This is a genomic window from Hymenobacter jejuensis (genome assembly GCF_006337165.1).
Classification (GTDB): Bacteria; Bacteroidota; Bacteroidia; order Cytophagales; family Hymenobacteraceae; genus Hymenobacter; species Hymenobacter jejuensis.
On sequence record NZ_CP040896.1, the window covers coordinates 807,400 to 922,742 of the forward strand.

The 115,343-nt window shown below is 55.8% G+C and carries 97 protein-coding genes, 1 tRNA gene and 1 riboswitch (1 of these 99 running past the window's edge); of the genes, 65 read left to right on the forward strand and 33 right to left on the reverse strand.

The window, feature by feature from the left end; translation table 11 throughout:
* Together dnaK and FHG12_RS03095 are read left to right on the forward strand one after the other, a co-directional pair.
* A protein-coding gene (gene dnaK / locus FHG12_RS03090) for a molecular chaperone DnaK (RefSeq protein WP_139514224.1) crosses the window boundary here: on the forward strand, nucleotides 1–870 show its 3' portion. 1,068 nt of this gene lie to the left of the window's left edge; 870 of the gene's 1,938 nt are visible here — the last part of the coding sequence; its start codon lies beyond the left edge, outside the window; its stop codon occupies nucleotides 868–870.
* 146 nt (nucleotides 871–1,016) lie between these two features.
* A complete protein-coding gene (locus FHG12_RS03095) occupies nucleotides 1,017–2,159 on the forward strand; it encodes an FAD-dependent monooxygenase (RefSeq protein WP_139514225.1) in 1,143 nt (380 codons plus the stop codon).
* A gap of 37 nt (nucleotides 2,160–2,196) precedes the next feature.
* Here the strand turns inward: FHG12_RS03095 and FHG12_RS03100 are convergent, their stop codons facing one another.
* Nucleotides 2,197–3,333, reverse strand: a complete 1,137-nt coding sequence (locus tag FHG12_RS03100) for an endonuclease/exonuclease/phosphatase family protein (protein ID WP_139514226.1) — start codon at nucleotides 3,331–3,333, stop codon at nucleotides 2,197–2,199.
* Nucleotides 3,334–3,615: 282 nt separating this feature from the next.
* Here FHG12_RS03100 and FHG12_RS03105 point away from each other — a divergent pair, with 282 nt between their 5' ends.
* The 3 genes from FHG12_RS03105 (at nucleotide 3,616) to FHG12_RS03115 (ending at nucleotide 6,025) form a co-directional block, all read left to right on the forward strand.
* Nucleotides 3,616–4,242 carry a MarC family protein gene (locus tag FHG12_RS03105; RefSeq protein ID WP_139514227.1) on the forward strand — a complete coding sequence of 209 codons (627 nt, stop codon included), beginning with the start codon at nucleotides 3,616–3,618 and terminating at the stop codon, nucleotides 4,240–4,242.
* A 121-nt stretch (nucleotides 4,243–4,363) separates the two neighbouring features.
* Nucleotides 4,364–5,410 (forward strand): uroporphyrinogen decarboxylase, encoded by a 1,047-nt coding sequence (hemE, locus tag FHG12_RS03110; RefSeq protein ID WP_139514228.1) that lies wholly within the window; start codon nucleotides 4,364–4,366, stop codon nucleotides 5,408–5,410.
* Between the two features lie 18 nt (nucleotides 5,411–5,428).
* Nucleotides 5,429–6,025: a pentapeptide repeat-containing protein gene (locus tag FHG12_RS03115; protein ID WP_139514229.1), complete on the forward strand. Its 597-nt coding sequence runs from the start codon at nucleotides 5,429–5,431 to the stop codon at nucleotides 6,023–6,025.
* 8 nt (nucleotides 6,026–6,033) lie between these two features.
* Here FHG12_RS03115 and FHG12_RS03120 read toward each other — a convergent pair whose 3' ends face one another.
* From FHG12_RS03120 to FHG12_RS03140, 5 genes are all read right to left on the reverse strand, one after another.
* A complete protein-coding gene (locus FHG12_RS03120; protein WP_139514230.1) occupies nucleotides 6,034–7,050 on the reverse strand; it encodes a bifunctional heptose 7-phosphate kinase/heptose 1-phosphate adenyltransferase in 1,017 nt (338 codons plus the stop codon).
* 218 nt (nucleotides 7,051–7,268) lie between these two features.
* A complete protein-coding gene (locus FHG12_RS03125) occupies nucleotides 7,269–8,489 on the reverse strand; it encodes a pyridoxal phosphate-dependent aminotransferase (protein ID WP_139514231.1) in 1,221 nt (406 codons plus the stop codon).
* Between the two features lie 123 nt (nucleotides 8,490–8,612).
* On the reverse strand, nucleotides 8,613–10,646 hold the full coding sequence (locus FHG12_RS03130) for a glycosyltransferase (RefSeq protein WP_139514232.1): 2,034 nt from the start codon (nucleotides 10,644–10,646) through the stop codon (nucleotides 8,613–8,615).
* A 184-nt stretch (nucleotides 10,647–10,830) separates the two neighbouring features.
* Nucleotides 10,831–11,439, reverse strand: a complete 609-nt coding sequence (gene recR, locus FHG12_RS03135) for a recombination mediator RecR (RefSeq protein ID WP_139514233.1) — start codon at nucleotides 11,437–11,439, stop codon at nucleotides 10,831–10,833.
* A gap of 120 nt (nucleotides 11,440–11,559) precedes the next feature.
* Nucleotides 11,560–11,841: an ATP-dependent Clp protease adaptor ClpS gene (locus FHG12_RS03140; protein ID WP_139514234.1), complete on the reverse strand. Its 282-nt coding sequence runs from the start codon at nucleotides 11,839–11,841 to the stop codon at nucleotides 11,560–11,562.
* A gap of 219 nt (nucleotides 11,842–12,060) precedes the next feature.
* On the opposite strand from FHG12_RS03140, the gene FHG12_RS03145 reads away from it, so the two are divergent.
* Nucleotides 12,061–12,618 (forward strand): hypothetical protein, encoded by a 558-nt coding sequence (locus FHG12_RS03145; protein WP_139514235.1) that lies wholly within the window; start codon nucleotides 12,061–12,063, stop codon nucleotides 12,616–12,618.
* A gap of 170 nt (nucleotides 12,619–12,788) precedes the next feature.
* Nucleotides 12,789–13,544, forward strand: coding sequence for a hypothetical protein (locus tag FHG12_RS03150; RefSeq protein WP_139514236.1), 756 nt, complete (start codon nucleotides 12,789–12,791; stop codon nucleotides 13,542–13,544).
* Between the two features lie 104 nt (nucleotides 13,545–13,648).
* On the opposite strand, the gene FHG12_RS03155 is transcribed toward FHG12_RS03150, so the two are convergent.
* On the reverse strand, nucleotides 13,649–14,299 hold the full coding sequence (locus FHG12_RS03155; protein WP_139514237.1) for a YceI family protein: 651 nt from the start codon (nucleotides 14,297–14,299) through the stop codon (nucleotides 13,649–13,651).
* A 30-nt stretch (nucleotides 14,300–14,329) separates the two neighbouring features.
* Nucleotides 14,330–14,776, reverse strand: coding sequence for a MarR family winged helix-turn-helix transcriptional regulator (locus FHG12_RS03160; protein WP_139514238.1), 447 nt, complete (start codon nucleotides 14,774–14,776; stop codon nucleotides 14,330–14,332).
* A 203-nt stretch (nucleotides 14,777–14,979) separates the two neighbouring features.
* On the opposite strand from FHG12_RS03160, the gene FHG12_RS03165 reads away from it, so the two are divergent.
* On the forward strand, nucleotides 14,980–15,531 hold the full coding sequence (locus FHG12_RS03165) for a DUF6799 domain-containing protein (RefSeq protein ID WP_139514239.1): 552 nt from the start codon (nucleotides 14,980–14,982) through the stop codon (nucleotides 15,529–15,531).
* A 7-nt stretch (nucleotides 15,532–15,538) separates the two neighbouring features.
* Here FHG12_RS03165 and FHG12_RS03170 read toward each other — a convergent pair whose 3' ends face one another.
* Complete coding sequence (locus FHG12_RS03170; RefSeq protein WP_139514240.1) at nucleotides 15,539–16,588, reverse strand: enolase C-terminal domain-like protein; 1,050 nt, start codon at nucleotides 16,586–16,588, stop codon at nucleotides 15,539–15,541.
* A 178-nt stretch (nucleotides 16,589–16,766) separates the two neighbouring features.
* Here FHG12_RS03170 and FHG12_RS03175 point away from each other — a divergent pair, with 178 nt between their 5' ends.
* The 5 genes from FHG12_RS03175 to FHG12_RS03195 all read left to right on the forward strand — a co-directional run bounded on the left by FHG12_RS03175 (nucleotide 16,767) and on the right by FHG12_RS03195 (nucleotide 23,274).
* On the forward strand, nucleotides 16,767–18,185 hold the full coding sequence (locus FHG12_RS03175) for a dicarboxylate/amino acid:cation symporter (protein ID WP_139514241.1): 1,419 nt from the start codon (nucleotides 16,767–16,769) through the stop codon (nucleotides 18,183–18,185).
* 285 nt (nucleotides 18,186–18,470) lie between these two features.
* Nucleotides 18,471–19,091, forward strand: a complete 621-nt coding sequence (locus tag FHG12_RS03180; protein WP_139514242.1) for a hypothetical protein — start codon at nucleotides 18,471–18,473, stop codon at nucleotides 19,089–19,091.
* A 161-nt stretch (nucleotides 19,092–19,252) separates the two neighbouring features.
* Nucleotides 19,253–20,149, forward strand: a complete 897-nt coding sequence (locus FHG12_RS03185; RefSeq protein ID WP_139514243.1) for a T9SS type A sorting domain-containing protein — start codon at nucleotides 19,253–19,255, stop codon at nucleotides 20,147–20,149.
* Nucleotides 20,150–20,239: 90 nt separating this feature from the next.
* On the forward strand, nucleotides 20,240–20,770 hold the full coding sequence (locus FHG12_RS03190) for a hypothetical protein (protein WP_139514244.1): 531 nt from the start codon (nucleotides 20,240–20,242) through the stop codon (nucleotides 20,768–20,770).
* Between the two features lie 176 nt (nucleotides 20,771–20,946).
* Nucleotides 20,947–23,274 carry a GAF domain-containing protein gene (locus FHG12_RS03195; protein WP_139514245.1) on the forward strand — a complete coding sequence of 776 codons (2,328 nt, stop codon included), beginning with the start codon at nucleotides 20,947–20,949 and terminating at the stop codon, nucleotides 23,272–23,274.
* 63 nt (nucleotides 23,275–23,337) lie between these two features.
* Here the strand turns inward: FHG12_RS03195 and FHG12_RS03200 are convergent, their stop codons facing one another.
* The 3 genes from FHG12_RS03200 to FHG12_RS03210 form a co-directional block, all read right to left on the reverse strand.
* Nucleotides 23,338–24,021: a phosphatase PAP2 family protein gene (locus FHG12_RS03200; RefSeq protein WP_139514246.1), complete on the reverse strand. Its 684-nt coding sequence runs from the start codon at nucleotides 24,019–24,021 to the stop codon at nucleotides 23,338–23,340.
* Nucleotides 24,022–24,109: 88 nt separating this feature from the next.
* Nucleotides 24,110–24,194 (reverse strand) — tRNA-Leu (locus FHG12_RS03205).
* Between the two features lie 126 nt (nucleotides 24,195–24,320).
* Nucleotides 24,321–25,037 (reverse strand): phosphatase PAP2 family protein, encoded by a 717-nt coding sequence (locus tag FHG12_RS03210; RefSeq protein WP_139514247.1) that lies wholly within the window; start codon nucleotides 25,035–25,037, stop codon nucleotides 24,321–24,323.
* A 109-nt stretch (nucleotides 25,038–25,146) separates the two neighbouring features.
* Between FHG12_RS03210 and FHG12_RS03215 the strand changes: the two genes are divergently transcribed.
* The 10 genes from FHG12_RS03215 (at nucleotide 25,147) to FHG12_RS03260 (ending at nucleotide 36,211) form a co-directional block, all read left to right on the forward strand.
* Nucleotides 25,147–25,800: a class I SAM-dependent methyltransferase gene (locus FHG12_RS03215; RefSeq protein WP_139514248.1), complete on the forward strand. Its 654-nt coding sequence runs from the start codon at nucleotides 25,147–25,149 to the stop codon at nucleotides 25,798–25,800.
* A 144-nt stretch (nucleotides 25,801–25,944) separates the two neighbouring features.
* The gene (locus FHG12_RS03220) at nucleotides 25,945–27,792 is read left to right on the forward strand and encodes a M61 family metallopeptidase (RefSeq protein WP_230471271.1); all 1,848 of its coding nucleotides are present in this window, start codon (nucleotides 25,945–25,947) and stop codon (nucleotides 27,790–27,792) included.
* Between the two features lie 205 nt (nucleotides 27,793–27,997).
* Entirely contained in the window at nucleotides 27,998–28,585 is a 588-nt protein-coding gene (locus tag FHG12_RS03225; protein WP_139514249.1) for a hypothetical protein, read from the forward strand.
* A 192-nt stretch (nucleotides 28,586–28,777) separates the two neighbouring features.
* A complete protein-coding gene (locus FHG12_RS03230) occupies nucleotides 28,778–29,794 on the forward strand; it encodes an MBL fold metallo-hydrolase (protein WP_139514250.1) in 1,017 nt (338 codons plus the stop codon).
* A gap of 142 nt (nucleotides 29,795–29,936) precedes the next feature.
* Nucleotides 29,937–31,418: a sodium:solute symporter gene (locus FHG12_RS03235; RefSeq protein ID WP_139514251.1), complete on the forward strand. Its 1,482-nt coding sequence runs from the start codon at nucleotides 29,937–29,939 to the stop codon at nucleotides 31,416–31,418.
* An 81-nt stretch (nucleotides 31,419–31,499) separates the two neighbouring features.
* On the forward strand, nucleotides 31,500–31,988 hold the full coding sequence (locus tag FHG12_RS03240) for an energy transducer TonB (protein ID WP_139514252.1): 489 nt from the start codon (nucleotides 31,500–31,502) through the stop codon (nucleotides 31,986–31,988).
* Nucleotides 31,989–32,092: 104 nt separating this feature from the next.
* Nucleotides 32,093–33,925, forward strand: coding sequence for an ABC transporter ATP-binding protein (locus tag FHG12_RS03245; RefSeq protein WP_139514253.1), 1,833 nt, complete (start codon nucleotides 32,093–32,095; stop codon nucleotides 33,923–33,925).
* A 71-nt stretch (nucleotides 33,926–33,996) separates the two neighbouring features.
* Nucleotides 33,997–34,587: a hypothetical protein gene (locus FHG12_RS03250; RefSeq protein ID WP_139514254.1), complete on the forward strand. Its 591-nt coding sequence runs from the start codon at nucleotides 33,997–33,999 to the stop codon at nucleotides 34,585–34,587.
* Between the two features lie 169 nt (nucleotides 34,588–34,756).
* Entirely contained in the window at nucleotides 34,757–35,257 is a 501-nt protein-coding gene (locus FHG12_RS03255) for a hypothetical protein (protein ID WP_139514255.1), read from the forward strand.
* A 66-nt stretch (nucleotides 35,258–35,323) separates the two neighbouring features.
* On the forward strand, nucleotides 35,324–36,211 hold the full coding sequence (locus FHG12_RS03260) for a DUF2911 domain-containing protein (RefSeq protein ID WP_139514256.1): 888 nt from the start codon (nucleotides 35,324–35,326) through the stop codon (nucleotides 36,209–36,211).
* Nucleotides 36,212–36,241: 30 nt separating this feature from the next.
* Here the strand turns inward: FHG12_RS03260 and FHG12_RS03265 are convergent, their stop codons facing one another.
* The 3 genes from FHG12_RS03265 to FHG12_RS03275 all read right to left on the reverse strand — a co-directional run bounded on the left by FHG12_RS03265 (nucleotide 36,242) and on the right by FHG12_RS03275 (nucleotide 41,379).
* Nucleotides 36,242–37,957, reverse strand: a complete 1,716-nt coding sequence (locus tag FHG12_RS03265) for a sodium:solute symporter (protein WP_139514257.1) — start codon at nucleotides 37,955–37,957, stop codon at nucleotides 36,242–36,244.
* 158 nt (nucleotides 37,958–38,115) lie between these two features.
* Nucleotides 38,116–38,865, reverse strand: coding sequence for a phosphatase PAP2 family protein (locus tag FHG12_RS03270; RefSeq protein WP_139514258.1), 750 nt, complete (start codon nucleotides 38,863–38,865; stop codon nucleotides 38,116–38,118).
* Nucleotides 38,866–41,379 (reverse strand): PIG-L family deacetylase, encoded by a 2,514-nt coding sequence (locus FHG12_RS03275; RefSeq protein ID WP_139514259.1) that lies wholly within the window; start codon nucleotides 41,377–41,379, stop codon nucleotides 38,866–38,868.
* Nucleotides 41,380–42,334: 955 nt separating this feature from the next.
* Between FHG12_RS03275 and FHG12_RS03280 the strand changes: the two genes are divergently transcribed.
* The 4 genes from FHG12_RS03280 to FHG12_RS03295 all read left to right on the forward strand — a co-directional run bounded on the left by FHG12_RS03280 (nucleotide 42,335) and on the right by FHG12_RS03295 (nucleotide 46,585).
* Entirely contained in the window at nucleotides 42,335–43,780 is a 1,446-nt protein-coding gene (locus tag FHG12_RS03280) for a T9SS type A sorting domain-containing protein (protein ID WP_165699288.1), read from the forward strand.
* Nucleotides 43,781–43,942: 162 nt separating this feature from the next.
* Nucleotides 43,943–44,758: an MOSC domain-containing protein gene (locus FHG12_RS03285; protein WP_139514261.1), complete on the forward strand. Its 816-nt coding sequence runs from the start codon at nucleotides 43,943–43,945 to the stop codon at nucleotides 44,756–44,758.
* A gap of 309 nt (nucleotides 44,759–45,067) precedes the next feature.
* The gene (locus tag FHG12_RS03290) at nucleotides 45,068–45,802 is read left to right on the forward strand and encodes a DUF547 domain-containing protein (protein ID WP_165699289.1); all 735 of its coding nucleotides are present in this window, start codon (nucleotides 45,068–45,070) and stop codon (nucleotides 45,800–45,802) included.
* A gap of 117 nt (nucleotides 45,803–45,919) precedes the next feature.
* The gene (locus FHG12_RS03295) at nucleotides 45,920–46,585 is read left to right on the forward strand and encodes a DUF2461 domain-containing protein (protein ID WP_139514263.1); all 666 of its coding nucleotides are present in this window, start codon (nucleotides 45,920–45,922) and stop codon (nucleotides 46,583–46,585) included.
* Between the two features lie 108 nt (nucleotides 46,586–46,693).
* Here the strand turns inward: FHG12_RS03295 and FHG12_RS03300 are convergent, their stop codons facing one another.
* Complete coding sequence (locus FHG12_RS03300) at nucleotides 46,694–47,317, reverse strand: deoxynucleoside kinase (protein WP_139514264.1); 624 nt, start codon at nucleotides 47,315–47,317, stop codon at nucleotides 46,694–46,696.
* Between the two features lie 319 nt (nucleotides 47,318–47,636).
* Here FHG12_RS03300 and FHG12_RS03305 point away from each other — a divergent pair, with 319 nt between their 5' ends.
* Nucleotides 47,637–48,083 (forward strand): hypothetical protein, encoded by a 447-nt coding sequence (locus tag FHG12_RS03305; protein WP_139514265.1) that lies wholly within the window; start codon nucleotides 47,637–47,639, stop codon nucleotides 48,081–48,083.
* A gap of 39 nt (nucleotides 48,084–48,122) precedes the next feature.
* Here the strand turns inward: FHG12_RS03305 and FHG12_RS03310 are convergent, their stop codons facing one another.
* Nucleotides 48,123–48,791 carry a DUF6565 domain-containing protein gene (locus FHG12_RS03310; RefSeq protein ID WP_139514266.1) on the reverse strand — a complete coding sequence of 223 codons (669 nt, stop codon included), beginning with the start codon at nucleotides 48,789–48,791 and terminating at the stop codon, nucleotides 48,123–48,125.
* A gap of 138 nt (nucleotides 48,792–48,929) precedes the next feature.
* On the opposite strand from FHG12_RS03310, the gene FHG12_RS03315 reads away from it, so the two are divergent.
* From FHG12_RS03315 to FHG12_RS03350, 8 genes are all read left to right on the forward strand, one after another.
* Nucleotides 48,930–49,445, forward strand: a complete 516-nt coding sequence (locus tag FHG12_RS03315; RefSeq protein ID WP_139514267.1) for a GNAT family N-acetyltransferase — start codon at nucleotides 48,930–48,932, stop codon at nucleotides 49,443–49,445.
* 420 nt (nucleotides 49,446–49,865) lie between these two features.
* A complete protein-coding gene (locus FHG12_RS03320; protein WP_139514268.1) occupies nucleotides 49,866–53,069 on the forward strand; it encodes a SusC/RagA family TonB-linked outer membrane protein in 3,204 nt (1,067 codons plus the stop codon).
* Nucleotides 53,070–53,082: 13 nt separating this feature from the next.
* Entirely contained in the window at nucleotides 53,083–54,567 is a 1,485-nt protein-coding gene (locus FHG12_RS03325) for a RagB/SusD family nutrient uptake outer membrane protein (RefSeq protein WP_139514269.1), read from the forward strand.
* 375 nt (nucleotides 54,568–54,942) lie between these two features.
* Nucleotides 54,943–58,089, forward strand: a complete 3,147-nt coding sequence (locus tag FHG12_RS03330) for a SusC/RagA family TonB-linked outer membrane protein (protein ID WP_139514270.1) — start codon at nucleotides 54,943–54,945, stop codon at nucleotides 58,087–58,089.
* Between the two features lie 20 nt (nucleotides 58,090–58,109).
* Nucleotides 58,110–59,585, forward strand: a complete 1,476-nt coding sequence (locus FHG12_RS03335; protein WP_139514271.1) for a SusD/RagB family nutrient-binding outer membrane lipoprotein — start codon at nucleotides 58,110–58,112, stop codon at nucleotides 59,583–59,585.
* A 79-nt stretch (nucleotides 59,586–59,664) separates the two neighbouring features.
* Nucleotides 59,665–60,132 carry a hypothetical protein gene (locus tag FHG12_RS03340; RefSeq protein WP_139514272.1) on the forward strand — a complete coding sequence of 156 codons (468 nt, stop codon included), beginning with the start codon at nucleotides 59,665–59,667 and terminating at the stop codon, nucleotides 60,130–60,132.
* Nucleotides 60,133–60,275: 143 nt separating this feature from the next.
* The gene (locus FHG12_RS03345; RefSeq protein ID WP_139514273.1) at nucleotides 60,276–60,770 is read left to right on the forward strand and encodes a YybH family protein; all 495 of its coding nucleotides are present in this window, start codon (nucleotides 60,276–60,278) and stop codon (nucleotides 60,768–60,770) included.
* Between the two features lie 48 nt (nucleotides 60,771–60,818).
* A complete protein-coding gene (locus FHG12_RS03350; RefSeq protein WP_139514274.1) occupies nucleotides 60,819–61,040 on the forward strand; it encodes a CDGSH iron-sulfur domain-containing protein in 222 nt (73 codons plus the stop codon).
* An 87-nt stretch (nucleotides 61,041–61,127) separates the two neighbouring features.
* On the opposite strand, the gene FHG12_RS03355 is transcribed toward FHG12_RS03350, so the two are convergent.
* Nucleotides 61,128–61,382 (reverse strand): acyl-CoA-binding protein, encoded by a 255-nt coding sequence (locus FHG12_RS03355; RefSeq protein WP_139514275.1) that lies wholly within the window; start codon nucleotides 61,380–61,382, stop codon nucleotides 61,128–61,130.
* 116 nt (nucleotides 61,383–61,498) lie between these two features.
* Between FHG12_RS03355 and FHG12_RS03360 the strand changes: the two genes are divergently transcribed.
* From FHG12_RS03360 to FHG12_RS03370, 3 genes are all read left to right on the forward strand, one after another.
* A complete protein-coding gene (locus tag FHG12_RS03360) occupies nucleotides 61,499–62,791 on the forward strand; it encodes a metal-dependent hydrolase family protein (protein WP_139514276.1) in 1,293 nt (430 codons plus the stop codon).
* A 126-nt stretch (nucleotides 62,792–62,917) separates the two neighbouring features.
* Nucleotides 62,918–64,243 (forward strand): APC family permease, encoded by a 1,326-nt coding sequence (locus FHG12_RS03365; protein ID WP_165699290.1) that lies wholly within the window; start codon nucleotides 62,918–62,920, stop codon nucleotides 64,241–64,243.
* 132 nt (nucleotides 64,244–64,375) lie between these two features.
* Nucleotides 64,376–64,903 (forward strand): CinA family protein, encoded by a 528-nt coding sequence (locus FHG12_RS03370; RefSeq protein ID WP_139514278.1) that lies wholly within the window; start codon nucleotides 64,376–64,378, stop codon nucleotides 64,901–64,903.
* 44 nt (nucleotides 64,904–64,947) lie between these two features.
* Here the strand turns inward: FHG12_RS03370 and FHG12_RS03375 are convergent, their stop codons facing one another.
* Complete coding sequence (locus FHG12_RS03375) at nucleotides 64,948–65,982, reverse strand: hypothetical protein (protein WP_139514280.1); 1,035 nt, start codon at nucleotides 65,980–65,982, stop codon at nucleotides 64,948–64,950.
* 67 nt (nucleotides 65,983–66,049) lie between these two features.
* Here FHG12_RS03375 and FHG12_RS03380 point away from each other — a divergent pair, with 67 nt between their 5' ends.
* The 3 genes from FHG12_RS03380 (at nucleotide 66,050) to FHG12_RS03390 (ending at nucleotide 69,942) form a co-directional block, all read left to right on the forward strand.
* Nucleotides 66,050–67,240, forward strand: a complete 1,191-nt coding sequence (locus FHG12_RS03380; RefSeq protein WP_165699291.1) for a zinc dependent phospholipase C family protein — start codon at nucleotides 66,050–66,052, stop codon at nucleotides 67,238–67,240.
* Nucleotides 67,241–67,713: 473 nt separating this feature from the next.
* A complete protein-coding gene (locus FHG12_RS03385) occupies nucleotides 67,714–68,460 on the forward strand; it encodes a peptidylprolyl isomerase (RefSeq protein WP_165699292.1) in 747 nt (248 codons plus the stop codon).
* A gap of 45 nt (nucleotides 68,461–68,505) precedes the next feature.
* On the forward strand, nucleotides 68,506–69,942 hold the full coding sequence (locus tag FHG12_RS03390) for an amidohydrolase family protein (protein WP_139514285.1): 1,437 nt from the start codon (nucleotides 68,506–68,508) through the stop codon (nucleotides 69,940–69,942).
* Nucleotides 69,943–70,117: 175 nt separating this feature from the next.
* On the opposite strand, the gene FHG12_RS03395 is transcribed toward FHG12_RS03390, so the two are convergent.
* The 5 genes from FHG12_RS03395 to FHG12_RS03415 form a co-directional block, all read right to left on the reverse strand.
* The gene (locus FHG12_RS03395) at nucleotides 70,118–70,399 is read right to left on the reverse strand and encodes a hypothetical protein (RefSeq protein WP_139514286.1); all 282 of its coding nucleotides are present in this window, start codon (nucleotides 70,397–70,399) and stop codon (nucleotides 70,118–70,120) included.
* Between the two features lie 344 nt (nucleotides 70,400–70,743).
* Nucleotides 70,744–72,843, reverse strand: coding sequence for a M13 family metallopeptidase (locus FHG12_RS03400; RefSeq protein WP_139514289.1), 2,100 nt, complete (start codon nucleotides 72,841–72,843; stop codon nucleotides 70,744–70,746).
* Between the two features lie 201 nt (nucleotides 72,844–73,044).
* Nucleotides 73,045–75,147 carry a M13 family metallopeptidase gene (locus tag FHG12_RS03405; RefSeq protein WP_139514290.1) on the reverse strand — a complete coding sequence of 701 codons (2,103 nt, stop codon included), beginning with the start codon at nucleotides 75,145–75,147 and terminating at the stop codon, nucleotides 73,045–73,047.
* A 276-nt stretch (nucleotides 75,148–75,423) separates the two neighbouring features.
* Nucleotides 75,424–77,535 (reverse strand): M13 family metallopeptidase, encoded by a 2,112-nt coding sequence (locus FHG12_RS03410; protein WP_139514292.1) that lies wholly within the window; start codon nucleotides 77,533–77,535, stop codon nucleotides 75,424–75,426.
* A gap of 170 nt (nucleotides 77,536–77,705) precedes the next feature.
* Nucleotides 77,706–79,811 (reverse strand): M13 family metallopeptidase, encoded by a 2,106-nt coding sequence (locus FHG12_RS03415; protein WP_139514294.1) that lies wholly within the window; start codon nucleotides 79,809–79,811, stop codon nucleotides 77,706–77,708.
* A 471-nt stretch (nucleotides 79,812–80,282) separates the two neighbouring features.
* On the opposite strand from FHG12_RS03415, the gene xseA reads away from it, so the two are divergent.
* The 8 genes from xseA to FHG12_RS03455 all read left to right on the forward strand — a co-directional run bounded on the left by xseA (nucleotide 80,283) and on the right by FHG12_RS03455 (nucleotide 86,008).
* The gene (gene xseA, locus FHG12_RS03420; RefSeq protein WP_139514296.1) at nucleotides 80,283–81,791 is read left to right on the forward strand and encodes an exodeoxyribonuclease VII large subunit; all 1,509 of its coding nucleotides are present in this window, start codon (nucleotides 80,283–80,285) and stop codon (nucleotides 81,789–81,791) included.
* A gap of 13 nt (nucleotides 81,792–81,804) precedes the next feature.
* Nucleotides 81,805–82,113 (forward strand): exodeoxyribonuclease VII small subunit, encoded by a 309-nt coding sequence (xseB, locus tag FHG12_RS03425; RefSeq protein WP_139514299.1) that lies wholly within the window; start codon nucleotides 81,805–81,807, stop codon nucleotides 82,111–82,113.
* 112 nt (nucleotides 82,114–82,225) lie between these two features.
* Entirely contained in the window at nucleotides 82,226–82,591 is a 366-nt protein-coding gene (locus tag FHG12_RS03430; RefSeq protein ID WP_139514300.1) for a hypothetical protein, read from the forward strand.
* A gap of 16 nt (nucleotides 82,592–82,607) precedes the next feature.
* The gene (locus tag FHG12_RS03435) at nucleotides 82,608–83,312 is read left to right on the forward strand and encodes a hypothetical protein (protein WP_139514302.1); all 705 of its coding nucleotides are present in this window, start codon (nucleotides 82,608–82,610) and stop codon (nucleotides 83,310–83,312) included.
* Between the two features lie 47 nt (nucleotides 83,313–83,359).
* The gene (locus FHG12_RS03440) at nucleotides 83,360–83,743 is read left to right on the forward strand and encodes a hypothetical protein (protein WP_139514304.1); all 384 of its coding nucleotides are present in this window, start codon (nucleotides 83,360–83,362) and stop codon (nucleotides 83,741–83,743) included.
* A 135-nt stretch (nucleotides 83,744–83,878) separates the two neighbouring features.
* Complete coding sequence (locus FHG12_RS03445) at nucleotides 83,879–84,538, forward strand: hypothetical protein (protein ID WP_139514306.1); 660 nt, start codon at nucleotides 83,879–83,881, stop codon at nucleotides 84,536–84,538.
* 247 nt (nucleotides 84,539–84,785) lie between these two features.
* Nucleotides 84,786–85,601, forward strand: coding sequence for a sensor histidine kinase (locus tag FHG12_RS03450; protein ID WP_139514309.1), 816 nt, complete (start codon nucleotides 84,786–84,788; stop codon nucleotides 85,599–85,601).
* The gene (locus FHG12_RS03455; protein ID WP_139514310.1) at nucleotides 85,598–86,008 is read left to right on the forward strand and encodes a response regulator; all 411 of its coding nucleotides are present in this window, start codon (nucleotides 85,598–85,600) and stop codon (nucleotides 86,006–86,008) included. The genes FHG12_RS03450 and FHG12_RS03455 overlap by 4 nt, the downstream gene beginning before the upstream one ends.
* A gap of 88 nt (nucleotides 86,009–86,096) precedes the next feature.
* Here the strand turns inward: FHG12_RS03455 and FHG12_RS03460 are convergent, their stop codons facing one another.
* A complete protein-coding gene (locus FHG12_RS03460; protein ID WP_139514311.1) occupies nucleotides 86,097–86,459 on the reverse strand; it encodes an MGMT family protein in 363 nt (120 codons plus the stop codon).
* A gap of 252 nt (nucleotides 86,460–86,711) precedes the next feature.
* Between FHG12_RS03460 and FHG12_RS03465 the strand changes: the two genes are divergently transcribed.
* From FHG12_RS03465 to FHG12_RS03475, 3 genes are all read left to right on the forward strand, one after another.
* Entirely contained in the window at nucleotides 86,712–87,869 is a 1,158-nt protein-coding gene (locus tag FHG12_RS03465) for an efflux RND transporter periplasmic adaptor subunit (RefSeq protein ID WP_139514313.1), read from the forward strand.
* Nucleotides 87,870–87,994: 125 nt separating this feature from the next.
* A complete protein-coding gene (locus FHG12_RS03470) occupies nucleotides 87,995–91,090 on the forward strand; it encodes an efflux RND transporter permease subunit (protein ID WP_139514315.1) in 3,096 nt (1,031 codons plus the stop codon).
* A 66-nt stretch (nucleotides 91,091–91,156) separates the two neighbouring features.
* Complete coding sequence (locus FHG12_RS03475) at nucleotides 91,157–92,551, forward strand: TolC family protein (protein WP_139514317.1); 1,395 nt, start codon at nucleotides 91,157–91,159, stop codon at nucleotides 92,549–92,551.
* Between the two features lie 118 nt (nucleotides 92,552–92,669).
* On the opposite strand, the gene FHG12_RS03480 is transcribed toward FHG12_RS03475, so the two are convergent.
* Nucleotides 92,670–93,965: a zinc dependent phospholipase C family protein gene (locus tag FHG12_RS03480; protein WP_139514319.1), complete on the reverse strand. Its 1,296-nt coding sequence runs from the start codon at nucleotides 93,963–93,965 to the stop codon at nucleotides 92,670–92,672.
* Between the two features lie 428 nt (nucleotides 93,966–94,393).
* Here FHG12_RS03480 and FHG12_RS03485 point away from each other — a divergent pair, with 428 nt between their 5' ends.
* From FHG12_RS03485 to FHG12_RS03500, 4 genes are all read left to right on the forward strand, one after another.
* On the forward strand, nucleotides 94,394–95,638 hold the full coding sequence (locus FHG12_RS03485) for a DUF6807 domain-containing protein (RefSeq protein WP_139514321.1): 1,245 nt from the start codon (nucleotides 94,394–94,396) through the stop codon (nucleotides 95,636–95,638).
* 35 nt (nucleotides 95,639–95,673) lie between these two features.
* The gene (locus FHG12_RS03490; RefSeq protein ID WP_139514322.1) at nucleotides 95,674–97,068 is read left to right on the forward strand and encodes a Gfo/Idh/MocA family protein; all 1,395 of its coding nucleotides are present in this window, start codon (nucleotides 95,674–95,676) and stop codon (nucleotides 97,066–97,068) included.
* An 80-nt stretch (nucleotides 97,069–97,148) separates the two neighbouring features.
* Nucleotides 97,149–98,528, forward strand: coding sequence for a putative oxidoreductase C-terminal domain-containing protein (locus FHG12_RS03495; RefSeq protein WP_139514324.1), 1,380 nt, complete (start codon nucleotides 97,149–97,151; stop codon nucleotides 98,526–98,528).
* 92 nt (nucleotides 98,529–98,620) lie between these two features.
* Nucleotides 98,621–99,400: a cupin domain-containing protein gene (locus tag FHG12_RS03500; protein ID WP_139514326.1), complete on the forward strand. Its 780-nt coding sequence runs from the start codon at nucleotides 98,621–98,623 to the stop codon at nucleotides 99,398–99,400.
* A gap of 39 nt (nucleotides 99,401–99,439) precedes the next feature.
* Here the strand turns inward: FHG12_RS03500 and FHG12_RS03505 are convergent, their stop codons facing one another.
* The 4 genes from FHG12_RS03505 to FHG12_RS03520 form a co-directional block, all read right to left on the reverse strand.
* The gene (locus FHG12_RS03505) at nucleotides 99,440–99,697 is read right to left on the reverse strand and encodes a hypothetical protein (protein ID WP_139514328.1); all 258 of its coding nucleotides are present in this window, start codon (nucleotides 99,695–99,697) and stop codon (nucleotides 99,440–99,442) included.
* A gap of 245 nt (nucleotides 99,698–99,942) precedes the next feature.
* A complete protein-coding gene (gene msrA, locus FHG12_RS03510) occupies nucleotides 99,943–100,584 on the reverse strand; it encodes a peptide-methionine (S)-S-oxide reductase MsrA (protein ID WP_317129699.1) in 642 nt (213 codons plus the stop codon).
* 185 nt (nucleotides 100,585–100,769) lie between these two features.
* Complete coding sequence (locus FHG12_RS03515) at nucleotides 100,770–101,633, reverse strand: molybdopterin-dependent oxidoreductase (protein ID WP_139514332.1); 864 nt, start codon at nucleotides 101,631–101,633, stop codon at nucleotides 100,770–100,772.
* 13 nt (nucleotides 101,634–101,646) lie between these two features.
* Nucleotides 101,647–102,366, reverse strand: coding sequence for a cytochrome b/b6 domain-containing protein (locus tag FHG12_RS03520; RefSeq protein WP_139514333.1), 720 nt, complete (start codon nucleotides 102,364–102,366; stop codon nucleotides 101,647–101,649).
* 366 nt (nucleotides 102,367–102,732) lie between these two features.
* Here FHG12_RS03520 and FHG12_RS03525 point away from each other — a divergent pair, with 366 nt between their 5' ends.
* Nucleotides 102,733–103,527 (forward strand): DUF1223 domain-containing protein, encoded by a 795-nt coding sequence (locus tag FHG12_RS03525; protein WP_139514335.1) that lies wholly within the window; start codon nucleotides 102,733–102,735, stop codon nucleotides 103,525–103,527.
* A 64-nt stretch (nucleotides 103,528–103,591) separates the two neighbouring features.
* On the opposite strand, the gene FHG12_RS03530 is transcribed toward FHG12_RS03525, so the two are convergent.
* The 3 genes from FHG12_RS03530 to FHG12_RS03540 all read right to left on the reverse strand — a co-directional run bounded on the left by FHG12_RS03530 (nucleotide 103,592) and on the right by FHG12_RS03540 (nucleotide 107,117).
* Nucleotides 103,592–104,044 (reverse strand): hypothetical protein, encoded by a 453-nt coding sequence (locus FHG12_RS03530; protein WP_139514337.1) that lies wholly within the window; start codon nucleotides 104,042–104,044, stop codon nucleotides 103,592–103,594.
* Between the two features lie 295 nt (nucleotides 104,045–104,339).
* Nucleotides 104,340–105,065 carry a sialate O-acetylesterase gene (locus FHG12_RS03535; protein ID WP_230471272.1) on the reverse strand — a complete coding sequence of 242 codons (726 nt, stop codon included), beginning with the start codon at nucleotides 105,063–105,065 and terminating at the stop codon, nucleotides 104,340–104,342.
* Nucleotides 105,066–105,254: 189 nt separating this feature from the next.
* Nucleotides 105,255–107,117 carry a glycoside hydrolase family 2 protein gene (locus tag FHG12_RS03540; protein WP_174805787.1) on the reverse strand — a complete coding sequence of 621 codons (1,863 nt, stop codon included), beginning with the start codon at nucleotides 107,115–107,117 and terminating at the stop codon, nucleotides 105,255–105,257.
* Nucleotides 107,118–107,482: 365 nt separating this feature from the next.
* Here FHG12_RS03540 and FHG12_RS03545 point away from each other — a divergent pair, with 365 nt between their 5' ends.
* The 7 genes from FHG12_RS03545 (at nucleotide 107,483) to FHG12_RS03575 (ending at nucleotide 114,972) form a co-directional block, all read left to right on the forward strand.
* Complete coding sequence (locus FHG12_RS03545) at nucleotides 107,483–108,496, forward strand: LacI family DNA-binding transcriptional regulator (protein ID WP_139514340.1); 1,014 nt, start codon at nucleotides 107,483–107,485, stop codon at nucleotides 108,494–108,496.
* Nucleotides 108,497–108,714: 218 nt separating this feature from the next.
* A complete protein-coding gene (locus FHG12_RS03550; protein WP_139514342.1) occupies nucleotides 108,715–109,173 on the forward strand; it encodes a thioredoxin family protein in 459 nt (152 codons plus the stop codon).
* A 5-nt stretch (nucleotides 109,174–109,178) separates the two neighbouring features.
* On the forward strand, nucleotides 109,179–110,264 hold the full coding sequence (locus tag FHG12_RS03555; protein ID WP_139514344.1) for an FAD:protein FMN transferase: 1,086 nt from the start codon (nucleotides 109,179–109,181) through the stop codon (nucleotides 110,262–110,264).
* Nucleotides 110,261–110,509 carry a DUF4266 domain-containing protein gene (locus tag FHG12_RS03560; RefSeq protein WP_139514346.1) on the forward strand — a complete coding sequence of 83 codons (249 nt, stop codon included), beginning with the start codon at nucleotides 110,261–110,263 and terminating at the stop codon, nucleotides 110,507–110,509. The genes FHG12_RS03555 and FHG12_RS03560 overlap by 4 nt, the downstream gene beginning before the upstream one ends.
* A 21-nt stretch (nucleotides 110,510–110,530) precedes the next feature.
* Nucleotides 110,531–111,817: a DUF3570 domain-containing protein gene (locus tag FHG12_RS03565; RefSeq protein ID WP_139514348.1), complete on the forward strand. Its 1,287-nt coding sequence runs from the start codon at nucleotides 110,531–110,533 to the stop codon at nucleotides 111,815–111,817.
* Nucleotides 111,818–111,896: 79 nt separating this feature from the next.
* The gene (locus FHG12_RS03570) at nucleotides 111,897–112,601 is read left to right on the forward strand and encodes a VIT1/CCC1 transporter family protein (RefSeq protein ID WP_139514350.1); all 705 of its coding nucleotides are present in this window, start codon (nucleotides 111,897–111,899) and stop codon (nucleotides 112,599–112,601) included.
* Nucleotides 112,602–112,815: 214 nt separating this feature from the next.
* The gene (locus FHG12_RS03575) at nucleotides 112,816–114,972 is read left to right on the forward strand and encodes a S9 family peptidase (protein WP_139514352.1); all 2,157 of its coding nucleotides are present in this window, start codon (nucleotides 112,816–112,818) and stop codon (nucleotides 114,970–114,972) included.
* A 265-nt stretch (nucleotides 114,973–115,237) separates the two neighbouring features.
* A riboswitch (SAM riboswitch) is annotated at nucleotides 115,238–115,329 on the forward strand.
* The last annotated feature ends 14 nt before the right edge of the window (nucleotides 115,330–115,343 follow it).

A 115,343-nucleotide genomic window follows, 5' to 3' on the forward strand; every position in this document is an offset into this window, starting at 1 on the left:
CCTTCAAAAGGCGTTAACCCCGACGAAGTAGTAGCCGTGGGTGCTGCCATCCAAGGCGGTGTGCTGACGGGTGAAGTGAAAGACGTGCTCCTGCTCGACGTTACTCCGCTCTCGCTGGGCATCGAAACAATGGGCGGCGTGATGACCAAACTCATCGAGTCGAATACCACGATCCCAACTAAGAAATCGGAGACGTTCTCGACGGCTTCCGACAACCAGCCTTCGGTTGAGATTCATGTGTTGCAAGGCGAGCGCCCGCTGGCTTCGCAAAACCGCACGATTGGTCGCTTCCACCTCGCCGATATTCCGCCAGCACCGCGCGGCGTTCCGCAAATCGAAGTAACCTTTGACATCGACGCCAACGGCATCCTGCACGTATCGGCTAAGGACAAAGGCACCGGCAAAGAGCAGAAAATCCGCATCGAAGCTTCGTCGGGCTTGTCTGACGCCGACATCGAGCGGATGCGCAACGAAGCCAAAGCCAACGAAGAATCGGATAAGGCTGAGAAAGAGCGCATTGAGAAGGTGAACCAAGCCGACTCGATGATCTTCCAGACCGAGAAGCAACTGAAAGAGTATGGTGACAAACTGAGCGCTGGCAACAAAACCGCCATCGAAAACGCCCTTGCTGACTTGCGTAAAGCGCACGAAAGCAAAGACTTGGCTCAGATTGATACGGCCATGACTGCTATCAACGCCGCTTGGCAAACTGCTTCAACCGAGATGTACAACGCTACGCAAGGCGAAGGTCAGCCGCAAGGCTACCCCGGCGGCGACGGCCAAGGCCCCGCCGACGGCGGCAACGGTCAGCAAGGCCAGCCCCACGACAATGTAACTGATGTGGACTACGAAGAAGTTGGTAACAAGTAATTGATAACCAAGTATATACAAAAGCCCGAAGCAATGCTTCGGGCTTTTTTGTTTTGAGGCCAATTCAACAGAATAGGTGAAGCGTTTCATCTTCATAAAAAACAACGTATTGCCCCCTTAGCTTACTGACTAACAATTTGTTTACCATGCGATTTCTCATCATCGGTGCTGGAATAGGGGGCTTGACTACGGCGCTGGCGCTGCTGCGGCAGGGACACGAAGTACAGGTCGTGGAAGCGGCTCCGGAGCTGCGCGAAGTAGGTGCAGGCGTGGTGCTGGGCGCAAATGCCATGCGGGCGTTAGCACAGTTCGGAGCCCACGACGCCGTGCGGCCTCTGGGTCATCCGGTGACGCATTTGCACCTCTACAACCAGCAAGGCGATCTGCTGAATGCTGCGGATACAACGCCATTTACTGAGCGCCTGGGCTTCGACAATCTTGGCATTCACCGCGCTACGCTCCAGCATGCGCTCCTTAGGCTTTTGCCGCCCGGAATCGTGCAAGTGGGCAAGCCCTTTGAGCGTTTTGAGGCGACACTCTACAACATAATGGCCCATTTTGCGGACGGCTCGGCAACGACTGCCGACGCCCTGATCGGTGCCGATGGGATTCGGTCGCGGGTGCGGCGCCAGCTACTGCCCCAGAGCCAGCCGCGTTATGCAGGCTATACATGCTGGCGGGCAGTGGTCAATGCCACTTCACTGCACCTGAAGGCCGGATACGCTTCGGAATTTTGGGGCCGGCCGGGGCGTTTTGGATACGTCCCGATGGCCAATGGGCAAGCTTATTGGTTTGCCTGCATCAACAGTCCGGAAGCCAATAACCCGCGTTTTCGGGGATTTCGCGTGGCCGATTTGCAGCGGCATTTCGGCAGTTTTCATGCGCCCGTGCCCGAAATGCTGGCCCTGACGCGCGACGACCAACTTTTGTGGAATGACATTCTGGATATTAAGCCGTTGCGCCACTTTGCATTTGGGCGCGTATTGTTGCTCGGCGACGCAGCGCATGCCACTACTCCCAACTTAGGGCAAGGTGCAGGACAAGCCGTGGAAGATGCCGCCGTTTTGGCCGCGTGCCTCAGCCGGCAGCCCAAGCCCGAAGACGCTTTTCGCGAGTTTGAGCGCCTGCGTCGCCCTCGCACGACCCGCGTAGTCAAGCTATCGTGGCAGATGGGGCGGGTGGCGCAGCTGCAAAACCATGTGCTCACTTTTCTGCGCGATGCCGTAATGCGGCGCGTGCCCGCCAGCGTGCAGAACAGCCAGATGGATTTCTTGTATCAACTTGATTAGCAATGCAATACGCAAATCAGGCAGAAGAATTCGTTTTCTACTTCGGGTTCATAGCTTCCTGCATTTCTTCGTCAGCTTCTTCCTGAAAGCCCTTTTCGATTTTCTCTTCAACCTCTCTATAATCCTCAGCATCAGGCTTTTCGGCTTGCACTTCTTGTTGGGCTTTGGCGTGGGGCTCGTAGCTAAGGCGAATGCAGATGGGGAAGTGATCGGAGCCGGTGTAAGGCAAGCGACGAATGTCAGCTACTTTGAAATCGGGCGAGTGAAAAATATGGTCCAAAGGCCAGCGCATCAGCGAATATTCGGCGTGAAACGTCGGGAGTAAGCCGCGCCCAATGCGCGGATCGAGCAAGCCGCTCAGGCGCCGAAACAGCTCGGAAGTATGCGACCACGCCACGTCGTTCATGTCGCCGGCCACGATGGTGGGTTCTTCGGAATTCTCAATCTCGCTGCCCACGAGCAGTAATTCCGCATCGCGGCGGGTGCTGGTTTTGGATTCTTGGGGTGCCGGCGGCTTGGGGTGCAGGCAATACAACCGCACCAGCTCGCCCGAGGGCATTTTGACGTGCCCATGAAAAGAGGGAATGTCGTCGTCGAGGAGAAATTTAATCTGCGGATTAACCAACTCCAGGCGCGAAAACAGCAACAGGCCGTAGGTATTGGGCAGCGGCGCATAGGCGGTGTGCGGATGCGTGGCTTCCAGCACGCTCAGCTTTTCCAACCACCATTGGTCGGTTTCGACGGCCAAGATGATGTCGGGATCGCAGTCGCGAATCACACGCAGGCACGCTTCCGAATCGCGGTTGGTCATCAGCACGTTGGTCACCATCATGCTGAGCTGGCGCTGTTTGTTGGCCAAACCCGCCGGGCTACTGTTTTCTACTTGGCGAGGGCGCAACGGCGTGTACGGCGCAATGCGGTAAAACTGATACAGCGCGCACACGAACAAAGCCGTGATAAGTCCTATTCCGGCCGCCCAGTGGTGCACACCCAGAAGTAAAGCCCCAACCGCGCTGACGGCCGCCACGGCCGTGATTTGCAAGCGCGGAAAATCAAAAATGCGAATCCACCATGCCTCTTCCCGTAGCAAGGGCAAGAGCGTAGCTACGATGGCCGAAATGCCAATCAAGAGGATCAAACCCCGGACTATTGACAGCCCCAGCGAAACGTCCATGCAGTAAAGTAATGCCGATAGGCAATGGGTGGGTAGAAGTGTAAACTACAGCAACACAACATCTTACAAAAGACAATGAGCTGCTGTTAGGATGGGTACAGATGGGTACAAGAAGCCGGCCGAGTTTGCCCAGAATCCGAAAAATGCAAAGTCAGTTACTTTACCATTTAGTGGCTTCTACGCGTCAGCCCGCAGGCGGTTGTAGCGAGTAAACATACTAATTTGTGGGATTTGCCGATTGCGGTTCCCTCGTACCTTTACCCCGCCGACCTGCCTTCGCCTATGGAAATTCTGCTCGCTACGTTTACTACGCTCTTTTCAGTGGTCAATCCGTTTGGGGCCATGCCCGTATTTCTGACCCTGACGGAGCAGGAAACGCCCAGCCAGCGCAAGCAAATCGGGCTACGGGCTTGTCTGTATATGATTGGGGTACTGAGCGTTTCGTTTTTTGCGGGCCAGTATGTCCTCAACTTTTTCGGCATCAATATTCATCACCTGCGCATTGCTGGGGGCATCCTGCTCATGCGCTCGGCCTTCGACCTGCTCACGCCCGGCGGCAACCGCGACCGCGTTTCGCCCGCCGCGCTGGAGGAGAGCAAGCACAAAGACGATATTTCCTTCACGCCCCTGGCCATGCCCATGCTGTCGGGGCCGGGCTCGATGGCCGTGTGCATCAGCTTGTTTACTGGCCGCCTTTCTTTCTTCGATATGGCGCTGATCTTTCTGGGGTTCGTGTTGGTGGCCTTGGCCAGCTACATCATCCTGATGTCGTCCTTGCGCCTGACGCGGTTTTTGGGCCGGCCGGGCATGTCGGCGCTGGCACGCATCATGGGTTTTATTACGCTGGCTATTGGTGTCAATTTTTTAGCTACGGCGATCAAGGCACTGTTTCCGGGCTTGAGCAGCTAGAGTTTGCGAGATGCTTTCTCAGTCATAATAATACGTAATTATCTATTAATCAAATAGTTACGTTAAATAAATACCGCTATTCATTTGGGCACTGTAACTTGCAGTTCCATCTGCTTCTGTTATGCTCAAAAACGACCTTTTGCTCCGCGCCGCTCGTGGCGAAGAAACCGAACGTACTCCCGTCTGGCTCATGCGCCAGGCCGGCCGCATTTTGCCCGAATACCGTGCTTTGCGGGCACGTCTGAGCGGTTTTAAGGAGCTTGTCGAAACACCAGAACTGGCAGCGGAAGTCACCATTCAGCCGGTGGATGCGCTGGACGTTGACGCGGCCATTATCTTTTCCGACATTCTGGTGGTGCCCGAAGCCATGGGCTTGCCTTACGAGATGCTGGAGGCCCGCGGGCCACTCTTCCCGACCACCATCAAATCGGCAAAGGACGTGCAAAACCTGCGCATCGCCGACCCCGAGGAGCACTTGGGTTACGTGCTGGAAGCCATTCGCGTGACCAAGCGGGCCCTCAATGGCCGTGTGCCGCTGATTGGTTTTGCCGGCGCCCCCTGGACGATTCTGGCGTATATGGTGGAAGGACACGGATCCAAAACCTTCTCCAAAGCCCGTCGTTTGCTGTATGCCGAGCCAGAACTGGCGCACGAGTTGTTGCGCAAAATCACGGCAACCACCATCGCGTACCTGAAGGCACAGGTAGCTGCCGGTGCCAATCTGGTGCAGGTTTTTGACTCGTGGGCTGGTATATTACCTCCGGCTCATTACCACGAATTCTCGACGTGCTACATCGCCGAAATCTGCGACGCGATTCCGGAAGTGCCAGTTACGGTATTTGCCAAGGGCGCTTACTTCGCCATTCCGGAATTTGCCCGCCTGAATTGCCGCACCATTGGCTTGGACTGGAACGAAGACCCGCGGGCAGTACGCGCCGCCATCGGCAACGACAAAACCCTGCAAGGCAACCTCGACCCTTGTGCCCTATACGGCACGGCCGAGCAAGTACAACACGCTACTATTCAGATGCTTAAGCAATTTGGTCCGCACCGCCACATTGCCAACCTGGGCCACGGCGTGTACCCCGATACCAATCCGGACAACGTGAAGGTGTTCGTCAATACGGTGAAGGAATTCAGCGTGTTAGCGCGCGAAGGCAGCCTTTAGCCCGGATTTTTGCTCCGCATGAAACGTCGTTCTGTTTCCCGCAAGCCGGATAAATTTCCGGCCGAAAACGTATTTGAGCGCTGGACCAGCGAACACTTACGCCCGCATTCTGAATTTGAGCAATGCCATTTTATCGGCGGCGACTTTGCCAGCGCCACTTTGGGCAATAAGCGGTTTGTCGACTGTCTGTTTGAGCGCTGCAACCTGTCGTTGGCTTCGCTGGCGGGCACGGGGCTGCAAAACGTTGCTTTTCAAGACTGTAAGCTCTCGGGACTGCAGTTTACGGCCTGCCGCGACATGCTGTTTGAAGTGCATTTCGACCGCTGCCAGCTCTCCTATGCTTCCTTTTATGGCAAGCGGATGCCGGGTACGCACTTCGGGCACTGCAACCTAACAGACGCCGACTTCACTGGCGCCGACCTAGCCAACGCTGATTTCCAAGAATGCACCCTCAACGGAGCGGTATTTCACCAAACGCAGCTTTCCGGCGCCGATTTTCGCACCGCTACCGGGTTCATCATCGACCCCGACATCAACCCGCTCAAAAAGGCCCGCTTCGTACTCGAAGGCCTGCCTGGGCTGGTTAACAAATACGGAGTAATAATTGGGCAATAATTTGATTGTTAGCCCAATAGCTTTACCTGCATAGCTTCATCGAGCAGCCGCTGCTTCTCGATGGGCACTACGCCTACCTGCTCGCACACCAAGCCGCCGCCTAGGTTGGCCAAAGCCGCTAACACCGGCGGCGCTACGCCCAAAGCCACGCACAAGGCCGCAATGCTGATCACCGTATCGCCGGCCCCGGATACGTCGGATATCATGCGTACGTGCGCCGGAATGTAGGTACGGCCTGTCGCGGCTGACTCACTAAAAACTCCTCTCTCTGAGAGCGTTACCAATATTATTTCGGGCTGTAGCAACTCGCGCAAGCGATCTACGGCGGCTTCAAACATGGGTCGGTCGGCGGTAGTATCGTCGAAATCCAGCTTCAGGCCTTCGCGCAGTTCCTTCAGATTGGGCTTAAAGAGCGTGCACTGCGTATAGGCTAGGAAATTCTTCTTTTTCGGGTCGACTACTGTGGGCACGCCGTGCTTGCGGGCCAGCGTGACAAAGTGCTGAATACTAGCCTGGTTCAGCACGCCTTTATCGTAATCTTCGAAGATAACCACGTCGGCGCGGGGCAATAAGGCTTCGTAACGGGCTACCAGCAGTTGACTTTCTTCGGCGTTCAGATCGTGCTCTACTTCCGAATCGATGCGCAACAGGTGTTGTCCGGCCGCCAGAATGCGTTGCTTTACGGTAGTCGGGCGGTGCGAACTACGCACAATACCTTCGGCCGATAGTTCTTTATCTTGCAGTAAACCAAGCAGTTGATCGCCGCCAGCGTCGTCGCCTACTACGGCGCAGAGCAACGGCGTGGCGCCCATCGCCTGCACGTTCAGGGCAACGTTGGCGGCCCCGCCCAAGCGCTGCTCGGTACGGCTGACGTTTACAACTGGCACCGGCGCCTCCGGCGAAAGACGCCCGGCCTTGCCCCACACGTACGCGTCCATCATCACATCGCCCACAATCAGAACCGTAAGCCGGTTGAAGGCGTCAAACAAATCGGGAAGCGCAGTGGGCGACGGAGCAGTGGGCATTGCAGTGATTTGAAATGAAGGCGCAAAGGTAGAATGCATTTTTCGCATGCAAGACGCCAAGTTCAACTTAGCCCCTTGATATGGCTTCAGGGATGCTTCCCACTCGATTTTGGCAGGAAATCTTGCTCCGAAAACCAAAGCCGCAGTGTCAGAATTGCTCTAAAACCAAAAGAACGCACCGCAGCGCGTTCTTTTGCAAACTATTGATACACAAATAGTTACACCAACCGCTTAAGACTGTCTTTGATTCGCAGAAATGCTTCCCGCAGCTTTTCATCGGCGGCAGCTGTGCTGAAGCGCACGCAGCTAGGGGCGCCAAAAGCTTCCCCCGATACGGCCGCTACGTGGGCATCGTTGAGGAGGAACATCGCTAGGTCCGTGGCATTTTCGATAACGGAACCGTCGGGGGCCGTTTTGCCAAAAAAGCCGCTTACATCAGGGAAAATGTAGAAGGCGCCGCTGGGTTTGGGCGTGATAAGTCCTTCAATATCAGCCACTAGCTCCAGCACCAAATCGCGGCGGCGGCGGTAGGCTTCTACCATTTCATCGGCCGAAGAACGACCGCCCTTCAAGGCAGCCAGCGCGGCGCGTTGCGCAATGGAGCAGGTGCCGGAAGTAATTTGGCTCTGCATTTTCTCGCAAGCCGACGCAATTTGCTTGTGCGCCGCCAGGTAGCCCACGCGCCACCCCGTCATGGCGTAGCCTTTGGAGAACCCGTTGACGGTGATAACGCGATCTTTAATCTCATCAAATTGTGCGATGCTGACGTGCTCGCCCACAAAGTTGATGTACTCGTAGATCTCGTCGGCAATGATGTGCACCTGCGGGTAGCGTGCTACCACGGCCGCAATCTCGGCCAGCTCCTCGCGCGAAAATACCGAGCCCGTAGGGTTGCAGGGCGAGGAGTACATGATGAGTTTGGTGCGTGGCGTGATGGCGGCTTCGAGCTGCGCGGCCGTCACTTTGAAGTCGTTTTCGAGCGCGCCCATCAGTGTAACCGAAACGCCCTCGGCCAGCCGCACCATCTCTTCGTAGCTCACCCAGTAAGGCGCAAACACGATGACCTCTTCGCCGGGGTTCACCAGACTCAGCACGGTATTGGCCAGAGCTTGCTTGGCGCCGGTGCTGACCACGATGTTTTCGCACTCGTAGTCTAAATGGTTTTCGCGCTTCAGCTTGTCGGCAATGGCTTGGCGCAGATCCACGTAGCCGGGCACTGGCGTATACTTGGTGTAGCCTTCGTCGAGGGCCTGCTTGGCGGCGTCCTTGATGTATTCAGGCGTTTGAAAATCGGGTTCGCCGAAGCTCAGATTGATGACGTCAATGCCTTGGGCGATCAATTCGCGGGCCTTTTTGGCCATGGCAATGGTCTGCGATTCTTGTAACGCGCTGATGCGATCGGATAAAACGGAGGCAGCAAGTGCAGCGGAATTGGCCATAGGAAACGAAACTGAGTAGAATGGGGCAAAAGTACGGAGAATGTGGGTAGCCCTTAGAAAGCTACCGGCGTCTCCCTTCCACGGTTAATGTAAGGGATACGACCAACTCGACAGGCAATTTCTCTATTTTTTGGTTGATGATTTCCTTTCGGTGCCCAACCACCGAAAGTGGCGGAACATAATCCGCAAATCGGCCGAAGGCTCGTAGTCTTTGGCATAAAGCAGCTCCAGGCGCCGGCGGGCGGCTGCCGTGAGCGTCACGGCCGCGTCGGCCGCATCGGCGGGCGACAGCACTGCGCGCGCCGTACGACGCGGGCCGGCCGCGTAGCGCAGCCCTACCCACGTGTAGCCTCCTGCTAATACACGCAAGCAATTGCGCACAAACCCCATTTTGTTTTGCTCAGCCCAGATCAGCACAGGTGCCCCAAGCAGCAGCCCAAGGCTGAAGCACACGTCGAGCAGGCGTTTGTTGCGGACTTGTTGGGGTTGAAACAGGTTCAGGGCGATGTCGAGAGCATAATAATCGCCGGGCGCGTCTTTGCTGGAGCTGCCAATGATGTATTCGCTGTCCTGCGGCAAGATTTTGTAAGCTACCGTCTGGTGTTCGTGCAAGCTCACCATCAGAGCTATTATCTGGCTGGCTGACAGATCTTTACCACAAAATATCAACTCATTAAGCTCATAGACCTGAATGATGTCGTCGAGCTGGCGCACCTCGCCCAGCAAATCGCCGACGGGCGAAGCGGGTGCTTCGGCAGGCTCGAAGTCTGTAGCCGTGGCCATGACGGCATCGGGTATCGGCACCGGGCTTACGTAGCCAATCACGCGCGCCTGCACACCCGAGGCTTCCAGCAGGTGGCGCACCCGAACGCTTTCCTCCCACGACCCGACGATGGCGACGTTTTTGTGCCGACGCTCGCTCAGGCGAAAATTGCGATAGCGCACAAAATGCTCCAGGGCCCGTCTTCCTGCCAAAGCCGCCACACTCCAGACACCGCCCAGAATAATGAGCGCTTTGGAAAAACGGTACGCATCTAGGAAGTTGGAAAAGGCTGAAATCAGGATGGTACCGACGAATATGCCGCGCACGATGCGCGAGGTTTTCGTGGGCCGGTCGTAAGCACCCGCCAGGTAAGCCGACCCGAGCCACACGGCAATGTAAGCCGGCACCGCCACGAGCATAAATTGCGGCGGATACGGTACCCGGACGTATTTGTGGTTGTTTTCCCAGTACGTTTTCAGCAAGTACATGCCGGCGTAAATCAGGCCGGCATCGAGCAGCACGGGAGCGGCCTGCACCAGCAGCCGCCGAGCCACGGCCATGCCGGCCCGCAGCCAGATGGCCAAGTTGATGAGCACTGAAAAGATGCCCGCTCGCCCCGGCGCGAAGTGCTTGCGGGCAAAGATGACCATTGCCCGGTAGAACACGATCACATAATTGACGCTCGTGCGCTTCGTGCTTTCGCCCTTGTAGTGAATGATGCGCGTACCGGGAAAGTAGTAGTTTTTCCAGCCACCGCGGGTGAGCCGGTACGAGAGGTCGATGTCCTCGCCGTACATGAAATAGTCTTCATCGAGCAGCCCAACTTGGTCCAGCGCTTCGCGGCGCAGCAGCATAAACGCCCCGCTCAGCACATCGACCTCATGTATCTGATCCTTAGGCAGATACCCCAGATGGTAGCGGCCAAATAAACGAGATTTCGGGAAAAGCTTGGCGAGCCCAAATACCTTGTAAAAAGCCACCCAAGGCGTAGGCAGCCCGCGCTTGCTTTCGGGCAGAAACTCGCCCTGCCCGTCCAGCATTTTTACCCCCAAGCCGCCCCCGTTGGGATGTTGGTCCAGAAAATCGCAGCAGGCCCGGAAGGTATCTTCCTCGACTACCGTATCGGGGTTGAGCAGCAGAATATATTGGCCCCGCGCCTGCCGAATGGCTTGGTTATTAGCTTTGGAGAAACCCGGATTGTCTTGATTTTCAAGCAGAATCACTTCCGGGAATCGGGTGCGTACCATTGCCACGGAGCCATCCACGGAGTTGTTGTCGACGACAAACACCTCGGCGGGCGCGCCCAGCTTTTCCACCGCCCGCCGCACCGACAGCAGCGTCTGCTCCAGGAAATAGCAGACGTTATAGTTGACTATGACGACGGATAGCTTCACGGGGCGCAGAAAGCAAAGATTCGGGTGCTGCGAAAGGTAAGCAGAGTTGCCGCACCAAATGCACAAAGGGCGGAGCCTGCCCCGCCTGCCGTTGAAAGACTTACACTAGATAGTAACTCTAGCGCTGCAAATCAAACTCGACAGGCGGCGGCAGAATCCGCCCCTACCGCTTCTATACGCTTCGTTAGCGCACTTGCCGCTGGCGCTCCACAATGCTGCGGCCCAACGTAACCTCGTCGGTATACTCCAGCTCGCCGCCCACCGGAATGCCGCGGGCAATGCTGCTGATGTGCACCTCCGGAAACTCCTTGAGCTTGCGCGACAAATAAAACGCCGTCGTGTCGCCTTCCATCGTAGGGCTGATGGCCAGGATGATTTCCTTGATTTCGGACTCCGGAATGCGCTGCATCAGCGTATCGATGTGCAAATCGGAGGGGCCGACGCCCTCGATGGGCGAAATCACGCCGCCCAGCACGTGGTACACACCCTGGTACTGGCCCGTGTTCTCAATGGCAATCACGTCGCGGATGTCCGAAACCACGCACACCGTGCCATGATCGCGGAGCTTGTTGGCGCAAATGCTGCATTCCTCCGTGTCGGAGATGTTGTGGCAGGTGTCGCAATACGTGATTTCAAAGCGCATTTTGGCCAGTGCTTCGGCCAGCGAACTCGTGGTTTCGGTTTCGGCTTTGAGCAGGTGCAACGCCAACCGCAGCGCGGTTTTGCGCCCAATGCCCGGCAGCTTAGCCAGCTCCCCTACGGCGTTCTCTATCAGTTTGGAAGGAAATTCCATCTAAATACAAGTAATTGATTATCAATTGCTTACAAAACAGGTCTTGGTATATGAAACAATAGCGGTTCGCTTTTCTACCAGAGTGAAAAGCGAACCGCTACCTGTGTTTGCTACCAAATACTACATTACGTCGGCCGAAATGCCGCGGTCGTGGATGGCAGTGCACATGTCGGCCAGCTCGTCGTAAGCGCCGTGCTTTACCGTGCATTGCCCTTTGTAGTGAATAAGCAGCGTGCACTGCTCGGCCTGTTCGGCTTCGTGGCCGCACACGTCGATGAGGGTCTGGATGACGTGCTCAAAGGTGTTGACGTCGTCGTTGTACACGATCAGGTCGCGCACATCGATGGTTTCCTCCAGTAGCAGTACGTCCTCGTCGTAATCGATTTGCGGTTTGGTATTCATAGTGCAAAAATACGGAAAATCAGGCAAAAAGTGCATTGATATGCCCCGTCGGCCTTCTATAACCCCTTGGCTGGCAGAATCGTTTCGTCGTATTCGGCTTTATCTATACTACCCAAACCGCCCTCAATCCGTAGGCTGCAACGAGTACGCCGCACTCCGAAATCCGGCGTACTTTCGGCCTTCTTCCCGCCTCTCCCCGGTCCTAACTGACTCTCCCTAATGCCTGTTCCTTCCGCCGATTTCAAAAAGGCCCTCAAACGCCTCTCCGACAAGGAGAAGGAAACCCTGCTGCTGCGCGCCGTGCGCCGCGATGCCGAGCTGTACGAAACCTTCGCCTACGAGCTACTGCCCGACGTAACGCTGGAGCAGGTGTTCGAAGAAACCTCCGACCGCATCCACGAGTTGTTCAACGTGGCCGTGACGGGCCGCCTGCTCAACCGCAGCCTCAACAAAGCGCTTTCCAAAGCCACCAAGGAAACAGCCCGCGCCCGCCGCATTACCAAAGACAAGCGCCTGGAAGTCGACCTGAACCTGTACACGCTGCGGCTGATTTTCGACAACTACACCGGTCAGTTCGAAAGCGTATACAACGGTTTTTTTGTGAGCACCGCGCGTCTGGCGGCCCGCACCACGCAGCTGATTTTGCAGAACTTACACGAGGATTTGTGGCTCGAATACAAGTCGGAAGTAGATGAGTTTTTGGGGCAGCTACACGGGCGCAGCAAGAGCCGCAACCTTAAGTTTGTACTACCTTACGAGCTGCCTATTCCAAGCTAAATACTTTACTTTTAGCACCTTCTGAATTTTATAACCTAAGCCGGATAATGTTATAATTATAAAGGAATATAAGGGTGCGCACTTGGTGAAGAAAAGATGAAGTATAGTTTTGCATCAAACACGATTATCACTGTTTGCCCGATTCTTCACTTCATCCTTTGCTTTATTCTATGCTCAAAAACTTTACTTATTTCCTGACAGGCAGCACCCTGCTAATGGCCACCGGATGCGCTGGCAGCTACGCACCTATTCGCCCGAACCGGATAGCGAGCTATCAATCCGTTACTTCGCAGAATGCGCCTATCAGCTTTGGCTACCAGTACAGCGCTCTTGCCACGGGCGGCCACAACAAGAAGTACGTTAAGAGAGAACGCAAGCGCGGCTACCAAGTAGTGGCCGTTCGCGTGACCAACAACACGGCTTCGGAGCTGAACTTCTCTCGCGACACGGAGCTGTACTTCGGCGACCGGCCGGTGCAGCCGGTGCCCTCCTTGCAGGCCTCCCTCGACCTGAAACAGGGCGTTTGGATTTACCTGCTCTACCTCATGGCCAATGTGAATGTGGGCGGCACGTATAACGCGAATACAGGCCAGACGACCGGCGCTACTTTTCTGCCAACGGGCTTTGCCATCGCGGGCGGCAACATTCTGGGCGCCAGTGCAGCCAATAAGAACCTCCAGCGCGAGTTTACCAGCTTCGACCTGACGAACCGGTTCATCAAACCCGGCGAAACCGTTTACGGAATCGTGAGCCTGCGGGAAGCCGGCTTATCGCCCCTGCACCTGGTGCTGCGCAACAACGCGGTCACGGTGCAGCCAACGCCCACGGCGGCGCCTGCTACCCCGTCGGTGCCCGCTGCGGCGCCCGAAGCAGCACCTGCTTCCCCTACTCAGCCAGCGCCCGCGTCCTCAGGCTCTGGCCGCTAGACAGGACAACGAACCAACAAAAAAGGCTTCTCCTGAACAGGAGAAGCCTTTTTTGTTGTTGCAACGGGTATGTATAACGCGCTTATTATAAGCACGTTGCGAAATTATTGCTTGGCGATTACGTTGAAGTTCAACGTGAATTCGTCGTAGATGGCTTTGTCGCCAATGCCTTCGAAGAACGACTTCGAGCCGTATTTGATGTCGTATTTGGTGCGGTCGATGGTAGCCGTGCCGCTAGCAGCCGCTACGCCGTTTTTCACGCCTACTTTCGCCGGGAACGTCACAGGATTGGTTTTGCCCTTGATGGTCAGGTCGCCGGTGATGGTGGCGTTGTTGGCGTTGGCAGCAGCACCTTTAATCGGCGTTACGCTCGTGATTTTGAAAGTAGCCGTTGGGTACTTCGCGATGCTGAAGAAATCATCCGAATTCATGTGGCCCATGAACTTGCCGTTGTTTTCGGCGTCGGTGATGTCGGTAGCTTTCAGCGTTTTCATGTCCACGGTAGCCGTACCGCCGATCAGTTGATTGCCTTTTACAACCAATTGACCATCAGAGAATTGCAGGGTGCCGTTGTGGCCGTGGGTTACGGCTTTGGCGTCCCAGCCCAAGGTGCTGAGTTGGGGTTGCAGCTTATAAACAGTACCGGCAGCTTTGGTCGTGCGGGGCGCAGTCTTGGTGGCAGCAGGATTTTCGGCGTAAGTCGAAGAAGTGAACAGGGTGGCCACTACCAGGGCCGACAGAGCAATTTTTTTCATGAGTGAAAAAAGAAAAGTAACTGAAAGCCGTCAGTCGCGGATTTTATCTAGTAAAGCGTTGAGTTGGGCGGCTTCGCCCTCGCTGAGGTTGCTTAGGCCTGTATGCTGATTGGCGACCTCGTCCATGCTGAGCAGCAGGTTGAGGCCTTGTTCGGTGATGCGAATGTCCACGGCCCGCCGGTTGGAGGGGCACACGGTGCGGGTTACCAGCTGTTTCGCTTCCAGCTTATCCACGATGCGAGAGGCGTTGCTGGTCTTATCCAACATCCTCTCAATCAAGAGATTAACGGTAGAAGGCTTGGGGTGCTGGCCCCGTAGAATGCGTAGTACATTGTATTGAGGCAACGTAATGCCAAAATCGCGGAAGGCAGCTGCTTGCCGCTGCTCTAGCCAACCAGCTGTGTACACCGTGTTGATGTAGGCTTTCTGGTATTCGTTTTTGAAAGTGCGCTGCTTGATCTCGTCTTCAATTTTCATAGAAAGCATAAGCCGTTACCGGAATGCGTTGCAAATATATGTACATACATTTAATGTTGCAACATGGTTCCGAAGATTTTTGAAAATATTCCTATAAACCTGCCTTTGTAGCTTTCTCTTACGCTTTCGCGTAAGAGAAAGCTCATCCCTCTCCCCTGATTTTCATCTCCATGAACCGCGTCTTCCCCTCTGCTCTTTTGGCCTTGTCTCTCTTGCTACCGCTGGCTGCTGCGGCTCAATCCAAAACCGCGCCCAAAGCTGCCGGCGCGGTATCGGCCAACTCTACCGACCAGTTTTTGATGAAAGACGGCGCGGTAGTGTTGCGGCAGGGCACAAAAATCACGCCTCTTACCAAAAATGTGCAGCTCGCCAACGGCACCAAAGTCAACTACAAAAGCGGTATTGTGGAGCTGCCGGTAGGCAAAATGACCACGCTGCGCGAAGGCGACTACGTGACCATGCAGGGCGATATCGTGTTTGCGACGCCCGCCAGCGCCGCTGCCGCGCGCGGCGACAATTCGGTGCCTGCCACGGCACAATACCAGCAGTACATCGACCGCGACACGCCTAGCAGCGCCGCCGAGATGGAAAGCCGCCTTACGAGCCTAAACAGCAAGATCACGCTGATGGCCCAGAAAATTCAGCTGCTCAACGACAAGATCTCGCTGCTCAGCAGCGGCCAGCGCCCGGCCAATACAACCCAGATTGATCAGAAACTCAAAGCGCTCGACCAGCAACTCAGCCAAGTCAAATAAGGTTTGGCTAGCGTGGTTCGGTTAGCAAGGCAAGCGCCGGCACCTCGGTTTGGGGCCGGAGCAAGCCGTCAGCTTCGGTAACCAGCCCGAAAGGTTCGTCGCGCACGACGAGCATACCATCAAGGTCGCAGATTTGAGCTAAGCTACTGACTTGCAGCGCCGACCAGATGCCCAGCGTTGTTTCCACCATGCAGCCAAGCATCGTTTGGAGGCCGTGAGATTGCGTCTGGCGCAACAGGCGCACGCCATTTAGGTAGCCGCCGGCCTTCATCAGCTTCATGTTTACGCCGTGAAATTGCTGCGCGATGTCGCCAAAGTCGGCAGCGTCGGTCACCGATTCGTCGGCGAAAAGCGGATAGGGCACGCGCGAGCGCAAGTAGCGGTAATGGTCGGCGCAGGCGGCCGGCAGCGGCTGCTCAAGAGCCCGCACCGAAAGAGCGGGTAGCGTTGCGGCCTGCTCCAAAAATCGCAGCAAGCTGTCGGCATCGTGCCAGGCCTCGTTGCCGTCGATGATGAGCGGCCGACCGGGCAACAGCCGGTTTAGCTCGCGGAGTAAGTCAAAGCCACTTTCTTGGTTCACCTTGATTTTCAAAAGCTTAAACCGCTCCATGCGCTGCTCCCGCACGAAAGCAGCCACGGCACCCGGCTCCATAATCGGGAGCGTGAAGGCCGTAGGCACGGCTGCGGCCGGCGCAGACAACCCCAGCACCTGCGCTACCGATCGGCCGGTGCGCAAGGCCTCGCGGTGCACATACGCCGACTCAATAGCAAACCGCAAGGCATGGGCCGGCGCATTTGCGTTGAGAAATTCGTCGAGTTCAGCCAACGATTTAACTTTAGCTAAACCATTGACAATCATTTGATTAAAATTCAAAGCCAATTCAGCGGGCACTTCGCCGTAGCGGACGTTGGGCGCTGCTTCACCCCACCCAACGGGGCCGCCTTCCGAGTCGCGCACCGATACAATCAGATTGGTTTTGGCATCGGAAGCATTGCGGGAAATCTTCCAGGTGAAGCGCAACGGTAGTTCGTAAGGTTCCAGCGACCAAGTGAGCATGCAAAGAGGGCTTAACGGGTGTTCGGCGCTGTTGTAGAGTCAGTAGCAGGCGCGACACAGCATTCGAAACCGAAAGATATCCACCGGGATTCAATAACCGATGGCGGACACCCGCAACTGGCAACGGACAAAACTTATCTTTGCTGAGTTTCGCCTCTCACCCCCTTGCATTTTCCGCATGAAGTTTTCGCGCCTCGTTCCGCTGGCAGGCATCCTTTTCCTGATTGCCTTAGCTCTTACTATTTTTCAGGTTTACAATCCCGACTCGCTCTCGGTTCAGGTGCCCCGCATTGCGCGTTGGCTGTTTTTGTTGGCGCTGGCGGCCTACGCGGCCCAGCGCCGCTCGCTCACGTTCTGGATTGTGGTCAGCATGTTTGTGGGCGCCGAGTTTGGGCACGACTTCCCGGCCATGGCCCTGAACATGAAGGTGCTCAGCGATGCGTTTTTACGCTTGGTAAAAACCATCATTGCCCCTCTGGTTTTCGCCACGCTGGTAGTCGGCATTGCTGGCCACGCCGACCTGAAGCAGGTGGGCAAAATGGGACTGAAAGCGCTGGTGTACTTCGAAATTGTCACCACGTTCGCGCTGTTCATTGGGTTGGCGGCCATTAATATTTCGCGGGCCGGCGTGGGCGTCAGCCAGGCCGGCGCCGATACTGGGGCAGAAAAGCTGCAAGCGGTCAGCCAAACCGCTTCGGATATTATTCTGCACATCTTTCCCGAGAACATTGCTAAGTCGGTAGCCGAAGGGCAAGTGCTTCAGGTAGTGATCTTTGCCATCATTTTCGCTATTGGCCTGGCCATGGTGCACGAGAAGCACCGCCGCCCCATGCTGGTGTGGGCCGAAAGCCTGTCGGAAGTGATGTTCAAATTCACCAACGTGGTGATGTTTTTTGCGCCGCTGGGCGTGGGCGGCGCACTGGCGTACACGGTGGGCAAAATGGGTTTTGCCCCGCTGCTGAATGCTGCCCAACTGCTCCTGACGCTGTATGCGGCGCTCTTTGCGTTTCTGCTGCTGGTGCTGCTGCCCATCGCCCTGATTGCCCGCATCCCGGTCAAACGCTTCGTGCAAGCCATCGCCGAACCCGTGAGCATTGCCTTTGCCACCACCAGCTCCGAAGCCGCGTTGCCGCGGGCTATGGAAGCGATGGAAAGCATCGGTGTGCCACGCCGCATTGTTGCGTTCGTCATGCCAACGGGCTATTCCTTCAACCTCGACGGCACGACGCTGTATCTATCACTGGCTGCGGTATTTGTGGCGCAGGCCGCCGGCGTCGACCTGTCGTTTGGGCAGCAGCTGGTGATGGTCTTCACCCTCATGCTTACCTCCAAAGGCGTAGCCGGTGTGCCGCGCGCGTCGCTCGTGATTCTGCTGGCTACGGTAGCATCGTTTAACCTGCCGGCATGGCCGGTTTTCATCATTTTGGGCATTGATGCCCTCATGGACATGGCCCGCACAGCCGTGAACGTCATTGGCAATTGCCTGGCCTCGGCGGTCGTGGCCCGGTGGGAAGGCGAATTTATCGACGATTACTACGGTGAGCCCCTTACCGAGCTGGCCGAAACCGATCGCAGCGTAGCCCAACAGCTGCATTAAAGTCAAAATCCTCACGGGCAAGCCCTTGCCGAAAGCACCTGCGGAAAATGCAGGTGCTTTTTTGTTTAATCACATTACCCAATTTTACCCTGCAAGAGATCAAACATTTTAGAAGAATATTAGTATAAATGTTATTTCATACTACTTGGAAAGCCAGTAGATTTGTTACCTCTCTCGGGCTTACAAACTTGATTTTCAGGTAATATGAAACATTTTTTACGCTCAACATTCCTTCTTTTGCTCAGCGGGGCCACATTAGCAGGATGCAAATCGGCTGACCAGGCTATGTTTCGCACGCCTAGTGCCAGTCTTTCGACTCGCCTGCCTACGCTGGAGGTAGCTGTGCAGACAGGACCGCTGGCGGCTTCCGACGGAGCCCTGCCCGAAGACCCACAAAAGCTGTTTCAAAACGAAATCAACCAAAACATTACCGATTCGGGCGATAGCCTGCTGTTTGGCTACGCCCGCCTCCAGGTAACCGAGGCTACTGCCGCCCGCGCAGGCCGCGGTTTCCAGGCTTTCCAGATGCTGACCTTCATGGCACCGAGCCTTTTCGGGATGCCCCTAGAATATCGCCGGACCAGCCTGCGCGCCGAAGTCCAGATTATGAACGACCGGGGCCAGGTTATCGGCACCTATGAAGGCATTGGCCGCTCCAATGTGCGGGTCGCCATGTACCACGGCTATTCGCAGAGCGATGCGCCCCGCCTGGCCGATGCCGATGCGTTGCGCCTCGCCCTTGCCCAGATTCGCCCGCAGCTGGAAACCGATTCCGACACGCTGCGCATGCAACTACTTGCCACTGAGCCCATTGACCAAAACGCCATTAAGCTGGAAATGCACGAAATCAACGTATCGCCTTTCCCCGAAGGCATCAAGCGGAGCATTGTAAGCGCAGGACTATAACAACGGAGAAAAACATAATTACATAAATATCTCATTGTCAAGTATTTACAAAACCACTCTGGTAATCAGAGTGGTTTTTTTATGCGCTTCATTAAACGCAGCTATGGCAGCCGCATCTATGGACTACTTCCTGAGTCATCATCTTCTATCAGTATTCCTGTATGAAAATTAACCTCTTCAAAACCCTGACGCTGACTTTGTTTGTGCTGCTAAGCGGCCTGAGCAGCCAAGCGCAGGAAGGAGTTCAGGGCCGTTGGGGCAACAAGCCAGGGCGCAAAGAAGCCGCCGCCTACGTCCGCCAGAATGTTCTGCCCGTTGTGCGCCAGCAACGCCTGAAGCTGGAAGAACAGCTTTCTGCCGCCGACAAGTCGCAACTGGCAACGTATCGCACGCAGTTGCAGCAGGTGCGCGAGCGCGGTAAAGCCTTGCGCCAAAGCCTGCGGCCAGCCGCTGCGGCAGCCAACACCCCTCGCGCTGCCCTGACCGATGCCCAAAAACAGCAACTGCAACAACTGCGCACCGAAAGCCGCGCGGCGATGCTGAACGTGGCCCAACTGGCGCAGAAATACGACGCCAACATAAGCAAGCTAGCGCAGGAAGTCGAGCCGCAGAAAGCCAAGTGGACAGCTGATCTGCAAGCGATTGCCGGCAAATATGCTCCTGCCAGCGACCAGCCTAACCAACTGGCCCGTACGGGCAAGGGCAGGCACAAAAACGGTGCTGGGCGCTTTTTCCGACCGGCCGTGTTTCTGCTCATGGACCCTAACGCCCCGCAACAAAGCGACCGCGCGGAGCGACTCGGTGCCGATTCTAACGTGTATCCGAACCCTGCCGTCGTCACGAGTCAGCTGGAATACAGCGTAAAAAAAGCCGGCCCGGTAACGATCGATTTGCTGGACAGTCGTGGCAACACGCTGCGCACAGTGCAGCAAAGCCAACAGCAGGAAAAAGGTCCGCAAACCCTATCGGTGAACGTGGGCGACTTGCCTTCGGGCACTTACTACTACAAAATCACGACACGCGCCGGCTCCGAAACCAAGCGCTTTGTCAAACAATAATCCACCGTTCAATGCGTAGAAAGCCAGCCCGGCTCCGGGCTGGCTTTTTTGTTGTGCCCGAGCCAAGCGGCCGGCGCTTATCTTCGCAGTATGCTTCGCTCCTTTTTCACTTGGCTTTTGGTTATTTCTTCGGCTGCGCTCGTGGCGGCTTGCTGCGGCAGCGTAGCCTGCACTTGCCAGGATGCCTACGCCGATGCCGTCGTGTTTCGCTTTAACCTCGACCCCAGCAGTGCCAACCGGTTTCAGCCGGCGCAAGTCGATTCGGTGGTGCTGACGCGCTACCTCGTCACCAGCGATTCGGCAAAAAGCACACCCGATAAGGTGCGGCTGTATCGGCCCGTCGTCAATGCAGGCGACAGCATTTTGCTCAACAACAACGCGCCCTTTTTACAGACCGGCACGCGCAAGCTCAACTCGTATCGCTACGACATTTACCTGCCCCGCACCAAGGCCATTTACCACGTCCGCAACATCAACCTAGACGGCGACTTCGACGATGTAAACGGCTGCTGCACTTGCTACCGCAACAAGAAGAAAACCCTGGTCTTTCAGGGCAAGCCCTACGACCTCACCGATGCTACGGGCAAAAACCTGCTCAACCCGATTGTCATCACCCCATAAGCATTGGGTTCTGGCCTAAGCACAACCCGCTATTAATCATTATCTTAGCATAAACCCATTTTGCGCCCGGTTGCTGGCCGTGGCCGCTGCTGGGCGCAATAGCGTATAGAAGCCTGCCCTGGCGCACAGGGCAGGCGTTGAAATCAATTACGAAAACAGCGTGTTTTATTTTTGCTATGCTCAAAGAATCACCTGTTCCTCCGGTCATCGGGACCTTTCCGTTCAAGGCGACGCTCAGCCTCGAGCCGCTTATCGCGTACTGGCGCGAGCGTGAGTCGGATAGCAACCCCGGCGTAGCCCTGCTGGCGCGTTCCATCGGCGAGCAAGTGGCCGAAGCCGACTGGGCCCACGGCCCCATTTCCGACCTGGAAACCCTCAACTGCGGCTGCGACTTAGTGGAAACGCTGATGCTAGCGGTGTTTCCGCCGGCCTCTTTTTACTCTGATATCAGCGGGGTGATGGGTCCGTTTCAGCGCTTTAGCTTCTACCATACGCCGCGCTTTGGCGAAGTACTGCTCAACCCCAACAAAACGGTTAAGCAGCCGCTCAACGTAACGATGCGGGCGATGGAAGTGTACCTGACGCGGCTGGCGTATTTGCAGGTGCTGGAACAAATTTACGGCGTGCGGCTTCCGAGTCCGGGTACCATCATCTTCACCGTGCCCGACTACAGCATCGGCCTGTATCGACACTACGGCGTGGACTACAATCATAAGTTCTTGAAAGTGAGCTTAGTAGGAGAAAAGCCTGAACTTTCACCTGAACAGATTGACCAGCTGAGTCGCAACCTGCACCGCTCCGATTTGTGGCGGGAGCTGTTGCCGCCCGAAAAGTTTGAGTTTGTTGGGTTCAACATTGTGCATCTGGTCGATGTCACCGATCAGGAAATCCTGTCGGAGCTGAAATACGACCTGCTGGAGCGCGACGTGTTGCAGGCGTCCGACCGCCTGGAGCAAATTCAGGAGAAGCTGCGTGTACTCTTCAAGCGCCCGTTTTTACAGCTCGGCATTGCGGCTTACGACGAAAAGAAACGCGCCTTCGTGGATTTTGGGCGGAAGATTAACCACAGCTTTCTGACCAAGCAGATTCAGAACCAGGACGCATCCTCGGGCTTCCGCCAGATTTATCAGCGCCTGCTGCTCGACCGGCAGCCGTTGGTGCTCGAAGACGTGGAAAAGGCCGACATTCCGGAAGATCTGCGCCAGCAAATCTTGGATATTGGCATTCGCAGCGCCATTTTGGCCTTACTGCCCTACGGCGACGACACCGTGGGTCTGCTCGAACTCGGCTCGCCCAACACCGGCGATCTGAACGAGTTCTGTCTAGAGATGGTCAACCAGTTTGTGCCGCTGTTTGCCGTGGCCGTCAAGCGCAACGCTGAAGAAATCCAGACGCGCGTGCAATCCATTATCAAAGAGAAGTTTACGGCCATTCACCCCAGCATGGAATGGCGCTTCACCGACGCGGCACTCAATCTGCTGGAGAAGATAGAAGAAGGCAATAAAAACGCGGAGATGGAGGACATTGTCTTCCACGACGTGTACCCACTCTACGGCGTCTCGGACATTCGGGGCAGCAGCATTGCCCGTAACGAAGCCATCCAGAGCGACCTGATTGAGCACCTTTCGCTGGCCAACAAAGTCCTTAAAAAAGCCTCGGAGTTTCAGGCCCTGCCAATCTTAGACGAACTTAAGTTCTACGTTAACAAGAACTTACGCCGGCTCAGACAAGGCATTCTGTCGGGCGACGAGGTGAACATTCTGGAATCGCTGAAGCGCGAGGTAGAGCCGCTGTTTGAGTATTTGGGCCAGAATACGCCGGAACTCCGCGCCGTCATTGCCGATTATTGGAGCAACATCGACCCGGAACTGGGCATTCTGTACAAGCGGCGCAAGGCTTTCGAGGAAAGCGTCACGCTGCTCAACGACACCGTCAGCGACTACCTCGACGAAGAAGAAGCCAAGGCCCAGGAAATGTTTCCGCACTATTTTCAGCGGTTCAAAACCGACGGCGTCGAGCACAGCATTTACGTCGGCGCCTCGTTGGTAGAGAATAAGCCGTTTGACCTGGTTTTCCTGAAAAACTTGAGGCTGTGGCAGTTACTGGTCATGGTCGAGGTTACGCGCATCTCCAGTTCGCTCAAGCAACGCTTGGTAGTGCCGCTCGAAACGACGCAGCTTATCCTGATCCACAGCCAGCCGCTGAGCATCCGTTTCCGGCAAGACGAGCGGCAGTTTGACGTCGACGGCACCTACAACATCCGCTACGAAATCATCAAGAAGCGCGTCGACAAAGCGACCATCCTGGGCACGGGCGAGCGGCTTACCCAGCCGGGGCACATTGCGCTGGTGTACGCACAACAGCGCGACGCCGAAGAGTACATGGAATACCTTGACTATCTGCAAGATAGAGGCTTACTCGAACCCGAAATCGAGGAACTGGAACTGGAAGAGCTACAGGGCGTGAAAGGCCTCTTGGCCCTGCGCGTCAAAGTAAAATTGTAGCACCAGCACTTGCCGCCAAAACGCTGAAAAGCGTCAAATCATAACTGGTTAATAGTCAATTAATTATGATTTGACGCTTTTCAGCGTTTCCTCTTCTTTGCGCCACCAGAAGTGAAAGCCCATCCGCAGTAGAATTAGCCAAAACAACCCAGCGGCAAAGCCAGCCAGCACATCGGTGGCGTAGTGGACGTGCAAATACACGCGCGTCAGGCCGATAAGCACCGACCACGCCATGAGCAGCACGGCCCAGAGCGGGTGCTGCCGATGGCGCCATAAAATCCAGGCCAAACAGCCGTAAAAAGCCATCCCGATCATGGAATGGCCGCTGGGAAAGCTCAGGCCCATCTGCTGCAACAGGGCCGAACTAGGCCGCACCCGGTGGAAACTGCTTTTGAGCAGTTGGTTAAGCGCCGAGGCTCCTGCAACGGCCAAAAAAACTTCGGTGGCTTCACGCCGCAAGCCCCGCCACCACATCAGAGCGGGCACCACAAGGCCCACCATCACCAGAAAAGGCAGCGAAGCAAAAAACGTAATCACACCGACCCAAGCTGTGAGGCCCGGCTCATGCTGGCGCAGCGCATCCATCTGCGCAAAGCCAAACTGATCGAGCGCCGTGGAGTGCTCCACAAAAACCACCCGCGCCAAGTAAAAGAACGCGAGCAGGGAGCTGACAAACACGAGCCCCACCAGCAGTACCTCCGCCGTCAGGATTTCGAGCAGCGCCAGAAGCCGCCGGGCTTGTTTCATAACTGGGAGCGTTGGAAGAAGCGGAAAACTTTGTACTACGGGAAGCTGACGGAAACGAAAAAAGCCGACCCTTTGGGGTCGGCTTTCGTGGTGCGCTCGGAGAGACTCGAACTCTCACACCTTTCGGAACTGCCGCCTGAAGACAGCGCGTCTACCAATTTCGCCACAAGCGCAACTAGAGGCCAAAAGACTGATTTCCCGTTTGGAGGTGTCTTTTAACGCTGCAAAGATACAGGCGGCGCGCAATTTCTGACAATGCCGCCCGAAAAAAATTACCCAAAGCCAGGGTTTGAACCCCGTTATAACTGTTTCTCAACTGGTTGCGCAACGGCCCGAAACCGCTTTTTTACCACATCCTCCAAGCGCCGCAACATAGGAATGGCAATAACGAGCCATACGGCCCCAGCCGTGAAGCCCGCAATCACGTCGGTGGCGTAGTGCACGCGCAGGTATACCCGCGTAATTCCGATCAGCAGAATCAGCACCACCAACCCTGCCGTAAGCGTCCAGCGTAGCCAAGCTGAGTGCCGCACGTGCGTTTGTACCAGGTAAATCAGGAGGCCGTAAAAAGTAGCGCTGATCATGGCGTGACCGCTGGGGAAGCTCAGGCCCGTGGCCGACACCAACGGCAACAACGGGCGCGGCCGTTGATAGAAGTTTTTGAGCACCAGATTGAGCGAAATACCTCCCAAAGCCACCACAGGCACCATAAGCGTATACCACCGATGCCGGCGCAGCAACAGAAAATACCCAACTAGGGCGAGTGCTGCCACTACGATAAAATTGCGGGAAGCAAAGAAAGTGACGCCTTCTACCCACTGCTGCCGCTTAGCGCCCAGCAAGTGCTGCGCCCAACCAAAAGCGTTGGCATCAAAGGTTGCGGCGTCTTGGTCGAACACCTCACGACTCAGCGCCAGAAAAGCCACCACGCCTAATACGCCCAGTATCAGCGTGATCGCAAATTCGGTCAGAAACAGCGTAAACCCGGCCAGCAGGCGACGAAGGGCGTTGGTCATAAGTGGGGCATATGCTTTAGCTTGCGCCAATACGAGCGCTATGCGAAGCTGCTCCTACAACGCAGCAAACGGCCTGGGCGTTTTTGCAGGCTCACTTTGACCACTCCTTATGCCCCTTCCCGATGCCGGCTTCGACCGGGTAGCGACTTTTTACGACCCGCTGGCCCGGCTGGTATTTGGCCGGGCGTTGCAACAGGCGCAGCGCGCAGCGTTGGATGGGCTGCCGCCTGGCTCACCCAACGTGCTGATCATCGGCGGGGGCTCGGGCTGGGTATTGACGGAGGTGCTGCGCCGGCGGCCGACCGCTCGGGTAGTGTACTTGGAGGCGGCTCCTGCCATGTTGGCCAAATCGCGGCGGCTAATGCAGCAAACGCTACCCGGCTTGTTGGGGCAAGTTGAATTTCGCTTGGGCACCGAAAATGCGCTGTTGCCAACCGAGCAGTTCGACGCGCTGATCACGTTTTTCCTGCTGGATTTGTTTGAACCCATTCGGACGCGCTCGCTTGTGCATCGCCTCTACGAAGCTCGCAATCCAAGTGCGCCGTGGCTGCTAGCCGACTTCTATCCGCCGCGCTGGTGGTGGCAGCGGCTGTTGCTAAGCACTATGTATCAGTTCTTTCGCCTTACCACGGGCATCAGTGGCCGGCAACTACCGCCGTTTCGGGAGGAAATGGCCAGGCTGGGGCTGCACATTCAAAAGCAGCAGTTTTTCTACGGCGGCTTAGTAGAGGCCGCGGTCCTGAACGAGGGCCCGGCAACGTAAGTGCGATCAGCTCTTCGCGGAGCTGTCTCCGTCGGGGCAGTAGCCCGTGCAGCTTAGCTCTTGGCAGAAAAGCAGTTGGCTCAAAAGCCAAATCACTATTTTCGGCCCGTTCTTACCGTTTCAGCTTTTTCTTACTCATTTCTTATGCGGAACCCGGCCGCGACGCTCCTGCTCGCCTGCGCACTTCCTTTTGCCTGTACCCTGAACACTCTTGCGCAAGCACAAAGTCCTGTGCAATACACAGTTGCCTTCCCGAATGCCGTACACCACGAAGCGCAGGTCACGGCCGTTTTTACCGAGGTAAAACCGGGCACTTTGCAAGTCCGAATGGCGCGCAGCTCTCCGGGCCGCTACGCGCTGCACGAGTTTGCCAAGAACGTGTACAATGTGCAGGCGACCGATTCAAAAGGTAAAGCCTTGTCTATCAGCCGCTCCGATCCGTACAGCTGGGACGTAAGCGGCCACGATGGCACCGTGCGCTTCACCTACACTCTTTTCGGCGATCGCACCGATGGCACGTACGCGGGCATCGATTTTCAGCACGCCCACCTGAACATGCCCGCTACGCTGGCCTACGCGCGCGGTTTAGAACAGCGCCCTATTGAGGTTCGGTTCGACGCGCCCGCGAGCTGGCAGGTGGCTACCCAACTACGCCCCGATGGCAAAGGCACGTACTTCGCGCCGCATCTGCAATACCTGATGGATAGTCCTACTTCGCTGGGGGCGCAAAAAGTGCGTTCGTGGCAGGAACAAGGACGCACCATCGAAATGTCGGTGCTGCACGACGGCACCGATACCGAGCTGGATGCCTACGTCGACCAAGCCAAGAAGGTAGTGAAGGAAGCCGCTGCCGTGTTTGGCGAGCTGCCAGCCTATGATTTCGGGCGGTATACCTTCGTGGCCAACTACTTGCCTGGCACCAGCGGCGACGGCATGGAGCACCGCAACTCCACCAGCATCACGAGTGCCCGCCCGCTGCGCACGGGTGCGCTCGATAACCTGGGCACGGTTTCGCACGAGTTTTTTCACTCCTGGAACGTAGAGCGCATCCGACCTAAGTCCTTGGAGCCCTTCGACTTCGACCGGGCCAACATGAGCGAAGCGCTGTGGTTTGCCGAAGGCTTCACGCAGTACTACGGCGACTTGCTGCTTCGCCGCGCGGGCGCCTTCACCGACAAACAATACTTGGAAGAAGTAAGCGGGCTGGTGAATGCGATGGTCAACTCGCCGGGTGCGCAGCAATACTCGCCCGTGCAGATGAGCCAACAAGCGCCGTTTGTGGATGCGGCCGTGAGCATCGACCCCAACAATCGCTCAAACACCTATCTATCATACTATTACATCGGGGCGGTGAATGCGTTGGCACTGGATATGCTGCTGCGCCAGAACTACAAAACCGACCTCGACGCCTTCATGCGCGCGGTGTGGCAGCAGTACGGCAAGCCCCAACGCGACTACGCGCCCGAGCATCCCTACACCCTTCCCGATTTGCAGCGTGTGCTAGGCCAGGTTAGCCGCGACACGGCTTTTGCCGGGCGCTTTTTCCGGCAGCACCTGCTGGGGCATGAGCAGCTCAAGTTCGACGAGCTGCTTGCTCCAGCGGGACTGGTGGTACGCAAAGCCCACGCCGGCCAAGCCAGTTTGGGCCTCAACCGCCTCACATTCAACCCCGACAGCACCGTTACGGTAGCCGGTACCACCATCATCAGCAGCCCGCTGTACACGGCCGGCCTCGACCGCGAAGACCAAATCACGAAGCTTGACGGCCAACGTATCATGAACCGCAAAACGCTGGTTGATCTGCTGGCAAACCACAAGCCCGGCGACGTGCTTCCGGTAGAATACCGCTCGCGTGGGCAGCAGCGCACGGCTCAGGTAACGCTGGCAGAAGATCCGCTGGTAGAGGTCGTGCCTTATGAAACCGTTAAGCAGCCGCTTACCAAAAAGATGAAGGCTTTCCGCGCAGCATGGCTAGGAAGCAAAGCAAAATGACACCGCATAACTAATTGACAATCAATACCCTATTAAGAAGAAGGAAAAACTACTAGTAGGCAGCAACTTGTAACCGAGAAACTGCCTCTCAACGTTACCGGGGAATTATTCCCCGCCGACAAGCCTTACGAAAGCACCGAACCCACGACTTCCTGCTAGCGGGTTTCGTATCTTAGCAGAGCAAACTTCTTTTCCTGCCTCATTTATGTTGCGCTTCCTCTATAGTACTGGCTTGTTGGCGTTGCTGGTTTTGGCCCAAGCTGGGTCGGCGATGGCCCAATCGGCGCCGGTTTCGGCCGCTGAGCCTGCCCCGGTGGGGCTGAAAGCACCACGGGTTTCGTACAGCCTCAATGCCGGCGCTATGTTTGCAGGGCGCTATGGATCAGCCACTTACCTCAGCCCCACGGCTTCTTATCGCCTCACCGACCGGTTTCACCTGTTTGGAGGCGTCACGTACCTCCACTCCATGCCGGGTACGGCTTTTTTTCCGGCGGAAGGCAGTCGGTTGGCGGGCATGACGATGGGCACGAACCACTATCTGGTGCAAGGGGGCGGCACTTACGCCCTCAGCGATCGGGTAGCCCTCACTGGCAGCGCTTGGAAAGACCTGTCCAATATGCCGGCAGCGCGCGGTTTCAGTCCGTATTCGGGCCTGGGCAATATGGGATCGGGCGTGAATCTGCGGGCCGATTTTCAGGTTACGGAGCACCTTTCCGTGTCGGGCGGCGTGCGGGTTTCGAATGGTTATACGCCTGGTTTGCTTGGCTCACCTTACGCCCCGTTTGGCTACTAGGCTCGCTTCTTGCATTTCTGTTTTTATCAAATTGGCCTGGGCAAAATGCCCGGGCTTTTTGTTGTGTTGGAAGTGAGTGGCGTAGCTTGCACGTGATGCGCTTCGGCGTTGCCAAATTACCTATAACTGTTTTACTACCACTGCTACCGAGTTCATAATCTGGCAGTTACATAGCTTGACTTTTTTCTTCGCATGGCCAAAACCCACTTCGTTCGCAACGAAAACCTGAAAACCATTCGCCCCGGCTACCCTGGCAACAAGATGATCGGGCGCGAATTCTGCAACGGCGACACGCTTTATGAGCCAAGCTTCAGCACCGTTTTTCGCTGGAAAGTGCTGACCGAAAACCCGCAGAAGGAAGAGAAAAAGCGCGACACGTGGGCACCCACCGTGGTGCCTTGCACCGAGTTCTTCAACTCCACCGACGACATGCTGGTGTGGCTGGGCCACGCAACCTTTTTGCTGCGCGTAGCCGGCGCGACACTGCTTTTCGACCCGGTCCTGTTCGATTCGCCATTTCTGCGCCGGCGGCATCCGCTGCCCTGTCAGCCCGAAGAATTGCAAAACATTGATTATCTGCTACTTAGCCACGGTCATCGAGACCATCTTGACGAGAAATCCATGCGACTGCTGGCTCGTCAAAATCCGCAGATGCAGGTCCTGACCTCGTTGCAGATGACTCCGCTGCTGCGCGACATGGCCAAGGGCTTGGTGGTGCAGGAAGCCGGTTGGTGGCAACAGTATAATCTGCGGCCTGACTTGCCCTTGGAAATCAGCTATTTACCGGCCTCACATTGGCATCGGCGCGGCCTCAACGACCTGAACCGGGTGTTGTGGGGCAGCTTCATGATCCGGACTGCTGACCACCGCACGATCTATTTTGCCGGCGACAGCTCCTTCGCCGACCATTTTGAAGAAATCGAACAGCAATTTGGCCCCATCGACATCGCCATCGCGCCGATTGGGGCGTACAAGCCGGCCTTCATGATGCAGCTGAGCCACGTCAATCCGCACGAAGCGGCCAAAGCCGTGAACATTATGCGGGCCGGCCACGTCGTGCCCATGCATTACGGCACCTTCGACCTTTCCGACGAGCCCGCTTCCGAGCCCCTGCGCCTCCTGCAAGAAGTAGCCGCTGGCGGCATGCTTCGGGGCGAATTGCACGCGCCGGCCGTGGGCGAAATCATGCGCTGGCCAGACTGGGAATAAGGGAAATGTCGGGGGCAGAATGCTGAATGTTGAATTGCTGGTTAGCTTTGATGTTACGTTCTGCCTGAGAGTACCCACAGGCGATCGGTGAGGCCCTGTGCAGCCTCGTTTCAGATGTAACACTCCACATTCCCGTTTCCGAATGTCCCCCACCCTTGTACTGAGCCTGATTGCGGGCTATTTCACGGTTCTGGTCATCATTTCCATTCTCACCTCGCGCAAAGCGACCAGTGAGAGCTTTTTCGTGGCCAACCGCAACGCCCCGTGGTACATGGTGGCGTTCGCCATGATCGGGACCTCGCTTTCCGGCGTCACGTTCATTTCGGTGCCGGGCATGGTGTACTCGCAGTCGTGGAGCTACATGGCGGTGGTATTTGGCTATATCGTTGGTTATCTGGTGATTGGCACGGTGCTGATGCCTCTGTATTATCGCTTGCAGCTGGTTTCGATCTATACCTACCTGGAGCAGCGATTCGGGTTTTGGAGCTACAAAACCGGGGCGTTTTATTTTCTGGTTTCGCGGGCCGTGGGCGCGTCTTTTCGCCTGTTTCTGGTGGCGGGCGTGTTGCAGTTTGCCGTGTTCGATCAGATGGGCGTGCCCTTTGCTGTTACGGTAAGTGTCAGTATTCTACTGATTTACCTCTACACCTTCCGCGGCGGACTCAAAACCATCCTCTGGACCGATGCTTTCCAAACGATGGCGATGCTGCTGTGCGTTGGCGTAAGTATCTATTTGATTTCCAGCGAATTGAATCTGGGGTTCAAGGAAATGGTGCAGACCGTAAAGAACAGCGATATGGCGCGCATCTACTTCTCCGACCTGAAGGACGACAAGTTCTTCTGGAAGCAGTTTGCGTCGGGAGCGTTCATTACCATCGTCATGACGGGCCTCGATCAGGATCTGATGCAGAAAAACCTGAGCTGCCGTAATCTCGCCGATGCGCAGAAAAACATGTTCTGGTTCACGATTTCGCTGGTGTTTGTAAACATCTTTTTCCTGTCGCTGGGCGTGTTGCTGTACAAATTTGCCGCGGCCAAGGGCATTCAGTTGCCGATGAACGACGCCGGTAAAGTAGTGGGCGACAATGTGTTTCCGCTGCTGGCCACCGAGCATTTCACGCTGTTTGCGGGCATCATTTTCATCTTGGGCATCATAGCCGTAACCTATGCCTCCGCCGACTCGGCCCTGACGGCGCTCACGACGTCCTTCTGCGTCGATTTTCTGGACATCAAGCGCTTTCCCGAGCAAAAGCAAACCCGGATGCGCCAGCTTTCGCACTTTGCGTTTTCTATCGTCCTGATTATCATCATCTTGATTTTCAAGGCCATCAACGACCAGAGCGTGATCACGGCAGTATTTAAGGCGGCTGGCTACACGTATGGGCCGTTGTTGGGCCTGTACTCGTTTGGCATTTTTACGCGCCGTAGCCTCACCGACAAGCTGGTACCGTACATCTGCCTGGCGACGCCCATCATCACGTATATCATCAACGCCCACTCGAAGGAGTGGTTTGGTGGGTATGAATTTGGGTTTGAGATCCTGATCCTGAACGGGTTACTCACCTTTATGGGGCTGCTGGCAATTTCACGGCCGCGGGTCGCGGAGTTGAACCCAGCGCGCTAAGCGTTGTTAACGAAGACGGCAGTCGGCGCGGGTACTTGTGCGTACCTTTGCAGTGGGTTGCCTGAGGCACCTCGCTGACCTATGAAACATCTGTTCTTCATTCTTGGGCTCGTAGCTTCGGGCGCCACCGCACAAGCCCAAACGCCGGCCACTCCGCCCGCCAAGCAGCCCATCGAACTGAAGGCAGGCCACATGCAGGCTCAGGCCAAACCGGCGGCCAACCGGCCCGACGTTCCCCCGCAATTTCCGGGTGGCGCGCAGGCCATGAACGACTTTTTTCAGCAGAATGTAAAGTATCCGGAGGCCGCGCGCGTCAAGCAGGTTAACGGCAACGTGGTAACGGCTTTCACCATCCAACCCGACGGAAAACTTGCGAACCTGTCGGTGGTAACGCCGCTCACGCCAGAGTGTGATGCAGAAGCCCTGCGCGTGCTCAAGCTGATGCCTGCGTGGAAGCCCGCCACCCGCAAGGGCGAACCCGTGGCCGTGCAGGCTCGGCTGCCGGTACCGTTCGGCAACTCGACCAACCTGAAAGTGGAGAAGGCAAAAACCAAAACCAAGTTTGAATAATTGATAAACTAACCCGTTGTTGGATAGCACCTTACGTTAGCTCAACAACGGTCCCGATTACATAAACAGCGGGCGGAAACGCGTTCCCGCCCCTATCCGACTATATGGCCAGAAGTGGATTGAATACGAGTGGCAACGTCGGCAGCGACGTGCCAAAAGTCAAACTAACCAAAGAGAGTTTTCAGCGGAGCCTGCGGATTTTCCGTTACGTGCTGCCGTACCGCGTCAAATTTATTCTCGGCATGGCGCTGCTGGCCTTGTCGAGCGGCACGTTCATGGCTTTTCCGTGGGTAGCCGGCAAACTCGTGGACGCCGCTAACGGCAAGCGCGTCACCACTCCCGGCGGTATCACCTTGGATATCAATCGGATAGCTTTGGTGCTGTTTGGCGTTATTCTGATGCAGGGGATTTTCTCCTTCGGACGCATCTACTTTTTTACGCAGGTCAGCGAATTTACCGTGCGCGACATTCGCAAAGCGCTGTACAATAAGTTCATGACCTTGCCGATCCCGTTTTTTGAAACGCACCGCGTCGGCGAAATCACCTCGCGCATCACCTCCGACGTGGGGCAGATTCAAGACACCTTTTCGCTGACGCTGGCCGAATTTTTCCGCCAGATCGTGACGCTCGTCGTCAGCACCATCTTGATTATGGTGGCCTCGGTGAAGCTGTCGCTGTTTATGTTGGCTACGTTTCCGGTACTGGTACTGCTCGCCTTTGTATTTGGCCGCAGCATTCGCAAGCTGGCCAAAACCACCCAAGACGAGCTGGCCAAAACCAACGTCATCGTGGAAGAAACGCTGCAAGCCATCAACACAGTGAAAGCGTTTACCAACGAGCTGTTTGAAGTCGGCCGCTACAATTCATCGCTGAATAAAGCGGTGAAGGCGGCTTTGCAGAGCAACCTCTACCGCGGGGCTTTTGTGTCGTTCGTGATTATTGGCCTTTTCGGCGGCATTATTCTGGTGCTGTGGCGTGGTGCTTCGCTGGTTTATGCGGGCGAACTCACTCAGGGTCAATTGGTTTCGTTTATCATCTACACCGCCTTTATTGGCGCCTCGGTGGGTGGCTTGGGCGAAATGTACGGCAAGGTGCAAAGCACGCTGGGTGCTTCCGAGCGCATTCTGGAAATCCTGGGCGAGCCGAGCGAACCTACGCACAAGCCGCGCATCGCGGGTATAGCTCCGCTATCCGTTCGCGGCGATATTGACTACCAAAACGTGGCTTTCCGCTATCCGACGCGTCCTGATCTGGCCGTCCTGAAGGACATCAACTTTGAGATTCAGGCCGGTGAAAAGATCGCGCTGGTTGGGCCTAGCGGGGCGGGTAAGTCGACTATCGTACAGCTGCTCATGCAGTTTTACGAGCTAAGCGGCGGTAAAATCCTGATCGACGGCCGCGAAGTGCGCCAGTACGACCTCACCGAATTGCGTCGCCACATTGGCATTGTGCCACAGGAAACCTTGCTTTTCGGCGGAACCATCCGTGAAAACATCGCCTACGGCAAAACCGACGCCACCGACGCCGAAATCACGGCTGCCGCTCGCAAAGCCAATGCTTGGCAGTTTATTTCCTCCTTCCCCGAAGGCCTCGATACGGTGGTGGGCGAGCGCGGCATCAAGCTTTCGGGCGGGCAGCGCCAGCGCGTGGCCATCGCCCGCGCCATCCTGAAAAACCCGGCTATCCTGATTCTCGACGAAGCTACTTCCTCTCTCGATTCGGAGTCGGAAAAGCTGGTTCAAGGCGCTATGGACGAGCTGATGCAGAACCGCACCAGCATCATCATCGCTCACCGCCTTAGTACCATCCGCAAAGTCGATAAGATCTTGGTGATCGAAGGCGGCCGCATCGTCGAGCAAGGCACCCACGACGAACTGAGCCACAACGAAAACGGCCTGTATGCGAATCTGCTGAAGTTGCAGTTTGAGTTGAGTTAAATAACGGTACAAAGTTGTAAGGCTGAGGGCAATCGCTACTTTTAGATAGCATTGTCCTCAGCCTTTTCTGTATGTACAATATCTCCATAGCTTCTAAGCACCTCAGCTATCGCTTTCGCCGCACCAGCTTTGAGCTAGGTCCGGTTGGAATTATAGGGGCTACAATTCTGCTGTTGGTAACTACTTTTCTACCAAGCCCTTCCGTTTATGCGTTCTGGCCAGAGCCTCCCATTCGGCTACCATTCTCAACTCGGTCTATTTGCTCGCTCAGGATGGGTGTACAGAGTACTATCTCTTTGGTTAAGCATGGCCGGGTATTTTTCTCAATTGACGACAAATACCAAACGGCTGTTATTGAGAAGGTTGCCAAGCAACACGGCGTTCAACTCAGCGCAACTCAAATGGCCGAATTGCAGCAGTTACCTTACTTGGGGCTGGACTTTCGCAAGCTCCCCAAAGTTTTGTCGCTAACTCGCTTCAAGCGCTACGACCTACTGAAAGCTGGGATACCAGCAAGTTTAGCTAACAACCAGCTTTCGGAGTGCATTGAGGCTGCCGAGTCCATCGTTATGGACAAGACAAGCAGCAAACCTGATATCTATATTCGAGCCGATGCTGGCATGCCGTACGCGCAAGTAAAATGGCTTTGGGGTTTCTTTTAAAGAAAAGGAATAACCCGTTTCTACCTTGTTGCCGAAGCGAAAGAACGCGTATGGTTATAACGTTACCCAAAAGAAGAAACAACCGTTCACTGCCCTGTTTAGTAAGTAGGTGTACTCATCAAGTCACTCCTAATATCAATCTTTGATTATCCAAGCCCGCCAGGTCACAATGTCAGCCGACGAATACGTGGCTGTCAACTACGAATTATGGCGTCGGCAGCCCCGCACGCGTCGGCTTAACTGGCTGCTTTACATTGCGTTGGTATTGCTCACAATCAGCTTAGTGTTAGGCATTTGGCAATATGTGCGCAACTCGGCAGCGGAAATTTCCTGGGGTTTTGTGCCGGTGTGGGCGCTAGCGGTGGCGTTTGCAATATGGCGGCCGTGGCAGGTGAAGCAGTTGTTGCGGCGCGGTTATGCCCAAAACGCCGGCTTACACCAACCCATTGATTATCAATTTGATACAAAATCGATCAAAGGTAGCAGCGTAGCAGGCACTTTTGAAACGCGTTGGAAGGCCTTACACCATGCCGTGTGCGTGGGCGATTGGCTGTTGCTTTATCCGAGTCAAGTTGCTTGTTATTACGTAGATACGCGCCGCGTTATCGGGCCAGCCACACCGGATGATTTGTTGGAGCTGGTGCATGAGCAAGGGCTGGCGGTGCATTAAAAAGTGGCTGGTTGGGCGATTTGCGTATTTTTACCCATCCAATTTTCCTTTTACCCCACTCTTTTTATGACAACTTCCCTCGTGAAGACTTCCCGCACCTTAGGCGCAACGCTCGTATTGGGCAGCCTGCTGCTATCTGGCCGCGCTGAAGCTCAGATCACTACGCCCCAGCCTAGCCCGTTGAGCACTGTTACCCAGCGTGTGGGCCTCACAGATATTACCATCACGTATTCGCGGCCGAGTGCGAAGGGCCGTACCGTGTTTGGCACGGTGGTGCCTTTTGGCAAACGCTGGCGCACGGGCGCTAACGCCACTACCAAAATCAAATTTTCCGACGATGTAACCATCGAAGGCAAAAAAGTGCCGGCCGGCGAATACGGCCTCTACACCATTCCGAACAAGACCGAATGGATGGTGGTGCTCAACAAGAGCACGAAGCAAGGCGCTGACGTTGACGGCTTTAAAGACGACCAAGACGTAGCCCGTTTCCCAGCTAAGCCCTATAAACTGGGCAACAAAGTGGAAACGTTCACCGTCAACTTCGCCGACCTCACCCCTGCTACTGCCAACGTGGACATGCAGTGGGAACTGACCGGCGCCAAGTTCAAGGTCACGACCGAAGTCGATGCGAAAGTGCAGGCGCAGATCGAGGAAAAAGTAGTGAAGAACGCCAACGCCACGGCCAATGACTATGCGGCTGCGGCCGTATATTACTACGACAACAACAAAGATCTGAAGCAAGCCCTAACTTGGATTCAGAAGGCCAACGCCACCGATCCGAAGTTCTGGAACCTGCACACGCAGGCCAAAATCCAGATGAAGCTGAAGGACTTTAAAGGCGCTGTGGCCTCAGCCGAGCAATCGCGCAAACTGGCGCTGGAAGCCAAAAATGCCGAATACGTGAAGATGAACGAAGATCTGATCGCCGGTAACAAAGCACCAGCTGCGAAGTAATCCTGTCTTCTCGATAGTCAAAAAGCCCGCTTAGTAATCTAAGCGGGCTTTTTTTATGCCTTCCTGAGGCATCACCATCTGCACTACGGCAGCGATCAGCATCACCAGCGCACAACTGATGATGTTGTACCAGAGGTAAGCGATATCGGTGGTAAAGAAGAGCAAAAACGTGAGCGATTGGGTAAGAATGGCCGCTAAAAACACGGCTTTGCTGCCAATTCGCTTCATAAAAAAAGCAACCACAAAAATCCCTAGGATGGTGCCGTAAAACAGCGAACCGAGGATGTTGACCGCCTGAATTAGGTTTTCGAGGCGGGCGGCGAACAGCGCGAATCCGATGCCGAGCGTGCCCCATGTGACCGTAGCCCAGCGCGAGGCACTCACGCAAGCTGCTTCCGACAAATCGGGCCGCGACGGACGATATAAATCGACGATGGTGGTGGAAGCCAGCGAGTTGAGCCCCGCGGCGGCACTGCTCATGGCTGCACTCAAGACCACAGCGATGAGCAACCCCACCAGCCCGCGCGGCATGTAGTGCAGCACAAACGTCAGGAAAACATAGTCGGTGTCTTTGGCCTCGGCCGTAGGAATTGCCTTTTTGATAAGGGCCTGGGTGTCGGTGCGCAGGCCACCGTAGGCGGCGGTAGCCGCTTGCAGTTGCGTTTGAGCGACCGTTACTTGGGCAGCATTGTCGGAGCGCAAGGCCGTAAGCAGGTTGGCAGTAGCCGCACGCTTGGCGTTGAACAGGACGGTTTGCGTTTTCTCCAACGTACGCAAAGCCGGCGCAAACTCGGCAGAGCGTACCAAGTGCTCGCGGACAGGGCGGTTGAAGGTAATGGGAGGCTGATTGAACTGGTAAAACACGAACAAGAGCACGCCCACCAACAGAATCCCAAACTGCATGGGCACTTTTACCAACCCGTTGAACAACAGGCCCAACCGACTTTCCGCGGCGCTTTCGCCGGAGAGGTAGCGCTGCACTTGGCTTTGGTCGGTGCCGAAATACGACAGCGCCAGAAAGAGGCCGCCCGTCATGCCGGTCCAGAAGTTGTAGCGGTCTTTCGGATCGAAGCGGAAATCAACCAGATTCAGTTTTCCTTGATTACCAGCCACTTGCATAGCATCGCCAAACCCGACGCCGGGCGGCAGATAATGCACCAGCAAGTAGCCGGCTACCACCATGCCGGTAAAAATCACGGCTACCTGGCCTTGCTGCGTAACGGCCACGGCGCGGGTGCCTCCTGCCACGGTGTAGCTAATCATCAGGCCGCCAATGAGCCAGACAGTCAGGCTGACGTTCCAGCCCAGAATGGCCGATAATACCAGCGCCGGGGCATACAGCGACAGGCCATTGCTGAGCCCGCGCTGCACCAGAAACAGCAATGCCGCCAGCGTACGCGTGCGCCGGTCGAAGCGCATTTCGAGGTATTCGTAGGCCGTAAAAACGCGTAACCGGTGATAAATCGGCACCGCTACGGCCGCAATCAGCACCATGGCCAGCGGCAAGCCGAAGTAAAACTGAATGAAGCGCATCCCGTCGTCGTAGGCTTGGCCTGGCGTACTAAGAAAGGTGATGGCGCTGGCCTGCGTCGCGACGATGCTCAGGCCAATGCTGCCCCATTTGGCTTCGCGATTGCCCAGTAAGTAAGAATCCAGAGAATGGCCGGCGCGGTGGGTTCGCCAAGTGCCATATCCGACAATAAACAACAGCGTGCTGCCTAGTACCAGCCAGTCGAGAGCACTCACGCGAACCAGCGAGTTAAGACGGTGAATAGGATTATCTCTGCTGCCAAGGCCCCCAGCACCAACGCATACCAGCCGCGCCACGAGCTAAACAACGGCGGCTTCTCTGGTCCTGCATGCTCTTTGGTGGGCAACTTGTGCTTCATACCTGAAAAGTAGAGCTAATTCTCCTTTCCGCTATCCGAAGAGCCGAGCAAACCCGAAGTTGCGGAGCGCAGCCGACGTAGCTGAAACGGTGGTCGGGGCGTAATGAACGGTAAGCGGCTGAAAAGCAGCATAATGATGCCTACTATAAACCACGCAAACAGCACATCACTCAGAAAATGCAGTTCCAGCACCATTCGCCCGGCTCCTACGAGAAGCGGCAGCACCAACAAGGGCCAGCGATACTTGGGGTAGAACCACGCCACAGGCAAAAACATGCTGAGGTATATAGCCGCGTGGCTTGAAGGAAATGAGAAATCGAGCGTAGCAGTCTGCCAAAAGCCCGCGCTCTGCCAGAAGCCGGTATCGGTCATGCCATGCAGCAGAAATATATTGGGGCGCGGGCGCCGGAAGTAAATTTTCAGCAAGTTGACGGCTACTTCGCTGTTCACCCGCGTCAGCAAAACCAGCAAAAACACCCCGGCATTGGGCGAATGCAGCCAAAACCGCCCCAACAGAAATACCAAGAACAGAATGACATACCCCGCGGGCAGGTTTCCGAGGTTGCCAAAATAAAACAGCGCCTCAAACACCATATCAACGCCCGTGGTGAGCGTTGAAAAGAACGGTCGCAGTCCCTCGTGCTGATGCAGCCAGACTGCCAGCGGCCGGTCCAGCACCAAAAGTGCGACTAAGCCCAGCACACCGGTAGCTGCAATAAAGTACAGCAATTCGCGCCGCGGCGCTGGCTGAGGGTCCGCTGCCATTTACTTGCCCAGTGAAATCATGTTGGTCAGGAGGCGATAGGCACCGGGCACGCCAGCCGGCAATTCGCGGAAGAATGCCAAGCCGGTGTACATATAATGGCCTTTGCCATAAGCAGTTACCAGAATGGCGCTATCCTTGGGCTTTTCGCCGGGGTCGTTGCTGCTGATGATGGTTTGGTAGTGCGCGTCCCAGGAGCTGGGGTAATAGAGGCCCTGCTCCTGCACCCAGCCCTGAAAGTCGCGGCTGGTAATTTTGTTGGGCGTATTCAGCAAGGGGTTTTTGGGTTGCAGGAAACGGACCTCAGCATTTTCAACCGTTACGCGGTCATAAGAGAGCTTGAGCGGATACGGCCCGATTTCGGGCAGCACCACCCGCGAGTTGACGGTGTACTGTACGATGAGATTACCGCCTTGCTGCACATATTCCAGCAATACGGGCTGCAGAAAGCGCAACCGATCCAGGGTATTGTAGGCCCGAATACCCAGGAGCACGGCGTCGAAGCGACGCAGGTTGTCGGCGGTGAGGTCCGGCTCTTTGAGCAGCGTTACGTTATAGCCGATCTGGCGCAGGGCATCGGGCACCTCGTCGCCGGCGCCCATGAGATAACCTATTTCCTGGCCTTTGCGCTTCAGGTCCAGCTTCACGAGCGGCGCCACAGCCTCGGGGAAAAGCGTTTGCGTTGGAATGTGATTATACTGAATCGCCTGATAACCACGCGAGTACGCCTGTCCTTCGACGGTAGCCACGGCGCGCAGCTCGGTTTTGCCTTCGGCCGCGCCCGCGCCGGGCTGCACCCGAAACTGCACGGTTTGCTCCGCATCTTTGGCGGCCAGGTCGAAGCTAAAGCTGGCCGGCTCGGCTTTCCAGCCTGTAGGCAGCGTAAGCGCCAGCGTGCCTTTCACCCCAGCCTTGCCGGCGCGCAACGTCACGGGCACAGTCTTGGGTTGGTTGTCGGCAAAGACGTAGGCCCGGCCGCCGATGTTCACGGCTACGGGCGGCACGATGGTAAGCGGACGGTATTTTTCGCCTTCTACGGGGTCGGTGTTTTTGTATTGGACGGGAACGGTATACTCAACTACTTGACCATCAATCCCGAAGGTTAGCTTTACTTCCGATGCCGGATCATTTTCTGGTTTGCCCCGTCCCAATTGATCTTCTACGCTGTACATCCCCACAGTACCTTGGGTACGTAACCAGTAAGGTTGGGAAGCCAGTACAGCAGCACTAGGTAGCACTAGCTGCTTACGAAGCAAAAGCTGTCGGCCGCTGGTTAGCCTCATGTCTTTTACAGCTGAATCCTTTCCCGCGTATGCGATGCGCAGCAACTCAACAGCAGGGTTTTCTCTAGAAGCTTGAAAGCGGGGCGTTATCTCGATTGAAATGGGCACCTTATCGCCAGCTACTACTGTAGAAGAATTGGCCGTTGCCTCCAGGTAAAGCCCCAGTGAAGCACGAAGTAGCATCTTGACTTGCTCTTTTTTCTGCTGTACCCAAAACTCATCTTCGGATAGGCTTTTCGGCGTCAGGCTATCGAGAGCTTTTTGCACCTTCAACAACCCCGTTACGCTCGCCGCCGGATTGGCGGGGTCGTACTTCTTGATTACCTCATCGATGAGCTTGCCCACGGCCGCGCCGCCTTTTACGCGGTTCCAGCTCATATCTACGCCTTCGAACGGGTCTTTCGCGGCCTTTTCTCCTTTTAGCGGTTGGAAATATTCCAGTGCTTCACCACGCGTGGCAGCGGCCCCGAAGCCTTGGCTTTTGTGCTGCGAGCGGCTGCGGGCCGCGATTTCGCCGTAGCTCTGGCCGAGCAGGGCGTTGTAGGCCCCGGCATCGAGGCTGAGGTAGCCGCTCATGTCGTCGCCGGGTTTCACGAAGAAGCTGCCCGTGTTCCAAAGCAGACGCTTGGGCTGCCAGGCTTGCACGTATTTCAGTTGCTCCGGGAAACGCTTGGGGTCGCCGGCCGCGTCGAAAGCCTCAATAGCCAGCATGGCCGACGCCGTGTGGTGGCCGTGGCCAGCACGGCTGTCGGGCGGAAAACGGGTGATGAGCACATCGGGCCGCCGTTGCCGAATCACCCACACCATATCGGAAAGCACCTGTTCTTTGTCCCAGATGGTAAAGGTTTCTTCGGCCGTTTTGGAGAAACCGAAGTCGTTGGCGCGGGTAAAAAACTGCCGCCCACCGTCGATGCGGCGCGCGGCCAGCAGCTCCTGCGTCCGGATGACGCCGAGCTGCTCGCGCAGCTCCGGACCAATGAGATTCTGGCCACCGTCGCCGCGGGTGCAGCTCAAGTAACCGGTTTCAAGCAGCTTACCATTGGCCATGTAGGCGATAAGGCGCGTGTTTTCGTCGTCGGGATGCGCTGCTATATAAAGCACTGACCCTAAGATATTTAGCTTACGAAGCCCCAACGCAATATCGGCAGCGGAGTAGGATTTGGGCGTTTGAGCAAGGACGTTGATTGGCAACAGCAAGGCCAGCAGCGCAGCCCGAAAGAAGTTTAGGCGCATCAGAAGGTGTATTGAGGCGAAGAAGGTAAAGGTAGAAACAGAATGCGCTATGCCGCAGCCTTATCATCAGAGATGGCGCCCAAATGGTTCTTTGGATGAGTTTTAAGCCAATCAGCATCACGTCTTAGCTCAAACCCAGCCATTGAGCCTGATATCAGTTGGCCCCTTGAGACTAAATTTTTCAGTTGCATAGTCGGTGCGCCTAGAGTCGAGTGTTGTCTAACACCTTACCATTGGTTGGTATAAGTTATTCACTGACAAGTGCTTATCTCAAGCATAACTTACGGTGGAGTTGTACAATAATCTGCTTTGTCGCAAAGGAGAGTTAATAGCCCCGTATAATTGTCTTTATGCCTTATAGTAACTATCTGTATTTCAACCAAATACATTAAAACATGCTTTTTAGCCTATGCCTTTTTGCAATATTAATGAACTGCTATCTTCACTATCCGCACAAAAAATTATAGAAATCACCATATCCTTTATTATCTTCGTATAATCAATAAATTTCTAGATTATGCCATATTTATACCATCTTACTAAAGTACTTTTTGGATTAGGAGCACTCTTATTAGCAAGCACTTCCTTCGTCCGGGCTCAACAGTGCCCTATTCAGGCGGATGGTAGTGCAACTCCTTGTGAATATGGGGCCGAGAATGGAAACTGGGTTACCAGCGGCGGTAGCACTTGGTACATGACGTGGGATAATACCTATTTGTATGTGGCAGTTGCAGGCCCTAACGCCACTGACCCTGTATCTCTATACTTTGATATAAATCCTGACGGCAATACCGGAGTTCCGGCCACATTTGGGACCAGCTTATATCTTCCTTTCAAAGCCGATGTAGATTTATCCATCACAAGCACTCCTGAAATTAGGCTTGCTGTCGGCAATGGAGCCACTCAAACTTGGGGCCCAGCCACTGGCACCAACGCACCTAGCGGCACCATAACCATGGCAACCGTCAATAACACGCGTGAAGTACGCATTCCGTGGGCGCGTTTCTATGGCACTACTCCAACTCCCGTGTTGCCGGCAGCGTTCGGTTGGCAAGGCTATGTAACTACTGGCGGCGTGCGTACCAATCCTGTACCAGCAGCCAACGTTGCCGGGCCCAACTACACGTACTATTATAGCGTCAACAATACGGACCCTGTAAGCCCGCAGGTCGTTAGGCCTTTTCAGCAAATGGGGTACACTTCCCCAGCAGGTGATGCTACGAATACCTTGGTGGCAGGCACATATTACGATGTTATACTTGCAGGCGCAGCTAAAAACTTAGCCGGCAACATTACCGTTCGACATGCTTTTTCCGTCTCGAACTTGACCCTGTCAACCACTGATGTACCCGCCAACGTCAACAAGTATTCCATAAGCTTAGACCCCACTGCTACTTTCAGTGAGTCGGGCACGGGCTACGTTCTGGGTACCGTTCAGATGCAGAACCGGCCAATTACCAGCCAAGGTGCCTTTGGTTTTGGAGGAGCAGGTACCACGACAGATCGGGGCATGGGATTACAACTACAGATAACTTCAGTTGCCGTCCCAGGCAACACAACGGTCAGGCGGCTTACCGGGATAAGAGCCAGCGGAAACGGCCACCAAGGCATTGCCCGCATATTTGAGATTCGCCCTACCAATCTTGAAAACGTTAGCGCTAGCCTTACCTTTTTCTATCGGGATAGCGAGAACAGCGCGCCCGAAGGGCAGTTAGCATTATTCAAAGCGCCAGCACTGGACGGGCCGTGGATCTTGATTGGGCGTGACTCCAGAGATTCCAACGCTGGCGCCAACCTCGTCAACTTCGATAATGTCAGCCTCAACGGTTTCTGGACACTTTCCGATCAGCGCAATCCCCTACCCGTCGAGCTGGCGCAGTTTACGGGCCAAGCCAGCGCGGCCGGCGTTCAGCTGCAATGGACTACGGCTTCCGAGAAGCAGAACGAAGGCTTTGACGTTGAGCGTCAGACGGCTTCGGGCAGCTGGCTGACCTTGGGTTTTGTAAAAGGACAAGGCAATAGCACCAAAACCACTGCCTACTCTTACCTCGATCGCACGGCTCCGCAGGGCGCTTCGCTCTACTACCGCCTGCATCAGAAAAACACCGACGGCACCAGTGCCTACTCCCCCATAGTAGCGGTGCAGCCGGATGCTTTTGCCAGCAGCAATGCCCTGAGCATGAGCCCAATCCCCGCTGTTAATGCCTTGAATATCAATTATTTATCCAACAGCGTTAGTACGGTCGATGTGTATAATCTGCTAGGCCAGCGGGTGTTGCACCAGGCCGTTTCGGGTAGCACTGCCGAACTATCGGTAGCTGGGTTGCCAGCAGGTATTTATGTAGTTCAGGCCGCAGGTGCTGGCTCGCGCCTGCAAAAAGCCCGCTTCGTAAAACAATAGGCTTTTCATTCGCCTCGTGCGAAACCTGCCTTTCCAAACGCATCTGTTCCCGCTCGGGAGCAGATGCGTTTTGCTTAAAGCGGCTTACTGAGCTGCACTAATTAACTGACGTAGTGCTCGCGTGGGCCGTGTCCATCCGGCTCCTGTCGTACCTTTGCTCTTATGTCCTCTCTCCTTCTCTCCGACCTTTATCTCTATCCCGTCAAATCGCTCGGCGGCATTCGCGTGACCGAAGCCACTGTCGAAGCCCGCGGCCTGCGCCATGACCGGCGCTGGCTGATCGTGGACGAGCGCAACCAGTTCATGACCCAGCGGCAGACCGCCGAAATGGCTCTCTTGCACGTCTCACCGGCTTACAACGGCTTTCTGCTTACTCACCGGACCCGGCCTGAGCTGCTCCCGCTGTACGTGCCTTTTGAGGCCACACCCGAGCGCACACTGTTCGTGACCATCTGGGACGATATGGTATTTGCGTGGCGCGGCGCCCCGGCTGCCGACGAGTGGTTGAGCGAAGCACTCGGCCGGCCTTGCAAGCTGGTGTATATGTCGGATATGGTGCGGCGCGACGTAGAACCCGAGTTCAATCCGGAAGGGCAGCTGGTGAGCTTTGCCGATGGGTATCCGTTTTTGCTGATCGGGCAGGCATCGCTCGACGAACTCAATAGCCGGCTGTCCGAAACCGTACCAATGAATCGTTTCCGACCTAATCTTGTGTTTACGGGAGGCACGGCTTTCGAAGAAGACGAGTGGGATTGCTTTACGATTGAGGGCTTGCCATTTCGGGCGGTTCGGGGTTGCGGGCGGTGCGTCGTAACGACCATTAACCAGCAAACGGCCACCAAAACTCCCGAGCCGTTGCGTACGCTGGCTACCTATCGTACAACGGGCAACAAAGTAATGTTTGGCCAAAATGTAACCGGGCCCGGCTATGGAACGCTGCGTGTTGGTACCTCCGTACAGGTTGACAGCTTCAAATAAATATACTATTCCAAGAGCAAATAGCCCTCTGTTGCATCAAAACAGCATATAGTCCTATTTAGCAAGAAAATTTTATAATATTTTTGAATATATAAATAATCTCATGTAGATTTGATCATTCTTAGTTAGCAGTCAAACTCTAACCGCCTTTTCTCACAAAACTACTATTTCCACCAGCCGAGTTTCAGGGTCTGAAAGGAGCGGCGGCTAGAAATCAGTTTTGGTGAAAATCAGCCCTCCGCCCCTATGCACACGCGCAAGTGTTTCCGCTTGGTTCTTCTGCTCCTGGTTTGCCTGTTAATTCCGGGCTTGGGAAAAGCTAGTGAAGCCACCACACACCAAGCGCTGCACCAAACATGGGATGAACTGCTGACCAAACACGTTTCGCGCGACGGCAAGGTTGATTATCAAGGGTTTATAGATGACGAAGGCCAGCTGCAAGCCTACCTGCATACGTTGGCCCAAAATGCACCCGACGAGACCACGTGGCCCGCTGCTGAGGTAAAAGCCTACTGGATAAACATTTACAACGCCGCCACCATCAACCTGATCGTGCAGTATTACGAGGTGGACCGGATGAATGAAATCCGCATCAAGACCTTGAAAGGCTACCGCTCGCCCTGGGATACCAAAGAAGTGCGGGTGGGCAAAAAATGGTATTCGCTGAACGAGATTGAGCGGCAGATTCTAGGCCAGCATTTCCGCGATCCGCGCGTTCATTTTGCGCTAGTGTGCGCGGCGGCGGCCAGCCCCACCCTCCTGAACGAAGCTTACACTGCCACTGGCCTGGAAAAGCAATTGGACGATCAGGTGCGCTATTTCCTCGCCGATCATTCTCGCAACCAACTAGCCCACGAGCGCATTCAGGTGTCGAGCCTGTTTAGCTGGTATGCCGCCGAGTTTGGCGAAGGCGAATCCCTGATTGCCTTTCTCAACCGCTACGCGCCCATCCGCATCGAGCCCACGGCCCAAGTAGATTTTTTACCCTTCGATTGGTCGCTCAACGCGCAACAGCCCGCGATGCTGACGCAGGCCATGCGCTAGGCAGTTTCCATAACGACGCAACCTCTCCGGCGCCGCTTCAGTTAGCACTGAAGCGGCGCTTTTGTTTGGCGCAGTGCCCTTGGTGTTTCGACTTTCCTTTCTTCAACTCGTCGGTGTATGACGCTTGCCTTTTTGCTTGATTTTTTGCGCGAATTAGCCGCTAATAATCACAAGTCCTGGATGGACGCTAACCGGGCCGAGTACCACCGCGCCCGTGCCGTGTTTCGGGAGCTGGTCGAGGGCGTGTTGCAGGGCGTGCAGGATTTTGAGCCCGAGATGCGCAGCCTCACGGCCAACGACACGATGTACCGCATCAACAAAAACGACCGCTTTCAGCAGAGCGATGAGCCTTATAAGCGGCACATGGGTGCGGGCATGACGCGCGGCGGACGGCACGCGCCGTGGGCCGGCTACTTCCTGGCCATCGAGCCCGGCGACTCCTGGATCGGGGTGGGCAAATGGCACCCCGAATCGGCAGGGCTGGCGCGTATTCGCCAGGAAATTCACTACAACTCCGAGGTGTTTCATCAAATGCGTCAGGATGCCGATTTGCTGCGGCACTTCCCAGCCGGCCTGGAGGGCGAGCGCTTGCAGCGGCCACCAAAAGGCTACGACAAAAACGACCCCGACCTCGAATGGTTGAAGCTCAAGGATTTTACGGTGTTCAAAAGCTTCTCCGACGCCGACGTGCTGCACCCCGATTTTGTCAAAATCGTGGTGGCTGACCTGCGCGCAGGCCAACCGCTGGTGCAGTTCTTAAACCAAGCCTTAGCCGAAGAGTAACCACACGTTTGGTTCGAGCCGCTTACATAGAAAAGGCCTGTTTCACAAGTAATTGATAGTCAATTACTTGTGAAACAGGCCTTTTGCAGTTTATCTTACGTCAGCAGCCTAGAACAGACCAAACAAAGTTCCGTTGATGCGCTCGATTATAAAGCCCAAGTCTTCGGGGTTGTGCAGATAATCAAGGTTGTTGACGTCGATCACCAACAGCTTCCCGGATTTGTAGTTGCTGATCCAGTGGTCGTAGTGCTCGTTGAGGTTCTTGAGGTATTCGATTTTGATGTTGTTCTCGTAGTCGCGGTTGCGCTTCTCAATCTGCTGAATGAGCTTAGGCAAGTCGGCTTTGAGGTAAAGCAGCAAATCCGGCGGCTCCACCATGCTGATCATGGAATTGAACAGGCCCAGGTAATTTTCAAAATCGCGCGGCGTCATCAGGCCCGACTGGTGCAGGTTGGCGGCGAAGATGTGCGCGTCTTCATAGATCGTGCGATCCTGAATTACGCCTTTGCGCTGCTGCTGAATCTGCTTGATGTGCTGGGTTTGGCGGAAGCGGCTGTTGAGAAAGTACACCTGCAAGTGAAACGCCCAGCGGGGCATGTCGTCGTAGAAATCCTTCAGGTAAGGATTGTCGTCAACGTCTTCCAGAAACACTTCCCAGTTGAAATGATGCGCCAATTTGTTGGCCAGCGTGGTTTTACCGGCCCCGATGTTGCCGACGATAGCGATGTGCATGAGCAGGTAGCAGATTGCGAAGCAGAAAAGAGCCTGCAAAAGTAGCAGAAACCCCGTGAACCCCGCCCCTTTTAAAATCCTACCTATTTGCTACATTGCCTTTTCGCCGCAAGCCATTGGCACCTACCCAAAGCGGGCATACTTTTTAGCGAGGCGGCTCTGCGCCGCCTGCGCACGAAAGAGTTACCGCCTGTATTTTAGTTAGGTTGTCGTTGGCTTGTGAGCGCCGTTTCGCCCTGAGTACCGCGCCGCTTTGCCACTACCTATTGCCCGACTGATTAAGCTAAGCTTTGGCTTCTCCTTTTAAGCTATTCCCTGTATGGCAACTCTTTCCAGTGTGTACACGGCCTTCCCAGACGTCTACGACGAGCACGGCCAGCTGATTGCGGTGCTGCACTACTATCCTGCCGATTACTTGCTGCACGTGCTCTGGAAGGGCAACCTGACCGGCAACGAAGTCATACGCGTGGCCGAAGCTGCCATTCCGCTGCAACAGCAGTTTCCTTTTCAGTTAGTGCTCGACGACAAAACCGAGGCCACCGGCGATTGGTCCGATGCCTTTCCTTTCATCGAGTTTGAGTGGCTTCCGCAGGCCATGCAACAGGGGCTCAGGGCGTTTGCCTACGTGTTTTCGCCCGAATACCACGATCAGCTGACCAGCTTTGATTTTCTGGAAAGCCTTACCAGTCACAACTTGGCTGTAGAAACCTTCTACGATGTGGACACTGCTTGGGAGTGGCTGCACAAACATAATATTCATGTATAAATAATTGGCTATCAATTACTTATACATGAATACAAAATATTACTTGCCTTCGTTGATCAGGTCTTTGGCGGCCCGGGCTTTTTCCAGCGTCCGAAACTCTGCCTGCAACGAGCGCACCCGCAGTCGATCTTCTACGGTGAGTTGGTCGCGGACTTTATCGTAGCGGGCGTTCAGACGCTCCAATACCACGCTGGCGGCGCTCCAATCGGCCTGCGACCACTGTCTGCGCTGGTCGCGGGTGGTTTCGAGCAGGCGCAAATACAGATCTGGCAGCTCAGTGGCACGGGCGCTGGCAATGTTCACGTCTTCGTTGAGCAAGCGCTTCTGCGTATCCTGAGCCGTCTCGGGCTGGCGGGCTTGCGAGTCAAGGCGTTGCTGCTCGGCAGCCCACTCCTGATACCGCGATTTTTGGGCGCTGTACTCGCGCTTGCCCTGCGCCGACAGACTGTCGGTGGCCCGGTCGAGGCGCTGGCTCTGGCGATCAAAATCCGACATCAGCTTAGGCCAGTTACGACGCGCACCCGCTTGTGCCTTGTCTACTTTATCGTTCACCCAATCGCTGAACGAGCGCAAATCCCGCTCTACCGAAGCGGCAGTCGAGGAAGTGGAGCTAGTGGTTTTGGTGGTCGTTTGCTGCGCTGAGGCGGCGCTGGGCGCGCCAGCCATGACAACTGTTAGCAGGAATAACGGCAACACAAGACGTTTCATAGAGAAAGGGAATTTGGTTCGGGTAGAAACGGCCCACGGGGGCCGAAAGTATTTTCAACTCGGCAATTTCCGTCCCAAAACGTGGCCACAATGCTACAGGGTTCGTTTATTCTCTAAAAAATCGCGTTTTTGCAGCGTATGTCACCTTCCGATACCGCCTCCATTACCGTCCAGCCCGCCACTGTGGCCGACATTCCCACGATTATTCGGTTGGCCGAGGCCACTTGGGAGCCTACTTATCGCTTCATTATCTCGAAGGAGCAGATCGACTATATGTACCGGGTGATCTATACGCCGGCCTCGCTACAGCGCCAGATGACCGACGAAGGGCACACATTTTTGCTGCTCTACGCCGATGGGCACCCTACGGGCTATGCGTCTTTTTCTCCCCAACCGGCCGCCGAATCGCTTTTTAAGCTGCACAAGATCTATGTATTGCCTTCGCATCAAGGCCAAGGCCTGGGGCAATATTTAGTACAAGCCGTGGAGAATGCCGTGCAACAAGCCGGAGGACATACATTGGAGTTGAACGTAAATCGCTATAATCCCGCCATCGCTTTCTACGAACGCCAGGGTTTCCACCGTCACCGCGAGGTCGATGTCCCGATTGGCCCTTATTGGATGAACGATTACGTAATGCGTAAGGATCTTTAAGGCAGAACCCGCGCGCGGCTTTGCTGCCACTTTTCTTGCCATAGTCATAAGTTCGGCCCAACCCTCCTGTAGCATACCGCAGGAGCGTTGGGCCGAATTTTTACACCCAACTCAGAGCAACATCTAAGAAAAATTCAAAGTTCTTAAGAAAACCAAAGCTTGTTCATAAAAATAGGGGGCACAATATAATTAAATCCGTTACAGGCAAAATTAAAATTTAGATGAGTACATTTAATTTGTTCATTTAATACAATTAATGGCTTTATATTTTGATATTATCAACGATTTCACAGTATTATTTGCAATTTTATAATGACAAAGTATTTTTTCTGTGAGTCTTGCTTTTATAGCTATTCTAGAGCTTCATTGTAGCTTCGATTTTCACTCATCCCTTATCTTTTCACTTAAACACTAGTTCACATGAGAAAATTACTACTCATGGTGCTTCTGTTTTCGCTCGCCCTGTTGCAGCAGGCAGTAGCCCAAAACCGAAGTATTTCAGGTAAAGTAACGGATCAGACTTCCGGAAGTGGTCTGCCAGGAGCCACCGTCATTCTGAAAGGCACCAACCAGGGTGTATCGACCAATGCCGACGGCACCTTCACGCTCAGCGTGCCCGAAGCCGGGGGCACCATCGTAATTAGTTCGGTAGGCTATCTGGCTGCCGAACGTACGCTTGGCACTGATAACACGATTAATGTACGGTTGGCCGAGGACACCAAGCAGCTCAACGAAGTAGTAGTAGTGGGCTATGGTACGCAGGCCCGCCGTGATCTGACGGGTTCGGTGGCTTCCATCAGCGGTAAGGAAATTGCCACTGCCCCAGTACAAAGCTTTGACCAAGCCCTACAGGGCCGGGCAACGGGCGTTAACATCACGACTCCTAACGGGGTATTGAACAACCCGCCGGTTATTCGCATCCGGGGTGTGAACTCGATTAACCTGAGTTCCGCTCCCCTGATCGTTATTGACGGTATCCCGGCTTTCAGCGGCAACAGCTCCGCAGTAGGCAGCGTACCCAACAACCCCCTTAGTAACCTGAACCCCAACGACATCGAAAGCATGGAAGTGCTGAAAGATGCTTCGGCCAGCGCCATTTATGGCTCGCGGGCCGCCGGTGGCGTTATTCTGGTAACTACCAAAAAAGGCAAGAAAGGCCAAAGCCACATCTCCCTCGATTCGTGGGCTGGCTGGTCCAAGCCCGTACGCTTGTATGATATGCTCAATGCCGAACAATACATCAGCATCAAGAACGAAGCCGTTCGCAACCTGAACGCCAACCGTGCAGCACTCGGCCAGGCCGCAACCAACGTGGAAGGCTTCAAGCCAACGCTGGATGGCAACGGCAACCCCGTTAATACGCGCTGGTACGATTACATCTATCGCACCGGTTTCTCGAACGCCAATACCGTGAACTTCTCTGGCGGTACCGAGAAAACCTCCTTTTACGCTTCAGTTGGCTACACTACCCAGAAGGGTATGTTGGAGAAAAACGAGTTTAAGCGCACCTCTGCCCGCGTAAACGTAGACCACAAAGTCTACAACAACTTCACCGTTGGCGCACGCATTGGCTACTCCAACACCCAAAACTCCTCGCCCAACTCGGGCTCGGTAGCCGATGGCGCCTTCGGAACAGCTGGCTTGGGCCGTCTGCCTTTGGTTTTGCCTCCTAACGTACCCGCTTTCAACCCCGACGGCAGCTACAACACCAGCGGCGCGGGCATTGGCCCAGGTGCCAACACCAACCCTTCGTCGGCGACCGGCGCACCCCTGCTCCCTGGCTACTACAACCCCGTTGTGGATCTGGAGAACAACTACTTCAAGTCGGATGGCAACGAGATCCAGGGCAGCGTGTATGCCAACTGGGAAATCATCAAAGGCCTGAATGCCCGCACGAGCTACGGTATCAACAACATTTCGTTTGAAGACCGCGCGTTCTACACCTCTATTGCCGGCGATGGCTATTCATCTGGCGGTCAAGCACTTAACTACTACCGCACCAACAAGCGTTGGAACTGGCAGAACACGTTGCAATACGACCGTACCATTGCCGACAAGCACAACATCTCGTTGTTGCTGGGTAACGAGCAGCAGCGCACCGTTGTCGATCGGTGGGGCGCCAACCGCACGTCGGTGGCCGACATTTTCTTTAATACGTTCCAGGGCAACTTCACCAACATCGCGGTTGCCGGTAACTTCCAGGGCGAGAACTACTTGCTTTCGTACTTCGGCCGTTTGAACTACGACTTCGGCAAGAAATACCTTGCTTCGGTCAACGTTCGTCGCGATGGCTATTCGGCCTGGGCCAAGAAATGGGGTAACTTCTACGGCGCTTCGGTGGGCTACATCGTTTCGGAAGAAAACTTCTGGAAAAACGCGCCTTTCGCAACCGCTATCAACTTCCTGAAATTCACGGGCAGCTACGGTGAAGTAGGCAACAGCCAAGGCATCGACGACTTTGCTTCGCTGCAAACTTATTCTTCCAGCTTGTACGGCGGCGCTGCTTCGCTGTATTTCAGCGGCGCCGGCAACAAAGCCCTGACTTGGGAAACCAGTAAGAAAACCGACGTTGGTATGGCATTCGGCCTGCTCGAAGATCGGATTCAGGGTGACTTCTCGTACTACCGCAACCTCGTCGATGGCCTGATCCTGAGTGTACCGCAAGCGCCTTCGAAAGGCATTCCTGGCGGCGGCGCTCCCGGCGACTTCACCAACGCCAACGTTATTTTGGGCAACGTTGGATCGATGCGCAACACGGGCATTGAACTGAACCTGCGCTTTAACGCCATTCAGAAAACGAACTTCACCTGGACGATGAACGGCAACTTCACCACGCTGAAAAACCGGGTGTTGGCATTGGCTACCCCAGGACAGCGCATTGGCACGGCTACGTCGGGCCTGGAGACGGTAAACTTCACCGAAGTTGGCCACTCAGTAGGCGAAATCTTGGCGATCCCTTCATTGGGTGTGAACCCTGCCAACGGTCGCCGCATGCTGCAAAAAGCTGACGGCACCGTAGTGCAGTACGACCACTTGGGTACCGGCTGGACGACCTTGGACGGCAAAGCTGCTACGGCTCCGAACCAGCTCACGGACGGTGTGTACTACGGCCCAACCTTGCCGAAGTGGTATGGTGGTTTCGACAACACGTTCCGTTATCACAGCTTCGACCTGGGTGTTTTCATCCAGTTTTCGGGTGGCAACTACATCTACAACGGCACCAAGTCGGGCCTGCACGACCAGCGTTTCTGGAACAACGAAGTTGATATCCTCAACCGTTGGACCACGGAAGGCCAAAAAGCAGATTGGCCCCGCGTGGTGTACGGCGACAACGTTTCGAACGGCTCGGCCCTCGTGATGTCGTCGAACGTTGAAAAAGGCGACTTCGCTCGTCTGCGTCAGGTGTCGCTGGGGTACTCGCTCAACCCAACTGTACTGGGCAAGCTTGGCGTAGCCAGCGCCCGGATTTATGGTCAGGTGCAGAACGCTGCGCTGCTGACGAAGTACTCGGGCATCGACCCGGAAATCTCTACCAACGGCTCCAATAATACCGGTGCAGGCGTCGACCGCAACTCGGTTGGACAGGCCAGAACGTACACGGTAGGTTTAAACATTGGTTTCTAAAAACAGCATTCTGATGAATATTGTAAAGCAAAAAGTGAAGGTGGCGGTATGCACCACGCTGTTGGCGCTGGGCACCTTCTCCTGCCAGAAAGACTTACTAGATCCGGTTCCTAAAACCCTTTTTTCCGACCAAGTTGTATTCGACACTCCAGCTCGTATCGAGTTGCAAGTCAATGGTTTATATAGCTTTGTCAAAGTCGGCAACTTCCTAGGCGGCCGATACCAGATCTACGGCGACATCCGGGCCGATGACTTCATCAACCGTACGTCCAACGCCGTTACGGGGCTGAGCGTCTGGAACCACACGATTACAGAAACGTCTCAGAATGACGTGATTAACCTCTGGACGGCCGCTTACGGCGCCATCAACCAGATCAACGTGTTCTTGGCGGGGCTGGATGCCAACGCAGCTAAGTACGTTGCGCCTACCTTCAAAGCAGATTTCGCCACTACCACGGCAGTTAACTACAAGGCCGAAGCCCGGTTGCTGCGCGCCCTGAGCTACTACTCGCTGCTGCAGTTTTATGCTCGTCCTTACGCCGATGGAAATGGCAGCAAGCCTGGTTTGCCCCTACGCTTGCAGGCCGAAACCAACGCAACTGGCAACGAGTTGGCCCGGAGTACGGTAGCCGAGGTGTATACCCAAATCTTGGCCGATTTGGACTATGCCGAAACAAACCTGCCTCTGACGAACGGCAGCGCCCCGCTGAACGTGACGCGGGCACACCGCAACACGGCCATCGCATTGAAAACGCGAGTTTATTTGTCGATGGGTCGCTATGCCGACGTAATCAAGGAAGCCAACAAAATCGTACCGACGGCTGCTCCTTTCGCGGCGGCTACTGGTGTACCGAATGCGTTGAACGCTTCTATTGCAACCGTCTTTGCAGCGCCTCAGGAGACGACGGAAAGCATTCTTTCTTTCCCCTTCACAGCTCAGAACGCCCCCGGTACGCAGAACCAGTTGGCTTATTATTTCGCACCGGCCCCTATCGGCAACGGCGAGTATAGCCTGAACCCCAACGGTATTCTGGCCAACGCTGGATTTGCGGCTACCGACGTTCGCCGCACCAGCCTCGTAACTAAGTCGGGTACGGAGTTCTTCCTGAACAAATACCCCACAGGCACGCCCTATACGGACAAAGCCCCCGTGATTCGGTATGCGGAAGTACTATTGAACCTTGCCGAAGCCCGCTTCCGCACGGCTGGTGCCGCCGACCCGCAGGCGCTCGCTCTGCTCAATGCCGTGCGGGGTCGCTCCAATCCAGCCGGCATCTACCCTGCTTTTGCTGCTACGGATGCCGCTGTTAATGCCATTCTGCTGGAAAGACGCATCGAGTTCCTAGGCGAAGGCATTCGCAACAACGACTTGATGCGCCTTAACGCTACCATTCCGGGCAAAGGTTCGGTAGGTGCTATTGCGCCAACCAATACGTTGTATGTGTGGCCAATCCCGGCTACCGAAATTGCTACCAATTCGCTGGTAGTGCGCAACTGATCTAAGCAGCCCCAACCAAGTAAAAAAGGCTACCCTGACCGAAGGGTAGCCTTTTTTTGTGGGACTATCATTTTTGTGAGCCAAGGACCACTCTTAAAGGCCACCATGATATTGGGGTTACCTTTCAAATTGGGGCTGACAATATAATTAAACCCATTATAGCCAAAGCTAAGAAGAGTGAGTTAGCGTTCTATTTACAAGAAAAGTGCAATCAATTACTTAGTTTTTTGATATTTTTAATTGATTCGCCAAATTATTTCCAATTTTATCTTCACAAAGTATTTTTCTGTGAGTCTTGCTTTTATAGATATTCTAGCTTGATTGCGGAAGCGATTTTCACTCATTCTTCATCTTTTCATTTAAACACTAGTTCGCATGAGAAAATTACTACTCATGGTGCTTCTGTTTTCGCTCGCCCTGTTGCAGCAGGCAGTAGCCCAAAACCGAAGTATTTCAGGTCAGGTAACGGATCAAACGTCTGGCAACGGACTTCCTGGTGCCACCGTCATTCTGAAAGGCACCAACCAAGGTGTATCAACCAATGCCGATGGCACCTTCACACTGAGCGTACCGGCCACCGGGGGCACACTGGTTATTAGCTCCGTAGGCTATTTGGCCACCGAGCGCCCCATCGGCAACGACTCTAAAATTAACATCCGGCTGACTGAAGACACCAAGCAGCTGAGCGAAGTCGTCGTAACAGCGTTTGGAGTTGAGCAACAACGCAAATCGCTGGGCTATTCGGTCTCGGAGATCAAAAACGAGGAATTGACGCAGGCACGTCAGACCAACGTAGTAAGCTCGTTGGCGGGTAAAGTAGCCGGCGTACGCGTACAAGGCGCTAACGGCATGGTGGGCTCTTCGGCCAACATCTTCATTCGTGGCCAGACGACATTCACGGGCAGCAACCAGCCTTTGTTTGTAGTAGACGGTATTCCGATTGACAACGGCGGCGGTGGCAACTCACTCCAGGCTGGCGTTTCTAACTCCAACCGTGCCATCGACATCAACCAAGACGATATCGAATCGGTGTCTATCTTGAAAGGCCCCGCTGCTGCCGTTCTGTATGGTTCGCGTGCTGCTGCTGGTGCAGTGGTTATCACGACCAAGAAAGGCGCCGCACAAGGCTCTAAGAAACAGACAGTTACCTTTCTGTCGAATTACAACATTGTAAAAGTAGGTCGCCTGCCCGATTACCAGAATACCTATGGACAGGGCAGCCGGGGCGTTTTCAACCCGCTTAGCAACCTCTCATGGGGACCCGCAGTAACCGGTCAAACCGTTACGAACTTCCGCGGCGAGCAGGAGCAGTTGAGCATCAACCCAGACAACGTAAAGGATCTGTTTAAGACGGGCTCTAACTTCCAGAACAACGTTTCGCTTTCTGGTGCTACTGAGCGCACGCGCTACTACGCTTCTTACGGCAACTTGCACGAAGTAGGCATCCTGGACAACAACGACCTGAAGCGTAACACGGTCACTTTCAACGGCAGCGCTAACCTGACCAAGAAACTACGGACCGGCATCAGCGCAATTTTCACTAACAACGTTTCGTCGCGGACGCAGCAGGGCAACCAGTTGGCTAACCCATTCTTCCGCACGTGGTTTCTGCCCCGCTCTTACGACATCAACCGCTACCCTTTCGAGCTGCCTAACGGTGGCCAACAGGTACCCGGCGACGTAACGGCTACCAACGGCCGCCTGTCGTCCAACAACACGTGGTACAGCACCGATGACAACCCCTTGTGGACCATCAAAAACAACCGCTACCACGACGAACTAAACCGCATCGTGGGCAACGTGAGCGTGGGGTACGATTTCACGGATTGGCTTTCGCTTGACTACAAACTGGGTACGGATACTTATTCCCAAACCTTCAAGCGCATCAACGCACGTGATAGCAAAGGCGGCTCTGCCGTGGGTGGCGTGGGTGCCATCGAAGACGAAAGCTACACGCGTCGTGAGCTTAGCTCGTACTTGTTGCTGAATGCCCACCACGACATCAACGAGAACTTCGGGGTTCGGGTGCTCTTGGGCAACGAGATCAACCAGCGCCGCACCACCGACATCGGCGTCGTAGGCAACAACATTCAGGTTCGCGGCTACGACAACATCCGCAACACCCTGAACTACACTCCTTACGGCACCCAGACGCAGCGCCGCCTGATTGGAGTGTTTGGCGAAGCAGGTTTTGACTACCGCAAAATCGCGTTCCTGACTCTGCGTGGTCGCAACGACTGGTCTTCTACTTTCAGCAAGGAAAACCGGTCCTACTTCTACCCAGGCGCTTCGGCCAGCATTATCTTCACCGAGCTTATTCCTTCGTTGAAGGACAACGCGATTTTCTCGTCGGGTACCATCCGGGGTGCCGCCGCCAAAGTAGGTCGTGAAGCTGATACTTACCTCACCGATTCTTACTTCACGGCTACGGGTCCTTCCGACGGCTTCGGTCCGGCTGTAAGCTACCCTTTCCGCGGTTTGTCGGGTCAGACGTATGATGATGCAGCCGGCAACTCCACTTTAGGACCAGAGTTCACGACAAGCTATGAAGCTGGTATTGACCTGAGCTTCTTTAAGGGCCGCTTGGGCTTGGAGGCAACGGCCTACAACCAAGTAAGTACCGACATCATCTTTGCGGTACCGGTTGCTGCTGCTTCGGGCTTCACAAACCAGTATCAGAACATCGGCAAATCAGAAGCCAAAGGCATCGAAGTGTTGCTGACCTCCACGCCCATTAAGGTTGGTGGCTTCACCTACAGCAACTCCATCAACTGGACGCACATCGAAACCAAAGTCAAATCGCTGGCTCCTGGTGTAGAGCAAATCACCTTGGGTGGTTTCGTTACGCCCAGCACGCGTCTGATTGCAGGCCAGCCTTACGGCGTTATTTTCGGTAGCGTATTCCAACACGCTCCCAACGGCGAACTGTTGCTCAGCGCTACGGGCCGCCCAACGCCTCAGCTTGACAACCAAGTAGTGGGTAACCCTAACCCGCAGTGGACGGGTGGCTTCACCAACACATTCTCTTGGAAAGGCCTGAGCCTCAATACGTTAATCGACGTGCGTTACGGCGGCGATATTTATGGCCGTAACATCACCGATTTGCGTCGCTCGGGCGCAGCCAAAGAAACGCAGGAGCGCGGCCGCACTTACATCCACAAAGGTGTAGTGGCCAACAGCGACGGCACCTATTCGCCTAACACCACCCAGATCACTGCCGAAGACTACTTCACGGATCTGTACGGTTCGGGCGTAGCCGAATTCATCATCTTCGATGCTTCTTGGATTCGTCTGCGCGAGGTTGCCCTCACGTACTCATTGCCCAAGTCATTGACGGACAAGACTTTCCTTGGCACGGTAGAACTAGGCCTTAATGCCCGCAATGTGTTCTTGTACGCCCCCAACGTGCCGCACATCGACCCTGAGGTAAACGCCCAAGGCGTGAGCAACTCGCAAGGCTTAGAATTCAACGCGTTGCCACAAGCCCGTACTTTCGGCGGCTCCATCCGGCTTACCTTCTAACGGCATCTTATCTCAACAACATGCAATTTCTTCGCTTTACTAAATATATCGCGCTATCGGCTGCTTTGGGCTTTCTTAGCTCATGCAATGATTTCCTCGATGTCAATGCGAGTCCGAATGCCGTTCTCGTAGCTCCCGCAAGCAATGTCTTGGTTTCGGCCCAAACGCAAATGGGTTTTCTGATGGGATCGGACATTCACCGCTACACTTCCCTGTTCGTTCAGCAGAACGCTGGGCAAGGTGGCGCCTCTGTCCAAACCGTTAACTACGACACGTACAACATCTCGGCTACGGACGTTAACAACCTGTGGCGCTCCAACATTTACGGGGGCGCCTTGGCCGACATGCAGAAGCTCAACGAGCAAACCACTGGCACCAGCCCCGCTTACTCGGGCATTGCCAAGCTCATGCAGGCTTATACTTTCTCCGTCACGACGGATGCTTTTGGCGACATTCCTTTCACAGACGCCCTGAAGTTTGGGGAAAACGTGAAGCCGGTCTACGATAAGTCGGCTGACGTGTACACCAAGCTCATCCCGCTCATCGACGATGGCATCGCTGATTTGGACAAAGCTTCGGCGCTCACGCCAACCACCGACGATTTGATTTATGGGGGTGCTTTGGCCAAATGGAAGAAGTTTGGCAACACGCTGAAGCTGCGCCTGTACCTGCACTACTCCAATAAGCTGAGTGCTACGGTCAATCCGGGCTTTGCTACGTTGCTAGCCAAGGGGCCGGCCACGTTCATGCAGGACAACACGGACAACTTCCAACTCACTTTTGACGCCGTAGCGGGCAAGACCAATCCGATCAACCAGTTTGAAACGAGCCGTCTGAACAACTTCTTCCCCAGCGCTACGCTGGTGGAGTTGATGAATGCCAAAACCGACCCACGCCGGCCTTCTTATTTCACGGTCTATACGGCTACCGATGGTTCGTTTACGGGGTATCGCGGGGTAGCGAACGGCACAGGCGTGAACCTGTCGACTAACTTTTCGCGCATCAATACTTTCCTACGCGGCGCCCGGACCGGCACCGGTGTACAGGACTACACCGGGGATGCCCCGATCCGGATGCTCACGTTTGCCGAATACAACTTCATTCTGGCCGAGTATTACCTGCGCACCGGCGACGTAGTCAATGCCCAAGCCAAGCTCAACGCTGGCGTTACGGCCTCCATGCAAATGGCAGGGGTAGCCGCTACCGATATCACGGCTTATTTGGGTAAGCTGACACCGCTGACGGCATTGTCGGCTCAGTCGCTTCGCACGATCATCGAAGAGAAGTACGTGGCCAACTACGGCGTGGCAGTAGAGCCTTGGTCGGACTGGCGCCGCACGGGCTACCCAGCCCTGACGCCTGTTTCCAACGGGGTGCTGAAGCAGATCCCACGCATTCTGCCCTACTCCGACTTGGAGCGCGTGGCCAACCGGGAAAACACGCCCGCCCGCACAGACCTGACGACCGCTTCCGTTTTCTGGGATCCAGGCCTCTAGCAGTAAGCCGTGCGTGGGCAAGTAGCGCGCACGGTTGGCTTTGCTTGCTTTCCCTTGACTATTTTCAACTTGATTTCACATGAAAAAATACGTTCATACCTTTTTCTTGCTTCTAGTAACTGCCTTGTTTTTAGGCAGTTGCAAGAAGGATGGCGTTTTGGATGACATGATCATCCCGAAGACTAGCATTACATTCGATGACAACATCGAGAAAATCACCGGTGACTATAAAAAAGACGCCACTTTAACGCTCAAAATCAGCGGTTTGGCTACGGCTACTGGCGTGCAGGTTACCAGCACGTACTCGCCTTCTAAGTCGAAAGATTTGGGTACGCTGACCGTTTCTAACGGGACCGCAACCTTGAGTGTGCCGGCCAGCGCATTGCGTAACACCGCCGATGGCGCCATAGTAGGCGCGCCTTCTACCGGCGCTGCGGGCACCGGTACCGGCAGCCGTGCCAACAACTCCTATCCGTTGTTTGTGAAAGCGGTGCTGCCTGATGGCACCACTGAGCAACGCGTATTTACGGCCGTGCTCACGCAGTAACCGCCCTGCGCACCGCCAACAAAAAACCCCGACCACTTGGTTGGGGTTTTTTGTTGGCGGTGGCAGTTGGTCGCTCCTTACCTTTGACGGGCCTGGTGATTTACATTACCTTCCGGTTTTCAGCCCTTGCTTTCTCCGTTGCAATGATCAAAAACTACTCTGCTCTTCTCTTACTCATTGCTGTGCTGTGTAGCCTTAGCCACCTGAGCTACGGCCAGATTTCCAAGCAAAAGCACTTGGAGCTACTTAAGGCGCGCAGTGAAACTTGGAACAAGGCCTTCAACAGCCGCGACACCACGGCGCTGGCGGGGTTGTTTTCGGCCCAGGTTACGCTCTCCAACGCCAACGGCAGCCGCGTGGGTGCGGCCGAAAACATGCGCAACTTCCAGGCTCTCTTCCGGCTGCGCCCCGACATCGCCTGGATGAACCGCACGCAGTTCACCGAAATCGACGATCAATGGCAGGTTGCCTACGAAACTGGCGAATGGAACGAGTCGTGGACCAACACGCAGGACCAGTCCAAAACTCGCATCACCGGCAAGTACTGGCTGATGTGGAAATACGAAAACAACCGCTGGGCTATTCTGTCCGGCATCTTTACCCCGCTTACTTGCGGCGGCGGCCATTGCAAAGAATAGATAATCAAGTACTTACCTAACCTCATTTTCTCACCAACTTCTTTTCCCATGCCAACCAAAATCACCGTCCTCAGCAACGGCTCTCTGCGCGTAGAGGGCGAATTCGAAATCGTGGATGCCCAAGGCCAGAACTACGGCCTGGCCGGCCGCGAGCGCGTGAGCATCTGCCGCTGCGGCTTGTCGGCCAACAAGCCCTTCTGCGACGGCTCGCACAAAGGCCATTTCGAACACGATGCCAAAGCTTTCGACCTGCCTGCCCCTAAGGTGTAGTAGGATAGGTACTTACCATTTTACCCAACACAAAGGGCTCGTGCTTTCGCACGAGCCCTTTGTGTTAACTACTTTATTATCAGATACTTATACAAAAAGCGAGTTTACAAGCTCCACGTACTCCTGGCGGGCGGCGTCCTTGCTTTTGCCGTTGAGGCTGGACCAAGCATCGTATTTGGCGATGCCCTTGAAATCGAAGCCGCCGGGGCGGTCGCCTTGCACGTCGCCTTCGGTGGCTTGCTTGTAGAGCGCATAAAGTTGCAAAAGCACCGTGTTGGAGGGCTTGGTGGGGAGTTGTTGGGCGCGCTGGGCGGCGGCTTCAAATTCTTCGTGCGTTGCCATGGCAAGATTAGGTTGGAGGAAAAGAATGGACTAGTATAGGGTCGAGCAAGTTAGGTAATCTGCCCAGATTATGCTGCATGCATCCTTTTTCCTACTCTTTCACTTTTCCCGTTCCCATGCGCCTTTCTACTTCGCTTGTTGCCTTGGCCGGCAGTGCTTGCTTGGGCCTTTCGAGTGCCTACGCCCAGAAAACCTACGTGCAGTGCGGCCGCCTGCTCGACATGCGCTCCGACCGGGCGCAGTCGGAGATGACGGTGGTCATCGAAAAAGGCCGCGTGGTAGCCGTACAGCCGGGCTTTCAGGCGGGCGGCGCCAGCGACAAGGTTATCGATCTGAAAACCAAGACGGTACTGCCAGGCCTCATCGACTGCCACGTACACGTCGAGTCGCACCCGAGCAAGAGCAGCTTCGTGGAAGGCTTCATTCTGAACCCCGCCGATATTGCCTACCGAGCTTTGGGCGACGCCCAGAAAACCCTGTTTGCGGGCTTCACGACGGTACGCGATATGGGTGGCTCCGGCGTTAATGTGTCGTTGCGCAATGCCATCAACCGCGGACAGGCAGTTGGGCCGCGCATTTTCACGGCGGCTACGGCTATTTCGGCCACCGGCGGCCACATGGACGGAACCGTGGGGCTTTCGAATGAGCTAATCGACAAGATGCCCGTTTCGCCGGCCACCGGCGTTGCCAACGGCCCCGACCAGTGCCAACAAGCCGTACGCGAGCAGTTTAAACGCGGCGCCGATGTCATCAAGATTGCCTCCACGGGCGGCGTGCTCGACCTGTCGAAAGACGGCAGCGGACCGCAGTACAGCGAAGCAGAGATTCGGGCGGTGGTGCAAACCGCTCACGACCTGGGCCTGCGCGTGGCTTGCCATGCCCACGGCGCCGAGGGCATTAAGCGGGCCATTCGGGCCGGCGTGAACAGCATCGAGCACGGCACGCTCATGGACGACGAAGGCATGAAGCTGGCCAAGAAAATGGGCACTTACTACGTGCCCACGATTATTGCCGGCAAGTCGGTGGCCGATTCGGCCAAAATCGCGGGGTACTTTCCGGCGGCAGTTGTGCCGAAAGCGCTGTCGATTGGGCCTATGTTGCAGACGACCTTTGGAAAAGCCTATAAGGCGGGCGTCAAGATTGCGTTCGGTACGGATTCAGGCGTGTCGCGGCACGGCGTCAACGGGCTCGAATTTCAATACATGGTAGAAGCCGGCATGCCGCCGCTGCAAGCCCTGCGCACGGCCACCGTCAACGCCGCCGACTTACTTGATCAAAGCAAAGACCTGGGCACCGTCGAGTCCGGAAAATTCGCCGACCTCATTGCTGTCGATGGCGATCCGCTCCAGGACATCAAGGTGATGCAGCACGTAAGCTTCGTGATGAAGCAAGGTGTGCAGTTTAAATAGATCTATAGGCAAAAGAGTTTTGCCTGATGCCTCAGCATACTTTCTATTAGATTAAGTGCTTGAATCACACATATTTACCCATCTACAATGGTTCAAAAGGGTCGATAAATAACCATTCATCTTTCCGTGTCTGACAACACTGCTGTTTCTCCAGTTCGCCGCTCTAGCCGGCTGCTGCGCTTGCTGGGCGTAGGCTTTGGGCTGGCTGTGGTGGTGGGCGGCACTACGGGCACCGGCGTGCTCCGGTCGCCGCGGGAGCTTGCCGAAGCTGTAGGCGCTTCCGGCGGCGTGCTGCTGGTGTGGCTGGCCGGCGGATTGTACGCCTTGCTCGGCGCCAATGCCATTGCCGAGCTCGGCGCAATGCTGCCCCAGGCCGGCGGCTGGTACGGCTACGCCCACCGTGCTTTCGGCGAGTTTGTAGCCGTAGTAGTGGGTTGGGGCGACTGGATGAGCAGCTGCGTAACCGGCGCCTTAGTCGCCCTGATGATGAGCACGTATGCCGCCGCGCTGGTGCCTGCGTTGGCAGGTCACGAGCGCGTGGTGAGCATAGGGTCGGTGGCTGTGCTGGGGCTCATCCAGTGGCGTGGCGTGCAAGCAGCCAGCCGCGCGCAGGAGCTGACTTCGCTGCTGATGGGCTTGGCGCTGTTTGTGATTCTGGCGGCTGCTTGGTGGCTGCCCGCGGCTCCGGCCCCTACCGCTACCGTTGTGCCCGGAGCTGCCGCGCTGGTGGTGGCGTTTCAGTCGGTCATTTTTGCCTACGACGGCTGGTACGCGGCCATTTATTTTGCCGAGGAAGACCACGACCCCGCCCACGAGGTGCCGCGCTCCATGCTGGGCGGCGTCGGGCTGATCATTCTGATATATGCTTTGCTCAATGCGGTGCTGTTGCACGCACTGCCTTTCCATCAACTCACGACGGCTGAGCTACCCTTGGCGGAAGTAGCGGCTCGATTAGCTGGTGTTTGGGGTCGGCGCGTCATGTTGGCGGTGGCCGTGCTGGGGCACTTGGGCGTGCTCAATTCGGTGCTGCTGATGGCCACGCGGGTGCTGTTTGCCCTGAGCCGCGACCGGCTGCTACCCTCTCCCCTAGCCCGCGTGCATCCGCGCGGTACGCCGCGGGCCGCGCTTTTGGTGGCTCTGGGCCTGACGTTGGTGTTGGTCGCGACGGGCACGGCAGCCCAATTGCTAGCCGTAACGAGCATCTTATTTGTGGGCTACTACACGGTAGGCTTTGCGGCCGTGCTGGTGCTGCGCCGCACGGCACCCAACTTGGAGCGGCCGTATCGGGCTTGGGGGCATCCGTTTACGACGTGGCTGGTCCTGTTGGGCTCGGTGCTGTTTCTGATTGGCAATGCCATAGCCGAACCGGGCAACACACTGCTGGCCGCTGGCTTGGTAGCCGCCAGCTACCCCATATGGCGACTGATGAAGCGGAAAACCAACCCTGCATGATATTCACACAATTGATTGCTCATCAATTAGTTATGCTAGTCATTCAACAATATAAAATGTCATATCGGCTAAGCTCAACTTTAACTTCCTGCATACAGTTTCGTAAGGCAGTGCCATTCCAATCATTCCTGTATGAAGCCCACCGACCTCTCCGTTCTTGTCAAGCAATTTCTCCAGCACAAGCTCACCCTGGCCCTAGCCGAAAGCTGCACCTGCGGCTTAGTTGCTACCCAACTTGCTGAAGCCGAAGGCGTTAGCGAAGTCTTGCTCGGCTCGGTAGTGACCTACAATGCCGAAGCGAAGCAGCGCCTGCTGGGCGTAAAAAAGAAAACGCTGGAAGACTACACCGCCGAAAGCCAACAGACCACCAACGAAATGGTGCAGGGCCTGCAACGCCAACTACCCAACGCCGATGTGTGCGTGGCCGTGACCGGCCTGTGTGGCCCCGGCGCTTCCGAAACGCCCGAAAAGCCCGTCGGGACCGTTTTCATCACCATTCTGTGGCAGGGCCGCGCGCACGAATACCGCGAAGTGTTTAAAGGCACCGGCGAAAAGCTGCGCCAGCAAGCCGCCGAGTTCATCTATCTAAAGATCAGCGAGTTGATGAGCCGCCATCAGGACAGCCCCGAGCAAGCTACGCTGATGCAGAAAGCAAAATAGGGTTCATTTTATAATTCTTTGATAATCAATGTATTATCTAAGGTTTATTGGGGGCGTGGGCGCGCCAGCATGAGCCGCAGATTTAGGCGTACTACGTCGCCCATCGAGCGGCAGCGGTTGAATTCCTGCGTGTGGTGGTGCTCGTTTAGCTCGGCTTTGAGTTGCTCGGTTTTCTCAGCGGGCGAAATGTCGTCGGCGCGCATGCAGTCGATCAAATCCTTGAGGCGATAACGCTCCGAGCGGGCGCGGCGGGCCATGAGCGTACGCTCCTCGGTCTGGTACTGCCGAATGGTTTCGGCCTTCAACAGCTTGCTGCACAGCAGCACCACGGCCCGGTTGTCTTTGAAAAACTGCGGCAGATACATCGTTTTCTTGCCTTCGTAGCTCTGCTGGTCGAAGTCGATGGCCCGCACGCGGTATTGCTCGTCTTCGAAGTCGGGCGTGACGTTGATGATGTAGTTGTAGGCGCGCATGTCGCCGAGCAGGCGGGCAAAGCAGCGCTCGTTGAACTTGACGAACTCCTTGGCAATGCGCACTTGGTTGAGGTGGGGCCGCTGCAAATGATCGCGGATAAAATCGTCGCCGGGGATACCCGCAATGTGCTCCTCAATCAGCGTTTCGCCGCTTACCAAGTAGTTGATGTTATTGGGCGAAAGCAGGTGCTCTAGCTCCAGTCCGTATACACGCGAAGCGTCGGCGCGCTTCACGTAAAAATAGTCGTAGTTGTCGTTGAGCTGATTGACGATGCGCACCCGAAACGGATTGGAGTTGCCGAAGCGGCAATAGTCGATGCGGTCGGCGATCAGGTGCACCGTAAACGACAAATCGCCGTCGGTTTTGAGCAAAGCATACACCTGCGTCAAGCCGTCGGACAATTCCATGAGCGTACTGGGCTCGTAAAACACAGTTTCCCAGAGCGTATCGCGGCCCTTGCTATCGACGAGCGGGTAGGCGCCGCTGATGCGCAACAGGTCTTTGTAGGTGACCGGCAGCTTCGTTTCGCGGTCGTACGCGTGCAGGTAATTGCGCAGGCGCTCGCCGATGGAATAATTGATTTTCTTTTTGGAGATGCTGGTCATGAAGCTAAAGCTAGTGCCAAATAATCGCGAAATTCGCGCACCCACAGTGACGCCTCATTTCTACTCAATGAAAAAACTAAGTTTTACGCTTGCTCTCGTGCTGCTCCTGCCAGTGCTTTCGCCCGGCTGGGGCTTTTTTGCGCACAAAACCATCGCTCAGCTGGCCGTGTATTCGCTGCCCGGCTCCATGCAGGGCTTCTATTACCGGCACATGGGCGAGCTGGTGAAAAAAATCACGGCTCCCGACGAACGCCGCGAAAGCGACCCCGCCGAAGCGCCAAAGCACTTCATCGACATGGACCATTACGGATCCGATCCGTTTGGCGCCATGCCCAAGGAATGGGACAAAGCCGTGGCCAAATACTCGGCCGATACGCTGCGTAAATACGGGACGGTGCCGTGGGTGGTAACGGAAGTAAAGGAAAAGCTGACGGAAGCGTTCCGCCAACGTGACACCGTGGCCATCATCACCCTTTCTGCCGACTTGGGCCACTACGTTTCGGATGCGTTTGTGCCGCTGCACACCACCGAAAATTACGACGGCCAGCTCAGCAACCAAGCCGGTTTGCATAGCCTCTGGGAAAGCAAATTGCCGGAGCGCCACATCGCCGATTACAAGCTACGCTCCAAGCCCGGCAGCTACCTGAAAGATCCGCAGGCGGCCATCTGGCAGGTGGTGCAGCGCTCGTATGGCTTCCTGGGTGCCACCTTCGACATGGAGGAAGAAGTGAGCCGCAAATACACGCCTGAAACCAAGTATACTTACTCCCACAAGTACGGCAAAACGCGCCGCGCCTATTCCGACGCCTTCGCCGATGCCTACCACGAAAAAGTAGGCGGCATGGTCATGAACCGTCTGCAACTGGCCCCCACCATGGTGGCTTCGATGTGGCTGACCGCTTGGAAAGACGCCGGCAGCCCCGATCTCGACCTGTTGATGAAAAAGCCCAGCAAGGAGGAAAAGGAAAAGCTGGCTTCGGAACTGAAGCTGTGGAAAGACAACCAGCTAGTCCCTCAAAACCAGTTGCTGGCCATGCAGAAAGAGAAAACCGTAGAGCGCCCCGACGAGATTAAGTCGGCCGTGGACATGGCTCCGGCGCCCACCGAACCCGAGCCAGCCGTCGCTGTGCCCGCGCCTGCTGCTCAGCCTGCCCCTGTTGCAGCTCCTGCCAAGGCCAAAGTAAAAGCCAAATCCGACGATGGTATCAAGCAGAAAACTAAGGTAAAAGCTGCCAAAACCGACGACGGTTGGAACTAGCCCTTACAGTTAAGCTAATGGCTGATCTTCAATAATTTACACAAACCCTAGCGTTATCAGGCCGTTAGAAGAGCCTGCTCCGGCAATCGGAGTAGGCTCTTCTTTTTTGTTTCATTCAATCCAAGCAAGCCGGCATCATCTGGAACGGTACGCACCCCGAAGACGGCCAGCCGCTGGAACTTGTGCAAGGCGGCTTTGAGGGCGTTCCGTATCCCGATTTGGAAGAAGAGCAGCAACTCAACTCACCTGGCGCCGATGATTTTGACCCGCAGATGTTCTCGGACATTACCAAGAAATAGGGCATCAAACTATAAATCATTTATAGTCAAATACTTACGTATAAAGGCTGCTATTTACGAATGGCAGCCTTTGTTTTTATCTTGCCGCATCTCCACCCCCCCACGGGACATACTTCTGCGTGCCGGTTTGCTGCTTTGCCTATGCCCTACCCTGTGCCTACCCGGTTTCTCCATTTGTCAGCTTATCGCGGGTGGCCGTTGGCGGTCGCCTTGGCTCTTCTGACGGCCTGCGGTCAGCCTGAAAAGCCCGCTGCCGAAACGCCCGATGCCAAGCCGGCTGCTCCGGCCGTGCCCGGTCCGGAACTCACCAGCCTAGCCGACAGCAATGTGGTTTCGCTGCTTACGCCGTACCTGAAAGAACACCCGGGCTCGGAAGTGATCGTGCATACCCGCCTGGGCGACATGCGCGTGCGCCTCTACGACGATACGCCCATTCACAAAGCCAATTTTCTGTTGCTGGCGCGCAAAGGCCTGCTCAACGAAACGGTATTTAGCCGGGTAGTCAAGGGGTTTGCAGTGCAGGCTGGGCGCTCCGACCACACCACCATGCCGATCAGGCGCTACCGGCTGCCGCCCGAAATTCGGCCGCAGCACTTCCACAAACGCGGCGCGCTGGGCATGGCCCGCTACGACGACGAGCAAAACCCCGGCAAGCTCTCCGCCTCCACCGATTATTATTTCGTGCAGGGCGAAAAGCTCACCCCTTATCAAGCGCAGGCGATGGCGGGCCGCAAACTTACCCCCGAACAGCTCAACACCTACGCTACCGTAGGCGGGGTACCTTCACTCGACGGTCGCTATACGGTGTTTGGGGAAGTGATTGACGGTCTGGAGGTTATCGACAAAATAGCCGCCGAGCCCGTCGATCCCTATAAGTGGCCCAAGAAAGACGTTGCCGTCACGGTTGAGGTCGTGAAGTAGTCGTATTGCATTCCCTTTTACACCCATCTTGCCTTCCTAATCTGCATGATAACTACTCGTTCTTCTTGGTCGGCCGGTGCGGTCGTGTTGCTCTGCGCGTTGGCCGCGCCAGCTTTTGCCCAGCAGGTTACGCCGCAGGTGAGCGAGTTCATCAAGGTGAAGGCGGCCAGCGTGGCGCTCACCGACGTGAAGGTCATCGACGGCACCGGCAAGCCCGCGCGGCTGCACCAAACTGTGCTGCTCCGCGACGGCCTCATTGCCCAAGTTGGGCCCGTGAAGAAAGTAAAAATCCCCGCCGGCGCGGAAGTCATAAATGGCGCTGGCAAAACCCTAATTCCGGGGTTGGTGATGCTACACGAGCACCTGTACTATACCATGCCGATGGGCTCGTACTTCAACATTGCCCAGATGCCGTATTCGTTCCCGAGGCTGTATTTGGCCGGCGGCGCGACCACCATCCGGACGGCCGGCAGCATCGAACCCCAAACTGATCTGGCCATCAAGCGCATGATCGGGGAAGGCAAGCTCATTGGGCCGGACATGGACGTGACCGCGCCCTACATCGAAGAACCGGCCCTGGATATTCCGGCCCTGAACACCATCAAAGGGCCCGAAGACGCCACGCGTACCACGGCCTATTGGGCCGACAAAGGCTGCACTTCCTTCAAGATGTACATGCACGTCACGAAGCCCGATTTGGCGGCTGTGGTGAAGGAAGCGCACCAGCGTAACCTGAAGGTTACGGGGCATTTGTGCTCGCTTACCTACCGCGAAGCGGCCGAAATCGGCATCGACAATCTGGAGCACGGCTTCATGGCCAGCTCTGATTTCCAGGCGAATAAGCAGGAAAACATTGCCGACTATCCGGCCGCGCGCAAATCCTTACAAAACCTGCCGGCCAACAGCCCGGAAATGAAAAACCTGATTCAGTTTTTGATCAGCAAAAAAGTGGCGCTTACCTCCACGCTGCCGGTTTTTGAGCCCTATACCAACCGCGAAGTGGTGTTAGGCGGTGGTCTTTCGGCGCTGGTGCCAGCCGTGCAGGAGCGCGAAACCAAAACCTGGCAGCAAAACCAGCAGAAGGATTCGGCCAGCGTGGCCTTGTTTAAGAAAGAGTTGGCCTGGGAAAAGCAGTTTTACGATGCGGGCGGGCTGCTCGTGTCGGGCACCGACCCGACGGGTGCGGGCCGCACCATTGCGGGCTACTCCAACCGCCGCCAGATCGAGTTGCTCGTGGAGGGCGGCTTTACGCCCGTGCAAGCCATCAAGATCAGCACGCTCAACGGCGCCATTTATCTTGGCCGCGAAAAAGAAATCGGCACTATCGAAGAAGGGAAAACGGCGGACTTGATCTTGATCAACGGCGACCCCGAACAGGACATCAAGCAAATCCGGAACATGGAAATCGTGTTCAAGAAAGGCATCGGATTCGATTCCCCGAAACTGTTCGAGTCGATGCAGGGCAAGGTTGGGCTTAATTAGAAGCGCCGCCAAGCCTAAATACAACTACTTAATTAACAGATACTTATATATAGTCCGTCATCCAGAGCATTCTGCGCTTCGAGCAGAACGCTCTGGATGACGGACGCGGGGTGGGTTTTGGCTTAGGTCGCAGAATGCGTTGGATGACGTTCTGAAGCTAGCTTCCAGAAGCGGCTTACTCGCGCCGAATACTGACCAACACTGTTTTTTGTTGGTCGCCGGGCTGTTCTTTGGTTAGCTCCTGTAGCTCTTGCCGGGTGTAGGGAACGCTTTTGGGAGCGAAAAAATCGGGGCTGGTTGCGATTGCATCGGGCGTAGCCACGGGCTGGCGGGCCGGGTGAAAATAGGCGCTATCAGGCGTGACGCGGTAAAGGCGATAGAAATAATAGCGCGTATCGGTAGAGCCGGTGGGCTGAAAACGAACCACGTACAGGTCGTTTACTTTGGGCTCGGCCATAAGATTTAAGTGGCTGGAGTCGGGCGGTGCAGCCGCCACAACCGGGGCTACAGCAGCGGGTTGGCTTTCGCTTGAGGTTTTGGCTTGTTGATTACATCCAGATAATAAATTGATTATCAGTAGATTACTAAATAGCAAAATCTCTGGTGCCGACGAAAGATTGGGGAGTGAAAACATGCTACGCGGGATTAAGGAAGAAACCGCAAATAACGACTTACGCACGGATCGCGCCGCCAGGTCTGTCGGCGGAGCAAGCAACCGAGGTAGCCAGCCGATCCTTACCGCACGAAAAAAGGCAGCCAGCGATTGCCGACTGCCTTTTGCAAATAAAGCTTCAAGAAGGCTTACCAAATAAGCGCCCGGTTGCTTTCGCCGCGCACCATTTTCGAATCGTCTTTGCAGCTAAAAGCCTGGAAAAACTCCGGCATGTTTTGCAGCGGTCCGTTCACGCGGAATTGCTCCGGGGCGTGCGGATCGGTGAGCACCATGCGACGGAGCGCCTCGGGCCGCCGCTGCGAGCGCCAGCTTTGAGCATAAGCAATGAAGAAGCGCTGCTCGGGCGTGAAGCCGTCGTAGTTGACGCGGGGCTTGCCGGCGAGCTGTTTTTGCAAAGCCGTGTAGGCAATGCTTAAGCCGCCGAGATCGGCCAGGTTCTCGCCCATCGTGAGTTTGCCGTTGACGTGTAGCGAATCCAGGGGCGAGAAAGCATCAAACTGGCTCCCAACGACGGAAGCGCGCTGGGTAAACTTCTCAGCGTCTTCCTTGGTCCACCAATCTTTCAGGTTGCCCTCGGCATCGTACTGGCGGCCTTGGTCGTCAAAGCCGTGCGTCATCTCGTGGCCGATGGCGGCCCCAATGCTACCGTAATTGACGGCATCGTCGGCTTTGGCATCGAAATAGGGCGGCTGTAGAATGCCGGCCGGAAAGGCGATTTCGTTGCGGGCAGGGTTGTAATACGCGTTCACCGTGGGCGGCGTCATGCCCCATTCCGTCCGGTCGACCGGCTTGCCCAGCTTACCAACGTTTTCATTAAACGACCAGATGCGGGAGTTGATCACGTTCTGGGCATACGAATTGCGCGAGACGGTCAGGGCCGAATAATCCTTCCATTTGTCGGGGTAGCCGATTTTTACGGTGAAAGCATTCAGCTTCTTCAACGCCTGCTCTTTGGTAGCGGCGCTCATCCACGTGTTGGCCTGAATGTGCTCGGCGAAAGCGGCTTGCAGGTTACGCACCATTTCCAGCATCCGCTGCTTCGACTCCGGCGGAAAGGCCTTATCAACGTAGAGCTGGCCGAACGCTTCGCCCAGCGCAGCGTCGGTGGCGCGGAGCATGCGTTTCCAGCGGGGTTGCTGCTGTTGCGCGCCAGAAAGCAGTTTCTCGAAGGCGAAGTTCTCGTCGACGTAGGCCTTCGGCAAAGCCGGCGTCATGGCGTTCACGAGGTGCCAGCGCAGGTAGGTTTTCCAGTCGCTGAGCGGCTCGGCTTTCAGCATCGTGCTGGCTTCTTTGAAGAACACGGGCTGCCCCACAATTACTTCCTTGGCCGCGCCCAGTTTGTCCTGAGCCAACACCGTCGGCAAGCCCAGATTCGGGAACTGCTGACTGGCCTCGGCCACGGTCATTTTGTTATAGTTGGCGTAGGGGTCGCGCAATTCCACGCGCGTTTTCGACGCTTTGGCCAGCCGGGTTTCTAGGCGCACAACGGTAGCCGCGTTCTTAGCCGCCGCTGCTTCGTTGTCGCCGAGCAGCCTGAACGTGTTCGTCAGGTGCGCGAGATAGGCGTTGCGAATGCTTTTGGAACGCGCATCATCTTTAAGGTAATAATCGCGGTCGGGCAGGCTTAGGCCGCCTTGGCTCATGGCTACGGCATACTGCGTACTGATTTTGGGGTCTTGCCGAACCCCCACACTAAACACCGAACCTGTGCGCAACATCTGTTGGCGGGCCAGTGCCGTTTGCAGCCCTTTCAGGTCTTTGATGGCGGCAATGCGGTCTAATTCGGGCTTAATCGGCGTAATACCAGCCTTTTCTATTGCGACCGAGTCCATGCCGGAACCGTAGTAGTCGCCTACTTTCTGGTTGTTGCTGCCTTTGGCCGCCGTATGGTCGGTGGCGGCTTCTTCCAGAATTTGCCGCATAATGGCCTGGTTGCGGTCGCTTACTTCGTTGTCAACGCCCCAAGTCGTTTCGGAAGCCGGTATCTGGTTGTTTTTAAAGAAGTTACCGTTGGCGTATTGGAAGAAGTCGGCGCAGGGTGCTACCGACTTATCGAGGTACGCCAGGCCGAGGCCCTGGCCTTTCGCGACGGTTTCGGCTACCGGAGCCGGCGTAGTGGCAGCGGCCGGAGCCGTGGCCGTAGCACTGGGGTTGCTGGTGGCGCAGCCCGCAATAGCCCACCCAGCTACTGCTATAGTGGCCAGAGTCAGGCGAGGTTGTCTGATCATGAAAATGAGAGTTATGCTACCAAAAAATTAAAGTCCGAAACGGTAAGAGCCAACCGGATTTTATTTATAATCTACTTATAATCAAATAATTATAAAAAAAGCTCAATTTGTCTTCTTACGGGCTACATGCATGGTCTTACGGAAAGGGCGGCTCGTTGCACACGAACCGCCCTTTTCATGTAACCATAAAGGCAAAATAACTTACCAAATGCGCGCGCGCTTGGCTTGGGCGCGGGCCATTTTGGCGTCTTCCTTACAGCCAAAGGCTTCGTAAAACTGCGGCATGTTTTGCAGCGGGCCGTTGGTGCGGAACTGCTCCGGCGAGTGCGGGTCAGTCAGAATCAACTGGCGCAGATACTCCGGCCGGCTGGTGTTGCGCCAAATTTGGGCCCACGACAAAAAGAACCGCTGATCGGCCGTAAAGCCATCGATTTTGGTTTTGGGCTTGCCGGCCATGGCTTTTTGCATGGCTGTGTACGCGATGTTGAGGCCGCCGAGGTCGGCCAGGTTCTCGCCCATCGTCAGCTTGCCGTTGACGTACACCGAGTCGAGCGGCGAGAACGCACTGAACTGCTCATCTACTAGCGCGGCACGTTGGGTGAATTTGGCGGCGTCTTCCTTGGTCCACCAATCCTTCAGGTTGCCTTCGGCGTCGTACTGGCGGCCTTGGTCGTCGAAACCGTGCGTCATTTCGTGCCCGATCACCGCCCCGATACCTCCATAATTGACGGCATCATCAGCATTGGGGTCGAAGAACGGCGGTTGCAGGATGCCGGCCGGGAACACAATCTCGTTCATCGATGGGTTGTAGTAGGCATTCACCGTGGGCGGCGTCATGCCCCATTCCGTCCGGTCGACCGGCTTACCGAACTTCTTCACGTTGTCGTTGTAGCTCCACTGCCGCGCGTTCAGCACGTTTTGCAGGTACGAGTCGCGGCTGATAGTTAGCGCCGAATAGTCCTTCCATTTATCCGGATAGCCGATTTTCACCGTGAAGGCGTTGAGCTTTTTGAGCGCTTGCTCTTTAGTGGCAGCGCTCATCCAGTCGAGGCTCTTGATGTGTTCCTCAAAAGCCGCTTTCAGGTTATTTACCAAGTTCAGCGCCTTTTGCTTGGCTTCCGGCGGGAACGCTTTGTCAACGTAGAGTTGGCCAAATGCCTCACCCAGCGAGTTATCCGTGGAGCGAATCATGCGCTTCCAACGGGGTTGTTGCTGCTTGGCGCCGCGCAACACCTGCGTGAAGCGAAACGACTCCTGATCGTAGGCTTTCGGCAACGCCGACGCCACCGACGTCACCAAGTGCCAGCGCATGTACGTCTTCCAGTCGGCCACGGGCTCGGTTTTCAGCATCGTGCTTACTTCCTTGAAGAAAACCGGCTGGCCCACAATCACTTCTTTCGCCGGCGCCAGATTTAGCTGGCCGAGCAGGCCCGTCAGGCCCAGATTCGGGAACTGTTGGTTGGCTTGCGCCACCGTCATTTTGTTGTAGTTGGCGTTCGGGTCGCGCAGCTCCACGCGGCTTTTCGAGGCTTTCGCCAGCCGCGTTTCGATGCGCATGACCGTTTCGGTGTTCTTGCTGGCCGTGGCGGCGTTGTCGCCGAGCAGCTTAAACATGTTGGTCAGGTAGGTGCGGTAGGCCGCCCGGACGGTTTTGGAGCGGGTGTCGTTTTTGAGGTAGTAATCGCGGTCGCCTATGCCCAGGCCGCCCTGATACAGAAATACGGCGTACTGCGTGCTGATCTTGTCGTCCTGACCCACGCCCACAAAGCCCAGCGCACCGGTTTGCAGCTTTTCTTGCCGTGCCAGCACGGTTTGGAGATCTTTCAGCGTTTTGACGGCGGCAATGCGATCCAGTTCCGGCTTGAGCGGCGCGATCCCGATTTTCTCAATCGCCATCGTGTCCATGCCGGTGGCGAAATAGTCGCCCACTTTCTGGTCGTTGCTGCCTTTGGCGGCCGACTGCGATTTGGAAGCGGCTTCCTCCAGAATCTGGCGCATCACGGCCAAGTTGTTGTCCGACAGTACATCGAAGCTGCCCCACGACGATTCAGCCGGTGGTATCGGATTGTTTTTCAGCCAATTGCCATTGGCATACTGAAAGAAGTCGTCGCACGGCGACACCGACGGATCAATGTTGGCGACCGCAATGCCGACTCCTTTCACCGTGGCTTCTTCGGCCGCGGCAGTTGCAGGGGCAGTGGTAGCACCCGAATCCACGGTAGCAGCCGGCTTCGACGAGCTACAGCTCGCCAGCGAAAGGCCTGCTGCCACTATGGCTAACGTTATAGTATTTCTGTTTTTCATGAAAAAATGAGGTTGGGTGGCTGAATGTAAGCAACGGCGTTGCAGAAATCATAGATACTTATACAACTCATTAATAATCAGTTATTTATATAAACATATGTCGTACGATAATATCAAGCGCTAGGCAAAGCAATCTGCTATGATGGCTGCCAGCAATCCGGTCGGCTTTCTACTTATTTCTTCGCTCCCGTTTGTCATCTTAAGTCTCAATAAAAAAGGTGATCTACGCAAAGCAGACCACCTTTTAAATAATTGATTATCAGGAATTTATATTATTTACCAGATCTTAGCGCGATCGGCGGCGGCACGCATCATTTTCGAGTTTTCTTTGCAGCCAAAGGCTTCGTAGAACTGCGGCATGTTCATGAGCGGGCCGATGACGCGGTACTGACCCGGCGAGTGCGGGTCGGTGAGGATACGCTGGCGCAGGGCTTCGGGGCGCATCTGGCTGCGCCACACTTGCGCGTAGCCCAGGAAAAAGCGCTGCTCGGGCGTGAAGCCGTCGTAGTTGACGCGGGGCTTGCCGGCGATGGCCTTCTGCATGGCCGTATACGCAATGTTGAGACCACCGAGGTCGGCTAGGTTCTCGCCCATCGTCAGCTTGCCGTTGATGTGCAAGGAATCCAAGGGCATGAAGGCGTCGAACTGCTTGCCCACCACATCGGCGCGCTGCGTGAATTTGGCGGCATCTTCTTTCGTCCACCAGTCGCGCAGGTTGCCTTGCGCATCGTATTGGCGGCCTTGGTCGTCGAAACCGTGGGTCATCTCGTGCCCAATTACCACCCCAATAGCACCATAGTTGACGGCATCATCAGCCTTCGGATCGAAGAACGGCGGGTGCAGGATGCCGGCCGGGAACACGATTTCGTTCATCGGCGGATTGTAGTAGGCGTTCACCGTCGGCGGCGTCATGCCCCACTCGCCCCGATCAATGGGCTTGCCCAGCTTTTTGGCTTCGTCATTCGAGGCCCAAATGCGGGAGTTGAGCACGTTCTTCAGGTACGAATCACGAGTGATCGTCAGGGCTGAATAGTCCTTCCATTTGTCAGGGTAGCCGATTTTCACGGTGAAGGCATTCAGCTTCTTGAGCGCTTCCGCCTTGGTTGCAGCACTCATCCAGTCGCTTTGCTGAATGTGCTCGGCAAAGGCCGCTTTCAGGTTATTAACTAGCTCTAGTGCTTTGGCTTTGGCTTCCGGCGGAAAGGCTTTGTCGACATACACTTGGCCAAAGGCTTCGCCCAATGCATTGTCCGTGGAGCGCAGCATGCGTTTCCAACGCGGCTGCTGTTGCTTGACGCCGCTGAGGACTTGCGAATAACGGAACTGCTCGTCGCTGTAGGCTTTGGGCAGGGCGCCTGCCACGGAGCTCACCAAATGCCAGCGCATGTACGTCTTCCAGTCGTTGAGCGGCTCGGTTTTGAGCATTGCGTTGGCTTCCTTCAGGAAAGCTGGCTGGCCCACAATCACTTCCTTGGCCGCGCCCAGGTTGGTTTGGGCAAGCAGCGTCGGGATGCCCAGGTTCGGGAACTGCTTTTGCAGCTCGGCCACGGTCATCTTGTTGTAGTTGGCGTAGGGGTCGCGCAATTCCACGCGGGTTTTCGAAGCTTTCGCCAGCCGCGTTTCGATGCGCATAATGGCGGCGGCCTCTTTGGCGGCTGTCGCCTCGCTCTCGCCCATGAGCTTAAACGTGTTGGTGATGTAGGTCACGTAGGCCGCACGAATGGCTTTCGAACGTGCATCATCCTTGAGATAATAATCGCGGTCGGGCAGGCCCAAGCCGCCTTGGCGAAACTGCACCGCATATTGCGTGCTGTTCTTTTCGTCTTGCCCAACGCCCATGTTGAGCACCGAACCCGTGCTCAGCATTTGCTGGCGGGCTAAGGCAGTTTGCAGCCCTTTGAGGTCTTTAATGGCGTCGATGCGGGCCAACTCGGGCTTCAAGGGCGTGATGCCCGCTTTCTCGATGGCCATCGAATCCATGGCCGAGGCGTAGTAGTCGCCTACTTTTTGGGTGTTGCTGCCTTTGGCCGCCGTAGTAGCCTGATTAGCAACATCATTCAGAATATCGTGCATGACAGCCGTATTCCGATCGATGAGCTCATTAAAGCTGCCCCAGCCGGTTTCGGAGGCCGGGATCTGGTCTTTTTTCAGCCAGTTGCCGCTGGAATAATGGAAAAAATCGTCGCACGGCGACACCGACGGATCGATGTTGGCGACGTCAATGCCGACGCCTTTCACGGCGGGTTCAGCGGCTGGCGCAGCTGTTGCAGCCGGAGCGCTGTCTGCTGCTGGGGCGGTGGTAGCCGCCGTTTTCGACGAGCTACAGCTCGCCAAGGTCAAACCCATAACGGCCACGGCGGCCAGGGTCAGACTATTTCGGTTTTTCATGGGTGGAATACGTGTGGATTAGGAAACCAGAAAAGAAAGATAAGTAGAATCTGAGCACACCCCTGAAGGCTTCGACTGCTCATTTTCTAAAATTAATCATATCGAAACAAAAAAGGTGACTAACGCCATGTTAGTCACCTTTTTAACTTAAGCAATAAGCTGAAGCTTGATTACCAGATTTTAGCCCGCACATTTTCGGCGCGCACCATCTTGGCGTCCTGCTTACAACCGAATGCTTCGTAGAACTCTGGCATGTTTTGCAGCGGACCGTTGGTACGGAACTGCGCCGGCGAGTGCGGATCGGTCAATACCTGCTGACGCAAGTATTCCGGCCGCGAATTCGTGCGCCAGATCTGGGCCCAGGCCAAGAAGAAGCGTTGCTCGGGCGTGAAGCCGTCTACTTTGGTTTTGGGCTTGCCGGCCAGCTGCTTTTGCAAAGCCGTGTAGGCCAGGTTCAAACCGCCGAGGTCAGCCAGGTTTTCACCCATCGTCAGCTTGCCGTTTACAAACACCGAATCAACGGGTGAGAAGGCGCTGTATTGGTTGCCCACGAGCGTAGCACGCTGCACAAACTTGTCTGCGTCTTCCTTGGTCCACCAGTCGCGCAGGTTGCCCACCGCATCCGACTGACGGCCTTGGTCGTCGAAACCGTGCGTCATCTCGTGCCCAATTACGGCACCCATACCGCCGTAGTTCACCGCGTCGTCGGCCTTAGGGTCGAAGAACGGCGGCTGCATGATACCTGCCGGAAACACAATCTCGTTCATCGACGGATTGTAGTAAGCGTTCACCGTCGGCGGTGTCATGCCCCACTCGGTGCGGTCGATTGGTTTGCCGTATTTGTTAATGTTCTGATTATAAGACCATTGACGAGCATTCAGTACATTCTGCAGATACGAGTCGCGGCTCACGTTGAGCGCCGAATAGTCCTTCCATTTGTCGGGGTAGCCGATCTTCACGGTAAAGGCATTCAGCTTCTTCAAGGCCTCCGCCTTGGTCGCGTCGCTCATCCAGGTGTTCTGCTGAATGTGCTCGGCAAATGAAGCCTTCAGGTTGTTCACCATTTCCATGGCTTTCGCCTTGGCTTCCGGCGTAAACGCCTTATCTACCCAGAGTTGGCCGAAAGCCTCGCCGAGAGCACCGTTCGTCGAAGCCAACATGCGCTTCCAGCGCGGCTGCTGTTGCTTGGCGCCGGTTTGTACCTGTTCAAAGCGGAATTGCTCGTCGCCGTACGCTTTTGGCAGGGCCGAGGCCACAGAGCTCACCAGCTGCCAGCGCAGATACGTTTTCATATCCGCCAGCGGCTCCGATTTCATCATGCCGCTCAGCGTCTTGAAGAACGCAGGCTGCCCCACGATCACTTCTTTGGCTGCGCCTAACTTGTTCTGCGCCAGCATAGTAGGCAGACCAATGTTCGGAAACTCCGTGTTGGCTTGCACCAACGTCATTTTGTTGTAGTTGGCGTTCGGGTCGCGCAGCTCTACGCGGCTTTTCGAAGCCTCGGCCAGTTTGGTTTCGATGCGCAACACGGCCGCGGCTTTCTTGGCCGCCGTCGCCTCGTTGTCGCCCATGAGCTTGAACGTATTGGTCATGTACGTCACAAACGCATTGCGTACGGTTTTCGAGCGCGCATCATCCTTGAGGTAATAATCGCGGTCGGGCATGCTCAGGCCGCCTTGATTGAGGTTCACGGCATACACCGTGCTCATCTTGCGGTCGGGGGCCACGCCAGCCCGGAAAAACGGACCGGTGCCGAGCATTTGCTCGTGGGCAATAAGGGTTTGCAGGCCCTTCAAGTCCTTGACGGCATCAATGCGGACCAGCTCGGGCTTCAGGGGCGCGATGCCCGCTTTCTCGATGGCCATCGAATCCATGGCCGAGGCGTAGAAATCGCCTACTTTTTGTGCGTTGGTACCTTTGGTAGCGCTGCGGTTGGCCGCGGCTTCTTCCAGAATCTGGCGGCTAACGGCGTTGTTGCGCTCAGCCAGCTGCTGAAAACTGCCCCAACGAACTTCAGCAGCCGGTATCGGATTGCTTTTCAGCCAGCTACCACTTGCGTAATGAAAGAAGTCGTCGCAAGGAGAAACGGCCGCATCAATATTTGTTACGTCCAGACCTACGCCTTTTACCATGGGCTCTTCGGCCGGAGCCGCCGTGGCAGAAGCCGTAGTTGCTGGCGCAGTAGTCGTAGCGGCGGTTTTCGACGAGCTGCAACCCGCCAAAGCCAATCCCGCCATGGCCACGGCAGCCAGCGTTAAATTGTTTTTGTTTTTCATGTAAGCTGTGAATTGTGAGGGACTTAAAAATCAGGCGAGAAATATAAGCGATATTATCCTAGTTTGACTTAACATAGTTATGTGCTAAATTCAGAAAATGGCATTTTGCTAGAACCTCATTATATCTGTGCCCCTTTGATTCCGTGGCGTTTACTTACATAAGCAGGAAAAATGCTTAAGTATGCCGGAATCTTATTTTACATAAAACATTGATTGTTAATTACTTACGGAAAAATGGTTTATTTTTAAATTATTACTTCTCTGGCAACGCCCTCAGAAAATTCTAGCTGGAAATTAAATATCGAAAAAGCAGGCCCAACACTTCCCACGGACTCCACACTAATCAATTAGCATTTGTCTATACTCGACTGAAATTTCGCGTGTAGTGTTATAATCCGGCGCATGTGTTGCTGAACCTAAGGAGCGGTTTTTGGTGTTGCAGCCGGGGCTAAATCCGTACCTTGCTTCCCTATGCCGCCGCTGTTTAATCGCCGTTCTGAAATCGGGTTGTCCCCTTCGCTGCCGCCGGCACCGCTGGCCCTTGCCGAATTGCTGGTGCGCGTGCGCCAAACCCTTGCCGACCGCTTTCCGGAATCGTATTGGGTAGTGGCCGAAATTGCGGATCTTACGCTGCCGCGCTTCGACGGCGCCCATTGCTACTTAGTCCTTACTGATCAGCACGTTACGGGGCGCGGCGCGCAGCTCAAGGCGCAGGCACGCGCTACCATCTGGAGCCAGCGCTTTCAGCAGCTCGCTCCGGCGTTTGAGGAGCAAACCGGCCAGTCGTTGCGCCTCGGCCTGAAGGTGATGCTGCGGGTAAAAGTGACTTTTCACGAGCAATACGGCCTGAGTCTCGACGTGCTGGCCATCGACCCGACGTACACGGTGGGCGAACTGGCCCGCCAGCGCCTGCTGACCATTAAAAAGCTGGAAGCCAAAGGGTTGTTGGATCGGCAGAAGGAGCTTTCCCTAGCGTTGGGGCCTCAGCGCTTGGCGGTTATCTCCTCTCCTACTGCGGCTGGTTTTCAGGACTTTGTGCACCAGCTCGGCGAGTCACCCTACGATTTTGCGGTAGCCCTGTTTCCGGCTTCGATGCAGGGCGAAGACTCGCCCGCCAGCATTCGGGCGGCCCTGGACCTGATTCGCCCGCGTCGACAACAGTTTGATGCTGTGATCATTATCCGGGGCGGCGGCAGCAAAACCGATTTACTGGCTTTCGACGATTACGGCCTAAGCGCCGCCGTAGGCAGCTTTCCGGTGCCGGTGCTCACGGGCATCGGGCACGAACGCGACGAAGCCGTGATCGACTTGGCGGCACATCTTTCTCTCAAAACGCCCACGGCGGTAGCCGCTTTCCTGACCGAACGCTTGGCCCGCCTCGATGCCGTATTTAGCGGATACGCCGGGCGCATTCGGGAGCTGGCAGCCGCCCAGGTGCAGGACGCCAACGACTACCTTACCCGACTGGCCCGCTACACCCAACAAGCGGCTCAAGGCCAGCTCGATCAGCAGCGCGATGCGTTGCAGCAGCGCATTCGGGCGGCTACGGTGGCACCGCGCGCGCAGCTCAGGCAGCAGTTTCGGCAACTAGTCCGCATTCGGCATGCCCTTCCTCGGGCCGCTGGCCGGGCGCTGGCGGGGCAGCAACGGCGGCTGCGCAAGTTCGGGCGGCTGCTGGAGCAGCGGTTTCGGCGCCTGCATCGGCGGCGGCGCGAGCAGTTGCTGCGGCAGCGCTATCACGTGCAGTTGCTAGCAGAGCGTGTGCTGCACCGCGCCGAGTTGCGTTTGGCGCATGCCACGGCCTATCGGCTGCCGGAAGCGCCCGCTCCCATCGTCCAACTTTTGGGCTCCGACGGCCAGGCTCTCCCGCTCGAAGCCGCTACGCCGGGCACCGAAGTATTGCTACGCTTGCCGGAAGCCGATTTGCAGGCGCGCATCACCGCCCGCCAGCCCAGCCCGGCTCCTGCCCTTCCGCTTTAACTTGATTTGCTTTATGACCAACGATATCACCTACCGCCAAGCCATTGCGGAGCTAGAAACCATTTTGCGCAGCCTCGAAACCGAAACCGTGGACGTTGACGACCTCACGGCGCGCGTGCAGCGCTCAGCTGAACTCATCCGGCTGTGCAAGCAAAAGCTGCGCTCGGCCGAATCCGCCATCGACCGAGTATTTGAAAACCTGGACGAGGAAGAGGAGAATCTGGAAGAAGAGGAGGAAGAGTTTTCCGACGGTGAAGAAGAAGACGAGGAGGAAGACGAAGACGATACCGACCGGGGTGCGCCGCGCGGCCGGCTGTTTTAGGCGCTGCCAGCCGCCCTTAAGTCGGAATTTGGTTGAGTCACAATATAGTTTAGACTATATTTGAAAATCCAATCCTTTCTGTACTTCCTCCAGTTTCCACTCCTCGCACCTCATGGCATTCGACGGCACCGAAGGCTCCTTCACGCACAAGCAACACGCGGCTTCGCTCACCAAGAAACACCGCACCGATCATCCGGAGAGCATCTCCTCGCAGTTTTTTGGCAAAGAAAAGCTCCTGCACCTGCTCAACCACCCCGACTGCGTTGGCATTCGGATTTATAACTCCAAAAGCGACGAAGGGCAGCACGGCTTTGTGGTTGTGGGCGTCAATGCCGAGGAAAAGGATCTGCTGCACCACCCCGAGGGTGCTGAGCGCTCCGTAGCTTTAGCAGCACCAGCAGAAGCAACCAGCCTGATTCTGGTGAACGGCCCCTGCTGCCCACCTAGCTGCGCTACCGAAAATGAGCTAAACGCTTGATTATAAGCATTTTAAGATGCAACCTATTTCTACTGATTGGCTGGTTTCCTTCAGTAAAATATTTTACGTTGTATCGGAGCTTACCATATTCTTGCCTTTGGTAGTGGCCTTCCGGCCGGGACGCAACTTGGCTCCTGCCTTTGTGCCATTACGATGGTTTTGCGTTGCTAGGCTGGTCTTGTTTGTGCTATCGGAGCTTGCCAAGCGGTTGCTGCATTACAACATTGCCTTGCTGCACCTTGGTACCCTCCTCGATTCGCTGTTGCTGGGCTGGCTTTTCTACAACTTCCTGGCTTCCGCTACGATTCGGTATTGGCTACGGCTGGCAGGCGTGGCGTTTGTGGCATTTGCTTTCGCCGATAGCCTGTTAATCAGCGGATTGTGGCAACGCAATGCGTACACGGTGGCGTTGCAAACCATCGGATTGCTGTGCCTGTCGCTGCTGTATTTCGAGCAGATGCTACGCTCGGTGCGACACGTTGAGCCCAAGCAGGATCCTATGTTTTTAGTGAGCGTTGGGGTGGCCCTCTATTATGCGGGCACAGTGGGGTTGTATCTGCTGGAAAACATGCTCATAGCCGCTAAGCTGCTCGATGATATCTGGCTGATGTTCAACGTTAGCTCCGTCCTGACCCTGATTTTGTACGGCTTCCTCAGCAAAGCCTTATTATTGGTACCAAGCTCCGATTCTACCTCCGTTTCAGAGGCTTACTCCCAGTAAGCTATTCGCTGTTTCCTATTCTCTTAATTTCTGCACGCTTTTGCTAAATGCCTACTAATCCGATTGTTACCGCCGGCCAGAAAATCTCGTTGAAAGAGGCTGCCAAATGGACGAAGAAATACCAGAAAGATCATCCGGCCAAGGCCGAAGACGGCACCACGCAGGACGTTACCTGGGCCACGGCTTTTAGCCGGCAATACCTCGAGGATTTTATGGCCCAGTGGGGCGACGAGTGCAAGGGCCTGCGCATTTACCAAGCCACCGAAGACTCCGGAACACGCCGCGTGGTGCTGGTAGCCGTCGATATCAACGGCAACGACATCGTGACGCCGCCGCCCGGTGCCGACCAGACCGACGATTATGTGGTGCTGGATCAGGGCAACCAATGCCCCAACGAATGCGGCGTCAATAGCCCGCTGATGCTGCCTTAATCGCACTTGCCTTACGAAGTGCCTATGGACGCAATGGCGGTTTTCCAGAGATTGATGGTAAGGTCAGCCGAGTGCTTCCCGTTGGTGCCATTCGCCGCCGCCTGGATCAGACGCCGGCACATTCCTTACCGCTTTTTGCCCGTTTACTATTTCGTGGCGACCCTGACGGGCATGTGGTGCCTGAGCACCTTCGGCCGGTATGCGTTGCACAACAACATCTTTGTCTTTCACCTGACCACCGCCGCCGAGGTGCCGTTGCTCGGCTTGGCCTACTATCGGCTTGTGCCGTTGCCGAAGGTGCGCGTGGGCATCGTGATCGGGGTGGTGTTGTTCGGGATTGTGGCCTTGCTTGACGCGACCGTGCTGAATGGCTGGATGAAACACCAGAATGTGTATGCCCGCTCGGCGGCAACCTTGGTGCTGCTGTCCTTGGCCTTTGTGCACCTCGATTACCTGAGTAGCCAGCCCGCGGAGCAACTTTCCAACAGCCGGCCGGCACTCCTGCTGAGCATAGCTGTGCTGGTTCTGTATTCGGCTTTGGCGGCTATCCATTTAGCCGTTTACATTGAATACAAAAACCCTGCTTTCTCCTACGAAGAGCATGCACGGCTGGACAATCTTTTCAATCTTCCCTTCCCGTTTATCTACGGCATCTCGATGGGCCTGCTGACCCGGCTGTTTGCGTATTTTCCGCTGAATAAGCCGCCGCGCCAAGCCTTGCCCAAGTGGCTGCGGTTTGGCCGGTTTCGGCCCAAAGCCCCGATCACGGCCGAGGTCGCCGCTGCCCAGGCGTAAGCCATTGGCCGCCGAATTACCAAACAAAATGGCCTATTTGTAACTAATTCATCCTCAATTGCTTATATAGTTAAGTTTGTCTCGAAGTTTTAGCTGATTCGCCCCTCGCACTCCTTACGGGGCCGTTTGTGTATTGGTCTTAACATCCGACCCGGGCCTCAATTTCGGATGCTTTCGGACATATTCCTGCGTATCTTATCCACCCATTTGCCCGCGACGGCGGCCTTTTCTTTTTCTGCTGCTGTGTATGCCTGACGCGCTACTTCCTCTTATCCTGATCACGCCGATTCTGCTCCTGCTGTCCTTGGGCATTGTCGGGTTTGTGGTGCGCTACCAGCGGCGGTTGCTCCAGCAGCAGGGCGAGGTGCGCGAAATCCGGGAAGCAGCTCAGCAACAAGCACTTGAAGCGGCCCTGCTGGCGCAGGAAGAAGAGCGCCGCCGCATCGCTGCCGATTTGCACGACGGCGTAGGCACCACGCTTTCCATTGTGAAGCTGCACCTGAGCACCCTCAATCGCCCCGATCTCACGCGCGAGGCCACGGCCCTGCTCGACCAGGCAATTGGGGAAGTACGCCGCATTTCGCGCAACTTGCTGCCGGCTGTGCTACAGAAATTTGGCCTGCCGTTCGCGCTCGAAGCCCTCGCCCGCACCGTGCCCGAAGACGGCCCCACGCGGGTGCACATCACCCAGAACGGCACGCCCCGCCGCCTCGATCCGCAGCAGGAGCTGACGGTGTACCGGGTGGTGCAGGAGTTGCTCGGCAACGGGCTGCGGCACGCCAAAGCCGCCAACATCGACATCATGATCAACTTTGGCGTCGATTCACTTTCCCTCCAATATATCGACAACGGCGTAGGCTTCGACCCTTCGGCTGGCGATGTGCAGCCCAGCCCCGGCTCGCGTACAGGCTTGGGACTGATGAACCTACGCAGCCGAGTTGCGTTATTACGCGGAACGCTTCGGCACGAGTCGTCGCCGGGACTGGGCAGTCAGGTTTGGATTTCCCTACCGCTTCAGTACCTTGCTGCAAATCAAGAAACTAGCACTATTTCCTCTTTATGACTTCGCCCAGCGTACGCATTGCCGTTGTCGATGACCACATCCTTTTTCGGAAAGGATTGCACGCGCTAGTCAGCGGATTTCCCAGTATGGAGGTCATTTTTGAGGCGGGCGACGGCGAAGAACTACTCGCCCACCTCGACCACGGCAAAGTGCCGGACGTAATTCTGATGGATTTGCAGATGCCCAACCTCGACGGACTGCAAACTACACGCTTGCTGCGCTCGCAGTTTCCGCACGTGCGCGTTATCATTATTTCCATGCACGACGAGCCGGAACTCATTGAAAGCCTGCGGGCCGAAGGCGCCCACGGCTACCTGCTCAAGAATGCCGACCCCGAGGAAGTGCACGCCGCCATCCTGACGGTCATTCGCAAAGCCGAAGCACACACCGCCATACCGGCGCTATAGAGCCAAACTGCTAATTACCAACATGTTATATACCCAGTGAAATACCTTCCATTGGGTTTTTGCTTTAGAGGCCGTTTGCTGCGGCAGGCTACATCAGCTCTATGCTGGGGTCCCAAAACAGGCGCTTGAATTCCTGAACCTCGTCATTTTCGACGCGCACCCCCTCTTCTTCGAGAGCTTCCTGCATGGCGGTAGGCGTGGCGAAGTGGTGCCGACCCGTAAGCAAGCCGTTGCGGTTCACAACGCGGTGCGCGGGCACCGCGTGCAGCCCCAGCGCCGGATTGGAGGCAATCATGGCCCAGCCCACCATGCGCGCGCCGTGGCGGGCGCCGAGGTAATGCGCAATGGCGCCGTACGTGGTCACGCGACCGGGCGGCACCAGGCGCACTACTTCGTGCACATCCTCAAAAAAATTGCGCTGCTTTTCGGTCGGTTCTTTGGGAGTTTTCATGGGGGCAAGTTAGCAGGCCAATAAGGCCGGCAAAAAAGTCAAAACCCGGCCTTTTGGAAAAGGCCAAGCCGTTTAAAATGCTCCGGCAAAGAAAAAAAGCTGCAACCTGCGGGCTTTTTTTGTGTCTTACGATCTTTGTTGACATCCTAACCAACTCCAACCGAACCCTTAAGGCAGCCCTGTCGTTGTGGAACCTTGACTACCTGTGATTTAGGTAGCTTGATGAATTGGGAAGCCCGCCCTAGATCGTACATGCAGACGAAAGAACAAGAACCAGAAGTTGCCGAAACGCGCCCCGCCGGACGCCGAGTGTTGTGGATTGTGCTTGCCCTGGCCCTGATCGGGGCGCTGGCATTTGTCAAGATCCACTACTTCCCTACTCCAACTGCTGGCAAAGGCGGAAAAGGTGGCGGCGGCAAAGGTGCAGCCGGTGGGCCGGGCGCCGCTAAGGGTGGCAAAGGCGGCGGTGGCGGCGCACGCACTCCGGTAAAAGTGTACGTGGTGCAGCCTACTTCGCTGGCCAACGAGGTTTCGTCGACGGGCACCGTGCTGGCCGACGAGTCGGTGGTGGTGCAAAGCGAGATCGCGGGCAAAATCACCAGCCTCAACATTGAGGAAGGCAAACCGATCCGGAAAGGCCAGTTGCTGTTCACTATCAACGCCGCCGACATTCAGGCGCAGCTTAACAAAGTACGCTACAACATCAAGCTCTTCCGCGACCAGGAGCAACGGCAGCGCACCTTGTTGGAAAAAGAATACATCAGCCGCCAGGAATACGAACAATCTAATAATCAACTACTTACCGCACAGGCAGATTTACAAGCCTTGCAAGCCAACCTGGCCAAAACCTACGTTCGAGCTCCATTCGATGGCATTTTGGGCTTGCGCAACGTGTCGGTGGGGGCTTATGTATCGCCGGGCACGTCCATCACCACCATTTCGCGGGTAAAGCCCGTCAAGATTGACTTTTCTGTGCCCAGCCGGTTTGCCAACGCCGTGCGCGTCGGCGATCCGGTGGTCGTGACCGACGAAGGCACTACCAAAAAATACCAAGCCAAAGTATACGCCGTCAATCCGCAGATCGACCCGGTGTCGCGGACGCTGACCACGCGGGCCGTTTACCCGAATACCAACTCGGAACTGCGGCCTGGCGCGTTTGTAAAAATCAACCTGCAACTCGGCGAAACGGCTGACGCTCTGCAGATTCCGACCGAAGCCGTCATTCCGGAAGCCAGCGGATATTCGGTATTCAAGATCAAAGGTGGCAAAGCCATCAGCCAGAAAGTGAAGATTGGCGTCCGCTCCGACAAGGTGATTCAGATCACCGATGGCTTGGCCGTGGGCGACAGCATTGTGCGCACCGGCATCCTACAGGTTAAACCTGGCGACCGCGTAGCCATCCAAAAGTAAATATCCCTTGGCGCTACGGACGTCCTGCTTCATTCGCAACTTTCTAATTATTAGATAGTTTGCAGAAATAGCAAGCCGAGCTACCCAAGACCGATTTGTTGAGCGTTTTTAACCAGCCTTAGTATATGAGTCTTTCATCCGTTAGCATTGGCCGGCCGGTGCTATCCATCGTGATGAGCTTGCTCATCGTTATCTTCGGTATCATCGGCTTCCGCTATCTCAGTATCCGGGAATACCCCAGCGTCGATCCGCCAATTATCACTGTATCAACTAGTTATACTGGCGCTTCGGCCGACGTAATTCAGTCCCAGATCACGGAGCCGCTGGAAGAAGGCATCAACGGCATCGCGGGCATTCGCAACCTGACGTCGGTCAGCCGCGACGGCCGCTCGCAAATCACCGTCGAATTTGACCTTGACACCGACCTTGAAGCGGCCGCCAACGACGTGCGCGACAAGGTATCGGGCGCGCAGGGTCGTCTCCCGCGCGACGTAGACCCACCCACCGTAAGCAAGGCCAACGCCGACTCGCAGCCGATTGTGCTTACCTACCTCAGCAGCGATTCGCGCAGCTTGCTGGAATTGACCGACTACGCCAACAACGTGCTCAAGGAGCGCCTCCAGACCATTCCGGGGGTGAGCGAAATTCGGATATGGGGCGAGCGCAAATACTCGATGCGCCTGTGGCTTGATCCGGTAAAAATGGCCGCGCTGGGCATTTCGCCAGTGGACGTACAGACCTCCCTGACCCGCGAAAACGTAGAACTGCCGAGCGGGGCCGTACAAGGCCAAAACACCCAGCTCACGTTGCGCACAATGGGTCGCCTCTCGACAGTGGAGGACTTTAATAATCTGATTCTGCGCAACGACCCGACTTCGCTGGTTCGCCTCAGCGACGTGGGGTACGCTGAACTCTATCCCGAAAACGACCAGACGGCCCTGCGCCGCAACGGTGTGCCAATGATTGGCATCAACGCGATTCCGCAGCCAGGCTCCAACCAGATCGACATTGCCAACGAGTTCAACAGGCGCGTCAAGCAGTATCAAGCCGACTTACCCAAAGACCTTAAACTCAGTACCGGCTTCGACAACTCGGTGTTCATTCGCGCTTCCATTGCCGAGGTAGAAGACACTATTATTGAGGCCTTTGTGCTGGTGGTGGTCGTGATTTTCCTGTTCCTGCGCGACTGGCGCTCCACGATTATTCCGGTGGTAGCCATTCCGGTGTCGCTGATCGGGATTTTCTTCATCATGTACCTGCTTGATTTCTCCATCAACGTACTCACGCTGTTGGCTATCGTGCTGGCTATCAGCTTGGTAGTGGACGATGCCATTGTAGTACTGGAGAACATCTATTCGCGCATTGAAGAAGGCGACGACCCGCGCGAAGCCGCCCTGAAAGGTTCAGCAGAGATCTTGATGGCCGTTGTTTCGACGACCATCGTGCTGGCGGCCGTGTTTCTGCCGGTTATTTTCCTGGAAGGCATCACGGGCCGTTTGTTCCGCGAGTTTGGTATCGTGCTGGCCGGTTCGGTGCTGATTTCAGCCTTCGTGTCGCTGACCCTGACGCCCATGATGTGTTCGCAGATCTTGAAGCGGCAGGAGAAACACAACTGGTTTTACCGCAAGACGGAGCCCTTCTTTGAGAAAATCACGACGGGCTACCAGCACAGCCTCGAAACGTTTCTGCGCAACCGCTGGATGGCCTGGGGCATTGTAGCCCTGACGGGCGTGGGCATCTGGTTTTTTATGGGTGCGCTGCCCTCGGAGTTGGCTCCTATCGAAGACCGGAACCGCATCAACGTATCGGCGACGGGGCCGGAAGGCGCCTCGTTTGAGTACATGAACGACTACATGGCCGAGCTCACCAAACTGGTGGCCGACACCGTTGGCGATGATGTGGATAACATCTTGACTGTGACGGCCCCCGGTGGCGGTGGCGGTGCTGGCGTCGTCAATTCGGGCATTGCCCGCATACTACTGAAAGATGCTTCTGAACGCACGCGCAGCCAGCAGCAGATTGCCGATGCCCTCACCAACGGCGTGAAGCAGTTGACCGGCGGCCGCACCTCCGTGTCGCAAGACCAAAGCATTGGCAACAGCGGTGGCGGCTTGCCAGTGCAGTTTGTGCTTCAGAACCAGGACTTTGAAAAACTGCGCGAAGCGGTACCGAAGTTTCTGGAGGCCGCCCGCCAAGACCCCACGTTTAGCTTTGTCGATGTCAACCTGAAATTTACCAAACCCGAACTGCGCGTGGTGATCGACCGCGAAAAGGCACAGACGCTGGGCATTTCGGTGCAGGACATCTCGCAGACGTTGCAAGCCGGCCTTAGTGGTTCGCGCTACGGTTACTTCATCAAAGACAGCAAACAGTACCAGATCATTGGCCAAGTGGCGCGCGAAGACCGCAACCAGCCCTTAGACGTACGCACGCTCTCGGTGAAAAACCGTGCCGGCCAGCTTGTGCAGCTCGACAACGTAATCCGGTTGGAAGAACAGAGCACCCCACCCCAACTCTACCGCTTCAACCGCTACAACTCAGCCACAATTTCGGCGGCACTTAGCCCCAACAAAACGATGGGCGACGGCATTGCGGCCATGCGCGCTATTGCCAGCAAGGACCTCGACGATTCGTTTTCAACGGCGCTTTCCGGTGCTTCCCGTGACTTCGAGGAAAGCTCCTCATCCCTGTTGTTTGCCTTCGGCTTGGCCTTGGTGCTGATTTACCTGATTCTGGCGGCACAGTTCGAGAGCTTCCGCGATCCAGGCATTATCATGATTACGGTGCCGCTGGCGTTGTCGGGCGCGTTGCTGAGCTTATGGTATTTCAACCAAACGGTCAACTTGTTCTCCGAAATCGGCATTATCATGCTCGTGGGTCTGGTGACGAAAAACGGTATCCTGATCGTGGAATTTGCTAACCAGCGCGTGGAACACGGTGCCGACTACATGACCGGCCTCGTGGAAGGCGCTACGGCCCGCTTCCGCCCCATCCTGATGACGAGCTTGTGCGCCGTGCTGGGCATTCTGCCGATTGCCGTGGCGACGGGCGCGGGCGCCCTTAGCCGCCGTGCGATGGGCATTGGCGTAGTGGGCGGCTTGCTGTTTGCCACCGGCCTTACGCTATACGTGGTGCCGGTGATGTACTCGTACTTTGCTACGGCCAAAAAGCACAGCAAGAAGAAGCCCGAAGCAGAGCCCCACGAAGCAGTAGCCGCCTAATTTTCTTATTTATAAGTATTTAATTATTAATTACTTACGTTTCCCGCCCGCGTTTTTGCGTTTAGAATGAAGTTGAACACCCGCTACCTCTTTTTGCTGTTGTTGCTCGCGCCGTTGGTGGGGCGGGCCCAGCAACAAAATCAACTAGCAAAACCCCAAACGGTGCCGCAGGGACCGCCTCTTTCGTTGCAGGAAGCCATCCGCATTGGGTTGGAAAACAACTTCGGCATCCAGCTGGCCCGCCGCGACGAAGAAATTGCCAGCAACAACGTGACGCGCGGCAACGCCGGCCAGTTGCCCTCGGTAAACGGTAATTTTTCGCGCACCTTCAACATCAACAACACCCGGCAGCAACGCGAGCAGCAGAAGGCGGTGGTCATCAACGGCGGCAAGGCCAACGCGCTGAATGCCAACGTGGGCGTCAACTGGACCATCTTCGACGGGTTTGGTATGTTCATCGCCTACGACCGGCTGCGGACGCTGGAAAACGGCCAGCGCCAGATCACCCGCGCGACCATGGAAGAAACCGTGGAATCCATTTCCAACGCGTACTTCGCCGTGGTGCGCGAATCGGGCAAAATCAAGTCCCTGGAACAAGCGCTAGCCATCGGTCAGCAACGCATTGACCTGACGCAGGCGCAGGTAGATGTGGGCGTGAGCGCCAAGGTGGAAGTTCTGACGGCGCGCGTCGATTTTAACGCCGACCGCTCGTTGCTCATCCAGCAACAGGAAGCGCTGAAAACGGCCAAAGTCAACCTCAACAACTTGCTCAGCCGCGGTCCGCAACTCGATTTCAGTCCCTCCGACTCGATTGTGGTCACCCGCGATCTCGATCGGGAAGCCATCAACCAAGGCATTGTAGCGCGCAACCCGCGTTTGCAGCAAGCCCGCTTCGGTGTAGATGTGGCGCAGTTCGACCGCAAGTTGGTGCGGGCTTCGCGCTATCCGCAGGTCGATCTGACGGGGGGCTATGGCCTTACGCGCAACATCAACAACGCCTTCCTGATCAATACGGCCCAAGGCAGCGTGCTGGGCTCCAATACCAACCGCGTTTTTGGTCCTAACTACGGCGTGGTGGCTTCCGTGCCCATTTTCGACGGGTTCAACCGCAACCGGCTGGAGCAGAACGCCCGCGTAGCCGAAGAACAAAGCCGCATTCAGTTGGATCAGACGCGGCTCAACTTAGAATCGCAGGCTGAGCAAGCCTATGCGCAATACCAAAACCGACTACAACTACTTGAACTAGAAGAAGATAACATTACCCTTGCCCGCCAAAACGTAGCCATTGCCCTGGAGCGCTACCGCCTCGGCTTACTGACGCCTCTTGAGCTCCGCGAAGCCCAGCGCAACCGCATCGACGCCGAAACCCGGTTGCTCGACATTCGCTACCAAGCCAAGGAAGCCGAAACCGTGCTGCGCCGCCTCAGCGGCAGCTTGGTGCAGGAAGGCGGCGGCCAGTAAAAGCAGCTACGTTACAAAGTAAAAAGGCCGCTCATGCAATATGAGCGGCCTTTTTACTTTGTAAATGTTTAGTTATCAACAAGTTATTAACTTATCCACTATCGCTTTCTGAAGCATTTTAGGGAGTTGATTTCGCGGGGCTTTCGTTAGGCACCAGCGTTAGTTGGCGTAGTTGCTTCAGGGCTTCGCGGGTTTCGGCCTGGGTTTTGGCTTTCTTCTCGTCTTCGTTGACGGGCTGGCGCGACGTATCGCCAAAAAACTGCACGATGTCCTGCTGCTGAGGCAGGCTTATGCCCTCAAACTTTTTGTCGGCCAGTTTGCGCAGCCACTCGCCGTAGGTTTCGTCGGCCAAGCCGTATTCGCCAGCTCTGGTGGTGTGGCCCGTGTCGAAATCGTAGTTGGGCAGAGGCTTGGCCGAAGCGGTAGTATTTGCCTTTTCGCGCTCCAAGATCTGGCAGTAGTCGGCCATGACATCGGCGAAACTCTTTTTGAAGTACGCTTCGGCCTTCGGAGTAGGCAGGCGGAAAGCAAAGGGCTTGAGCGGCCCGATTTTGGGCAAAATGCCAATGAATTTGGAGGCCAGCCGCGCGCCAAAACCCGGCTTTTCGTACTTCACGCCGTACTCGCGCCGAAACTTACGCTCGCTCTGCCGATACACGTAATCGCGACGGCGGGCCTGCGGATCGAGCTTGCGAATATTCTTCCGCTCCGCGTGCCAGGCTGCCCGGGCCGCCGTCGGGATCAGTTGCTGCACCGCAAAGCGGAAGCTGCCAATGGAAACATCGACGTTGAGCACTACCTGCCCCAGTTCCAGCCCGTACGTTTTCTGAAAAGCCCGCTCCAGCACTGGCTTACTCACCTGAAAACCAATGAAATCGTGGTAATTGTCGGAGCGATACCGGCCGGCGGCCAGTTGCACCACGTCAAAAGCAAACTCGAGTTGGGTGTGCTGCTTGGGCGCTTCGAAGTACGTAATGACATCGCCGTACTTGGCCGCCAGCTCCGGATACACCGAAGGCATGGCGCGGTTGGTGCCTTCCGAATGCCCCTTGATATCGGCCACGTAATGCGCCATCGCGCCCAGCGCAAACGCGTATTCGTTGCGGTCTTGGGCTTCGTCGAGCAGATTGCGGACAAAGTCGCCGCTGCGCACGTAATGCGTCAGGTTTGTAAATAGCTTAGAGCCAAATGGATAGAAGCCCATGTCCTGGATAATGGAGCCGCCGTAGGCGTAGGATTTGGCTTCTTTCCACTGCTCCGGAGTGGCACCGGGGTAGCGTTGGGTCAGCAACGGCACCAAGCAGCGCCGCCAGCACGAATCGACGTTGGCCTGATGAGTCAGGACGGAATAGCCAGCAGCCGATGCCGGAAGAAAACAGAGAGCTACGAAGCTCAGGAAAAGCCATTTCAGCATGAAAAAAAGGGTTGCCTGCTCCGATTTTGGCACCGAACCCAAGCGGTAGGCTCTACGCAGAAGCCCAACAGTGGTTGTGGATACGAATAGGATGATATGCCGATGGAAATGTGGCTGTTAAGCAGATTTCACTATTTCAATATAAGCCATTAATAGTCAGAATGTTATGAATAACTTTATTCTCGTAGCTTGTAACTTAGCGCTGTCGAATCATCCCCCAGCAACATTTCTGCGAGTGGCAACGCAACCGCATGGCCAGACCAGAAATAGAGTATCACAACCGTTTCCGGAAACGGTTGTGATACTCTATTTGGCTTATCTGCAGCTCGTAGCAGCTTGGCCCTCAGACTATTTCCTTACTTAGCATCCACTTCGCCCAGACTTGCCGATTGCGAGCCCGGAGATGAAAGACCAAGCCAGACGCTATAATGACGATGAAATATTGGCTGATTCTGCTTTTCGCCGGGATGCACACCGTGGGGGTGGCGCAAAAAATTGCAACACTGGAAGTTAATCTGGCGCAACCTGCCAACGGATTAAGCATCCCGGTCACGACGAGCTTGGACGCCATTACGTTTCTACCCGATTCGGTTTTGCAGCTGGTAGAGGTACAGGGCAGCCAACGGACGCCGATTGCTTACCAGATAGAAAGCGGGAACGCACGGTTTATCCATTGGATTATTGAAACCGCAAATGCCAAGTCCGCGAAGCACACTTACGAACTGGTAAAAGGAACCGGCAAAAAAGCTCCGGCCAGCATCAACGTAAAAGATGAAAAAGGCGCGCTGACCATTCAGGCAGGCACTAAAAACCTGCTGCGGTATAATTACAAAACGGTGTATCCGCCCACGGGCATCGATACGGCCTACAAGCGCAGCGGCTTTATTCACCCCCTTTGGACGCCGCATGGGCAGGAGCTGACCCGCATTCAGGCGCCGGACCACTACCATCATTACGGCATCTGGAACCCGTGGACGCACGTGTTATTTGAAAAAGACACGGTTGATTTCTGGAATATCCGCGACCGCAAAGGCACGGTGCGCTTTGCCAACACGGTGGCTACTACCAGCGGGCCGGTGTTCAGCGAATACGAGGTGTTGCAGAAACACGTGGCTTTCAAAAAAGGAGGCGGCGAAAAAGTCGCCCTGAACGAGCTGCAATCGGTGCGGGTGTACCAGCCTACGAATCAGGACTATTACATTGCTGACGTAACCATCAATATGAATTGCGCCAGCACCAGCCCGGTGTTGCTGCTGGCGTATCGGTATGGTGGGTTTGGCTGGCGCACCACCGAAAAATGGAACAAGGATAACAGCGAAGTGCTCACCTCCGAAGGCAAAACCCGCAAGGAAGCCGACGGCTCGACGGCCCGCTGGTGCATCGTGCAGGGACAGCTCGACAACGATTACGGCGGCTTAGTAATGATGTCATACCCAACCAATTACAACTACCCCGAGCCGTTGCGCATCTGGCCCGAAACAATGAACGGCCGCGGCGACATGTTCGCGAATTTTTCGCCTACCAAGAACAAAAACTGGCTGCTCAATCCGGGCCAGACTTACACGCTCAAGTACCGATTGATCGTGTACAACGGGCATTTTACGAAAGAAAAAGCCGAGAGCGGCTGGCAGTATTTCGGCCACGCGCCCAAAGTCACGGTGAAGCTTAAGTAAGGATTTTCTTCTGGCTATTTTAACCCACAAAGCGCATGAGCGAAGAAAAAACACCTCAGGTTTCCAGGCGGAATTTTCTGGAAGCTTCCGCCAAAGCCGCCGTCGCGACCATTGCATTTAGCGGCTTCCCGACGATAGTGCCGGCCAGCGTTTTCGGGAAAAATGCGCCCAGCAACCGCATCAACATCGGCGCTATTGGCACCGGACGGATTTCGCGCGGCCACGACATGCCCGGCGTCTGGCAATACGACCAGGCCCAGATTATGGCCGTTTGCGACTTGGATACCAAGCGCGCCGAAGACGCCAAAATGTTGGTCAACGACTATTACTCCAAGAAAAACGGCAAGCCGTTCGACGGGGTGAAGGTTTACCACGATTACCAGTCTTTGTTGCAGAACAAAGACGTGGATGCGGTGCTGATCAGCACGCCCGACCACTGGCATGCGCTCATCGGGATGGCGGCGGTAAAGGCGGGCAAGGATGTGTACTGTCAAAAGCCAACTTCCCTAACCATTGCGGAAGGCCGGGCGCTGAGCGACGCGGTGAAAAAAACCGGCCGCATTTTCCAGATTGGCAGCCAGCAGCGCTCGACCAGCCAGTTTCGCTACGCCGCTGAATTGGTGCGCAACGGGCGCATCGGCAAGCTCAAAACCGTGTACATCGGCTTGCCCGGCGACCCTTCCGGCGACGAAGAGCCGCCCATGCCGGTGCCCAAAAACCTAAACTACGATATGTGGCTGGGCTCGACGCCGGAGGTGTATTACACCGAAAAGCGCGTGCACCCGCAACAGGGCTACGACCGCCCCGGCTGGTTGCGCTGCGAGCAGTTTGGCGCCGGTATGATTACGGGTTGGGGCTCCCACCACGTCGATTGCGCGCACTGGGCCATGGACACCGAGCACACCGGCCCGATAGAGGTGTGGGGCACCGCCGAATTTCCCAAAAAAGGCCTCTGGAACGTGCACGGTCCCTTCAAGACCGAAGGATTGTATGCCAACGGCGTACACATGATCATCAGCGACAGCTTCCCAAACGGCATCAAGTTCGAAGGAACCGACGGCTGGATTTTCGTGTCGCGCGGCGACGCCAAGGCTACGGCCAGCGACCCGGCCAGCATTCAGGCGGCCAAAGCCCTGGACGCCAGCGATCCGAAGCTCATCCAGTCGGTGATTGGGCCAAACGAAATCCACCTCTACGAGAGCAAAGAACACCACGGCAACTGGCTGGAGTGCATCAAATCGCGCAAGCCGCCGATTGCGCCCGTAGAAGTGGGGCATCGCTCCTGCTCTACTTGCCTAATTCACCACATCGTGATGAAGCTGCAACGCAAAGTGTACTGGGACCCTGCCAAAGAACGCTTCAAGAATGATGACGAAGCCAACAGCATGCTTTCGCGTCCTCAGCGCAAGCCTTATACCATGATTGGCTAATTAATTAATTGTCAAGTATTTATCACAGAACCCAAATCAGGTAACTAGATTGCGGTTTACCAAACCCTCTGTTCGAGAAAATGAAGACTATTCGCCTTGCCCTGCCCTTCATTTTTCTGACTACCCTCTCCTGCTTGGGGCAAACTACCAACAAACCGAGTGCCGCCGTGCGATTGGTAACGCTTGATCCGGGGCATTTTCATGCGGCGCTGGTGCAAAAGTCCATGTACCCAACCGTCGACCCGACGGTGCACGTGTATGCCCCGGCCGGCCCCGACGTGCAGCTGCATCTGGATAGGATTACGGCGTACAACACCCGCGCCGACAACCCCACGCACTGGCAAGAGCAGGTGTACACCGGCCCCGATTTCTTTCAGAAAATGCTGGCCGAGAAAGCGGGCAACGTGGTGGTTATTGCGGGCAACAATCAAAAGAAAACCGAGTACATCGCCGAGTCGCTAAAAGCTGGCTTTAACGTACTGGCCGACAAGCCGATGGCAATCAACAGCCAGGAGTTTAAAACGCTGGAAAGCGCCTTTGCGACCGCTCGCCAACGCAACTTGCTGCTCTACGACATCATGACGGAGCGGTTTGAGATCACCACTGTGCTGCAAAAGGCGCTTTCTCAGCTGCCGCAGGTGTTTGGCACCCTGGAAAAAGGCACGCCCGACAACCCGGCTGTCGTAAAGGAAAGCGTGCACTACTTTTATAAGTATGTGTCAGGCAACGTGTTAACGCGTCCGCCGTGGTTTATGGATGTCCGGCAGGAAGGCGAAGGCATTGTAGATGTGACCACGCACCTCGTGGACTTGGTACAGTGGGAATGCTTTCCGGAAAAGGCCTTGGATTATAAAAAAGATATCCAGGTTCTTTCGGCCAAGCGCTGGCCTACCGACATGAGCCTCAGTCAGTTCAAGACCATTACCCAACTCCCGGCCTTTCCGGCTTACTTAAAACCAGACCTGGCCAACGACAGCCTGCTGAAAGTATACAGCAACGGCTCGATTGTGTACCGGCTGTTGGGCGTGCACGCCAAGGTTTCGGCCATCTGGGCGTACAAAGCGCCCGAAGGAGCCGGCGACACGCATTATTCGATGCTGCGGGGCACCAAAGCCAATCTGGTGGTTCGGCAGGGCGCCGCGCAGCATTACCAAACGGCCCTGTACGTGGAGCCGCGCACAAACAATGCGGCGTACGAAAAGACCCTGCGGGAAGCAGTCCAGCCGATTCAGGCAAAATACCCCGGCGTGGCACTGAAAAAATCGGATAAAGGCTGGGAGGTGCTCATCCCCGATAGCTACCGCGAAGGCCACGAATCGCATTTTGCCCGCGTCACCCAGCAGTTTCTGGAGTATCTTCAGCAACGGAACATGCCCCAGTGGGAAGTGCCCAACATGCTGGCCAAATACTACACCACCACCAAAGGGCTGGAAATGGCTTTGCAAAGCCCCAACAAGTAACTTATTAACAATCTGGTACTTACGTTAACAACCACTCAAATCATCCTTCTGCTTTTCCTCCTTCTCACTACCTGAGTTTACCCACCTGCTTTATGAAAATGACATTGCTGGCCCTTGGCGCCTTGGTTACTGCTGGTTTCGTGCAAACCGATGACTTGCCCTCGGCAGTGTATAGCCCTACTGATCAAGCGGTAAAGAAGGACGGCGGGCGCGAAAGCCGGCAACTGGCCAAAGGTAGCACGCTTGACTTGGCAGAGCTGACCATTCATACCTCCACGCTCGGGCCGGGGCAAATGAACCACCCGCTGCAAGGCTACAACGATGCGGAAGAGCTCGTGATCGTGAAGGAGGGCACCCTGACGGCAACCGTGAAAGACTCGACCAAGGCGCTGGGCCCCGGCGGCCTCGCGCTCATTGTGGCCGGCGACAAACAAAGCTTTCGCAATGCCACTAAGGTACCGGCAACGTATTACGTGCTGAAATTCAAGGCGAAAGACCCCGTGGACATGCAGCGTGGCCAGGCTGGAGGCGGCTCGTTTCTGAAAGACTGGAGCCAGTTTAAGATGACCAAAACCGACAAGGGCGAAACCCGCCCCGTGTTCGACCGGCCCTCGTCGGTGTTTAAACGGTTTGACGTGCACGCAACGGTACTCAACCCCGGCAAAGCCAGCCATCCACCGCACACGCACCGCGCCGAAGAAATTATTCTGATGACCAAAGGCAACGGCGAAATGCTGATCGGCGACAAATCACACAAAGCCACGACGGGGGACGTGATCTTGCTGCGGTCCAACGTGCCGCATGCCTTTACCAACACGGGCAGCACGCCATGCGGCTATTTTGCCATTCAGTGGCACAGCAACGCTGAGTAATACGCTTTCGCTTCTTACCGACTGGCAAAAAGTACGCGTCTACCGCACGACCATCAGGGCGGAGGGCAAGGGACGGATGCGTCGGAGCATGCGTCGTTGGCGCCGGATGGAAAGGATCTGCAGGCCCAGCAAACGCGGGCTGCGAAAGTGATCACACAAATCCACAAACAGCTCGTTAAGCTCGGCTGTGTAGCTGGTCACTTGGTGTTCCTCTTGGTGCAGGCCAACTACCTGACCACAATCAAGTTGCGCCAAAGTAACCTGGCACCGAACCTGATATCGCAAACGCTTATCCATAGAAGTAAAGAGCTAGTGGGTGGCCAGAAATACGATATACAAATCTAATATATTTAGCATTATATCCAATGATATTAGCTAATATTTTACGCATTGTTTCCCACAAATTCGCATCAGCTACCGTGTTGTAAACACTTATAAACGAGAGCTAAAGCTGCGCATAGCATAGTGTCTCTTCACACGAAAAAGCCCGCTTCCAACATGGAAGCGGGCTTTTTTAGCTAAATAAATTATCCGGCGAGTTCCTAAAGCACTTCGGCAGGCTTGAGCAGATTGGGAAAGGCCTTTCTGAATTTCTCAACCTTCGGCCGTGATACATGGTCGATGTAGCCTTGCGTAGGGTGCAAGCGGTAGTACCCTTGGTGGTAGTCTTCGGCAGTCCAAAACTGCGTGTAGGGCGCCACCTGCGTTACGATGGGCGCATCGTAATGGTGAGAAGCGTCGATGCGCTTGATGGTTGCTTCAATAAGCTGCTTTTCCTGCGGAGAGCGGTAAAACGCCACCGAACGGTATTCGGGGCCGGTATCGGGGCCTTGGCGGTTGAGCTCGGTGGGGTTGTGGGCACCGAGGAAAAACACGTCGAGCAACTGCTGATAGGTTACCTGCTTGGGGTTGTAGTACACCTGCACCGATTCGGCGTGGCCGGTTCGCTGACTAGCCACATCTTCGTAACTCGGATTTTTGACAGTGCCGCCTGCATAGCCCGACACCACGACTGTGACGCCGCGTACTTCTTCGAATGTTTCTTCATTGCTCCAGAAGCAGCCCCCGGCAAAAGTAGCCACCGCCAAGCCCGTCAGGTCTTTGGGTGCAGGGTTAGCCGTGGAGCGTTTCAAGCTTACAGTCGGATTATCGGGACTCAGCGGCACGAAGGCAAGCGAAGCCAAACTGCTGGTTGCGATAGCTAGGGCAAGAAAGAAATTACGGGTTTGCATAGGTATAGAGAGTCAAAAAGGATGGGTGGTTTCGGACCGGGCCGACGCGCTAGGCGGTAAGCCCTTACAACAACAGAACGAGGCGATTAGTGTGATCTGTAACGCTGTATTTTACGCTGTTACTGCTTCATCACTATCTAATGGCCAGCGTGCCAATCGTAGCCCCGAACGGCCCAATAATCGGGCGGGCGTTGGTCGAGGAAGGCAATGGTACCGATGCGCTTGATGTGCTTGATGCCATACTTGAGCGGCGTAACCAGCCGCAACGGTGCCCCGTGTTCGGGCGTGAGCGGAGTGCCGTTCATCTCGTAGCACAGCAGGGTTTGAGGATGCAGGGCACTTTCAATTTCGAGTCCCACGTAATATTCTTTATCGGGCGTAACCAAGCTTACATACGGCGCCAGATCGGTGGGCGGATTGTTGGGATCGACGGGACGGCCGGAACGGGTAGCCAGCGGGTATTTCGCCAAAAAATCGGAGAGGCGCGTGCCAGCCCAGGTTACGATGGTGCTCCACCCTTCGATGCACTTAAACTCGGTAGTCATCTCGACGCGGGGCAGCGCTTTCACCTCATCGAGGGTAAATTCCTGCATGCGAGGCGTGGTGCCGGCCGGGGCGTAGCGCTGGACCTGTAAGCGCCAAGCTACCGCGTCCAGTGCCGATTTCAAGCCTTCGGTGCCATTTTTTCGCAGGGGCTTGGCGCGGCTTTTCGGAAACTCGGTGGCGAGGCGTGTATTGCGAAAATACGCCGTGGCCAAACGGCCGTTGGCATCGAGCACGCGGCGCAACGGCGCCGCCAAGCCATCTTCCTGCGGCGCATCGAGCAGCCAGTTCCAGCCTACAATGCCCGCCAAAGCCGCCACACCGCCCACCAGAAAAGCCCGGCGCGTCCGGCGCGCAGCCTGGCGCTCCACGGCTTCATCTGAAACGGGGGTTGTCGGTTGGGACTCAGGCAAAGCCGGACCGGAAGCGGCAGGTTGGGAGGATTCGGGGTAAGCCATGAGACAAAGAAAATTAAGCCTGGGACGAAGGCGCGGCAGAGGCCACCGTCGGTAATGAGGCGCTTGACGGCTGCACGGCCGGTTCGTCCACGATTTCAAAGCCGGCGACCATGGCGCGGAAGTTGTTCCAGCCCGCTCTGACCACCTGCGCGATGTGCACCACAAAAAACAGCACGTAGCCAACGGTCAGGGTGAAATGCTCGATGCGCGCCCATTCGTACCCCCCCAGCAGCGAGGTCAGCCACGCGAACTGCACAGGCTTGTAAATGGCAAGGCCCGTCAGCAGCGACCCCGCCCCCATCAGCACCACCGACGTGTACGCGATTTGCTGGGCACCATTGAACTTCTGCGGCGGCAGCGGCTCCTTGCGGATGCCCAGGTCGTGTAGCACAGTTTGCCAGGCGCTGGCGAAGCTGTGGCGGTTGGGCACCAGCGCTCGCCACTCGCCCGACACGAGCGTGTAGCTCACGTACAGCAGCCCGTTCAGGGCAAAAACCCACATCAGCACAAAGTGCCACGCCATGCCTTGCGCCAGCTTATGATCGACGTGAAACGCCTGGTAAAACGACTTCGGAAAAAACTTCAGCAGCGTGACGTTACCCCAGCCAAGGCGGTACACGTCATTGGCCCAATAAATCAGGATGCCGCTCCAGATCATCAGGGCCAGCACCGGGAAGTTGATCCAGTGAAACCAACGAATGGCCAACGGATGCTTTTCAACTAATTTTTTCATCGAATCCACGGACGAAGTGAAAGTAGCATCAGGAAACGAGCTTGCCAGCAATAGTAACAGCATTGGCGCCTTACTTGTGCCAACAGACGCCCACATCTGCTAAACAGTGCTTGCGGCGCTACTTCTTTTTCAAACTGCTAAGTACATAGCTATTATATTGATAGTCAATTATTTATATTTACGATAAGTTCTGGCTACTTCACTGCTCTCTGCTCCTTCTTACTCACCATCAGCCCTTGTTGCCTTTGCACCTCTAGCAACCTCCACGAAACCAAGGCGTTAGACTATAGCGGCGTTTTTCTCCATTCCGGAAAGGTTTGGAAAAGTGGCCCGTCTACCCTTACGAAATGCCAAACGTCCGTTCCTATGAAACGCTTCGCCTTCGCTCTGCTGCTTTGCGTGACGGCCGCTTCGGCCGCAGTGTTCAGGAACGTCTTGCCGATGGGGCGCCAGCAGGATGCGGCGGGCAAGGTGCCGGTAGTGGTGGAGCTCTTCACTTCGGAAGGATGTTCGAGCTGCCCGGCGGCCGATGCGGCCTTGCGCGAACTCGAAACCACGCAGACTATTGCGGGCGTGGAGGTGATCGTGTTGGGCCAGCACGTCGATTATTGGAACAACCTGGGCTGGAAAGACCCCTTCTCGTCCGCCGTCTTCACCCGCCGCCAGCGCGACTACGCCGCCCTATTCGGCACGGGCTCGTACACGCCCCAAGCCATCGTAAATGGCCAGTACGAATTTGTGGGCAGCCAGCAAAAGCTTGTAGCACAGTCCATTGCCAAGGCTGCCAAAGCGCCTCGCGCCACTGTTACCCTGGCCCGCTCGAATAATATGCTGGTCGTAACCGTAGCCAACCTGCCCGCCGGCACCGGCCCAGCCGAGGTGCTGCTTGCCTTGAACGAAAGCGGCCTGTCGAGCCAAGTGGGCCGGGGCGAAAATTCGGGCCGGTTGCTCCGACACGCGTCCGTGGTGCGAAGCCTGCGCCCATTGGGCACTACCCTCGACAACGGCACCTTCTCGGCCACAGCCCCGCTAAACCTGAATGCGCAGTGGAAAGCCCAAAACCTGCGCGCCGTAGTGCTGGTACAGGAAAAAGCATCGCGCCACATCGTGGGCAGCGCTAGCCTACCGTTGCACGAGGCAGCGTTAACCTCTCGTAACTGATATAAGTATTTGACAATCAAATATTTATATCAGTTACTTTTATTAGCCTTTTGATAAATTTTTCTTAGCGCACGGCAAAAATTGTGCTGCTTGGCATCGTCTCAAGGACGGGGCCGGTGTGCACCAAGCCATCTAGGTCAACTTGCCGCAGTCGGTATTGCGCGCGTCCCTGTACCGGCGTTGTATCAACGAACTCATGGCTGCGAGCGCTCACGGCCATGGCATCGCCGGGCACGCGACCCAGCGCCTGAAACGCTCCTTGCTCGGTGCGGCGCTCGACCACAAAGTAAGAGCAAGCCAGTTCATCGGGAGTCACCCATTGCACGCGCTGCCCACTGGCATCGGGCACGAGGCGGAAACGCAGCAGTTCCAACTGATTTTCCGGCTGATGGCTTTCCTCCGGTTGTTCCTGCACAGCATACGCTCGTTCGTGAATGCTGGCACAGGCCGTACCTGCCACCATTAGCAACGCGTAAGAAGCCCGACGAAAAAGACGCAACGAAGTAGAAAAAGCCATATAAACTGATCGTAAACCCTAAAAGAACAGTTCAATGTAAATGCCTTTTCTGACATAGAGAACAACATGTATATTAAAAATATTATAAAATACAGAAGACAATATTCATTCTTCGACTAATGCTATTGACAGCCTTACTTGCTCCGCTGTAACGCGCCTCGGCAGGTCACAACAGGCCAACCTTCCCTTTCGATAGTTGATCTGGTTAACTTTGCCTACTTGCTATCGAAGAAAGCTGTTAGTAGGCTCTACTTGCTTGCCTCTATTGCCAAACAACAATCTGGTAATCAATTAACTATTTCGCTCTAACGCGTGAACGAGCTTTGGCATTTTTTTGCTGTAGCGCCTTTATAGCCAAGGCATACCGACGGCCCATGAGGCGGGCCGAAACCGCGTCAAAATGTAGCCTATCGCCACGGTCGCGGGTACCTTCGGCCGTGACGTAATCGTAGTGTGGCACCGTCTTTTTTAGCTGGGCCACGGCTTGGTTGACGCGAATTGCATCTGCGTTAACGTGTTGTTTACCAATACTATCTGTTTGCACGAATTGAAATTCCGGCAATTGCCCCGCCACGAACGGCACGTCGGGCGACTGCAAATCCCTGCGGAAGCGGGCAATTAGTTCTGTAAGGTTCTTGCCGTAGGCCGAGCTCAAGTCGGGCTTGCTGTCCGACTCTCCCTGATGCCAGATAATGCCCGCTAAGGTGCCGCTTTGCATGGCCGCTTTGGCCCGCCTGATGGCATCGTCGTAGGGGTTGGTATTGGTGGCAGCGTAGAAGGCGCCCGGCTGCCAGACATTGATGCCGGAGCCCCCTACCGCGCACGGAATCAAGCCAATGACTACGCTCGTATCCAAGGCGGCCAGCGTTTTGCCGAACGTCAGGCCAGGCCCTACGCCTGCCGCCGCTTTGTCGAAGTGCACGGGGTCTTTGGCAATCTCCCAGGCGCCTTCTTTGTTCAGGCGCAATACCCGTCGGTTGGGTACAGTATCCTGCGCTTCCACTGCACCTCGCCCAGCCATATTTGATTGACCTACAAGTAGATACAGCTTAAATTTCTCCTTCGTTTTAGGCGGCGTAGCCTGTTCGCAAAGTCGGGGTTGCAGGCCCTGCGCCGGTAGCCTTTCGGCGACTAGTAAGAGCAACAGCAAGCTGAGGAAGCCGGGCCATTTTGCAGCAGCGCATCGCATGGGGGCTACCAAACGGGGAGGTTATTTGCCATCGTATTTCTGCGCCATTTGGCGGTAATATTCCTGCACGGTGTAAAAAGCTTTCTTCTTTTGCCCCGTATTGGAAATCAAGCCTTTGCGATTGAAGCCGTTTTGATATACGGGGTGCTGGCGGCGCGTGGCGCGGAAGTCGGTCAGAATCCAGGGGGTCAGACCGCGCAGGCCGGCAATGCCGCTGAGCATTTTGAACTGGTTTTGGTACAGCGCCTCTTGGTATTCCTCGCTCCAGCGGGTATCGGCGTCGGCGTGGTAGCCACCCAGGGCGTCGCCGCCAAACTCACTGATTATGACGGGCTTGTTGTATTTGATGTCGAAAGTATACTGCGTGATTTCGCTGGGCTTGCCGCCCCAATACCAACCGGCATATTCGTTGAAGCTGGTCAGGTCGAGCTCGGCGCCCAGCGGGTCGTCTACGGTTATTTTAGAGCCATCGCGGTGCAACTCTAAGGCAGCCGAAATCAGGCGGGTATCGTCGAGGCTGCGGGCTTTCTTGACCAGGCTGGTCATGAATTTCAGACGCGGGTCGCTGGGCGGCGTTTCGTTGCCCACCGACCACACCACGATGCTGGCGCGGTTTTTCCCCATCGAAATGAGGTCCGTGAGCTGCGTTTCGGCATTTTGGTAAGTGGCGGGGTTTTCCCAAGCAATGGTCCAGTACACGGGGACTTCGGCCCACACGAGCAGGCCCATCTCGTCGGCAAGCTTCAGCATGGCTTCGTTGTGGGGGTAGTGCGCCAGGCGTACATAGTTGCAACCGAGCTCTTTAGCCCAAGTCAGGAGCATGCGCAGGTCGCCTTCACCGCGCGCCCGACCTGGAATGAGCGGGTTTTCGTCGTGGATGGAAATGCCGCGCAAAAAGGTCGATTTTCCGTTGAGTAGAATGTCCGTGCCTTTCGTCTGGATGGTGCGAAACCCGATGCGGTCCTGCACCGCATCGGAGCCGCTGGTCAGGCTCACAGGGTACAGCTTCGGGTTTTGGGGCGACCAGCGCGTAAGCTTCTTGGCCGGAACCGCAAACGTGGCGCGGCCTTCGGCGTCGGTCTTCAGGCTCTTCTTGATGCCGGCTTCGGCAATGTTGAGGGTCACGGTTTGCCCGGCTTTTCCCTCGCCGCTAAGCTGCACGTAGCCCGCCAGCGTGTTGGGGTCGTTTTTGGCCAGTTGAACCTTGTAATCGGTGATGTAGGTGGCCGGGGTTTCGGCAATGAACACGTCGCGGGTGATGCCGCCGTAGTTCCACCAGTCGGTGTTGATGGTCGGTACTTCGTCGGCGTGGCGGGTGTTGTCGGCCTTCACGATCACGAAGTTGTCGCCGGTGCTGCTGAGGCGATCGGTGATGTCGTACTGGATGGGCGTGAAGCCGCCTTTGCGCATACCTAACTTCTTGCCATTCAAATAGATATGCGATTCGTAATTGATCGCTCCGAAATACAGAAAATAGCGCTTGCCGGGTTTCGGCGTCAGGCTGAAGCTCTTCTTGTACCAAATGGTGCCTTCGTAGTAGAGCAGCTTCGGGTCCTGCGAGTTCCAGTCGCCGGGCACCTGCAACGCCGCCGACTTATCGAAGTCATACTCAATCAGTTCGGTTTCCTGCTTCGAGCTAGGTTTCTGATTGTCGTAGTAGCCGCCCTTGCCCGACTTCGACTGGTCAAAAGCTTCGCGGCGGTAGTCGTAAAAGCCGTTTTCGTACGGATCGATGATGTAGTTCCAGCTGCCATTTAAGTTGAGAATGCGCCGGCCGGGCGCGTTCTGCAACTGGGCCGACTGCGCCCGCAGGTTGTGGCTAGCAAAAGGGCCCACAAGCAGCACCAGCGCCGTTAGGGCGTTCAGCAGAGGTCGAATATTCATGCGGTGAAACGGAAAGTGAGCGAAATAAAAGCGAGGGAAACGCAAGCCCATACCGGTTCCTGCATTTTACTTAAGAGCAGTAAGTACCGAAAACTTGCGCCCGCGCAACGGAATTTATCCTATTTATTCACGAAAACGTTTTCGAAATCGATTGCAAACAGCCTATCTCGACAGTACAAGAGTAAGTGAGTAAGACTACCCTCATTCGGGCAAGTAGCTATTAGCTAGTGCGTTGCAAAGACGGGTACTATGTCCTTGATTCTGTGCGCAGAATCGCGCTCCAAACGCCGTATGCACTGCTTTGCAGTAGGCTGACAGAATGAGCACCTAGGTGAGTTGTCCTTAATTTTGCGGAATTTAGGGGCATGAGTAGCGTTAACCTGAAAAGGCTTGCCCAAGAATTAAATTTATCCATCTCGGCTGTTTCGAAAGCCCTTCGCGACAGCCATGAAATCGCCGTTGATACCAAAGAGCGCGTCAGGGCGCTGGCACGTGAGCTGCGGTACGAGCCCAATCCGCACGCCAGCAGTTTGCGGCGCCAAAAAAGCAAGACCATCGGCGTGGTTATTCCGGAGGTCGCCAATAGCTTCTTCTCGTTGGTAATCAACGGCATAGAGGAAGTAGCACGCCACAACGGCTACCACGTACTCATTTACCTCACCCACGAAGACCACACCCGCGAGGCCGCCATCGCGCAATATCTGGCCAACGGGCGCGTGGACGGCATCCTGATGTCGGTGGCCAGCGAAAGCGCCGATTTTGCGCACTTGCAGGAGCTCAAAAACAAGAACATTCCCATCGTTTTCTTCGACCGGGTGTGCGAGGAAATGGCCACGGTCAGGGTAACGACCAACGACTTTGAGAGCGGCTACAAAGCCACGCAGCACTTGTTGGAGGCCGGCTGCCGACGCATTGCGTACCTGCTGATTTCCGAACATCTGTCCATCGGGCAGAAGCGCATGCAAGGTTACCAACAAGCCCTTGAAGATCACGCGATTCCATTTGATGCCAACCTGATTGTAAGTGGCCACCAGAGCAACGAGCACAACCGTATGCTGATTCAGCAGCTGCTCGAAACGCAAAAGGTCGACGGCATTTTTGCTTCCGTAGAGCGCTTGGCCATAAGCAGTTACGAGGCCTGCAAAGCCCTGAACCTGAGCATCCCCGGGGACGTCAAGATCATCGGCTTTTCCAACCTGGAAATCGCTTCCCTGCTCGATCCGCCGCTCACGGCCATCAAGCAGCCGGCCTATGCCATGGGCCGCGAAGCCGCCTGCATCCTGTTTACGGCCTTGGATAAAAACCGAGCCCTAACCGCTTCGCAAAGCCTGGTTCTGAACTCCGAGCTGATCGAACGGAAGTCAACGGCCCGCAACTAACGCTGCCTAGAGCAGCCGGCAGAATCTTATCTAAACCCTCCCTTGCAACTACCTGTTGCACAAATAGTTACAAGGAAACGCAAAAGCATTCTCCGGCTTCCCCAGCCCGGAAATTCTTAAAATACGCTTAAGAACACGTCGTAATGGAACTGTAATCGTATGGTAGCACGGTTTGTGAATTAATTTGATTTTAATTTCCACTCTGACCTTTCTTCTCCATGCGTTTCCTTGCTCTGTGTCTTTTCGCGCTGCTGATTGCTTTCGGGGCTACCGCGCAGTCGGTGCCCGCCGTTACCTGGACTGCCGACCTGAATGCGGCTTTGCAACAAGCAAAAGCTTCCAACAAACCGGTACTGGCGGTTTTTTCGGGTTCTGACTGGTGCAAGCCCTGCATCATGCTCAAGCAGGAAGTATTTGATAAGCCTGAATTTGCGCAATACGCGCAGGACAAGTTTGTGCTGGCCCGCTTCGACTTTCCGCGCAGCAAGAAAAACAAGCTGCCCGCCACCCAAACCAAGCTCAACGAGCAGGCCGCGGCCCAACTAAACAAAGAAGGTTCGTTTCCGCTGGTGGTGCTGTTGTCGCCCGAAGGCAAAGTGCTGGCCAAGACCGGCTACCGCCCCGGTGGTCCCGCCGCCTACGACGCTTACCTGACGCAGTTGCTGGCCAAGAAATAAGCTCTGTGCGCAGCCCTCTGACCCTCCCCGACGCTTTCTGGCAAAAGGCGTCGGCGCTGCTCCTGTTCAGCATTCTACTGACTAGCAGCTTTATAGCCCACGCCCAACCGACGGCGCCTAAAGCCCGCAATTTCACGCGCAGTGCTCATTTAATGGGCTCTCACTTTACGTTTACGGCGGTTTCGGCCGACGATTCGCTGGCGTGGAGAGCCATTCGGGCGGGCATACGGGAGGCCCAGCGCATCGACCGACTGTGTTCGTACTGGGATTCTACGTCGCAGATTACGCAGGTTAACCGCGCCGCGGGCCTGCATCCGGTGGTTGTGGATCAAGAGGTGTACGATCTGATTGCTCGCACGCTGAAGCTCTCGGCGCTGAGCGGCGGCGCTTTTGACGTCACCTTCGCCGGGGGCGAGAAAATCTACAAGTTCGACCGCCAGGAGCACGCCGCCCTCCCCGACTCGGCCGTGGTGCGCGCTTCGGTGCGCCGCATCGGCTACGAGAAAGTGCTGCTTAACCCGGCCGCTCATTCCGTGATGCTTCAGGAAAAAGGCATGCGCATGAACCTGGCGGGCATTCTGCAAGGCTACGGGGTGCGCCGCGCCCAGGCCCTGATGAAGCAAATGGGCATCCAGGGCGGTCTGATCAACGGCTCAGGCGACGTATCGTGCTGGGGCCGGCAGGGCGATGGCTCGCTGTGGCGCATTGCCATCGGCGATCCGGCTTATCCGCAGTCGGTTTCGTCGTGGCTTACCGTGACCGACATGGCTGTGGTGACGGCCGGCAACTACGAGCAGTACTTCACGGTAAAGGGCAAATACTACGGCCACATCATCAATCCGCATACGGGCTACCCGGCCACGGGCTTGCGCTCAGTGACTATCATCTGCCCCGACGTAGAAGTAGCCGATGGCCTCGACGAAGTGGTGTTTGTGAAAGGTCCGGAAGAAGGGTTGGCCTTTATTAATCGCCTTCAGGGCATCGATTGTGCACTTATCACCAACGCCGGCCGTACGCTGACTTCCAAAGGCATGACTGCCAACTACTACTCCAACCCTAAGTCTCAGGCAGCTTCTGCTTCCAAACCATGACCAAGATCCTGAAAACAAATCCTTGGCCTCGCCTGATTTTGGGGCTAGTACTAGCGCTGGCAGGCAGCAGCGGCTTGGCAAGCTGTGTATCGGTGGCGGCTTACCAGAAGGTGTACCTCAACGACGAGGACATGAAGCTAGCCAACAAGCGCATCGAAGTGTACGAAACCAACTTCGAGAGCTACCGCGAAGGCGCTGGCGGAGCCAACGGAGGCAAGGTAGGTGGCGGCTGCGGTTGCAACTAATTGATTATAAGATCATTATATATGAACCGCGATTTTAGCGCTTCTTTTCTGCGCTTTGCTGCCCCGCTGCTCCTGGTGCTGGCCCCTACGCTCACCTGGGCGCAGGCCACCCCGACCCCAAACCGGGTCGATGGGTACGGCGCGCCCAATACCACCGTTCCCAATCCGCCTAACCCTACCAACCAAGGCGAAACGGAAGTCAATATCCTGACCAGCTACTACCAGCAGGACGGCGACCACGGCGCTGTGGAAGGGGGCCGCGGCACCCAGCACCTGACCGACCTGACGCCCACCATCATCCTGAACATTCCCCTGGATTCCGTGACGCGCGTATCGGCCAACGTGGGCATGGATTACTACGCTTCGGCTTCCACCGACCGGATTGATCAGGTACTGTCGTCGCCCTCGTCGAGCGACACGCGTTACCACGTCGATTTGGGCTACTCGCGCCAGCTGGCCGACAAGCAAACCATCGTGGGGCTGGGCGGCGGGTTTTCGAAAGAGTATGATTACCTGTCGTTTAACCTGACCGCTTCGTGGGCACACGCCTCTGCCGACGGCAACCGCGAGCTAAGCGTCGCGGGCCAGGCGTTCTTCGACCGGGCCACGCTCATCTTGCCAGCGGAACTGCGTCCGGCGGGCCGCGGCCAGGAACACGGCTCGGGTTTCGACACGCGCCAGAGCTACAACCTGAACTTGGTGTACTCGCAAGTACTAACCCAGCGTCTGCAACTGGCCGTGAGCACCGAGCTGGTAGCCCAACGCGGCCTGCTAAGCACGCCGTTTCACCGGGTGTATTTCCGCGAAACCGGTGGGGCGCTGGGCACGGCCAAAACCGAGCTACTGCCGCGCCAGCGCTACAAATACCCAGTGGGCCTGCGCGCCACGTACTACGCCACCGACTTGGTGCAAGTACGTGGTTTCTACCGCTTCTACAACGACAATTTTGGTATTCAGGCCCACACTTTTGAGCTAGAAACGCCGGTGAAAGTAACGCCGTTTTTTGTGGTGTATCTCTTCTATCGCTACCACACCCAAACGTCGGCCAAGTACTTTGCGCCTTACATAGCGCACTCACTCACAGACACTTACTACACTTCCGATTACGACTTGGCTTCTTTTTCGGCCAACAAGGTGGGCCTGGGCCTGCGCTACTCGCCGGTGTATGGGTTGGGCCGATTCAAAACGCCGTTTGGTGGGCGGGTGGCCAAGTTCAAAGCCTTGGATTTGCGTTACGCTTATTACCGCCAAAGCACCGGCCTAACGGCCAACCTCATCAGTGCTGATTTGTCGTTTACCATGCCGTAGCCTAACAACGCTAGCCGCCTTATTGCAAGTAATTAATAATCAATACCTTACCCAATAACTCATTCTAACCCATTCTGCTATGTCCGGCGCGCACCCGCATACCGAAGACCACCTGACCAGCTCGGCCATGTTGCAAGACATCGTAATTGGCTTGTCGGATGGGCTTACGGTGCCTTTTGCACTAGCGGCGGGGCTAAGCGGGGCAGTACAGTCATCGGGGCTGGTGATTACGGCGGGCTTGGCCGAAGTCGTGGCCGGGTCCATCGCGATGGGGCTGGGCGGCTACCTCGCCGGTCGCACCGAAATTGAGCACTACGCTTCGGAGCTTGCGCGTGAGCACCGCGAAGTGCTGGAGGTGCCCGACCGCGAGCGAGCCGAAGTAGACGAATTGCTGGCCGAAATGGGCCTCTCGCCCGCTACGCGCGCCGCTGCCGTGCACGAGCTAACAGCCAACGAAGAGCAGTGGGTGCAGTTTATGATGAGGTACGAGCTGGGCCTGGAGAAGCCCGACCCCAAACAAGCGCCCAAAAGCGCGGCCACCATCAGTATTGCCTATGCCGTGGGCGGCCTGATTCCGCTCAGCGCCTATTTCGTCACCGATTCCCCGGCGCAGGGGTTGCTGTGGTCGGCCGTGATTACGCTGGTGTGCCTGCTGGTTTTCGGGTACTTCAAAAGCCGCATGACCGGCCAGCCGCCTGTGTGGGGCGCCTTCAAAATGGCCGGTACCGGCGCGTTGGCCGCTGCCGCCGCTTTCTTCGTTGCCCGCCAGTTCGATCAGTCCTGATAAAGCCGGCTTATATCCGGCGCTCGTTTACAGAAACCCCGTTTTCATGCTGAAAATGGGGTTTCTGTTTTAAGAATGTGCATGAGTGCAACACTGCAAAAGCCTGAGCAGCGCAATCCCGTTTCTTGCGCTTCACGCCCAGTACAAGCGGCTTGGGCGCCAGGCTAGTTCCTTAGCGGATTTTGTTCGAGTTTGCGGAAACTCTTGTGCTCTTATGAAAGAAAAGCTACTTCTGCTCTGCGGTTTGTTATTTGCGCACTCCGGTTTTGCCCAGCCTAGCCGGGAGCCGATCAAAGTCACCGATTTGCTCAAAATTCAGCAAGTAGGCGGCATTACGCTCACTGCAGATGGCCGAAAGGCGGCGTTCACGGTGCTGAGCACGGAACCCGACGCCGCCAAAAAATCCGATTACAAAAACGTCAGCCAAGTGTACGTGGTCAACACCGACGGCACGGCTACCGTCCGACAGCTAACCTACGCCAAGGAAGGTGCGGCCCAGCCAGCCTGGAGCCCCGATGGCCGCCAGCTGGCTTTTACCCGCACCGTGGACGAAAAGCCGCAGGTGTTTTTATTAGCCAGTGAAGGCGGCGAAGCCGTGCAACTGACGCATTACACGCTGGGCGCCTCCAGTCCAAAATGGTCGCCGGATGGCAAGCAGATCCTGTTTTCGGCCTCTATTCCGATCAATACGCTGCTGCGCGATTCGCTGCTGAACCCAGCCAAAGCCTTGCCCCGGTGGTCGTTTGAAAAACCGGGCTTCGATAAAAACGAGCAGTTAGTTACCTCTTCCGCCAAGCCCAACGCCGACGGTAGCTTGGCCGAAATTCGGGCGTATCTGGAGAACGACGTGGTCGATAAAAAAGCAAAAGTGCTGACCAAGCTCAATTTTCAGGATGAAAGGGATGTGTCTGCTGATCAATCCTTTACACAATTCTTCGTTGTCGATGCCGTGGCCGGTGCCAAACCGGTAGCGGTTACGCACGGATTCTATGACTTTAAGCAAGTTGACTTTACGCCCGACGGCCAGCACCTAATTCTGACCGGGCAGCTCGACTCCCTGCAAAACCCCGACCGCTCCCGCGAAAGCCAGATTTTCATGGCCAATCGCAACGGCACTCAGTTGCGGTTGTTGCTGGGCCAAAAAGGGGTTTCCTACACCAGCGCGACCGTATCGCCCTCGGGCAAATGGCTGGCGTTTCAATTTGGCCCCGCTTCCTACGCTTCGGTAGCTACGCTGGCGGTGATGCCGCTGGCCGGCTCATCCAAGGATATTGTGACCCTTCCTCTGGACCGAGCCAAAGCAGGCCTTGCCTGGAGCCAGGATGATAAGTACCTGTATTTCACGGCCCAAAGCAACGGCGGCGTTCCCCTGTATCGGGCGAAGCTCAGCAACCGGAAAGTGGAGAAACTCGCGGATTACGATAGCGGCATTACCAGCTTCGGCGTCGCCCGCGACAAAGTGGTGTTTGCCCGCACCGAAATCGCCAATCCGTCGGGCCTCTACCTCGCCGACGCCGAGTTAAAGAAGGTAAAAAGCATTGGCCACTTCAACGACTGGGTTCAAACGCGTCAGTTGTCGCGCCCCGAAAAGCATACGTTTGTCAACGACAAAGGCTTGAATGTGGACTATTGGGTGATGAAACCCACTGCTTACCAAGCCGGTAAGAAATACCCGTTGCTACTCGAAATTCACGGTGGCCCCGCGGCGATGTGGGGACCCGGTGAGGCGAGCATGTGGCACGAATTTCAGTATTTCTGCAGCCAAGGCTACGGGGTAGTGTATGCCGACCCGCGCGGCTCGGGCGGTTACGGCCTGGAGTTTTTGCGTGCCAACGTCAACGATTGGGGCACTGGCCCGAGCAAAGACGTGCTCACGGCCCTCGACAAAACTGTGGCCGAAGGCTGGGCCGACGCCGAAAAGCTTGCCATCACGGGCGGCTCGTATGGGGGCTACCTCGTCGCCTGGATTATCAGCCACGACCACCGCTTTAAGGCCGCTTGCTCGCAGCGGGGCGTCTATGATCTGGCCACGTTTTTTGGCGAAGGCAACGCCTGGCAACTCGTGCCCGATTACTTTGGCGGCTACCCCTGGGAGCCCGCTGTGAAAGCCACGCTCGTCCGCGAATCGCCCATTACGACCGTGCAAAACATCACCACGCCCTACATTATGTTTCACGGCGAAAACGACCGCCGCACCGGTTTTGTGCAGGGTGAAATGCTCTACCGGAGCCTGAAAGTGCTGAACCGCCCCGTGGAATACGTGCGCCACCCTGGCGGCACGCACGAACTCACCCGGTCGGGCGACAACCGCCAGCGCATTGACCAGATGCTGCGCACCTACGAATTTTTCGCCCGGTACATTCAGCCATAGCCCAGCAGAAAAATCAGAAAACGACAAATATATATCTCGTTGATATTCAATAACATATATATTTGCCGTTTTCTCTAAAATCCCTATTAGCTGCGCTTACAGTATGCAGACAAAAGCCGCAGGCCACAATGCACACGAGGTGCGTTGTGGCCTGTTGGGTATACCACATAAATACTACCCGACCGAGAAATCAGAATAAAATTTGCGTTTTTGAAAAACGCGTCCCTACCTTTAGGACATCAATTCTTTCCCCATCAAAGGATTGTTTTTATACAGAGGCGTGGAGAGACAGGCTCTATGAAACGCCGACAACCCTCGGATCATCCGAAACGGTGCCAAGTCCTGACCATATAAAAACAACAATGCCGTGA

Excerpts from the sequence above, each read along its gene's own strand:
- FHG12_RS03285 (WP_139514261.1), top strand. The coding sequence starts at position 43,943 with ATGTCCTCTCTCCTTCTCTCCGACCTTTATCTCTATCCCGTCAAATCG.
- FHG12_RS03575 (WP_139514352.1), top strand. The coding sequence starts at position 112,816 with ATGAAAGAAAAGCTACTTCTGCTCTGCGGTTTGTTATTTGCGCACTCC.
- FHG12_RS03410 (WP_139514292.1), bottom strand. The coding sequence starts at position 77,535 with ATGAAAAACCGAAATAGTCTGACCCTGGCCGCCGTGGCCGTTATGGGT.
- xseB (WP_139514299.1), top strand. The coding sequence starts at position 81,805 with ATGACCAACGATATCACCTACCGCCAAGCCATTGCGGAGCTAGAAACC.
- FHG12_RS03440 (WP_139514304.1), top strand. The coding sequence starts at position 83,360 with ATGCCTACTAATCCGATTGTTACCGCCGGCCAGAAAATCTCGTTGAAA.
- FHG12_RS03240 (WP_139514252.1), top strand. The coding sequence starts at position 31,500 with ATGAAACATCTGTTCTTCATTCTTGGGCTCGTAGCTTCGGGCGCCACC.
- FHG12_RS03195 (WP_139514245.1), top strand. The coding sequence starts at position 20,947 with ATGCTCAAAGAATCACCTGTTCCTCCGGTCATCGGGACCTTTCCGTTC.
- FHG12_RS03455 (WP_139514310.1), top strand. The coding sequence starts at position 85,598 with ATGACTTCGCCCAGCGTACGCATTGCCGTTGTCGATGACCACATCCTT.
- FHG12_RS03490 (WP_139514322.1), top strand. The coding sequence starts at position 95,674 with ATGAGCGAAGAAAAAACACCTCAGGTTTCCAGGCGGAATTTTCTGGAA.
- FHG12_RS03225 (WP_139514249.1), top strand. The coding sequence starts at position 27,998 with ATGTTGCGCTTCCTCTATAGTACTGGCTTGTTGGCGTTGCTGGTTTTG.
- FHG12_RS03520 (WP_139514333.1), bottom strand. The coding sequence starts at position 102,366 with ATGAAAAAATTAGTTGAAAAGCATCCGTTGGCCATTCGTTGGTTTCAC.
- FHG12_RS03255 (WP_139514255.1), top strand. The coding sequence starts at position 34,757 with ATGTCAGCCGACGAATACGTGGCTGTCAACTACGAATTATGGCGTCGG.
- FHG12_RS03480 (WP_139514319.1), bottom strand. The coding sequence starts at position 93,965 with ATGCTGAAATGGCTTTTCCTGAGCTTCGTAGCTCTCTGTTTTCTTCCG.
- FHG12_RS03545 (WP_139514340.1), top strand. The coding sequence starts at position 107,483 with ATGAGTAGCGTTAACCTGAAAAGGCTTGCCCAAGAATTAAATTTATCC.
- FHG12_RS03315 (WP_139514267.1), top strand. The coding sequence starts at position 48,930 with ATGTCACCTTCCGATACCGCCTCCATTACCGTCCAGCCCGCCACTGTG.
- FHG12_RS03150 (WP_139514236.1), top strand. The coding sequence starts at position 12,789 with ATGCTCAAAAACTTTACTTATTTCCTGACAGGCAGCACCCTGCTAATG.
- FHG12_RS03430 (WP_139514300.1), top strand. The coding sequence starts at position 82,226 with ATGGCATTCGACGGCACCGAAGGCTCCTTCACGCACAAGCAACACGCG.
- FHG12_RS03210 (WP_139514247.1), bottom strand. The coding sequence starts at position 25,037 with ATGACCAACGCCCTTCGTCGCCTGCTGGCCGGGTTTACGCTGTTTCTG.
- hemE (WP_139514228.1), top strand. The coding sequence starts at position 4,364 with ATGCTCAAAAACGACCTTTTGCTCCGCGCCGCTCGTGGCGAAGAAACC.
- recR (WP_139514233.1), bottom strand. The coding sequence starts at position 11,439 with ATGGAATTTCCTTCCAAACTGATAGAGAACGCCGTAGGGGAGCTGGCT.
- FHG12_RS03500 (WP_139514326.1), top strand. The coding sequence starts at position 98,621 with ATGAAAATGACATTGCTGGCCCTTGGCGCCTTGGTTACTGCTGGTTTC.
- FHG12_RS03485 (WP_139514321.1), top strand. The coding sequence starts at position 94,394 with ATGACGATGAAATATTGGCTGATTCTGCTTTTCGCCGGGATGCACACC.
- FHG12_RS03095 (WP_139514225.1), top strand. The coding sequence starts at position 1,017 with ATGCGATTTCTCATCATCGGTGCTGGAATAGGGGGCTTGACTACGGCG.
- FHG12_RS03280 (WP_165699288.1), top strand. The coding sequence starts at position 42,335 with ATGGCAACCGTCAATAACACGCGTGAAGTACGCATTCCGTGGGCGCGT.
- FHG12_RS03100 (WP_139514226.1), bottom strand. The coding sequence starts at position 3,333 with ATGGACGTTTCGCTGGGGCTGTCAATAGTCCGGGGTTTGATCCTCTTG.
- FHG12_RS03530 (WP_139514337.1), bottom strand. The coding sequence starts at position 104,044 with ATGGCTTTTTCTACTTCGTTGCGTCTTTTTCGTCGGGCTTCTTACGCG.
- FHG12_RS03250 (WP_139514254.1), top strand. The coding sequence starts at position 33,997 with ATGTACAATATCTCCATAGCTTCTAAGCACCTCAGCTATCGCTTTCGC.
- FHG12_RS03505 (WP_139514328.1), bottom strand. The coding sequence starts at position 99,697 with ATGGATAAGCGTTTGCGATATCAGGTTCGGTGCCAGGTTACTTTGGCG.
- FHG12_RS03230 (WP_139514250.1), top strand. The coding sequence starts at position 28,778 with ATGGCCAAAACCCACTTCGTTCGCAACGAAAACCTGAAAACCATTCGC.
- FHG12_RS03405 (WP_139514290.1), bottom strand. The coding sequence starts at position 75,147 with ATGAAAAACAGAAATACTATAACGTTAGCCATAGTGGCAGCAGGCCTT.
- FHG12_RS03215 (WP_139514248.1), top strand. The coding sequence starts at position 25,147 with ATGCCCCTTCCCGATGCCGGCTTCGACCGGGTAGCGACTTTTTACGAC.
- FHG12_RS03360 (WP_139514276.1), top strand. The coding sequence starts at position 61,499 with ATGCGCCTTTCTACTTCGCTTGTTGCCTTGGCCGGCAGTGCTTGCTTG.
- FHG12_RS03395 (WP_139514286.1), bottom strand. The coding sequence starts at position 70,399 with ATGGCCGAGCCCAAAGTAAACGACCTGTACGTGGTTCGTTTTCAGCCC.
- FHG12_RS03460 (WP_139514311.1), bottom strand. The coding sequence starts at position 86,459 with ATGAAAACTCCCAAAGAACCGACCGAAAAGCAGCGCAATTTTTTTGAG.
- FHG12_RS03435 (WP_139514302.1), top strand. The coding sequence starts at position 82,608 with ATGCAACCTATTTCTACTGATTGGCTGGTTTCCTTCAGTAAAATATTT.
- FHG12_RS03565 (WP_139514348.1), top strand. The coding sequence starts at position 110,531 with ATGAACCGCGATTTTAGCGCTTCTTTTCTGCGCTTTGCTGCCCCGCTG.
- FHG12_RS03180 (WP_139514242.1), top strand. The coding sequence starts at position 18,471 with ATGTTTCGCACGCCTAGTGCCAGTCTTTCGACTCGCCTGCCTACGCTG.
- FHG12_RS03185 (WP_139514243.1), top strand. The coding sequence starts at position 19,253 with ATGAAAATTAACCTCTTCAAAACCCTGACGCTGACTTTGTTTGTGCTG.
- FHG12_RS03415 (WP_139514294.1), bottom strand. The coding sequence starts at position 79,811 with ATGAAAAACAAAAACAATTTAACGCTGGCTGCCGTGGCCATGGCGGGA.
- FHG12_RS03295 (WP_139514263.1), top strand. The coding sequence starts at position 45,920 with ATGACGCTTGCCTTTTTGCTTGATTTTTTGCGCGAATTAGCCGCTAAT.
- FHG12_RS03340 (WP_139514272.1), top strand. The coding sequence starts at position 59,665 with ATGAAAAAATACGTTCATACCTTTTTCTTGCTTCTAGTAACTGCCTTG.
- FHG12_RS03350 (WP_139514274.1), top strand. The coding sequence starts at position 60,819 with ATGCCAACCAAAATCACCGTCCTCAGCAACGGCTCTCTGCGCGTAGAG.
- FHG12_RS03260 (WP_139514256.1), top strand. The coding sequence starts at position 35,324 with ATGACAACTTCCCTCGTGAAGACTTCCCGCACCTTAGGCGCAACGCTC.
- FHG12_RS03560 (WP_139514346.1), top strand. The coding sequence starts at position 110,261 with ATGACCAAGATCCTGAAAACAAATCCTTGGCCTCGCCTGATTTTGGGG.
- FHG12_RS03325 (WP_139514269.1), top strand. The coding sequence starts at position 53,083 with ATGAATATTGTAAAGCAAAAAGTGAAGGTGGCGGTATGCACCACGCTG.
- FHG12_RS03570 (WP_139514350.1), top strand. The coding sequence starts at position 111,897 with ATGTCCGGCGCGCACCCGCATACCGAAGACCACCTGACCAGCTCGGCC.
- FHG12_RS03390 (WP_139514285.1), top strand. The coding sequence starts at position 68,506 with ATGATAACTACTCGTTCTTCTTGGTCGGCCGGTGCGGTCGTGTTGCTC.
- FHG12_RS03540 (WP_174805787.1), bottom strand. The coding sequence starts at position 107,117 with ATGAATATTCGACCTCTGCTGAACGCCCTAACGGCGCTGGTGCTGCTT.
- FHG12_RS03125 (WP_139514231.1), bottom strand. The coding sequence starts at position 8,489 with ATGGCCAATTCCGCTGCACTTGCTGCCTCCGTTTTATCCGATCGCATC.
- FHG12_RS03495 (WP_139514324.1), top strand. The coding sequence starts at position 97,149 with ATGAAGACTATTCGCCTTGCCCTGCCCTTCATTTTTCTGACTACCCTC.
- FHG12_RS03475 (WP_139514317.1), top strand. The coding sequence starts at position 91,157 with ATGAAGTTGAACACCCGCTACCTCTTTTTGCTGTTGTTGCTCGCGCCG.
- FHG12_RS03155 (WP_139514237.1), bottom strand. The coding sequence starts at position 14,299 with ATGAAAAAAATTGCTCTGTCGGCCCTGGTAGTGGCCACCCTGTTCACT.
- FHG12_RS03320 (WP_139514268.1), top strand. The coding sequence starts at position 49,866 with ATGAGAAAATTACTACTCATGGTGCTTCTGTTTTCGCTCGCCCTGTTG.
- FHG12_RS03235 (WP_139514251.1), top strand. The coding sequence starts at position 29,937 with ATGTCCCCCACCCTTGTACTGAGCCTGATTGCGGGCTATTTCACGGTT.
- FHG12_RS03525 (WP_139514335.1), top strand. The coding sequence starts at position 102,733 with ATGAAACGCTTCGCCTTCGCTCTGCTGCTTTGCGTGACGGCCGCTTCG.
- FHG12_RS03470 (WP_139514315.1), top strand. The coding sequence starts at position 87,995 with ATGAGTCTTTCATCCGTTAGCATTGGCCGGCCGGTGCTATCCATCGTG.
- FHG12_RS03140 (WP_139514234.1), bottom strand. The coding sequence starts at position 11,841 with ATGAATACCAAACCGCAAATCGATTACGACGAGGACGTACTGCTACTG.
- FHG12_RS03305 (WP_139514265.1), top strand. The coding sequence starts at position 47,637 with ATGGCAACTCTTTCCAGTGTGTACACGGCCTTCCCAGACGTCTACGAC.
- FHG12_RS03105 (WP_139514227.1), top strand. The coding sequence starts at position 3,616 with ATGGAAATTCTGCTCGCTACGTTTACTACGCTCTTTTCAGTGGTCAAT.
- FHG12_RS03535 (WP_230471272.1), bottom strand. The coding sequence starts at position 105,065 with ATGGCTGGGCGAGGTGCAGTGGAAGCGCAGGATACTGTACCCAACCGA.
- FHG12_RS03220 (WP_230471271.1), top strand. The coding sequence starts at position 25,945 with ATGCGGAACCCGGCCGCGACGCTCCTGCTCGCCTGCGCACTTCCTTTT.
- FHG12_RS03145 (WP_139514235.1), top strand. The coding sequence starts at position 12,061 with ATGCCTGTTCCTTCCGCCGATTTCAAAAAGGCCCTCAAACGCCTCTCC.
- FHG12_RS03370 (WP_139514278.1), top strand. The coding sequence starts at position 64,376 with ATGAAGCCCACCGACCTCTCCGTTCTTGTCAAGCAATTTCTCCAGCAC.
- FHG12_RS03115 (WP_139514229.1), top strand. The coding sequence starts at position 5,429 with ATGAAACGTCGTTCTGTTTCCCGCAAGCCGGATAAATTTCCGGCCGAA.
- FHG12_RS03335 (WP_139514271.1), top strand. The coding sequence starts at position 58,110 with ATGCAATTTCTTCGCTTTACTAAATATATCGCGCTATCGGCTGCTTTG.
- FHG12_RS03120 (WP_139514230.1), bottom strand. The coding sequence starts at position 7,050 with ATGCCCACTGCTCCGTCGCCCACTGCGCTTCCCGATTTGTTTGACGCC.
- FHG12_RS03450 (WP_139514309.1), top strand. The coding sequence starts at position 84,786 with ATGCCTGACGCGCTACTTCCTCTTATCCTGATCACGCCGATTCTGCTC.
- FHG12_RS03270 (WP_139514258.1), bottom strand. The coding sequence starts at position 38,865 with ATGGCAGCGGACCCTCAGCCAGCGCCGCGGCGCGAATTGCTGTACTTT.
- xseA (WP_139514296.1), top strand. The coding sequence starts at position 80,283 with ATGCCGCCGCTGTTTAATCGCCGTTCTGAAATCGGGTTGTCCCCTTCG.
- FHG12_RS03550 (WP_139514342.1), top strand. The coding sequence starts at position 108,715 with ATGCGTTTCCTTGCTCTGTGTCTTTTCGCGCTGCTGATTGCTTTCGGG.
- FHG12_RS03245 (WP_139514253.1), top strand. The coding sequence starts at position 32,093 with ATGGCCAGAAGTGGATTGAATACGAGTGGCAACGTCGGCAGCGACGTG.
- FHG12_RS03200 (WP_139514246.1), bottom strand. The coding sequence starts at position 24,021 with ATGAAACAAGCCCGGCGGCTTCTGGCGCTGCTCGAAATCCTGACGGCG.
- FHG12_RS03355 (WP_139514275.1), bottom strand. The coding sequence starts at position 61,382 with ATGGCAACGCACGAAGAATTTGAAGCCGCCGCCCAGCGCGCCCAACAA.
- FHG12_RS03170 (WP_139514240.1), bottom strand. The coding sequence starts at position 16,588 with ATGCTCACTTGGTCGCTGGAACCTTACGAACTACCGTTGCGCTTCACC.
- FHG12_RS03345 (WP_139514273.1), top strand. The coding sequence starts at position 60,276 with ATGATCAAAAACTACTCTGCTCTTCTCTTACTCATTGCTGTGCTGTGT.
- FHG12_RS03300 (WP_139514264.1), bottom strand. The coding sequence starts at position 47,317 with ATGCACATCGCTATCGTCGGCAACATCGGGGCCGGTAAAACCACGCTG.
- FHG12_RS03160 (WP_139514238.1), bottom strand. The coding sequence starts at position 14,776 with ATGAAAATTGAAGACGAGATCAAGCAGCGCACTTTCAAAAACGAATAC.
- FHG12_RS03380 (WP_165699291.1), top strand. The coding sequence starts at position 66,050 with ATGAAAAAACTAAGTTTTACGCTTGCTCTCGTGCTGCTCCTGCCAGTG.
- FHG12_RS03465 (WP_139514313.1), top strand. The coding sequence starts at position 86,712 with ATGCAGACGAAAGAACAAGAACCAGAAGTTGCCGAAACGCGCCCCGCC.
- FHG12_RS03175 (WP_139514241.1), top strand. The coding sequence starts at position 16,767 with ATGAAGTTTTCGCGCCTCGTTCCGCTGGCAGGCATCCTTTTCCTGATT.
- FHG12_RS03190 (WP_139514244.1), top strand. The coding sequence starts at position 20,240 with ATGCTTCGCTCCTTTTTCACTTGGCTTTTGGTTATTTCTTCGGCTGCG.
- FHG12_RS03330 (WP_139514270.1), top strand. The coding sequence starts at position 54,943 with ATGAGAAAATTACTACTCATGGTGCTTCTGTTTTCGCTCGCCCTGTTG.
- FHG12_RS03515 (WP_139514332.1), bottom strand. The coding sequence starts at position 101,633 with ATGGCTTACCCCGAATCCTCCCAACCTGCCGCTTCCGGTCCGGCTTTG.
- FHG12_RS03275 (WP_139514259.1), bottom strand. The coding sequence starts at position 41,379 with ATGCGCCTAAACTTCTTTCGGGCTGCGCTGCTGGCCTTGCTGTTGCCA.
- FHG12_RS03310 (WP_139514266.1), bottom strand. The coding sequence starts at position 48,791 with ATGAAACGTCTTGTGTTGCCGTTATTCCTGCTAACAGTTGTCATGGCT.
- FHG12_RS03375 (WP_139514280.1), bottom strand. The coding sequence starts at position 65,982 with ATGACCAGCATCTCCAAAAAGAAAATCAATTATTCCATCGGCGAGCGC.
- FHG12_RS03400 (WP_139514289.1), bottom strand. The coding sequence starts at position 72,843 with ATGATCAGACAACCTCGCCTGACTCTGGCCACTATAGCAGTAGCTGGG.